The 114086-nt window shown below is 72.3% G+C and carries 106 protein-coding genes (2 of these 106 running past the window's edge); 27 read left to right on the top strand and 79 right to left on the bottom strand.

The features are described from left to right. From MTO99_RS02545 to MTO99_RS02535, 3 genes are all read right to left on the bottom strand, one after another. Positions 1-625: the 5' end (the start) of a GAF domain-containing protein gene (locus MTO99_RS02545; RefSeq protein ID WP_243556692.1), read on the bottom strand. It extends 674 nt beyond the left edge of the window; only the first 625 of its 1299 coding nucleotides appear in the window; it begins with the start codon at positions 623-625; its stop codon lies off the left edge, out of view. Between the two features lie 190 nt (positions 626-815). Further along, positions 816-1976: a PrsW family intramembrane metalloprotease gene (locus tag MTO99_RS02540; protein WP_243556691.1), complete on the bottom strand. Its 1161-nt coding sequence runs from the start codon at positions 1974-1976 to the stop codon at positions 816-818. Between the two features lie 9 nt (positions 1977-1985). Then, positions 1986-3398: an FAD-binding oxidoreductase gene (locus tag MTO99_RS02535; RefSeq protein WP_243556690.1), complete on the bottom strand. Its 1413-nt coding sequence runs from the start codon at positions 3396-3398 to the stop codon at positions 1986-1988. A gap of 101 nt (positions 3399-3499) precedes the next feature. Here MTO99_RS02535 and MTO99_RS02530 point away from each other — a divergent pair, with 101 nt between their 5' ends. Then, the gene (locus MTO99_RS02530) at positions 3500-5005 is read left to right on the top strand and encodes an AlkA N-terminal domain-containing protein (RefSeq protein ID WP_243556688.1); all 1506 of its coding nucleotides are present in this window, start codon (positions 3500-3502) and stop codon (positions 5003-5005) included. A gap of 33 nt (positions 5006-5038) precedes the next feature. Continuing rightward, complete coding sequence (locus tag MTO99_RS02525; protein WP_243556686.1) at positions 5039-5710, top strand: FadR/GntR family transcriptional regulator; 672 nt, start codon at positions 5039-5041, stop codon at positions 5708-5710. Between the two features lie 134 nt (positions 5711-5844). On the opposite strand, the gene MTO99_RS02520 is transcribed toward MTO99_RS02525, so the two are convergent. The 7 genes from MTO99_RS02520 to MTO99_RS02490 all read right to left on the bottom strand — a co-directional run bounded on the left by MTO99_RS02520 (position 5845) and on the right by MTO99_RS02490 (position 13216). Further along, positions 5845-6834: an ABC transporter substrate-binding protein gene (locus tag MTO99_RS02520; protein ID WP_243556684.1), complete on the bottom strand. Its 990-nt coding sequence runs from the start codon at positions 6832-6834 to the stop codon at positions 5845-5847. A 107-nt stretch (positions 6835-6941) separates the two neighbouring features. Then, a complete protein-coding gene (locus tag MTO99_RS02515) occupies positions 6942-7988 on the bottom strand; it encodes an ABC transporter permease (protein WP_243556683.1) in 1047 nt (348 codons plus the stop codon). Then, the gene (locus tag MTO99_RS02510; RefSeq protein WP_243556682.1) at positions 7985-9496 is read right to left on the bottom strand and encodes a sugar ABC transporter ATP-binding protein; all 1512 of its coding nucleotides are present in this window, start codon (positions 9494-9496) and stop codon (positions 7985-7987) included. The genes MTO99_RS02515 and MTO99_RS02510 overlap by 4 nt, the downstream gene beginning before the upstream one ends. Continuing rightward, positions 9493-9933, bottom strand: coding sequence for an RbsD/FucU family protein (locus MTO99_RS02505; protein WP_243556681.1), 441 nt, complete (start codon positions 9931-9933; stop codon positions 9493-9495). Before MTO99_RS02505 ends, MTO99_RS02510 begins: the two co-directional genes overlap by 4 nt. Before the next feature lie 108 nt (positions 9934-10041). Further along, a complete protein-coding gene (locus MTO99_RS02500; protein ID WP_243556680.1) occupies positions 10042-10953 on the bottom strand; it encodes an amidohydrolase family protein in 912 nt (303 codons plus the stop codon). Continuing rightward, complete coding sequence (locus MTO99_RS02495) at positions 10950-11918, bottom strand: aldo/keto reductase (RefSeq protein ID WP_243556679.1); 969 nt, start codon at positions 11916-11918, stop codon at positions 10950-10952. Before MTO99_RS02495 ends, MTO99_RS02500 begins: the two co-directional genes overlap by 4 nt. Continuing rightward, positions 11915-13216 (bottom strand): enolase C-terminal domain-like protein, encoded by a 1302-nt coding sequence (locus MTO99_RS02490; protein ID WP_243556678.1) that lies wholly within the window; start codon positions 13214-13216, stop codon positions 11915-11917. Before MTO99_RS02490 ends, MTO99_RS02495 begins: the two co-directional genes overlap by 4 nt. A gap of 137 nt (positions 13217-13353) precedes the next feature. On the opposite strand from MTO99_RS02490, the gene MTO99_RS02485 reads away from it, so the two are divergent. The 3 genes from MTO99_RS02485 to MTO99_RS02475 are packed head-to-tail and all read left to right on the top strand — an operon-like array spanning position 13354 to position 15888. Continuing rightward, positions 13354-14220: a fumarylacetoacetate hydrolase family protein gene (locus tag MTO99_RS02485; RefSeq protein ID WP_243556677.1), complete on the top strand. Its 867-nt coding sequence runs from the start codon at positions 13354-13356 to the stop codon at positions 14218-14220. Further along, entirely contained in the window at positions 14217-14981 is a 765-nt protein-coding gene (locus tag MTO99_RS02480; protein ID WP_243556675.1) for an SDR family NAD(P)-dependent oxidoreductase, read from the top strand. Before MTO99_RS02485 ends, MTO99_RS02480 begins: the two co-directional genes overlap by 4 nt. Positions 14982-15009: 28 nt before the next feature. After that, on the top strand, positions 15010-15888 hold the full coding sequence (locus MTO99_RS02475; protein WP_243556673.1) for a fumarylacetoacetate hydrolase family protein: 879 nt from the start codon (positions 15010-15012) through the stop codon (positions 15886-15888). Positions 15889-15920: 32 nt separating this feature from the next. Here the strand turns inward: MTO99_RS02475 and MTO99_RS02470 are convergent, their stop codons facing one another. After that, positions 15921-16835, bottom strand: a complete 915-nt coding sequence (locus MTO99_RS02470; RefSeq protein WP_243556671.1) for an alpha/beta hydrolase — start codon at positions 16833-16835, stop codon at positions 15921-15923. Between the two features lie 104 nt (positions 16836-16939). Between MTO99_RS02470 and MTO99_RS02465 the strand changes: the two genes are divergently transcribed. Continuing rightward, on the top strand, positions 16940-17383 hold the full coding sequence (locus tag MTO99_RS02465) for a MarR family winged helix-turn-helix transcriptional regulator (protein ID WP_243556669.1): 444 nt from the start codon (positions 16940-16942) through the stop codon (positions 17381-17383). Positions 17384-17416: 33 nt separating this feature from the next. Here the strand turns inward: MTO99_RS02465 and MTO99_RS02460 are convergent, their stop codons facing one another. After that, positions 17417-18937 (bottom strand): aspartate ammonia-lyase, encoded by a 1521-nt coding sequence (locus MTO99_RS02460; protein WP_243556668.1) that lies wholly within the window; start codon positions 18935-18937, stop codon positions 17417-17419. A gap of 166 nt (positions 18938-19103) precedes the next feature. Further along, the gene (locus MTO99_RS02455; RefSeq protein WP_243556666.1) at positions 19104-19388 is read right to left on the bottom strand and encodes a DUF4190 domain-containing protein; all 285 of its coding nucleotides are present in this window, start codon (positions 19386-19388) and stop codon (positions 19104-19106) included. Between the two features lie 93 nt (positions 19389-19481). Between MTO99_RS02455 and MTO99_RS02450 the strand changes: the two genes are divergently transcribed. Then, the gene (locus MTO99_RS02450; RefSeq protein ID WP_243556664.1) at positions 19482-20768 is read left to right on the top strand and encodes a uracil-xanthine permease family protein; all 1287 of its coding nucleotides are present in this window, start codon (positions 19482-19484) and stop codon (positions 20766-20768) included. Between the two features lie 56 nt (positions 20769-20824). Here MTO99_RS02450 and MTO99_RS02445 read toward each other — a convergent pair whose 3' ends face one another. From MTO99_RS02445 to MTO99_RS02425, 5 genes are all read right to left on the bottom strand, one after another. After that, positions 20825-22273 carry an NCS2 family permease gene (locus MTO99_RS02445; protein WP_243556662.1) on the bottom strand — a complete coding sequence of 483 codons (1449 nt, stop codon included), beginning with the start codon at positions 22271-22273 and terminating at the stop codon, positions 20825-20827. Between the two features lie 68 nt (positions 22274-22341). Beyond that, positions 22342-22692, bottom strand: a complete 351-nt coding sequence (locus tag MTO99_RS02440) for a peptidase (RefSeq protein ID WP_243556660.1) — start codon at positions 22690-22692, stop codon at positions 22342-22344. Further along, positions 22689-23894 carry an inorganic phosphate transporter gene (locus MTO99_RS02435; protein WP_243556658.1) on the bottom strand — a complete coding sequence of 402 codons (1206 nt, stop codon included), beginning with the start codon at positions 23892-23894 and terminating at the stop codon, positions 22689-22691. The genes MTO99_RS02440 and MTO99_RS02435 overlap by 4 nt, the downstream gene beginning before the upstream one ends. Before the next feature lie 110 nt (positions 23895-24004). Next, the gene (locus MTO99_RS02430; protein WP_243556656.1) at positions 24005-25036 is read right to left on the bottom strand and encodes a 6-phosphofructokinase; all 1032 of its coding nucleotides are present in this window, start codon (positions 25034-25036) and stop codon (positions 24005-24007) included. Between the two features lie 113 nt (positions 25037-25149). Then, positions 25150-27300: a DEAD/DEAH box helicase gene (locus tag MTO99_RS02425; protein WP_435520788.1), complete on the bottom strand. Its 2151-nt coding sequence runs from the start codon at positions 27298-27300 to the stop codon at positions 25150-25152. A gap of 262 nt (positions 27301-27562) precedes the next feature. On the opposite strand from MTO99_RS02425, the gene MTO99_RS02420 reads away from it, so the two are divergent. The 3 genes from MTO99_RS02420 to MTO99_RS02410 are packed head-to-tail and all read left to right on the top strand — an operon-like array spanning position 27563 to position 28678. Further along, the gene (locus MTO99_RS02420; protein ID WP_243556653.1) at positions 27563-27775 is read left to right on the top strand and encodes a hypothetical protein; all 213 of its coding nucleotides are present in this window, start codon (positions 27563-27565) and stop codon (positions 27773-27775) included. A gap of 53 nt (positions 27776-27828) precedes the next feature. Then, positions 27829-28107, top strand: a complete 279-nt coding sequence (locus tag MTO99_RS02415; protein WP_243556651.1) for a metal-sensitive transcriptional regulator — start codon at positions 27829-27831, stop codon at positions 28105-28107. Positions 28108-28117: 10 nt separating this feature from the next. Then, positions 28118-28678 carry an O-acetyl-ADP-ribose deacetylase gene (locus MTO99_RS02410; RefSeq protein ID WP_243556649.1) on the top strand — a complete coding sequence of 187 codons (561 nt, stop codon included), beginning with the start codon at positions 28118-28120 and terminating at the stop codon, positions 28676-28678. On the opposite strand, the gene MTO99_RS02405 is transcribed toward MTO99_RS02410, so the two are convergent. The 6 genes from MTO99_RS02405 to MTO99_RS02380 form a co-directional block, all read right to left on the bottom strand. After that, complete coding sequence (locus MTO99_RS02405; RefSeq protein ID WP_243556647.1) at positions 28659-29516, bottom strand: glycerophosphodiester phosphodiesterase; 858 nt, start codon at positions 29514-29516, stop codon at positions 28659-28661. The genes MTO99_RS02410 and MTO99_RS02405 overlap by 20 nt on opposite strands. 242 nt (positions 29517-29758) lie before the next feature. Then, a complete protein-coding gene (locus MTO99_RS02400) occupies positions 29759-29998 on the bottom strand; it encodes a hypothetical protein (protein ID WP_243556645.1) in 240 nt (79 codons plus the stop codon). Positions 29999-30003: 5 nt separating this feature from the next. After that, a complete protein-coding gene (locus MTO99_RS02395) occupies positions 30004-30864 on the bottom strand; it encodes an aldehyde dehydrogenase family protein (protein WP_243556643.1) in 861 nt (286 codons plus the stop codon). Beyond that, positions 30861-32354 carry an aldehyde dehydrogenase family protein gene (locus MTO99_RS02390; RefSeq protein WP_243556641.1) on the bottom strand — a complete coding sequence of 498 codons (1494 nt, stop codon included), beginning with the start codon at positions 32352-32354 and terminating at the stop codon, positions 30861-30863. The genes MTO99_RS02395 and MTO99_RS02390 overlap by 4 nt, the downstream gene beginning before the upstream one ends. 20 nt (positions 32355-32374) lie before the next feature. After that, positions 32375-33382, bottom strand: coding sequence for a deoxyribose-phosphate aldolase (gene deoC, locus MTO99_RS02385; RefSeq protein ID WP_243556640.1), 1008 nt, complete (start codon positions 33380-33382; stop codon positions 32375-32377). A gap of 19 nt (positions 33383-33401) precedes the next feature. Further along, positions 33402-34349 carry a sugar-binding transcriptional regulator gene (locus MTO99_RS02380; protein WP_243556638.1) on the bottom strand — a complete coding sequence of 316 codons (948 nt, stop codon included), beginning with the start codon at positions 34347-34349 and terminating at the stop codon, positions 33402-33404. A gap of 146 nt (positions 34350-34495) precedes the next feature. Between MTO99_RS02380 and MTO99_RS02375 the strand changes: the two genes are divergently transcribed. After that, positions 34496-35425, top strand: a complete 930-nt coding sequence (locus MTO99_RS02375; protein ID WP_243556636.1) for an ROK family protein — start codon at positions 34496-34498, stop codon at positions 35423-35425. A gap of 24 nt (positions 35426-35449) precedes the next feature. Here MTO99_RS02375 and MTO99_RS02370 read toward each other — a convergent pair whose 3' ends face one another. The 5 genes from MTO99_RS02370 to truB are packed head-to-tail and all read right to left on the bottom strand — an operon-like array spanning position 35450 to position 39377. Beyond that, the gene (locus MTO99_RS02370; RefSeq protein ID WP_243556634.1) at positions 35450-36658 is read right to left on the bottom strand and encodes an MFS transporter; all 1209 of its coding nucleotides are present in this window, start codon (positions 36656-36658) and stop codon (positions 35450-35452) included. Beyond that, entirely contained in the window at positions 36655-37584 is a 930-nt protein-coding gene (locus tag MTO99_RS02365) for a bifunctional riboflavin kinase/FAD synthetase (protein ID WP_243556632.1), read from the bottom strand. Before MTO99_RS02365 ends, MTO99_RS02370 begins: the two co-directional genes overlap by 4 nt. After that, a complete protein-coding gene (locus MTO99_RS02360; RefSeq protein WP_243556630.1) occupies positions 37581-38093 on the bottom strand; it encodes a hypothetical protein in 513 nt (170 codons plus the stop codon). Before MTO99_RS02360 ends, MTO99_RS02365 begins: the two co-directional genes overlap by 4 nt. A 26-nt stretch (positions 38094-38119) precedes the next feature. Next, positions 38120-38488, bottom strand: a complete 369-nt coding sequence (locus MTO99_RS02355; RefSeq protein ID WP_243556628.1) for a hypothetical protein — start codon at positions 38486-38488, stop codon at positions 38120-38122. Between the two features lie 34 nt (positions 38489-38522). Beyond that, a complete protein-coding gene (truB, locus tag MTO99_RS02350; RefSeq protein ID WP_243558901.1) occupies positions 38523-39377 on the bottom strand; it encodes a tRNA pseudouridine(55) synthase TruB in 855 nt (284 codons plus the stop codon). 96 nt (positions 39378-39473) lie between these two features. Between truB and MTO99_RS02345 the strand changes: the two genes are divergently transcribed. After that, on the top strand, positions 39474-40466 hold the full coding sequence (locus MTO99_RS02345; protein ID WP_243556625.1) for a ketopantoate reductase family protein: 993 nt from the start codon (positions 39474-39476) through the stop codon (positions 40464-40466). A 75-nt stretch (positions 40467-40541) separates the two neighbouring features. Here MTO99_RS02345 and MTO99_RS02340 read toward each other — a convergent pair whose 3' ends face one another. After that, positions 40542-42305, bottom strand: a complete 1764-nt coding sequence (locus tag MTO99_RS02340; protein WP_243556624.1) for a hypothetical protein — start codon at positions 42303-42305, stop codon at positions 40542-40544. A gap of 234 nt (positions 42306-42539) precedes the next feature. Beyond that, positions 42540-43133 (bottom strand): nucleoside/nucleotide kinase family protein, encoded by a 594-nt coding sequence (locus tag MTO99_RS02335; protein WP_243556622.1) that lies wholly within the window; start codon positions 43131-43133, stop codon positions 42540-42542. A 53-nt stretch (positions 43134-43186) separates the two neighbouring features. Between MTO99_RS02335 and MTO99_RS02330 the strand changes: the two genes are divergently transcribed. Further along, on the top strand, positions 43187-44068 hold the full coding sequence (locus MTO99_RS02330; RefSeq protein ID WP_243556620.1) for an HhH-GPD family protein: 882 nt from the start codon (positions 43187-43189) through the stop codon (positions 44066-44068). 35 nt (positions 44069-44103) lie between these two features. Here MTO99_RS02330 and rbfA read toward each other — a convergent pair whose 3' ends face one another. The 8 genes from rbfA to MTO99_RS02290 all read right to left on the bottom strand — a co-directional run bounded on the left by rbfA (position 44104) and on the right by MTO99_RS02290 (position 53550). Continuing rightward, on the bottom strand, positions 44104-44619 hold the full coding sequence (rbfA, locus tag MTO99_RS02325) for a 30S ribosome-binding factor RbfA (protein ID WP_243556618.1): 516 nt from the start codon (positions 44617-44619) through the stop codon (positions 44104-44106). Between the two features lie 60 nt (positions 44620-44679). Further along, on the bottom strand, positions 44680-47478 hold the full coding sequence (infB, locus tag MTO99_RS02320; protein ID WP_243556617.1) for a translation initiation factor IF-2: 2799 nt from the start codon (positions 47476-47478) through the stop codon (positions 44680-44682). An 87-nt stretch (positions 47479-47565) separates the two neighbouring features. Continuing rightward, positions 47566-47811: a YlxR family protein gene (locus MTO99_RS02315; protein WP_243556615.1), complete on the bottom strand. Its 246-nt coding sequence runs from the start codon at positions 47809-47811 to the stop codon at positions 47566-47568. A gap of 65 nt (positions 47812-47876) precedes the next feature. Then, complete coding sequence (nusA, locus tag MTO99_RS02310; RefSeq protein ID WP_243556614.1) at positions 47877-48866, bottom strand: transcription termination factor NusA; 990 nt, start codon at positions 48864-48866, stop codon at positions 47877-47879. Positions 48867-48974: 108 nt separating this feature from the next. Further along, complete coding sequence (locus MTO99_RS02305; protein ID WP_243556613.1) at positions 48975-50747, bottom strand: proline--tRNA ligase; 1773 nt, start codon at positions 50745-50747, stop codon at positions 48975-48977. A gap of 85 nt (positions 50748-50832) precedes the next feature. Continuing rightward, positions 50833-51984 (bottom strand): flavodoxin-dependent (E)-4-hydroxy-3-methylbut-2-enyl-diphosphate synthase, encoded by a 1152-nt coding sequence (ispG, locus tag MTO99_RS02300; protein WP_243556612.1) that lies wholly within the window; start codon positions 51982-51984, stop codon positions 50833-50835. 132 nt (positions 51985-52116) lie between these two features. Further along, a complete protein-coding gene (locus MTO99_RS02295) occupies positions 52117-52764 on the bottom strand; it encodes a CoA transferase subunit B (protein ID WP_243556611.1) in 648 nt (215 codons plus the stop codon). A gap of 3 nt (positions 52765-52767) precedes the next feature. Beyond that, entirely contained in the window at positions 52768-53550 is a 783-nt protein-coding gene (locus tag MTO99_RS02290; protein WP_243556610.1) for a CoA transferase subunit A, read from the bottom strand. A gap of 123 nt (positions 53551-53673) precedes the next feature. Between MTO99_RS02290 and MTO99_RS02285 the strand changes: the two genes are divergently transcribed. Together MTO99_RS02285 and MTO99_RS02280 are read left to right on the top strand one after the other, a co-directional pair. Then, positions 53674-54858 carry an acetyl-CoA C-acetyltransferase gene (locus tag MTO99_RS02285; protein ID WP_243556609.1) on the top strand — a complete coding sequence of 395 codons (1185 nt, stop codon included), beginning with the start codon at positions 53674-53676 and terminating at the stop codon, positions 54856-54858. A gap of 45 nt (positions 54859-54903) precedes the next feature. After that, a complete protein-coding gene (locus MTO99_RS02280) occupies positions 54904-56163 on the top strand; it encodes a low temperature requirement protein A (protein ID WP_243556608.1) in 1260 nt (419 codons plus the stop codon). Positions 56164-56179: 16 nt separating this feature from the next. On the opposite strand, the gene MTO99_RS02275 is transcribed toward MTO99_RS02280, so the two are convergent. The 6 genes from MTO99_RS02275 to MTO99_RS02250 form a co-directional block, all read right to left on the bottom strand. Further along, entirely contained in the window at positions 56180-56479 is a 300-nt protein-coding gene (locus MTO99_RS02275) for an SHOCT domain-containing protein (protein WP_243556606.1), read from the bottom strand. Positions 56480-56609: 130 nt separating this feature from the next. After that, complete coding sequence (locus MTO99_RS02270) at positions 56610-57272, bottom strand: response regulator (protein WP_243556604.1); 663 nt, start codon at positions 57270-57272, stop codon at positions 56610-56612. Further along, the gene (locus tag MTO99_RS02265) at positions 57269-58441 is read right to left on the bottom strand and encodes a sensor histidine kinase (protein ID WP_243556602.1); all 1173 of its coding nucleotides are present in this window, start codon (positions 58439-58441) and stop codon (positions 57269-57271) included. Before MTO99_RS02265 ends, MTO99_RS02270 begins: the two co-directional genes overlap by 4 nt. Before the next feature lie 92 nt (positions 58442-58533). Next, positions 58534-59850: a M50 family metallopeptidase gene (locus tag MTO99_RS02260; RefSeq protein ID WP_243558899.1), complete on the bottom strand. Its 1317-nt coding sequence runs from the start codon at positions 59848-59850 to the stop codon at positions 58534-58536. Between the two features lie 61 nt (positions 59851-59911). Beyond that, complete coding sequence (gene dxr, locus MTO99_RS02255; RefSeq protein WP_243556600.1) at positions 59912-60994, bottom strand: 1-deoxy-D-xylulose-5-phosphate reductoisomerase; 1083 nt, start codon at positions 60992-60994, stop codon at positions 59912-59914. 33 nt (positions 60995-61027) lie between these two features. Next, entirely contained in the window at positions 61028-61672 is a 645-nt protein-coding gene (locus tag MTO99_RS02250; protein ID WP_243556598.1) for a 4'-phosphopantetheinyl transferase family protein, read from the bottom strand. A 10-nt stretch (positions 61673-61682) separates the two neighbouring features. Here MTO99_RS02250 and MTO99_RS02245 point away from each other — a divergent pair, with 10 nt between their 5' ends. Together MTO99_RS02245 and MTO99_RS02240 are read left to right on the top strand one after the other, a co-directional pair. Beyond that, positions 61683-62483, top strand: a complete 801-nt coding sequence (locus tag MTO99_RS02245) for a lysophospholipid acyltransferase family protein (RefSeq protein ID WP_435520787.1) — start codon at positions 61683-61685, stop codon at positions 62481-62483. Positions 62484-62536: 53 nt separating this feature from the next. Then, entirely contained in the window at positions 62537-63466 is a 930-nt protein-coding gene (locus MTO99_RS02240) for a hypothetical protein (protein ID WP_243556597.1), read from the top strand. Between the two features lie 14 nt (positions 63467-63480). Here MTO99_RS02240 and MTO99_RS02235 read toward each other — a convergent pair whose 3' ends face one another. Continuing rightward, positions 63481-63975 (bottom strand): OsmC family protein, encoded by a 495-nt coding sequence (locus tag MTO99_RS02235; RefSeq protein WP_243556595.1) that lies wholly within the window; start codon positions 63973-63975, stop codon positions 63481-63483. A gap of 54 nt (positions 63976-64029) precedes the next feature. Here MTO99_RS02235 and gabT point away from each other — a divergent pair, with 54 nt between their 5' ends. Both gabT and MTO99_RS02225 read left to right on the top strand, forming a co-directional pair. Next, entirely contained in the window at positions 64030-65403 is a 1374-nt protein-coding gene (gene gabT / locus MTO99_RS02230) for a 4-aminobutyrate--2-oxoglutarate transaminase (RefSeq protein ID WP_243556593.1), read from the top strand. A gap of 2 nt (positions 65404-65405) precedes the next feature. Next, complete coding sequence (locus MTO99_RS02225; RefSeq protein WP_243556591.1) at positions 65406-66395, top strand: asparaginase; 990 nt, start codon at positions 65406-65408, stop codon at positions 66393-66395. 27 nt (positions 66396-66422) lie between these two features. Here the strand turns inward: MTO99_RS02225 and MTO99_RS02220 are convergent, their stop codons facing one another. The 13 genes from MTO99_RS02220 to MTO99_RS02160 form a co-directional block, all read right to left on the bottom strand. After that, positions 66423-67205 (bottom strand): ABC transporter permease, encoded by a 783-nt coding sequence (locus MTO99_RS02220; protein WP_243558895.1) that lies wholly within the window; start codon positions 67203-67205, stop codon positions 66423-66425. 146 nt (positions 67206-67351) lie between these two features. Next, complete coding sequence (locus MTO99_RS02215) at positions 67352-68263, bottom strand: ABC transporter permease (protein WP_243556588.1); 912 nt, start codon at positions 68261-68263, stop codon at positions 67352-67354. Next, on the bottom strand, positions 68263-69462 hold the full coding sequence (locus MTO99_RS02210; RefSeq protein ID WP_243556586.1) for an ABC transporter ATP-binding protein: 1200 nt from the start codon (positions 69460-69462) through the stop codon (positions 68263-68265). Before MTO99_RS02210 ends, MTO99_RS02215 begins: the two co-directional genes overlap by 1 nt. Before the next feature lie 12 nt (positions 69463-69474). Beyond that, positions 69475-70659 carry an ABC transporter substrate-binding protein gene (locus MTO99_RS02205; protein WP_243556584.1) on the bottom strand — a complete coding sequence of 395 codons (1185 nt, stop codon included), beginning with the start codon at positions 70657-70659 and terminating at the stop codon, positions 69475-69477. 98 nt (positions 70660-70757) lie between these two features. Next, positions 70758-73883, bottom strand: coding sequence for an FtsK/SpoIIIE domain-containing protein (locus MTO99_RS02200; protein ID WP_243556582.1), 3126 nt, complete (start codon positions 73881-73883; stop codon positions 70758-70760). 95 nt (positions 73884-73978) lie between these two features. Next, complete coding sequence (locus MTO99_RS02195; RefSeq protein ID WP_243556580.1) at positions 73979-74521, bottom strand: FHA domain-containing protein; 543 nt, start codon at positions 74519-74521, stop codon at positions 73979-73981. Then, on the bottom strand, positions 74518-76872 hold the full coding sequence (locus tag MTO99_RS02190; protein ID WP_243556578.1) for a transglutaminase TgpA family protein: 2355 nt from the start codon (positions 76870-76872) through the stop codon (positions 74518-74520). Before MTO99_RS02190 ends, MTO99_RS02195 begins: the two co-directional genes overlap by 4 nt. Beyond that, complete coding sequence (locus MTO99_RS02185; protein ID WP_243556576.1) at positions 76869-78173, bottom strand: DUF58 domain-containing protein; 1305 nt, start codon at positions 78171-78173, stop codon at positions 76869-76871. The genes MTO99_RS02190 and MTO99_RS02185 overlap by 4 nt, the downstream gene beginning before the upstream one ends. Next, entirely contained in the window at positions 78170-79141 is a 972-nt protein-coding gene (locus MTO99_RS02180; RefSeq protein WP_243556574.1) for an AAA family ATPase, read from the bottom strand. The genes MTO99_RS02185 and MTO99_RS02180 overlap by 4 nt, the downstream gene beginning before the upstream one ends. Positions 79142-79152: 11 nt before the next feature. Then, a complete protein-coding gene (locus MTO99_RS02175; protein WP_243556572.1) occupies positions 79153-85032 on the bottom strand; it encodes an Ig-like domain-containing protein in 5880 nt (1959 codons plus the stop codon). Continuing rightward, entirely contained in the window at positions 85029-86429 is a 1401-nt protein-coding gene (locus MTO99_RS02170) for a serine/threonine-protein kinase (RefSeq protein WP_243556570.1), read from the bottom strand. Before MTO99_RS02170 ends, MTO99_RS02175 begins: the two co-directional genes overlap by 4 nt. Before the next feature lie 141 nt (positions 86430-86570). Further along, the gene (locus MTO99_RS02165) at positions 86571-87356 is read right to left on the bottom strand and encodes a PP2C family protein-serine/threonine phosphatase (protein WP_243556568.1); all 786 of its coding nucleotides are present in this window, start codon (positions 87354-87356) and stop codon (positions 86571-86573) included. Next, a complete protein-coding gene (locus MTO99_RS02160; protein WP_243556566.1) occupies positions 87353-88342 on the bottom strand; it encodes an FHA domain-containing protein in 990 nt (329 codons plus the stop codon). Before MTO99_RS02160 ends, MTO99_RS02165 begins: the two co-directional genes overlap by 4 nt. Positions 88343-88549: 207 nt before the next feature. Here MTO99_RS02160 and MTO99_RS02155 point away from each other — a divergent pair, with 207 nt between their 5' ends. Genes MTO99_RS02155 through MTO99_RS02145 form a run of 3 tightly spaced genes read left to right on the top strand, consistent with a single transcriptional unit; the run spans position 88550 to position 91883 of the window. Beyond that, positions 88550-89044 carry an Lrp/AsnC family transcriptional regulator gene (locus MTO99_RS02155; RefSeq protein ID WP_243556564.1) on the top strand — a complete coding sequence of 165 codons (495 nt, stop codon included), beginning with the start codon at positions 88550-88552 and terminating at the stop codon, positions 89042-89044. Then, positions 89041-90438, top strand: a complete 1398-nt coding sequence (locus tag MTO99_RS02150) for an aspartate aminotransferase family protein (RefSeq protein ID WP_243556562.1) — start codon at positions 89041-89043, stop codon at positions 90436-90438. Before MTO99_RS02155 ends, MTO99_RS02150 begins: the two co-directional genes overlap by 4 nt. Next, positions 90423-91883, top strand: a complete 1461-nt coding sequence (locus MTO99_RS02145; RefSeq protein WP_243556560.1) for an NAD(P)/FAD-dependent oxidoreductase — start codon at positions 90423-90425, stop codon at positions 91881-91883. The genes MTO99_RS02150 and MTO99_RS02145 overlap by 16 nt, the downstream gene beginning before the upstream one ends. On the opposite strand, the gene MTO99_RS02140 is transcribed toward MTO99_RS02145, so the two are convergent. After that, positions 91870-93207, bottom strand: coding sequence for a DUF4192 family protein (locus MTO99_RS02140; RefSeq protein WP_243556558.1), 1338 nt, complete (start codon positions 93205-93207; stop codon positions 91870-91872). The two genes, MTO99_RS02145 and MTO99_RS02140, sit on opposite strands and share 14 nt — an antisense overlap. A 189-nt stretch (positions 93208-93396) precedes the next feature. On the opposite strand from MTO99_RS02140, the gene MTO99_RS02135 reads away from it, so the two are divergent. After that, positions 93397-93888 (top strand): methylated-DNA--[protein]-cysteine S-methyltransferase, encoded by a 492-nt coding sequence (locus MTO99_RS02135; protein WP_243556556.1) that lies wholly within the window; start codon positions 93397-93399, stop codon positions 93886-93888. Next, entirely contained in the window at positions 93885-94490 is a 606-nt protein-coding gene (locus MTO99_RS02130) for a DNA-3-methyladenine glycosylase I (protein ID WP_256461029.1), read from the top strand. The genes MTO99_RS02135 and MTO99_RS02130 overlap by 4 nt, the downstream gene beginning before the upstream one ends. Before the next feature lie 6 nt (positions 94491-94496). Here MTO99_RS02130 and MTO99_RS02125 read toward each other — a convergent pair whose 3' ends face one another. From MTO99_RS02125 to MTO99_RS02055, 15 genes are all read right to left on the bottom strand, one after another. After that, on the bottom strand, positions 94497-95252 hold the full coding sequence (locus MTO99_RS02125; protein WP_243556554.1) for a YaaA family protein: 756 nt from the start codon (positions 95250-95252) through the stop codon (positions 94497-94499). Further along, on the bottom strand, positions 95252-95827 hold the full coding sequence (locus tag MTO99_RS02120) for a P-loop nucleotide/nucleoside kinase family protein (RefSeq protein WP_243556552.1): 576 nt from the start codon (positions 95825-95827) through the stop codon (positions 95252-95254). Before MTO99_RS02120 ends, MTO99_RS02125 begins: the two co-directional genes overlap by 1 nt. Before the next feature lie 13 nt (positions 95828-95840). Next, positions 95841-96101: a F0F1 ATP synthase subunit epsilon gene (locus MTO99_RS02115; RefSeq protein WP_243556550.1), complete on the bottom strand. Its 261-nt coding sequence runs from the start codon at positions 96099-96101 to the stop codon at positions 95841-95843. Positions 96102-96103: 2 nt separating this feature from the next. Beyond that, positions 96104-97564: a F0F1 ATP synthase subunit beta gene (gene atpD, locus MTO99_RS02110; protein WP_243556548.1), complete on the bottom strand. Its 1461-nt coding sequence runs from the start codon at positions 97562-97564 to the stop codon at positions 96104-96106. Positions 97565-97586: 22 nt separating this feature from the next. After that, positions 97587-98483, bottom strand: coding sequence for a F0F1 ATP synthase subunit gamma (locus MTO99_RS02105; RefSeq protein ID WP_243556546.1), 897 nt, complete (start codon positions 98481-98483; stop codon positions 97587-97589). 43 nt (positions 98484-98526) lie between these two features. Continuing rightward, the gene (gene atpA / locus MTO99_RS02100; RefSeq protein ID WP_243556544.1) at positions 98527-100167 is read right to left on the bottom strand and encodes a F0F1 ATP synthase subunit alpha; all 1641 of its coding nucleotides are present in this window, start codon (positions 100165-100167) and stop codon (positions 98527-98529) included. A 77-nt stretch (positions 100168-100244) separates the two neighbouring features. Continuing rightward, positions 100245-101036: a F0F1 ATP synthase subunit delta gene (locus MTO99_RS02095; protein WP_243556543.1), complete on the bottom strand. Its 792-nt coding sequence runs from the start codon at positions 101034-101036 to the stop codon at positions 100245-100247. 3 nt (positions 101037-101039) lie between these two features. Then, a complete protein-coding gene (locus tag MTO99_RS02090; RefSeq protein WP_243556541.1) occupies positions 101040-101606 on the bottom strand; it encodes a F0F1 ATP synthase subunit B in 567 nt (188 codons plus the stop codon). Between the two features lie 28 nt (positions 101607-101634). Further along, complete coding sequence (gene atpE, locus MTO99_RS02085; protein WP_067947113.1) at positions 101635-101871, bottom strand: ATP synthase F0 subunit C; 237 nt, start codon at positions 101869-101871, stop codon at positions 101635-101637. A gap of 46 nt (positions 101872-101917) precedes the next feature. Next, complete coding sequence (atpB, locus tag MTO99_RS02080; protein ID WP_243556539.1) at positions 101918-102715, bottom strand: F0F1 ATP synthase subunit A; 798 nt, start codon at positions 102713-102715, stop codon at positions 101918-101920. A gap of 189 nt (positions 102716-102904) precedes the next feature. Further along, positions 102905-103384, bottom strand: a complete 480-nt coding sequence (locus MTO99_RS02075) for a Cg1360 family ATP-synthase-associated protein (RefSeq protein WP_243556537.1) — start codon at positions 103382-103384, stop codon at positions 102905-102907. Continuing rightward, positions 103381-104673, bottom strand: coding sequence for an MraY family glycosyltransferase (locus MTO99_RS02070; protein WP_243556535.1), 1293 nt, complete (start codon positions 104671-104673; stop codon positions 103381-103383). The genes MTO99_RS02075 and MTO99_RS02070 overlap by 4 nt, the downstream gene beginning before the upstream one ends. After that, positions 104670-105500, bottom strand: coding sequence for an L-threonylcarbamoyladenylate synthase (locus MTO99_RS02065; RefSeq protein WP_243556532.1), 831 nt, complete (start codon positions 105498-105500; stop codon positions 104670-104672). Before MTO99_RS02065 ends, MTO99_RS02070 begins: the two co-directional genes overlap by 4 nt. Before the next feature lie 109 nt (positions 105501-105609). After that, a complete protein-coding gene (locus MTO99_RS02060) occupies positions 105610-106437 on the bottom strand; it encodes an ABC transporter permease (protein WP_243556531.1) in 828 nt (275 codons plus the stop codon). A gap of 3 nt (positions 106438-106440) precedes the next feature. Beyond that, on the bottom strand, positions 106441-107397 hold the full coding sequence (locus tag MTO99_RS02055; protein WP_243556529.1) for an ATP-binding cassette domain-containing protein: 957 nt from the start codon (positions 107395-107397) through the stop codon (positions 106441-106443). 118 nt (positions 107398-107515) lie between these two features. On the opposite strand from MTO99_RS02055, the gene MTO99_RS02050 reads away from it, so the two are divergent. Beyond that, complete coding sequence (locus tag MTO99_RS02050; protein ID WP_243556527.1) at positions 107516-108478, top strand: TetR/AcrR family transcriptional regulator; 963 nt, start codon at positions 107516-107518, stop codon at positions 108476-108478. Positions 108479-108592: 114 nt separating this feature from the next. Here the strand turns inward: MTO99_RS02050 and prmC are convergent, their stop codons facing one another. Then, positions 108593-109489, bottom strand: a complete 897-nt coding sequence (gene prmC, locus MTO99_RS02045) for a peptide chain release factor N(5)-glutamine methyltransferase (RefSeq protein ID WP_243556525.1) — start codon at positions 109487-109489, stop codon at positions 108593-108595. Positions 109490-109580: 91 nt separating this feature from the next. On the opposite strand from prmC, the gene cysK reads away from it, so the two are divergent. Both cysK and epsC read left to right on the top strand, forming a co-directional pair. Next, a complete protein-coding gene (gene cysK / locus MTO99_RS02040) occupies positions 109581-110516 on the top strand; it encodes a cysteine synthase A (RefSeq protein WP_243556523.1) in 936 nt (311 codons plus the stop codon). A 44-nt stretch (positions 110517-110560) separates the two neighbouring features. Beyond that, on the top strand, positions 110561-111145 hold the full coding sequence (gene epsC / locus MTO99_RS02035) for a serine O-acetyltransferase EpsC (RefSeq protein ID WP_243556521.1): 585 nt from the start codon (positions 110561-110563) through the stop codon (positions 111143-111145). A 199-nt stretch (positions 111146-111344) separates the two neighbouring features. Here the strand turns inward: epsC and MTO99_RS02030 are convergent, their stop codons facing one another. The 3 genes from MTO99_RS02030 to rho form a co-directional block, all read right to left on the bottom strand. Further along, positions 111345-112319 (bottom strand): hypothetical protein, encoded by a 975-nt coding sequence (locus MTO99_RS02030; RefSeq protein WP_243556519.1) that lies wholly within the window; start codon positions 112317-112319, stop codon positions 111345-111347. Positions 112320-112589: 270 nt separating this feature from the next. After that, positions 112590-113669 carry a peptide chain release factor 1 gene (gene prfA / locus MTO99_RS02025; RefSeq protein ID WP_149159468.1) on the bottom strand — a complete coding sequence of 360 codons (1080 nt, stop codon included), beginning with the start codon at positions 113667-113669 and terminating at the stop codon, positions 112590-112592. A 3-nt stretch (positions 113670-113672) separates the two neighbouring features. Beyond that, positions 113673-114086 carry the end of a transcription termination factor Rho gene (gene rho / locus MTO99_RS02020; RefSeq protein ID WP_243556517.1) on the bottom strand. 1830 nt of this gene lie beyond the right edge of the window, so the window shows 414 of its 2244 coding nt (coding positions 1831-2244); the start codon falls outside the window, past its right edge; it ends in the stop codon at positions 113673-113675.

Here is a 114086-nt window from a genome sequence, read left to right as displayed (position 1 = left end):
TCGCCGAGACGAGCGAGAGGGTGTGCGGGGCGACCGCGTGGTCGGTGCCCGTGATGTCGATGACGCCGATCAGTGCGCCGGTGTCGGGATCGTGCACGGGCGCGGCGGTGCAGCTCCACGGGTGCACGATGCGGTTGAAGTGCTCGGCGCCGCGGATCTGCACGGCACGGTCGAGCTCGAGCGCCGTGCCGGGCGCACTCGTGCCGACGACCCGCTCCGACCAGTCGGCACCCGGCACGAAGAGCATGCCCTCGGCGAGCGCCCGCAACCGCCGGTCGCCCTCGACCCACAGCAGCCGGCCGCGCGCATCGCCGACCGCGACGATCAGTCCGCCGTCGTCGGCGTCGTCGGCGAGCAGCCGCCGGATGACCGGCAGCACGGGCGCGAGCGCATGCTGCGATCGGTACTCGCGGAACTCCTCGTCGGCGAGGTCGACCCGCGGCATCGCGCGGTCGGGATCGAGGGCGCCGCGGATGGCACGCTCCCACGAGTCCCGCACCACCGGGCGCAGCGCGATCCGCGGGTCGCCGGCGCCGCCACCCGAGCGAAGCGCCTCCTGGGCTGCCTCGAGCCGGTCGCGCAGGGCAGCGGCATCGTCCGAAGGGGTGAGCCAGTGCTGGGACACGCCGACTCCGTTCGCCGTCGAAGGGGGTGCGGTCGCGACCAGCCTAGACGTCGGCGGCGCTCAGCGCAGCAGCAGCATGCGCGCGCTCCGCGCAGCAGCAGCATGCGCACGCTCAGCGCAGCAGCAGCATGCGCACGCTCAGCGCAGCAGCAGCATGCGCACGCTCAGCGCAGCAGCAGCATGCGCGCGCTCAGCGCATCAGTGCGGCGCGCCGTTCGCTGAGCCGTTCGAGCAGCACCCGCTCGTCGATCGCGTGCCGCACGTCGGTGCGCCCGGACACGAGCATCTGCCGGTTGAACGCCAGCGCCGTGGCATCCGCGATGAGGGCGCGCACCTCGCGGGTGCGCGGCGGTCGCTGCATCCGCGCCCACGCCATCGCCTGGCGACGGCCCGCCGGGGTGGCGAGCACATCGACCTCGCCGGGGCTCAGCCAGCCGGCGGCCGCGTACTCGGCGAGCCGGGCGCGGGTGAGCCGCGCCTCCTGCCCGCGCAGCAGCACCGTCAGCACGATCGCACCGACGAAGATCGGCACCTGCACGGTGAAGTACAGGCCGATCGCCCCCTCGCCGGCGAACGCCAGCGACCCGTTCCAGAGCGCGTGCAGGCCGATCGCGCCGACCAGGCCGAGCGCGAACCATCCGATGATGCCGACCGTGGCGCCGCGCCGGGCGCCGATGCCGATCATGAGGCCGGTGCACGCCGTGAACAGCACGTGCGCGAACGGCGAGAACAGCCCCCGCACGACGAACAGCACGCCCAGCTCGCCGGCGCCGCCCTCGGCCATCGCCGCGCCGAAGTAGAGCACGTTCTCGGTGAACGCGAACCCGGCGGCGACGGTCGCCGCATACACCAGCCCGTCGACCGGGCCGTCGAAGTGCGACCGCGAGAACGCGAACACGAGCAGCACCCCGAGCCCCTTGGCGAGCTCCTCGACGAGCGGGGCCTGCACGACGGCCTGCACCGCCTCGTCGGTCGCTCCGCCCGGCGTCGCGAACGCGACCGCCACCTGCACCCCGAGGTCGACGAGCAGTGCGAGCGCCACCGACACGCCCGCGCCCCACAGGAAGGCGAACCAGAGCGCCCATCGCGGCTCGGGCTCCCACCGGTCGACCCAGCGCACCGCGAGCAGCACGATGACCAGCGGCACGAGGGCCAGCAGGCTGCCGATCGCGAGGGTCGGCACGCCGAGGGCGGCGATGAGGTACGCGGCGACGAGCAGCAGGGCCAGCGCGCCGATCGCGATGCCGACGACGGCGAGCACGAAGCCCGCGCGGCGGGCGCGGGCCACCGGCTGTCGGGCGGGCGGGATCGGTTGCGGCGTCGGTTGCGGCGACGCGGTCGGGAAGCTCACGGAGCGAGCCTAGCGACGCACTGCGGATGCCTCGTCGAACATCACGCCCGGGTTCAGGATGCCGGCCGGGTCGAACACCGCCTTGATGCGCCGCTGCAGGTCGTAGCCGTCGTCGCCGAGCTCGTCGCGCAGCCAGCGGCGCTTCAGGATGCCCACGCCGTGCTCGCCGGTCAGCGTGCCGCCGAGCGCGACCGCGGCGCGGAACAGCTCGTCGGCGGCGGCCCACACCTCGGCGGGCGGCTCGGTCCCGGTGAAGACGAAGTTGGGGTGCAGGTTGCCGTCGCCGGCGTGCGCGAGCGTCGGGATCTCGATGCCGTACCGCCGACCGATGTCGGCGATCGCGCGGAACATGTCGGGCAGCTTCGAGCGCGGCACCGCGATGTCCTCGATGAGGACCTCGCCGGTCGCGGCGAGGGCCGGATGCCACGCCCGCCGCAGCGCGATCAGCCGCTCCGATGCGACGGCATCGGACGAGACCACGACCCGGCCGCCCGCCGCGCGCAGCACGTCGGCGATGCGGGCGGCGCGCGACGCGGCATCCGTGTCGTCGGCCTGCGCGATGACGAGCGCCTCGCCCGGCGCCAGCTGCTCGACCGGGGTGCCCGCGATCGCGGCCGGGCCGAGGTGGCCGACCACCCGCCGGAGCCCGAGGTCGTCGACGAGCTCGAGCATCGCGGGCCGCAAACGTGCGCCGGTCACTGCGGCGCAGCCGGCCGCGGCGACCTCGACGTCGGCGAACGCGGCCGCCACGGTGACCGGGTCGCCCTCGGGGCGGGGCCGCAACCGGACGGTGGCCTCGACGATGACGCCCAGCGTGCCCTCGGATCCGGTCATGAGCGCGGTCAGGTCGTAGCCCGTGACGCCTTTCACGGTGCGCCGCCCCGTGCGCACGAGGCGCCCGTCGGCGAGCACGACCGCGAGCCCGAGCACGGCCTCCCGGGTCACGCCGTACTTCGCGCAGAGCAGGCCGCCGGCGTTCGTGGCGATGTTGCCGCCCACGGACGAGATCGCGCGGCTCGCCGGGTCGGGCGCGTACCAGAGGCCGTGCTCGGATGCGGCCGCGTTCAGGTCGCCGTTCAGCACCCCCGGCTCGACGACGGCGAGCTCGTCCAGCGGGTCGAGCTCGAGGATGCGGTCCATGCGCGACAGGTCGAGCACGATCGCGCCCGCCCCGCCGATCGCGCCGCCCGCCAGGCCGGTGCCTGCGCCGCGGGGCACGACCGGGGTCCGGGTCTCGTTCGCGAGGCGCAGCAGCCGCTGCACCTCGTCGATCGAGGCGGGATGCACGACCGCGATCGGCCGGTCGGGCGCGCGATGGCCCGAACGGTCTTCGCGCGCACGGTCGAGGTCGGATGATTCGGTGCCCGCGGATGCCGGGAACTCGGCGTGCAGGCGGGCGATCAGGTCGTCGTGGGCTGGCATCGTCTCTCCCGGGGTGGGTGGTGTGCTGTTCGCAGCCTAGTGCGACGCTCCGTGTCCGATTCCCGCCAGTCGATGTCGGCGGGTGGTGCGAGGCTGGGGGCATGCCCGTCACCGATCGCATCGACGACCACGTCTCCGATGCCGTGTTCGAAGAGCGCTACCGCGCCGTGAGTTCGCGCGATGCCCGCTTCGACGGGCAGTTCATCACCGGCGTGCACTCGACCGGCATCTACTGCCGGCCGAGCTGCCCCGCCGTCACCCCCAAGCGCGGCAACGTGAGCTTCTACCTCACCGCGGCCGCGGCGCACGAGGCCGGCCTCCGGGCGTGCAAGCGCTGCCTGCCCGACGCGGTGCCCGGGTCCCCCCAGTGGGATCTGCGCGACGACCTCGCGGCTCGCGCGATGCGGCTCATCGCCGACGGGGTGATCGAGCGCGAGGGTGTGCCCGGGCTCGCCGCGCGCCTCGGCTACTCCCCCAGGCATCTCACGCGGGTGCTCACCGCAGAGCTCGGCGCCGGGCCGCTCGCCCTCGCCCGCGCGCACCGCGCGCAGACCGCGCGGGCACTGCTCGTGTCCACCGACCTCCCCGCCGCCGACGTGGCGTTCGCGTCGGGGTTCGGCAGCATCCGGCAGTTCAACGACACCATCCGCGAGGTGTACGAGCGCAGCCCGCTCGAGCTCCGGCTCGCGGCGGCGGTGCGGGCGCGCGCCCAGGTGCCCGCCTCGGGCGCCGTGCGGCTGCGGTTGCCGGCGCGCGAGCCGTTCGAGGCGTCCGGGGTGTTCGACTGGCTCGCCGCGCGCGCCGTCGACGGCGTCGAACGTGCCGAACCGGGGCGGTTCACCCGCACGCTCCGGCTGCCGTCGGGTCCGGCGCTCGTCAGCCTGACCGAGGCCGCGCAGCCCGGCGTCGAGATCGAGGCGCACCTCGCGTCGCTCGCCGACCTGCCGCCGCTCGTGGCCCGGGTGCGGCGGCTGTTCGACCTCGACGCCGACGCGGTCGCGATCGACGATGTGCTCGCGCGCGACCCCGCGCTGCGCGACGCCGTGCGCGCCGCTCCGGGCATCCGCCTGCCGGGCGCGCTGGACGCGCACGAACTGGTGTTCCGAGCCCTCATCGGGCAGCAGGTCTCGGTCGCCGCCGCACGCACCGCGCTCGGCCGGCTCGCGGCCGAGCTCGGCGAGCCGTTCACGATGCCCGGCGATCACGGGCTCGGCAGGCTCTTCCCCACCGCCGAGCAGATCGCCGCCGAAGGGCATCGGGTGCTGCGCGGCCCCGCATCGCGCATCCGCACCGTCCTCGACGTCGCGGCGAGGCTCGCGGGCGGCGACCTGATCGTCTCGCCCGAGCGCGAGCGGCACGAGCTGCACTCCGACCTCCTCGCGATCCCCGGCATCGGGCCGTGGACGGCCGGGTACCTGGCGATGCGCGTCACCCGCGCCCCCGACATCCTGCTCGTGAGCGACCTCGCGCTGCGCGCCGGGGCCCGGCGGCTCGGGCTGCCCGATGCCCCGCGCGAGCTCGCCGCGCGCGGCGCCGAGTGGGCGCCGTGGCGCAGCTACGCGTCGATGCACCTCTGGCGTGCGGCGACACCGCCGGCAAAGATCTGATGTCTGCCTCCGTCGGGCGGTACCATGCCGAGCATGGCCGTGACCGACGAGGCGATTCTGCGCATCAAAGAGATGATCATCGCGGGCGAGCTCGCCCCCGGGGATCGCCTGCCGCCCGAGAAGGAGTTGAGCGATCGGCTCGGTCTCAGTCGATCCTCGCTGCGCGAGGCGGTGAAGGCGCTCGAGGTGATCCGGGTGCTCGACGTGCGTCGCGGCGACGGCACCTACGTCACCAGCCTCGAGCCGCGGCTGCTGCTGGAGGCGATGTCGTTCGTCGTCGACCTGCACGACGACCAGTCGATCCTCGAGATCTTCGCGGTGCGGCGCATCCTCGAGTCATCCGCGTCGTCCCTCGCCGCACGCCGCGCCGACGCCGACGCGATCGCCCGCCTGCGCGAGATCGTCGCCGGAGTCGACCACGCCGCCGACGTCGAGAGCCTCGTGGCGCACGACCTCGAGTTCCACGGCGGCATCGCCGAGGCCACGGGCAACGCGTACCTCGCGAGCCTCATCGACTCGCTCTCCAGCCACACCGTGCGCGCCCGCATCTGGCGGGGCATCACGCAGGAGAACGTCGTCGACCGCACCCTGCAGGAGCACCACGCCATCCTCGACGCGATCGCCTCGGGCGACGCCGATCTCGCGAGCGCGCTGACGGTCGTGCACGTCAGCGGCGTCGAGCAGTGGCTGCGCGAGGCGCTGTAGGGCGCACCCGTTCCAGGCACCGAGTTCAGACGGAGGCACCGCCGGCGGTGCCTCCGTCTGAACTCGGTGCCTGGAACGCGCACGCGAAGCGGGGGCGGCTCGCGCCGCCCCCGCCTCATGCCGACCGGCCGTGCTTACTCGTACAGCACCGCCTGGATCTCCTCGTCGTCGATGTTCGACGCGTCGTACCAGAAGAACCCGGTGTCGATCGTCTTCGGCAGCGTCTCACCGTTGATCGCGGCCACCGCGGCCTTCACCGTCTCGTAGCCGATGCCGACGGGGTTCTGCGTGATGGCGCCGAGCATGAGGCCGTCGCGGATCGCGTCCATCTGCGCCTGGCCCGAGTCGAACCCGACCACCGCGAGGGTCGCCGGGTCGACGCCGAGCTCCTTCACGGCCTGCACGACGCCGATCGCCGAACCCTCGTTCGAGCCGTAGATGCCCTTCAGGTCGGGGTGCGCGGCGATGATCGCCTTGGCGAGGTCGGCCGACTTCGCCTGGTCGCCGCCGCCGTACTGGATGTCGACGATCTCGATGTTCGGCTCGTTCTCCTCCAGGTACTCGACGAAGCCGTCGCGGCGCTGCTGACCGGTGACCGAGGTCTGGTCGTGCACGACGAGCGCGACCTTGCCCTCGTGGCCGACGGCGTCGGCCATGTGCTTGGCCGCCTCCGCCGCAGCGGCCAGGTTGTCGGTCGCCGCGGTCGTCAGCGGGATGTCGCTCTCGACACCCGAGTCGAACGCGATGACCGGGATGTTCGAATCCTTCGCCTGCTGCAGCAGCGGGCCGGCGGCCTGGCTGTCCAGCGCGGCGAATCCGATCGCGGCGGGGCTCTTGTCGAGCGCGGTCTGCAGCATCTGGATCTGCTGGTCGACATCGGCCTCGGTGTCGGGGCCCTCGAACGAGATCTCGACGTCGAACTCCTCGGCCGCCTGCTCGGCACCCGCTTTCACGGCCTGCCAGAACTGGTGCTGGAACCCCTTCGAGATCAGGGCGATGTACGGCTTGTCGCCGTCGCCCGAGGCGTCGCCCGAGCCCGAGCCGCCGTCGTTCGCGCACCCCGCGAGGACGAGTGCGGTGATCGCGGCGCCGACGACGGCGCCGGCCATGCGCTTGCTGAACATGTGGTCACTCCTTTGTGTGTGGTGCTGTGAGGTGGTGCTGACTGGTGGTGCGAGTCGAGTGTTCGGTGGTGCGGTGGTGCGGTGGTGCGGTGGTGCGTCCGGATGCCTCAGGCCCGGCGTCGGCGCAGCATGTCGAGGTACACCGCGACCAGGATCACGATGCCGACCGCGACGGACTGCCACTCCTGCGGGACGGAGATGATGCGCAGGCCGTTCGTCAGCACGGCCATGATGAGCGCGCCGATCACGGTGCCGATGATCGAGCCCTTGCCGCCCTGCAGCGAGGTGCCGCCGATCACCACGGCGGCGATCGCCTCGAGCTCGAGGCCCATGCCGCCGGTCGGCTGCGCGGACGAGAGCCGCGAGGCGCTGAGCACACCGGCCAGGCCGACGAAGAGCCCCGCCATGGTGTAGATCACGATCTTCCAGCGCCGCACGTTCACGCCCGACAGCGACGTGGCCTGCTCGTTCGAACCGATCGAGAAGGCGTAGCGGCCGATCAGCGTCTTCGAGAGCACGACCGCCGCGATCACGATCATCACGACGAAGATCACCACGCCGAGCGGGAAGCGCACCCCCGGGATGATCGACAGGTTCATGATCTGCTGGAACTCGGGGGTGTCGTTGAAGTAGATCGGCTTGGTGCCCGAGATGACCAGCGACAGGCCCGCCGCGATGAGCATCATGCCGAGGGTGGCGATGAACGGCGGGATGCCGAGGATCGACACGTTCATGCCGTTGATCAGGCCGAGCAGCCCGCCGAACACGATCGTCGCCGCGACGCCGGCCCAGAGCGGCCACCCCCAGTAGGTGAGGAAGACGCCGGCCATCACGCCGCACAGCACCATGCCGGTGCCGATCGACAGGTCGATGCCGCCCGTGATGATGACGAACGTGGTGCCGAGCGCGAGGATGCCGGTGACGGTCGCCGCGGTGAGGATCGAGATCAGGTTGTTCGCGGTGAAGAAGTGCGGGCTCGCGATCGAGAAGAACACCACGATCACGATCAGGCTGGCGGCGGCGAGCAACTGCTGCAGCGAGCCGCGCAGCCAGGCCAGCCGGGGTTTGCCCGCCTCGATCGCGGCGAACGCCTCGGTCGAGGGGGTGCCGGCGGGCTGCGGTGCGGACGTGCGGTCTGCGGTGGTGGGGGTCATCGGGTGATCGTTCCTTCGGCGCTGAAGCGGGTGGCGTACTCCATGAGGTTCTCCTGCGTGGCGTCGGCGTTGTCGAGCACCGCGGTGAGCCGGCCCTCGGCCATGACCGCGATGCGATCGGACAGGCGCAGCACCTCGGGCAGCTCGGACGAGATCACGATGATGGCCTTGCCCTGCGCGGCGAGTTCGCGCAGCAGGCCGTGGATCTCGTCTTTCGCGCCCACGTCGATGCCGCGGGTCGGTTCGTCGAAGATCAGCACGTCGCAGTCCTTCGCGAGCCACTTGGCGATGACGACCTTCTGCTGGTTGCCGCCCGAGAGGTTCTGCACGAGCTGAGCGGTCGACGGGGTCTTGATGCGCAGCTTCTGCACGTACTCGCGGCCGGTCGACTCGATGCGCCGGTCGCTGACGAACACGCCGCGCACGTAGTCGCGCAGCGACGCGAGCACGATGTTCTCGCGCACGCTGCGCTCGAGCAGCACGCCGAGCTGCTTGCGGTCTTCGGAGAGGTACCCGATGCCGAGCCGTGCGGCGTCGGCGGGGTTCTGGATCTGCACCTGGCGGCCGTGCAGCGTGACGGTGCCGGCCGTGCGCCGGTCGGCGCCGACGACGGCGCGGGCGACCTCGGTGCGCCCGGCGCCCATGAGCCCCGCGAACCCGAGGATCTCACCGGCGCGCGCCTCGAAGCTGACGTCCTTCAGCAGGTGCTTGGTGGAGAGCCCGGTCACGGTGAGCACCGGTTCGCCCGGTGCGGTGCGCGGTGCGGGTCTCGATTCGCCCTCGATCGGACGCCCCACCATGAGCGAGATGACCTCGCGCTGGTCGGTGTCGGCGGTGACGAGGGTGTCGATGTACCGCCCGTCGCGCAGCACGGTGATGCGGTCGGAGATGCGCGAGAGCTCCTCCATGCGGTGCGAGATGTAGATGACCCCGGTGTCGGGGGTGCGGAACCGCTCGATCAGCCCGAAGAGCACGTCGACCTCGGCGTCGTTCAGCGCCGCGGTCGGCTCGTCCATGATGAGCACGCGGGCGTCGAAGGACAGCGCCTTGGCGATCTCGACCATCTGCTGGCGGGCGACGGTGAGCCGTTCGACGCGTTCGGTGGGGTCGAGCGCGAGGCCGAGCCGGTCGAACAGCTCGCGGGCGCGGCGGTTCAGCGCCCGCTCGTCGAGGAACGTGCCGGCCACGCGCCGCTCGCGCCCGATGAAGATGTTCTGCGCGATGGTGAGGTCGGGCATCAGGTTGAACTCCTGATGGATGATCGCGATGCCCAGTTCCTGCGCGTGGCGCGGGCCGTCGATCCGCAGCTCCCGCCCGTTCAGCCGGATGGTGCCGGCGTCGGGTTCGTAGATGCCGGCGAGCAGCTTCATCAGCGTCGACTTGCCGGCGCCGTTCTCGCCGACGAGCGCGAGCACCTCGCCGTGGCGCAGGTCGAGCCGCACGTCGTCGAGCGCCTGCACGCCGGGGAACCCCTTGCTCATGCCCTCGAGCTCGAGCAGCGCGGTCATGAGGCCGCCCCCTGGGATCGGTACTCGTTCACGACGCCCTTCCTGATGATGAGGTTGCCGTACGGTCGCAGCTCGCCGGTGCGCACCACGAGCCGGGCGGAGGCGGCGCGCTCGTAGAAGGCGAACCGGTCGAGCGCGGTGCGCCGGTCGTCGGCGACCTCGGCTGCGGCGACCAGCTCGATCGGCACCGGCAGCGGCCCGGGCTCCTCGCCCTGCATGAGCAGCACCGACTCGGCCTCGTACGCGTCGAGCGGGAGCACGGTGCGAATCGCCTGGACCACGGCGGGCGCCGTCAGGCCCGGTGCCTCGACGACCGTCTCGCCGATGCGGTGCGCGGGGAAGTTCGCATCGGCGACGACGAGCTCGTCGCCGTGGCCGAGCCGGTCCAGCGCGGCGAGCAGGTCGCCGCTCAGGATCGGGTGGATGCCGCTCAGCATGTTCGCCTCTCTTCGTCGAGTAGGGTGGCCCTGGGGCCGCCGGGTGGGGTTGAGTCTAGTGCGACTGATCGGATGTTTCAGCCCGAGTTCGCCGGACATCGCGAGGTTTCAGCCATTGGAGCCGCCGATCGCTCCGACCTCTGATGCGAGGTAGACGCGCTCGGCGTTGGCGCCGAGGATCGCCGTGCGCTCGGCCGCCGAGAGCCGGTCGAGCGCGGCCCGCATGACCGCCCAGGTCGGCGCGTACCCGCCGTGCGGCACCGACATCGGCCAGTCGCCGCCGTACAGCAGGCGGTCGGCGCCGAACGCGTCGAGCGCGAGGTCGAGCAGCCGGCCGACCGAATCGGCGGTGAAGGACGCCCCGGGCAGGTGCAGCCCCGAGAACTTGGCGACCGTGTTCGGCAGCTCGGCGACGCGGCGGAACTCCGCCTCCCAGGCGGCGAACGCCTCGGAATCGAAGCCCTCGCCTGCGGGCGGCTTGGCGAGGTGGTCGATCACGACCGTGAGCTCGGGCACGGCCGCGGCCGCGCGCCCGGCCGCGGCGAGGTGGCGCGGCCACGCGTCGGGCACGTCGAACACCAGGCCGTGCGCGGCCACGCGGCGCAGCGACGCCCGCACGGCGGGCAGGTCGAGGAAGTCGTCGCGGGGGTCGTCGTGCACGAGATGACGGATGCCTCGCAGCAGCCCTGCGGCGTCGGAGGCACCGCCCTCGGCGAACCCGTCGAGCTGGGCTGCGGCCTCGGCCTCGTCGTCGAGGCGCACCCAGCCGACCACGCCGACGATCCAGTCGTTCGCGCGCGCCTGGTCGAGCATGAACCGGGTGTCGGCGAGGGTGTCGTCGGCCTGCACGAGGATCGCCGCGTCGACGCCGGCCTCGCGCAGCGCGACGCCGGCCTCGTCGGCCCCGAAGTCGCGATGCAGGGGGCCGAGCTCGGGCGTCACCCAGCCGTATCCCCCGTCGGCGCGATCCCACAGATGCAGGTGCGCGTCGATCACCCGGGTGCTCGCGGTTCCGCTCATGGAATCAGCCCCGCTTCCTGCAGGGCGTCCCAGAACGACGCGGGCACGGGCACCGCGAGGCGGGCGAGGTTCTCGTGCACCGCCTCGGCTCGCGCGGTGCCGACGGCGACGGCGCGCACAGCCGGGTGCCGCAGCGGGTACTGGATCGCCGCGACCGGCAACGGCACCCCGTGCTCGCGACACGCGGCGGCGAGCGCGCGAGCGCGCGTCAGCACGTCGGCCGGCACGGCGCCGTAGTTGTAGTGCGCCCCGGCGCCGGGGTCGTCGGTCGCGAGCAGGCCCGAGTTGTAGGGGGCCGCCGCCACCACGCCGACGCCGCGCTCGAGGCAGAGCGGCAGCAGGTCGGCGAGCGCCGGCTGTTCGAGCAACGTGTACCGGCCCGCGATCATGACGAGGTCGAGGTCGGCCGCACGCACGGCGCGGGCCGCGACATCCGCATCGTTGACGCCGATGCCGATCGCAGCGACCAGCCCCTCGTCGCGCAGCCGCACGAGGGCGGGCAGACCTTCGGCGATGCCGCGGTCGGTGTCGTACGCGTCGGGGTCGTGCAGGTAGGCGATGTCGACGCGGTCGAGCCCGAGGCGGGTCAGCGAGTCCTCGAGGCTGCGCCGGATGCCGCGCTCGGTCGGGTCGAACCGGCGCACGAGGGCGTTCGGCACCGCGTAGCCGTCGGCGAGGTCGGAGCCGCCCGCGAAGTCGGGGTTCGGCTCGAGCACCCGCCCGACCTTCGTCGAGACGAGGACCTCGTCGCGCGGCTTGTCGCGCAGGAACTCGCCGAGTCGACGCTCGCTCAGCCCGAGCCCGTAGTGCGGGGCGGTGTCGTAATAGCGGATGCCCCCCGCCCACGCCGCGTCGAGTGCGTCGCGAGCGGCCTCGTCGGAGACCTCGCGGTAGAGGTTGCCGATGGGGGCCGCGCCGAAGCCGAGCGGCCCGAGCCGCGACGAGCTCGTCACGTCGGAGCTCATGCGCCCGCCCCCACGTGCTCGCCGCGCCAGGTGAACGTGTCGATCGACGACGCGTGCATCTCGGTGCCGGCCCCGGGCGCGACGGGCGCGAGGTAGCGCCCGTGCTCGACCACGGTGGGGGTGACGAAGTGCTCGTGCAGGTGGTCGACGTACTCGATCATGCGACCCTCCATGCTGCCCGACACCGCGACGAAGTCGAACATCGACAGGTGCTGCACCGCCTCGCAGAGGCCCACGCCCCCGGCGTGCGGGCACACCGGCACGCCGAACTTCGCGGCCAGCAGGAGGTTGGCGATGTTCTCGTTGACGCCGCCGACGCGGGTCGCGTCGATCTGCATGACCTGCATGCCGCCGGCCTGCAGCAGCTGCTTGAAGACGACGCGGTTCTGCACGTGCTCACCGGTGGCGACGCGCACCGGGGCGACGCCGCGGGCGATGGCCGCGTGGCCGAGCACGTCGTCGGGGCTGGTCGGCTCCTCGATCCAGGCGGGGCCGAACTCGGCGAGCGCGTTCACCCACGCGATCGCATCGGCCACGTCCCACCGCTGGTTCGCGTCGATCGCGATCGGGTAGTCGGGGCCGACCGCGCGCCGAGCGATGGCGAGCCGGCGGCGGTCGTCGTCGAGGTTCGCGCCGACCTTGAGCTTGATCTGGGGGAACCCGTCGGCGACCGCCTCGCGGCAGAGCCGTTCGAGCTTCTCGTCGGAGTAGCCGAGCCAGCCGGGCGTGGTGGTGTAGGCGGGGTAGCCGCGCTCGAGCAGTTCGGCCCTGCGGTCGGCGCGCCCGGGTTCGGCGGCGCGCAGGATGGCGAGCGCCTCGTCGGGCGTGAGCGCATCGCTCAGGTACCGGAAGTCGACGACCGAGACGAGTTCTTCGGGCGCGAGCTGCGAGAGGTGCGCCCAGAGCGGTTCGCCGGCGCGCTTGGCCCGCAGATCCCACAGCGCGTTCACGGCCGCGCCGATCGCCATGTGCATGACGCCCTTCTCGGGGCCGAGCCAGCGCAGCTGCGAGTCGTGGGTGAGCAGTCGCGAGGCCGCCCCCATGTCGGCGAGCAGGTCTTCGACGTCGCGGCCCAGCAGGTGGTCGCGGAGCGCGTCGAGCGCGGCGACCTGGACGTCGTTGCCGCGGCCGATCGTGAATACGAACGCATCGCCCTCGAGCCCGTCGCCCGCGTCGGTGCCGATGGCGATGGAGGCGGCGGAGTAGTCGGGGTCGGGATTCATCGCATCCGACCCGTCGAGTGACCGGGAGGTCGGGAAGCGGATGTCCCGGGTGTCAACGCTGACGATCGTGCTCATGGCGTCCTTTCGTGGCAGGGCGAGCATAAACATCGGATGTCTCGCCTGTCAACTGTCCCGCGATATGCAAGAATCACGGATGTCGCGGGATATGCCGCGCGTCAGACTTCCGACCTTCAACGGTGAAAGGACCCCGCATGCGATTCGCACGACTCGGACCGATCGGCGCCGAGATCCCCGTGTTGCTCGACGGCGACCGCACGCTCGACCTGCGCGAGGCGACCGCCGACATCGACGGCGCGTTCCTCGCGGGCGACGGCATCGCCCGCGCCGCCGCCGCGTTCGCGGCCGGCGAACTGCCCGAGCTCGCGGGCGCCGAGGCCCTGCGCGTCGGCGCACCCGTCGCCCGGCCGAGCGCGGTCTACTGCATCGGCATGAACTACGCGGCGCACGCCGCCGAGTCGGGCTCCGAGCCGCCGAAGACGCTCGTCATGTTCATGAAGTCGCCGAACACCGTCGTCGGGCCGTACGACGACGTCGAGATCCCGCGCGGCAGCACGAAGACCGACTGGGAGGTCGAACTCGGCATCGTCATCGGCCGCCGCGCCTCGTACCTCGACTCCCCCGCCGAGGCCCGCGCGCACATCGCGGGGTTCGTGCTGGCGAACGACCTCTCCGAGCGCACCTGGCAGCTCGAGGCATCCGGTGGCCAGTGGTCGAAGGGCAAGAGCGCACCCGGGTTCTGCCCGACCGGGCCGTGGCTCGCGACGCCCGACGAACTCGACGCCGACGACACGGGCCTGCGCAGCTTCGTGAACGGCGAGCCGCGGCAGGACTCGCGCACCGCCGACCTGATCTTCCCGATCGACGTGATCGTGCACGAGCTCAGCCAGGTGCTCGCACTGGAGCCCGGCGACCTCGTGCTCACCGGCACCCCGCAGGGCGTCGCGCTGTCGGGCCGGTTCCCGTACCTGCGGGCGGGCGACGTCGTCGAGCTCGAGATCGACGGCCTCGGCCGGCAGCGGCAGACCTACGTGGCGGCGGGCGCCGCCGGAACGGAGTGAGCACCGTGGAGGGCGAGTTCAACGGACTGGTGGCGATCGTCACCGGCGGCGCGTCGGGCATCGGCGCGGCCATCGCGCAGCGGCTGCGAGCCGGCGGCGCGACCGTCGCGGTGTTCGACCTGGCACCCGAGAGCGCCGACGCCGACCTCGCGGTCGCCGTCGACGTGTCCGACGACGAGAGCGTGCGCGCCGGCGTCGCCCGGGTGATCGACGCGCTCGGCCGCATCGACATCGTCGTGAACAACGCCGGCATCGGCGCCCAGGGCGACATCGCCGCGAACGGGGACGACGAGTGGCACCGGGTCTGGGATGTCAACGTCGTCGGGCTCGCCCGGGTCAGCCGGGCCGCCCTGCCCCACCTGCGCGTCTCCCCCGCCGCGGCGATCGTGAACACCTCCTCGATCGCCGCCACCGCCGGGCTGCCGCAGCGCGCGCTCTACAGTGCGACGAAGGGCGCGGTGCTGGCGCTCACCCGGGCGATGGCCGCCGACCACCTGCGCGAGGGCATCCGCGTGAACGCCGTCAACCCGGGCACCGCCGACACCCCGTGGGTGGGGCGGCTGCTCGACGCGGCCGACGATCCCGCGGCCGAGCGCGCCGCGCTCGAGGCTCGGCAGCCGCACGGCCGGCTGGTGTCGCCCGACGAGGTCGCCGCAGCCGTCGCCTACCTCGCGTCGCCGGCCTCGGGTTCGACCACCGGCACCTCGATCGCCGTCGACGGCGGCATGCAGGAGTTGCGGCTGCGCCCGGCCGGCTCGTGAGCCCGTCGCGGCTGACTACGCTGGAACGGTGAGATTCGCGCACCTCAGAGTCGAAGGCCGATCCATCCCCCGCCTCGCCGTCGTCTCGGGCGACGGTGCGCTGTTCCTCGACGAGGTGATGGGCGACGAGGCGCCCCGCGACCTGCAGGAGCTCATCGAGCGCGGCGACCCCGGCCTCGAGCACGTGCGCGCGATCGCCGATCCGGCGATCGCCGACGGCGGCCGTCTCGTGCCGCTGGCCGATCTGCGCTACTCCTCGGCGGTGCTGCGCCCGCCGCAGGTGCTCGCGATCGGCGCGAACTACGCGGCGCACGCCAGCGAGTTGAAGCTGCGCAGCGAGACCGCGATGACGATCTTCTCGCTCTGGCCGAACTCGCTGACGGGCCACGGCCAGACCACCACCTGGCCCGAGGACCTGTCGACCCAGGTCGACTACGAGGCCGAGCTCGGCGTCATCATCGGCCGGCCGGCGCGCGGCGTCCACGTGCGCGACGCGCTCGACTCCGTGTGGGGGTACACCGTCGTCAACGACATCACGGCCCGCGACATCCAGTTCTCGGAGGCGCAGTGGTCGCGCTGCAAGTCGTTCGACGGTTTCACCCCCACCGGTCCGGTCGTCGTCACCGCCGACGAGATCGCCGACCCGCAGGACCTCTGGCTCACCACCAACGTCGACGGTCGCGTCCTGCAGGACGCCTCCACGACCGAGATGGTGCGCGGCGTCGCCGAGATCGTCTCGTACCTGTCGCGCTCGGCCACGATTCCGCCGGGCACCCTCATCTCCACCGGCAGCCCGGGCGGCGCCGGCTACTCGCGCACCCCGCAGGTCTTCCTGCACGACGGCGCGACCGTCACCGTCACGATCGAGGGCATCGGCTCGCTGACCACCCACTGCCGGGTGATCTGAACGCACCGATCGTCATCGCAGCGCGCGGATCGTCATCGCAGCGCATCGGCCGTCGCCGGCAGCCGCGCCGCGAGGAAGTCGCCGGCTCGCTCGAGGGCGCGGTCGGCCTCCTCGAGGGAGCCGACGAGCAGCTGGATGTTGTGCGGGGCGCGCGCGGCGACCTCGAGCACGACGTCGACGTCCGCGCGCGCGGCGTTCGCCGCCAGGCGCAGGGCGTCGTCGAGCAGCAGTTCCCGGCTGCCCACCTGCACGAGCAGGGGCGGCAGGCCTCGGAGATCGGCGAAGACCGGACTCGCCAGGGGCGAAGCGGCCGCGCCCGCCGGATCCGTCTCGGGCAGGACGTGGTCGGCGTAGCGACGGAGGTCGTCGAACGTGAACAACGGGTCGTCGCCCTCGCGCTCGACGATCGACGCGCCCGAGAGCGTCAGGTCGGCCCACGGCGAGAACACCGCGACGGCCGCGGGCATCGGCAGGCCGTGCGCTCGCCCGGCGACCAGTGTCGCGATGGCGAGCCCGCCGCCCGCCGAGTCGCCCGCGATGAGGAGCCGTTCGGGCCCGACGGCGTCGAGGAGCTCCCGGTACGCGGCCAGCGCGTCGTCCACCGGCTGCGGGAACCGGTGCTCGGGCGCGAGCCCGTAGTCGAGCGACCACGCCGTCGTCCCGGTGCGCCGGGCGAGTGCGGCGGCGATCGGAGCGCCGGTTCGAGCCGAGCCGACGACGTAGCCGCCGCCGTGCAGGTAGAGGAGCGCCCCGGCGTCGGCGCCCTCCGTCGGGCTGAGGCGGATCGCGGGGCGCCCGCCGAGCCCGCCCGCCGTCGCGGTGACATCCGACGGGGCGGGGCCGACGAGCCGCGCGAATGCCTCGCGCTGCTCGGCGACGGTCGCGTCGGGTGCGGATCGGCCGGCGCGGTATGCATCGGACACGCGGTCGTACGTGGTGCGGGACATCGGAGGCTCCTGTCGTCGTGCCGTTCATGGCGTAGATTGATTCCCGGGAATCGATATTGCCATCGTAGAAAGATTCCTGTCAATCTAATTCCGGAGAATGCATCATGGCCGACCCCGCGACCGACGCCGACCTCTTCTTCGCGCTCGTCCGCGCCGAGACCCGCTGGTTCGAACGGCTCGACGCCGAGCTGCACGCCGCGCACGGGGTGCACCTCGGCTCCTACGACGTCCTCAGAGTCATCGCCGGGATCGACGGATGCCGGGTGCAGGACATCGTCCGCGAGATCGGCATCACCGTCGGAGCGGTGAGCAAGTCCGTGGACCGACTCGCGGGAGCAGGGCTCGTCGAGCGACGCGCGAATCCCGACGACCGTCGCTCATCGCACATCTTCCCGACCGCGGCCGGACGCCGGGTGCTCGACGACGCCACGCCGACGGTGGAGCGGAGCATCCGCAACCGGCTGGCGCGCCTCGACCCGACCGACCGCCGGGCGCTGGGCGCGGCGATCGCCGCGCTGCGCGCCTCGTTCGACGAGGACGACGCATAGCGCGGTGCTCGGCGGCGGCGCTCCCGCGCGCCGCTACTCGTGCGGTTCGCTGCGCAGGTTCACGATCGGAATCGCCTGCGTCGTCGGCCGCAGTCCCGATAGCTTCGACGGCGACAGCTCGGCCTCGACGGCCTCGCGCGTCATGAGGCCGGCTTCGACGACGAGGTCGGCGACCGGTCGCCCGGTCTTCAGCGCCAGCTTGGCGAGCGTCGCCGCCTCCTGGTAGCCGATGAACGGGATGAGCGCCGTGATCACCCCGACGCTCGACGCCACCTGCGCGGCGAGCCGGTCGGTGTTCGCGGTGATGCCGTCGACGCAGTTGACGCGCAGCGTCCAGCACGCCTGGCGCATCCACGTGATCGACTGCAGCAGCGAGTGCGCGATCACCGGCTCGAAGGCGTTGAGCTGCAACTGGCCGCCCTCGGCCGCCATCATCACCGTGACATCCGTGCCCGCCACCGCGTACGCGACCTGGCTGACCGCCTCGGGGATGACCGGATTCACCTTGCCGGGCATGATGCTCGAGCCCGCCTGCCGGGGCGGCAGGTTGATCTCGCCGAGGCCCGCCTGCGGCCCGCTGGAGAGCAGCCGCAGGTCGTTGCAGATCTTCGAGAGCTTGATCGCGCTGCGCTTCAGCGCGCTCGAGAACGTCATGAACACGCCCGTGTCGCTGGTCGCCTCGATCAGGTCGGGCGCGGTCTCGAGGGCGAGTCCGGTGATCTCGCTCAGGTGCCGCACCACGGATGCCGCGTAGCCGGGCTCGGCCGTGATGCCGGTGCCGATCGCGGTCGCGCCGAGGTTCACCTCGCCGAGCAGCTTGATCGTCTCGCGCAGGCGCGAGATGTCCTCGCCGAGGGTCGTGGCGTACCCGTGGAACTCCTGGCCGAGCGTCATCGGCACCGCGTCCTGCAACTGGGTGCGCCCGACCTTCAGCACGTTGTGGAACTCGGTGCCCTTGCGATCGAACGCCAGGCGCAGGCGGTCGAGCTCGTCGATCATCGTGGTGATCGAGAACGCCATCGCGAGCTTCACCGCGGTCGGGTACGTGTCGTTCGTCGACTGGCTGCGGTTCACGTGGTCGATCGGGTGCACGATGTCGTAGCGGCCCTTGGGGTAGCCGCCGATCTCGAGCGCGAGGTTGGCGATCACCTCGTTCGCGTTCATATTCGTCGAGGTGCCCGCACCGCCCTGGATGACGCCCACCACGAACTCGTCGTGATGCTCGCCGGCGATGATGCGGGCGCACGCCTCCTCGATCCATGCGGCCTGCTCGTCGGGCAGCACGCCGAGGTCGTGGTTGGCGCGGGCCGCAGCCTGCTTCACGCTCGCGAGCGCGCGCACCAGGTCGGGGTAGACCGAGATCGGGCGCTTGGAGATCGGGAAGTTCTCGAGCGCACGCATGGTGTGCACGCCCCAGTACGCGTCGGCCGGAACCTCGACGCTGCCGAGCGAATCGGTCTCGGTGCGGGTCGGACCCTCGGGAAACGGCGGGTACACGGCGTCCTCCTCGGGCGTCGGTGCGAGCGGGACGGGACGGGTGTCGGTGGACGACATGGGTGCGGCTCCATTGCCTCGAGCGCCGCACGGGTGGTGCGGAGCGATCCTGGGCGCCGGGGTTCGCCCGGCTACCGTTCCGAGCCTACCCGCGTGCTCGCGCCCGACGATGGCCGCCGCGGCGAATCGCGGCGGCCGCACCCTCCCGAGTGTCCAGCGCGGCGGCTCAGAAGACGAACGCGAACGGCAGCATCGCCAGACCGAACGCGAGCGCGCCGAGCGTGACGAGCACCGATCCGGCGAGCATCACGCCGTTCAGCACGATGCCCCAGATCGCCATCGTGCGCGACTGCGGTTCGCGCCGCAGCGCCAGGATACCGAGCACGAGGCCGACGATCGGCACGATGAAGGTGAAGCCCGCGAAGATCGACACGAGGCCGAGCACGAGCGCGGCGATGCTGAAGCCGTTCGCGGTGTCGGGGGTGACGGTGGTGGTCGTGGTGGTGGTCATGCCCTCCACGCTAGGGACGGCCCGTCCGCCGGGACATCCGGTCAACCCCCCGATACGATCTGAGGCGGCCCACCCCACCCGATCGGAGTCACGATGCCCCTGCCCTGGACCCTGCACGGCGACGGGAAGACCGTCGCGCCCGGCGAAGTCGTCGCCCCGGGCGAACGCCTGTCCTGGCCGCGCACGATCGGGCTCGGCGCCCAGCACGTCGTCGCCATGTTCGGCGCGACCTTCCTCGTGCCGCTGCTCACCGGGTTCCCGCCGGCGACGACCGTGCTGTTCTCGGGCATCGGCACGATCCTGTTCCTGCTCATCACGAAGAACCGCCTGCCCAGCTACCTGGGCTCGTCGTTCGCGTTCATCGCGCCGGTGCTCGGCGCCCTCGGCGCGACCACGGTCGACGACCCCATGGGCGCGGCCCTGTTCGGCATCGTCGCGGTCGGTCTGCTGCTCGCCCTGGTCGGCGCGATCGTGGTCTGGACGGGCACCGGCTGGATCGACGCGCTCATGCCGCCCGTCGTCGCCGGTGCGATCGTCGCGCTCATCGGACTCAACCTGGCGCCCGTGGCGAGGAGCAACTTCGAACTCGCCCCGCTCACCGCGCTCGTCACGCTCGCCGCGATCCTGCTCGTCACGGTCGTGTTCCGCGGCATCCTCGGCCGCATCTCCATCCTCATCGGCGTGGTCGTCGGCTACGTCGCGGCCATCCTGCAGGGCGAGATCGACTTCGCCGCGGTCGAGCAGGCCGCGTGGGTCGGTCTGCCCGAGTTCCACCTGGCGGCCAACCCGTTCGCGGACGCCGCGGTGTGGGGGCTGCTGCCCGCGTTCCTGCCGATCGTGCTCGTGCTCATCGCCGAGAACGTCGGCCACGTGCGCGGCGTCGCGCAGATGACGGATGCCTCGGTGAACGCGCAGACCGGCCGGGCGCTGCTGGCCGACGGCGTCGCCACGACCGTCGCCGGCTTCTTCGGCGGCTCGGGCACGACCACCTACGGCGAGAACATCGGCGTGATGGCCGCGACCCGCGTGTACTCGACCGCCGCATACTGGATCGCGGGCATCGTGGCGATCCTGCTGGGACTCTCGCCGAAGTTCGGCGCGCTCATCAACACGATCCCGGCGGGCGTGCTGGGCGGCGCGACCGTCGCCCTGTACGGCCTCATCGCGATCATCGGCGTGAAGATCTGGGTCGACAACAAGGTCGACTTCACCCGCCCCGTGAACCAGTTCACGGCCGCGACCGCGCTCGTCATCGGCGTCGCCGACTTCACGATGACCTTCGGCACCGTGGTGTTCAACGGCATCGCGCTCGGCACCATCGCCGCGATCGTCATCTACCACCTCATGAACTGGATCGGGAAGGCGCGCGGCACGGCGTGAGCGGGCCGACCGGCCGACGGCTTCGCCGTCGGCCGGATACGACGTCGATCGACCTGCTAGCCGAACAGCTGCTCGATCGGCCCGCGGGCGAAGTAGAGCAGGAACCCGGCGGCGACCACCCACAGCAGCGGGCTGATGGTCTTCGCCTTGCCGGACAGCGCGCGGATGACCACCCACGCGATGAAGCCCGCGCCGATGCCGTTCGCGATCGAGTACGTCAGCGGCATGATCACGATCGTGAGGAACACGGGCAGCAGCACCGAGAAGTCCTTCAGGTCGAGATCGCGCACCTGGGCCATCATCATCGCGCCGACGATGACCAGTGCCGAGGCGGCGACCTCGCTCGGCACGATCTGGGTCACCGGCGTGAGGAACATCGCCAGCAGGAACAGGGCGCCGGTGATGAGGTTCGCGAAGCCGGTGCGCGCGCCCTCGCCGATGCCCGAGCCCGACTCGATGAATACGGTGTTCGACGACCCCGAGGTGAGCCCGCCCGCGACCGCGCCGACGCCCTCGACGATCAGCGCCGACTTCAGGCGGGGGAAGTTGCCCTTCTCGTCGGACAGGCCCGCCTCCTTCGAGAGGCCGGTCATGGTGCCCATCGCATCGAAGAAGTTCGTGAACACGAGGGTGAAGACGAGCATCAGCGCCGACAGCGCGCCGACCTTGCCGAAGTCGAAGCTGACCTGGCCGATGAGGCTGAGGTCGGGCACCGCGAACGGGTTGCCGCTGAACGCCGGCACCGACAGCCCCCACCCGCCGGGGTTGTCCACGCCCGACCCGAGGTGCCAGATCGCCTCGATGATCACCGCGACCACGGTGCCCGACGCGAGGCCGATGAGCAGCGCCCCCTTGACCTTGCGGGCGACGAGCACACCGGTCAGCAGCAGGGTGAAGACGAACACCAGCGTCGGGACGGTCGCGACCGAGCCGTTCACGCCGAGGCCGACCGGCGGCGAGTTCTGACCGGTCGCGGTCACGAAGCCCGCGTCGACGAAGCCGATGAACGCGATGAACAGGCCGATACCGACGGTGATCGCGATCTTCAGCTCGTACGGCACGGCGTCGAAGATCAGCCGGCGCAAGCCGGTCGCGGCCAGGAGCACGATGATGAGGCCGTTGATGACGACGAGGCCCATCGCCTCGGGCCAGGTGACCTGGCCGACCACGCTGAACGCGAGGAACGAGTTGATGCCCAGGCCCGCGGCGAACGCGAACGGCAGGCGGGCCACCACGCCGAACAGGATCGTCATGACCCCCGCGGTGAGCGCCGTAACCGCGGCGACGGCCGGGAACGCCAGCTGGTCGCCGTTCACGTCGACGCCCGCCGACAGGATGATCGGGTTCAGGATCACGATGTACGCCATCGTGATGAACGTGACGATGCCGCCGCGGATCTCGGTGCCCACGGTCGAACCGCGGGCGCTGATCTCGAAGAAGCGGTCGAACGCGGAGCGCGCCTGGGGCAGCTCGGCCGTGGTCTCGGTGGGGGTCGGTGACGTCATGCGAGAAACTGTAGCGCTGCGGATGCGCCGGGCGCGCGCCTGCGCGGGCGGCCGGGCCGCCCGGCCGATCAGGCGCCGCCGAACAGCTTGATCAGGTGGTCGCCGACGATCAGGTAGATGCCCACGAGCACGGCCGCACCGCTCACGGCGAAGCACCCCCAGGCGCCGAGCAGGGCGAGCCGCTTCTGGCCTTCGGTCAGCGGGCTCTTGCGGGCCGCCTTCGCGGCGCGCTTCTCGGCCTGCTTGATCTCGGCGGGCGTCACGATGGTGATCGCATCGGTGAACTCGGCCGGGGTGACGATCGGGGTGCGGCCCGACATCGTGAGCAGCCGGATGCCGAGCGCGTAGGCGCTCACCACGATCGCGGCGCCGATCAGCGCCGAGACGAGCACCAGGAGGAACGCGTTCCAGTCGATCATGCCGGCGCCTTTCCGCCCGTGTCCGCCTTCTTGGCCTTCTTCTTCGGCTTCGGGTTGCGCTTGATCTTCACCGCACGACCCGAGTCGGCGACCTCGCTGATCACGTTGTGGTGCGACACCTCGCTGCGACGCGACCAGACGAAGATCCCGGCGATCACGATCGTGCCGACCACCGCGTCGATGATGATCCCGATGACGCCGAGGTGGGCGACGAGCGCCGCGAGCGCGCCGACGGCGCCCGCCGCAGGCAGCGTCATGAGCCATCCGATGCCGATGCGCCCCGCCGTCTTCCAGCGCACCTTCGACCCGCGGCGCCCGAGGCCCGAGCCGATCACCGAACCCGACGCGACCTGCGTGGTCGACAGCGCGAAGCCCACGTGGCTGGACGCGAGGATCGTGGCCGCGGTCGCCGTCTCGGCGGCGAAGCCCTGCGCCGGCTTCACGTCGGTGAGGCCCGTGCCGAGCGTCTTGATGATGCGCCAGCCGCCCATGTAGGTGCCGAGCGCGATCGCGATCGCACACGTCACGATGACCCACCACTGCACGTCGGTGCCGGCCGTCTGCAGGCCCGCGGCGACGAGGGTGAGCGTGATGACGCCCATCGTCTTCTGCGCGTCGTTGGTGCCGTGCGCGAGCGCGACGAGCGAGGACGAGAAGATCTGCGCGTACCGGAATCCGTCGCGGCCGTCGGGCTTGCCGTCGTACCGGCGGGTGATCGCGTAGGCGAGCTTCGTCGCCACGTACGCGATGAGTCCGGCGGTGATCGGCGCGAGCAGCGCCGGCAGGATCACCTTCGAGACGACGACGCCGAAGTCGATCGCGCCGAGGCCGGCGCCGACGATCGCCGCACCGATCAGGCCGCCGAACAGCGCGTGGCTCGACGACGACGGCAGCCCGAGCAGCCAGGTGATCATGTTCCACACGATCGCGCCGATGAGGCCGGCGAAGATCAGTTCGGGGGTGATCAGCACCCCGCCGTCGCCCTCGTTGATGATGCCGCCCGAGATCGTCTTGGCGACCTCGGTCGACAGGAACGCACCGACCAGGTTGAGCGCGGCGGCGAGCCCCACGGCGACCTTCGGCCGCAGCGCGCCGGTGGCGATCGGCGTCGCCATCGCGTTGGCGGTGTCGTGGAATCCGTTGGTGAAGTCGAAGAAGAGCGCCAGTGCGATGACCAGCACGACGATGAGGGTGAGATCCACCGGCGTCTTTCTCTGGTTCGGTGAACGGAATTCACCGGATGTTCAGTCGTGGGGACGTGCGAATGCGGCGAGCGCCGCGCTCACGATCCTACCTGCAGCCAGTCTCCGAATCAGCCGAACAGGATGCGCGCCTCGTCGTAGCGCGACTGGGGCACCGTGTTGAGCGACCCGGTGGCCTCGGCGATCGACACGGTCTTGATCTCGGTGCCGCGCAGGGTGACCATGCTGCCCCACGCCGCGTCGTAGACGGCTTCGACCGCGGCCATGCCGAGCCGCGTCGCGAGCACGCGGTCGTAGGCGGTGGGCTCGCCGCCGCGCTGGATGTGACCGAGCACGGTCGCGCGCGACTCGATGCCGGTGCGCTCTTCGATCATCGGGGCGATCATCTCGGCGATACCGCCGAGCCGCGGCCGGTTGAACGCGTCGAGGCCCTTGTGCGAGTGCGCCTCGGTCATCTCGGGCAGCGTGAAGCCCTCGGCGACGACCACGAGCGGGGCACGGCCGCGTTCGCGCACCGACTCGACCCATTCGCAGATCTGCTCGATCGACTGCGGCTGCTCGGGGATGAGGATCGCGTGCGCGCCGCCGGCCATGCCCGAGTGCAGGGCGATCCACCCGACGTGGCGGCCCATCACCTCGAGCACCATGCAGCGGCCGTGCGAGTCGGCGGTGGTGCGCAGCCGGTCGATCGCCTCGGTCGCGATCTCGACGGCGGTGTCGAAGCCGAACGAGTAGTCGGTGGCCTTGAGGTCGTTGTCGATGGTCTTCGGCACGCCGATGACCTTGATGCCGCCCTCGTCGTAGAGTCGGCGGGCCGCGGTCAGCGTGCCCTCGCCGCCGATCGCGATGATCGCGTCGATGCCCTCCTCGTCGAGCATGCGCTGGATGTTCTCGGGGCCGCCGCCCTCGCCCTCGAACGGGTTGGTGCGGGAGGAGCCGAGGATGGTGCCGCCCTGGCGGGCGAGCCCTCGCACGTCGTGCCGGACGATCGGCACGAGGTCGCGCTCGACGACGCCGCGCCAACCGTTGCGGAACCCGACGAACTCGGTGTCGTGCGAGATGACGCCCTTGAGGACCGCGCCGCGGATCACCGCGTTCAGGCCCGGACAGTCGCCGCCGCTGGTGAGCAAGCCGATCTTCATGCCGCGTGGACTCCTCGTCGTGAGTGGAAGGGTTCGCCTGAGCCGCTTCCTCGGGGCACGGACGAGCCAGAGTCTAGCGCGATCACCCCGTTCGGTTCACGCGCGCCGACCCGCTACAGCGCGCCGTCGAGCGCCTGCCGCAGCAGGTGCTGCAGTGCGTCGAGTTGCACCGAGTCGGCCGAGCCGGGCTCGATGTCGCTGCCGTCGAGGGCGCGGGCGGCCAGCCCCTGCTTGGCGTCGATGAGCTCGGCGATGCGGGCGTCCACCGTGTGCGCGGCGATGATGCGCCACGCGGTGACGGGTTCGTCCTGGCCGATGCGGTGCACGCGGTCGATCGCCTGGGTCTGCTCGGCGCTGGTCCAGCTGAGCTCGGCGAGCACCACGTTCGACGCCGCCTGCAGGTTCACGCCGACCCCCGCCGCGGTGAGCGAGCAGACCGCGACGTGCACACCGGGGTCGGTGTTGAATGCGTCGATCGCGGCCTGGCGCGCGAGCGCCGTCTGGTCGCCGCGCAGCGACACGGTGCGGATCTCGCGTGCCGCGAAGGCGGCCTCGGCCTGGTCCATGACGTCGATGTGCTTGGCGAAGAACACCACCTTGCCGACCGAGCGCGCGAGCTGCGCGGCGTAGTCGGCTGCGAGGCCGGCCTTGGCCTGGCCGATGCGGCGCACCATCGTGAACACGTTTTCGCCCGACTTCGCCTGCTTCGACTCCTCGAGCTCGGCGAGCGCGACGGCGCGGATGAACTGGTCGCGTTCGTCGACGTCGAGGGTGCCGACGCGCAGCCCCCGGGCCTCCACGAGTGCACGGAACCGGCTCGCGAGGCGGTGGCCGAGCTCGCGCTCGGCGGCGCGGATGGACCGCCCGAGCTCGTCGTCGAGTTCGACCGGCAGGTCGGCGATGCGCTTGGACGGCAGGTCGGCGGCCACGTCGACCTTGCGCCGGCGCACGATGCCGAGGTCGATGACCGTCTGCCGCGCCGCGGCGTAGAAGCCGTGGTCGGCGGGCGTGAGCCCGGTCTCCTCCAGCTTGCCGAGCAGTTCGGGCGCCGGCTTGTCGCCGTCGATCCAGCCGAGGAACCGCCAGATCGCCCGGAAGTCGTCGACGTCGTTGATGAGCGGCGTGCCGGTGAGCGCGAGCAGCAGCGGGTCGCCGCCGGGCGCGTTGCGCCGGATGCGGTCGGCCAGCGCGAGCACGTTCTTCGAGCGCTGGGACTGCAGGTTCTTGATGAAGTGCGCCTCGTCGACGACCATGCCGCGGAAACCCATGGTGCCGAGCCACGACATGTGCCGGTCGAGCACGTCGTAGTTGACGACGACCACATCGGCGAACGCGTCGAGGGTGTCGCCGTCGCCGTGGATGACGGTCGCCCGGCGGTGCGGGGTCCAGCGTTCGACCTCGCGCGCCCAGTTCATCTTCACCACGTTGGGCACGACGGCCAGCAGCGGGTAGGCGTTCGCCACGGATGCCGCGAGCACCGACTGGGCGGTCTTGCCGAGTCCGGGCTCGTCGGCGAGGAGGAAGGTGCGGTGCCCGAGCCGCGCGGCCTCGATGAATCTGGCCTGGTGGCGCATGAGCTCGAGGCCGCGCGGCGCGAGCCGATCGACCCTGGGCGCCTCGGGCAGCTCCATCGTGGCCGCCTGCCCGCCCGAGCCGAGCTCGAACGACTTGAACAGGGGCCCGAGCAGCTCCCAGTTCGCGAGCCGTCGCACCGGCACGACCGGCGCGACGGTGCGGGTGAGGTCGGGGGCGAGGAACGGGTTCGCCAGCTGTCTGGCCTTCACCGACCGCGGCACGACCTGGTTGACGCTCGGCTCGGGGTCGGGTTCGGGCTCGCGGGTGATGATGAGCTCGTCGGGGCTGAGTTCGGCGCCCGATTCCAGCAGCCAGTCGCGGCGGAAGCGCTGCGCAACGGTCGACACCGAGGCATCCGGTTCGAGCAGGGAGATGAGGCTGGTGTCGCGCGCGGCCGTCTTGGCGAGGATCTGCGCGATGCCGTCGAGGCGCTTCAGCAGTTCGACGCGGGCGGCGTCGGGCGTCTCGTGGTCGGCCTTGACCCGGGCACGCTCTTCGCGCATCAGCAGGGCGATGACCTGGAACTTCTGCCGGTTGGTGGGGCCGAGCTTGTTCTTCTGCGCCTTCTGCTCGACCTCGCGCACCTTGCGGGCGAGGATCGGGATGATGGGCGCGTCATCGTCGCGCGAGCGCGTACGTGTGCGCTGCCTCGTCTGGGCCAATGGTCCTCCCGTTTCTTCGGGCCGCATCTGTTGCGCCGACGACCCGAGGGGCGGATCGCGATGCCGCGGCTCGCCTCGCCGGATCAGGGGCGGACCGCAGGCCGAGGGATCCGCACGGCCGAGCAGTGCGCGGGCGGAGCCCGTGCCGTCGGCCTGAGGAAGGGATCCATCGGGCGCAACCGCCATTCTATCGGGTTTCGGGGCGGAATGCCCGACCGCACCGGCGGGCGCGGCGCGGATCCGTCGTGCAGGGGGTGCGGCGGCGCAGGCCGCGGCCTAGTCTGGGGACATGGACGATCGCGCGGGGGCGGGCGGTGGCGTCGCGCCGGATGACGACTTCACGGTGGCGCAGGACACAGAGTTCGACGAGGCCGAACCGGCCGAGAACGACGACGAGCGACCGATCGACGACGCGCTCGTCGACGAGGTGCCCGGCATCGATGCCGAGCGTCGTGTCGACCTGCGCGACGACCGGCAGCCGGCGCCCGACGTCGAGGAGTGACGGGGACCCGGATACCCCGGCCGGGTACCGGTCCGGCGGAGTATCCTGACGGGGTGATCGAGGACATCAAGCGGCGGGCGCTGCACCGCACGAAGATCATCGAGGGCCAGCTCCGCGGCATCGAGAAGATGATCGAGAACGAGGACTACTGCGTCGACATCATCACGCTGTCGCTCGCGGTGCAGAAATCGCTGGCGTCGCTGAACAAGCTGCTCGTCGAGAACCACCTGCGCACCCACGTCACCCACCAGTACGAGCAGGGCGGCGAGGCCCGCGAGGCGGCGGTGGCCGAGCTGCTGCGCATCTTCGAGCTGTCGAACAACCGCGGCTGAGGCCCGGCGGATGCCTCGCATCGAGCTGATCACGGGCGACCTGACGCACGAGCGGGTCGACGCGATCGTGAACGCCGCGAACTCGTCGCTGCTCGGCGGCGGAGGCGTCGACGGCGCGATCCACCGCGCCGGCGGGCCCGAGATCCTCGCCGAGTGCCGGGCGCTGCGCGCCGGATCGCTGCCCGACGGGCTGCCGACGGGCGAGGCGGTCGCCACCGGGGCCGGCCGTCTGGCGGCACGGTGGGTCATCCACACGGTCGGCCCGGTGTGGCCGGGCCGCGCGGAGCCCGAGGCATCCGAACGCCGGAAAAGGCTGGTTGCCGCCCATCGCAACTCGCTGGCGCTGGCCGCGGAGCTGGGAGCGGGCTCGATCGCGTTCCCGGCCATCTCGGCCGGCGTGTACGGCTGGCCGGTCGACGAGGTCGCGGACGTCGCACTGTCGGTCGCCTCGATGGCGACGGATGCCGCTCCCCCGCGCGTGCGCTTCGTGCTGTTCTCCGAGCGGGTCGCCGAGGCGTACCGGGCCGCCGCCGACCGGCTCGGCGTCGAGATCACGTTCCCGGAGCAGTAGCGGCGAGCCAGGCGTCGAGGTCGCTCGGCCGGTCGGTGATGATGCCGTCGACGCCGAGGGCGGCCACCTCGCTCCACTTCTTCTCGGAGTTCAGGGTGTAGCAGAGCACCGCGATGCCGGCGGCGTGGGCGCGGTCGAGCGCCTCGGGCGCGGCCGTCACGCTGGCCACGGTGGTGCCGAAGCCGATCAGGCCGAATCGTTCCGCGATCGGCCGCGGGTCCGCGGGCAGTTCGCGGATCAGCATGATGCGCGGCAGGTGCGGGGCGACCTCGGCGATCGAGTCGAGGGTCTCGATGCTGAAGCTCTGCAGCACCACCCGCCCCTCGACCCCGCGTCGCTCCAGCAGGTCGGCGACGATGCGCACCTCGTCGGGGGTCCACGCCGCCTTCAGCTCGATGAGCGCGCGGGCGTCGTCGCGCTCGGCGAGCGCGGCCAGGAACGCATCGAGCGTCGGGATGCGCGTGCCTTCGAACGCCGCGTCGTACCGCCGGCCCGCGTCGAGCCGGGAGAGCTGGGCGAAGGTGAGCTCGTCGACCCGGTGCGGATCCCCCGTGACGCGGCTGAGCTCGACGTCGTGGAACAGCACCGGGACGTCGTCCCGGGTCAGCTGCACATCGGTCTCGACGAACTCGAGGCCGTCGAGGGCGAGTTCGAGCGAGGGCAGCGTGTTCTCGGGCGCCTGCGCGCGATCACCCCGATGGCCGACGCTGAACGCCGGTTCGCCGGGCGCGCGCAACGCGCCGAACACGTCGGTGGCCGACGCGGTGGGCGACGACTGCACGACGAGCATCGCGGTGACGGTGATCGCGAGCGCCACTGCACCGACGCCGGTGCGCACGGCACGTCGGGGCCGGCGGGTGAGCAGGTCGACGGGGCGGGTTCGAGCTGGGCGGGTTCGAGCGGGGCGGGTTCGAGCGGGGCGGGTGGGCGAGGTGTCTCGCGCGCCGGGGGCGGGGTGCACGGATCGGGCCTTTCCCCGAACGGGCGCCGTTGCCCGATCGGTTCGGCCACGCTAGCACACGCCGTTACCGATTCGTTACCTGCTTTCGGGGGGCAAGCGGTTCCGGTCGGGAAGGGCGGTCAGGAGGTGCGCTCGTTGCCCCGTTTGTAGTTGCCGCTCGCGCGCGCGAGGAGGTGCTGCGTCTGCGCGTCGTCGGCACGGCTCAGTGCCGCGACGAGCCGGCCCGCAGACGCACCGCCGACCGTCATCACGGCGCGACCGCCGCGCAGCACGATGACCGCGCCCGCCTTCGTGATGCGGAAGTCGAACGGATCCTCGACCAACCGTGCGCGCCGATCGCCGGCGTCTGCGTCGACCACCGGGGCTACCGCAGGCTCTTCGTGTGCCAGACCGTCTTCGTCTCGGTGAACGCGACGATTCGGTCCAGCGCCGGCGCCGCGGCATCCGGGCCGTTCTCGGGGCGCAGGACGCGCTTCAGGGTGTCGGCCGCCGCGATCTCGAGGTCGACCCAGTCGAGCGCACCCGCGCCGACCAGGTCGAGCGCGTTCACGTCGGCGTGCGCGGCCAGCCACGGCGCGATCTCGGCGGGCGACCCGGTCAGCACGTTCACGACGCCCTTCGGCACGTCGCTCGTCGCGAGCACCTCGGCCAGCGAGATCGCCGACAGCGGGTGCCGCTCGCTCGCGACCACGACCACCGCGTTGCCCGCGACGAGCGCCGGCGCGATCGCCGACACCAGCCCGACGAGCGACGAGTCCTGGGGCGCGACGATCGCGACGACCCCCGTCGGCTCGGGCACCGAGATGTTGAAGTACGGCCCGGCGACGGGATTCGCGTTGCCGGTCACCTGCGCGAACTTGTCGGCCCAGCCGGCGTACCAGACCCAGCGGTCGATCGCCTCGTCGACCTGCGCGGCGGCCTCGGCGCGCGTCGCGCCCTCGGCCTGCTCGATCTCGGCGGCGAACTGGGCCCGACGCCCCTCGAGCAGTTCGGCGATGCGGTACAGCACCTGACCCCGGTTGTACGCCGTGGCGCCCGACCAGCCGGCGACCGCGGCGCGTGCGGCGACGACCGCGTCGCGGGCGTCCTTGCGGGACGCCTTCGCCGCGTTCGCGAGGAACCCGCCGTCGGCGGCGAGCACTTCGTAGGTGCGGCCCGACTCGCTGCGCGGGAACGCGCCGCCGATGAACAGCTTGTACGTCTTGGGCACGGCGAGGCGGCTCACTTGCGGGCTCCCTTCTTCGCGGGCACGGCGCTTCGGGCGGTGACGGCCGCCCGGGTCGCGGGCGTGAGGTACGCGCCGAGCCCGTGCCGGCCGCCCTCGCGGCCGTAGCCCGACTCCTTGTAGCCGCCGAACGGGCTGGACGGGTCGAACCGGTTGAACGTGTTCGCCCACACGACGCCCGCGCGCAACTGGTCGGCGACCGCGAGGATGCGGCTGCCCTTGTCGGTCCAGATGCCGGCCGACAGGCCGTACGGCGTGTTGTTCGCCTTGGCGATCGCCTCCTGGGGGGTGCGGAAGCTCAGCACCGACAGCACCGGGCCGAAGACCTCTTCGCGCGCGATGCGGTGGCTCGTCTCGACGCCGGTGAAGATCGTCGGCGCGAACCAGAAGCCGTTGTCGGGGATCTCGCACGGCGCACTCCACCGTTCGGCCCCCTCCGCCTCGCCGACGTCGCTGAGCTCGCGGATGCGGTCGAGCTGCTCGCGCGAGTTGATCGCCCCGATGTCGGTGTTCTTGTCGAGCGGGTCGCCGAGGCGCAGCGTCGAGAGGCGCCGCTTCAGCCGGTCCACGACCTCGTCGTGGATCGACTCCTGCACCAGCAGGCGGCTGCCCGCGCAGCACACGTGCCCCTGGTTGAAGAAGATGCCGTTGACGATGCCCTCGATCGCCTGGTCGATCGGCGCATCGTCGAACACGATGTTCGCGGCCTTGCCGCCGAGCTCGAGGGTGAGCTTCTTGTCGGTGCCGGCGACGGCCTTCGCGATCTGGCGGCCCACCGACGTCGAACCGGTGAACGCGACCTTGTCGACGTCGGGGTGCGACACGAGCGCCGCACCGGTGTCGCCCGCGCCCGTGACGATGTTCACGACGCCGGGCGGCAGATCGGCCTGCTGCACGATCTCGGCGAACAGCAGCGCGGTGAGCGGGGTCGTCTCGGCGGGCTTGAGCACCACCGTGTTGCCGGCGGCGAGCGCCGGCGCGATCTTCCACGCGAGCATGAGCAGCGGGAAGTTCCACGGGATCACCTGGCCGGCGACGCCGAGCGCGCGCGGGTCGGCGCCGAGGCCGGCGTGGTCGAGTTTGTCGGCCCACCCCGCGTAGTAGAAGAACCAGGCGGCCACGAGCGGCACGTCCACGTCGCGCGACTCCTTGATCGGCTTGCCGTTGTCGAGCGACTCGGCGATCGCGAGCTCACGCGCCCGCTCCTGCAGGAGCCGGGCGATGCGGAACAGGTACTTGCCGCGGTCGCGGCCGCTCATCCGGCTCCAGACCCGGTCGTAGGCGCGGCGCGCGGCCGCGACGGCCAGGTCGACGTCGGCGGCGTCGGCGTTCGCGATCTCGGCGATGCGCGTCTCGTCGGCCGGCGAGATCGTCTGGAACGGCGTGCCGTGCCCGCCGACGAACTCGCCGTCGATGAACAGGCCGTAGGAGTCGCGCAGCGACAGGATCGCCCTCGACTCGGGGGCGGGTGCGTACTCGAGGAAGCTCATGGGATGTCTCGTCTCGGTGTTCAATCGATGGTGACGTAGTCGGCGCCGGAGTACCGGCCGGTGCTGAGCTTCTGGCGCTGCAGCAGCACGTCGTTGAGGAGGCTCGACGCACCGAAGCGGAACAGGTGGGGCACGAGCCACTCCTCGCCCACGGTCTCGGCGACCGTGACGAGGTACTTCACGGCGTCCTTCGAGGCGCGGATGCCGCCGGCCGGCTTCACGCCGATGCGCTGGCCGGTGAGCAGGTGCCAGTCGCGCACGACCTCGAGCATGAGCAGGGTCACCGGCAGCGTGGCGGCCGGCTGCACCTTGCCCGTCGAGGTCTTGATGAAGTCGCCGCCCGCGAGGATCGACAGCCACGACGCACGTCGCACGTTGTCGTAGGTGACGAGCTCGCCGGTCTCGAGGATCACCTTGAGGCTTGCGCTCGTGCCGTCGGGGCGACGGCACGCCTGCTTCACCGCGGCGATCTGGTCGAACACCTGGCCGTACCGGCCGGCGAGGAACGCCCCGCGGTCGATGACCATGTCGATCTCGTCGGCGCCGGCCGCGACCGCTTCGGCGGTGTCGGCGAGCTTGATCTCGAGCGAGGCACGCCCCGACGGGAACGCCGTGGCCACCGCGGCGACCGAGACGCCGCCGTCGTCGGGGTCGCCGTGCGCGGCGCCGAGCGCGTCGACCGCGAAGGGCACCATGTCGCCGTACACGCACACCGCGGCGACCCGGGGCGTGGTCGCATCGGCCGGATCGGGGGTGATCGCCTTCGCGACCAGCGAGCGCACCTTGCCGGGGGTGTCGGCGCCCTCGAGCGTGGTGAGGTCGATGAGCGAGATGATGCGGTCGAGCGCCCACGCCTTCGACGACGTCTTGATCGAGCGGGTGCCGAGCCCGGCGGCGCGCTGTTCGAGGCCGACCGCGTCGACGCCGGGGATGCCGTGCAGGTAGCGGCGCAGCGTGGCGTCGTCGGGTTCGCCGCCGAGCACGGCGACGGCACGCTCGCGTGCGGTGACGAGGGAGGTTTCGGGCATGTCGAGCCTTCTTCCGGAGTTACGAGCCGTCGAGCAGATGGAGGGCGGTGGCCTCGTCGGTGACGAGCACCGTGCACAGGCCGCTGCGCACGACGGCGTCGGCGACCGCGTGCTTGGACGGGCCGGCGACCACCGCGATCGACCGCGGCGCGGCGCGCAGTTCGTCGAGCGTGAGGCCGACGGTGCGCGCATCGAGCGCGGGGTCGACGATGTTGCCGTCGGAGTCGATGTAGCGCCCGACCACGTCGCCGACCGCGCCCTTCTGCACGAGCAGATCGACGTCGGCGGCCGACAGGTAGCCGCTCTCGACGTGGACCGAGTGGTGGTCGGCGGCGCCGGCGCTGAACAGGTAGGCGTCGGCCGAGCGGGCGAGGTCGATGACCCCGGCGACGACCCGGTCGCTCTCGATCGCCTGCTTCGTCTCGAGTCGCTCGAGGATCGCGGGGCTGGGCAGCAGGGTCGCGTTGCCGCTCGCCTTCTGCGCGATCGCGACCGCCGTTGCGGCGGCGGTGCCCGGGCGGCGGTTGAGGCTCACGCCGCCGTTGATCTGCACGACGTTGACCGCGGTCGCCCAGCCGGGGCGCAGGTGCTGCGAGAGGTCGAAGAGGGTGCGGCCCCAGCTCACGCCGAGCGTGCGCGGCACGGGGCGCAGCGCGGTGAGGTAGTCGGCGGCGGCCTGCGCGGTGCGCGCCTGCAGTTCGTCGGGCCCGGACACGCCGGCCGAGGAGACGACGATCGCGTCCTCGAGCCCGCGCTCGTCGCGCAGGCGACGCTCGATCGGCAGCCTGCGGGCGCGCGGGTGCAGGATCTCGATGCGGATGAATCCGCGCTGCTTGGCCTGGGCGAGCAGCCGCCCCACCTTCCACCGGGTGAGGCTGAGCGCCTGCCCGATCTCGTCCTGCGTCTTGTTCTCTTCGTAGTAGAGCTCGGCCGCCCGGATCGAGAGCAGTTCGTCGACTTCGTCCATCACGCTCCCTCTGATCGCGCGAACGCCTCGGGGCGCTCATCGCTCGTTCCAGCGTAGGCAGCCGCCCGCTCGCCGGCAACACTCGTTGGCGCTTCTGCTCAGATGAGCACACAGCGAGGGCCGCGCGCTCTCCTATGCTGAAGCGCATGCCCTCTCTCGCACTGGCCGTCGACTTCGGCGGCACCAAGGTCGAGGCCGCGCTCGTCGACGCCGACGCGGCCGTCGTTCCCGGCAGCCGCCACCGCCACCCGACCGGCCCCGGCCGCACCGCCGACGAGCTCGACGCGGCCGTCGCCGAAGTCGTCCGCGGCGCCCTGGCCGCACTGCCCGACGGCGCCGAACTCGCGGGCGTCGGCCTCGGCTCGGCCGGCCCCGTCGACCTCGCCGCCGGCACCGTGTCGCCGCTGAACGTGCCCGCCTGGCGGGGGCATCCGCTCGTCGACCGGCTGCGCGCGCTCGTCCCCGGCGTCCCGGTCCACCTGCGCATCGACGGACTCTGCATCGCCCTCGCCGAGCACTGGGTCGGCGCGGGCCGAGACGCGCACAACCTGCTCGGCATGATCGTGTCGACCGGCGTCGGCGGCGGGCTCGTGCTCGGCGACCGCGGCGCGCCCAGCCCGTCGGGCAACGGGGGCCACATCGGCCACGTCGAGGTCGGCGGCTTCGACGACCCCTGCCCCTGCGGCGGACGCGGATGCCTCGAAGCGATCGCGAGCGGCCCGCGCACCGTGGCGTGGGCACGCACCCGGGGCTTCGAGGGCACGACCGGCGAAGACCTCGCCGCCGCGCACGCCGCGGGCGATCCGGTCGCGATCGCCGCGGTGGAACGGGCCGGGCGGGCGATCGGGCAGGCGATCGCGTCGGCCACGAACCTCGTCGACCTCGACGTCGTCGCGATCGGCGGCGGCTTCTCGCGGGTGGCCCCCGCCCTGTTCGACCACGCGCGTGCCGCGGTCGCCGAGCGCACGGCGTTCGAGTTCGCGCGCCGGGTGCGGATCGTGCCGTCCGGCCTCGGCGACGAAGGGCCGCTCATCGGCGCGGCCGCGCTCGTGCACCGGCCCGAGCTGATCGGCTGACGAGCGCGCCGCGGGCGCCGCTCGTCAGCCGGCGCGCTCGTCCTCGAACAGGCGCGGACGGGCGACGACGAGGCCGGCGACGCCCACCGGGAGCGCGGTGGCGAGCAGCAGCAGGAGCGGCAGCGTCCACGACCCGGATGCATCGCGCAGCACGCCGAGCGCCAGCGGCCCCGCGGCGGCGATGAGGTAACCGGTGGACTGCACGAAACCGCTGAGCGCGACCGCGCCGGCATGGGTGCGCGTGCGCAGGTTGATGAGCACCAGCGACAGCGGGAAGATCAGCGGGCCGGTGCCGATGAGCGCCACCCACAGCCAGGTCGCGGTCGCGGGCGCGACGAGCAGGCCCAGATAGCCGAGCACGAAGGACGCCACGCTCACGCCGATGAGCAGGCGCACCCGGTTCCAGCGGGCGGCGATGACCGGCACGACCAGGCCGGCGACCAGCCCCATCGCCGCGTACAGCGACAGCAGCGCGCCGGCGGCCGCCGGAGACGAGCCCGCGGTCTCCTGCAGGATCCTCGGCAGCCAGGCGAACGCCGTGTACGCGTTCACCGACGACCCGGCGAACACGATCGTGAGCGCCCACGCGAGCGGCGAGCGCAGCGCGTGCCGCAACTGCGCGGCGCCGGGCTCGGTCACCCCCGGGGCGGACGTCGTGCGCGAGCGCAGCGCCAGCACCGCCCAGGGCACCAGCGCGGCGACCGCGAACACCGCCCAGAGACCGAGCTCCACCCGCCAGCCGGCCGCCTCCGCCACGGGCACCGCGACGAGCGGCGGCAGCAGCGTCGAGATCGACATCGCCGTGACGTACAGCGTCGTCATCAGGCCGATGCGGTCGGGGAAGTACCGTTTCACCGCGAGCGGCAGCAGCACGTTGCCCACGCCCATCGCGGCGAACGCGACGGCGCTGGCGGCGATCAGCCCCGTCGCCTCGGTGACGACGCCTCGCCCCGCGAGGCCCAGCGCGAGCAGGACGAGCACCCCGACCAGCGGCCGCTCGAGTCCCCACCGACGCGCGATGGCCGGCGTCACCAGGCCGAACACCGCATAGCAGACCGGCGGGAGCATGCCGAGCACCCCCACCACCGCGGCGCTCAGCGCGACATCCGCCTCGACCAGCGCGAGCACCGGCGAGAGCGACGCGACCGCCGAACGCAGGTTGAACGCCAGCAGGAAGATGCCGACCAGCGCCAGCGAACGTCCGGCCCAGAGCGCGCGTCGCGCGGCGGTCACGAAAGCAGCTCGCGGGCCCGGTCGACGTCGTCGCGGATGGTGTCGATGAGCCCCTCGATGCTCTCGAACGCGACCATGCCGCGCAGCCGCTCCACGAACTCCACGTCGACCAGGTGATCGTAGAGATCGAGATCGCGGTCGAGCACGTACGCCTCGACCTGCTTCTTGGGGACGCCCTCGAACGTCGGGTTGTCGCCCACCGAGATCGCCGCGGGGTACCGGGTTCCGGCGTCGGTCAGCCAGCCGGCGTAGACGCCGTCGGCGGGGATCAGCCCCTCGGACTCGGGCGACAGGTTCGCCGTCGGGTACCCGAGCTCGCGCCCGCGCGCCGCCCCGTGCACCACGATGCCCGACACGGTCGGGGTGTGGCCCAGCAGTTCGGTGGCCCGACGCACGTCGCCGGCGGCCAGCAGCTCGCGCACCCAGGTCGACGAGACGCGGTGCTCGTCGTCGGGCATGACGTCGTCGACCACGACCACGTCGAACCCGAGCCCTTCGCCGAGCCGTTGCAGCAGCGCCACGTCGCCGGCGCCCCTGGCGCCGTAGCGGAAATCGCTCCCGACGAGCACCGCACGCGCGCCGAGCGCGTCGACCAGCACCCGCCGCACGAACTCCTCGGCGGGCACCGCCGCGAGCTGCCGGTCGAAGGGCAGCAGCACGGTGGCGTCGACGCCCGTGGTGGCGAGCAGGTTGAGTTTCTGGCGCACGCTCACGAGCGGGGCGGGGCAGCGCTCGGGGGCGAGCAGCGCGAGCGGGTTGCGGTCGAACGTGACGACCGCGGTCGTCAGGCTGCGCTCGTCGGCGATGCCGCGCAGCCGGTCGATGACCGCGCGGTGCCCGAGGTGCACGCCGTCGAACTTGCCGATGGTCACGGCCGACGGGCCGAACCCCGCCGGCACCGCGTCGAGGCCCTTGAACGACCTCACCGCGCGTCGACCTCGGCCGAGGCGGCGGACGCCTGCGCCTCGTCGGCATCGACGGCATCGACGGGCGGATGCTTCGCCAGCCACCACATCCCGAGCGCGGGCAGCACGAGCGGGATGAACAGATACCCGGCGCCGAAGAGGCTCCACACCGTGGAGGTGCGCCCGAACGGGTCGCCGGTGCCCGCACCGAGCAGGTCGGGCCACAGCCACGTGATCGTGCCGACGACGAGCACCCCGGCGGCCTCGAACCCGATCGTGATCCACGCCACCCGGTACCAGACCCGCCCGGGTGCGATGAGCGCGACCGTGGCGACGATGTAGACGACGGCCGACAGGCCCGAGAGGGTGAACGCGACGGGGGCCTCGTCGAAGCGCTCGATGATCTGCACCGCCGTGCGCCCGGTCGCGGCCAGCGCGAGGATGCCGTACACGACGACGAGCACGCGGCCGATGCCGCTCATCCGGCGGGTGCGTGCGGGGGTCGGGACGTTCTCAGGCGATGCAGACATGACGTTCGATTCTCTCACCCGCGCGGTCACGCCTGCTGCACCGTCCAGATCTGCAGCATCCGGTACACCATGACCGCGACCGCGAGGGCTGCGACGCCGAGGATCACGGTCGACCACCGGTTGCGCTCGAGCAGCGCCCAGAAGGCCGCAACCGGCGGCAGCAGCGCCGCCGAGATCAGGTAGATCCAGAACTCGAGCACGCTTCCGGATGCCTCGTTGCCGGTCATCGGGGCGATGATCGCGACGACCACCTGACCGATCAGCAGCACCTCGACGAGGGCGAGCGCCCCGATGCTGAGATCGCTGGGGATGCGCCCCACGAGCCCGAGGGCGAGGCAGAGCACGCCCGCGAGCGTCGCGACCGCGACCTGCACCCACGCGTACCACTCGATCATCGTGCCCGCCTGCCGCTCACACCGTCACCCCTCGTCATGGTTGCTCCTGCGGAAACCCGGTCACGACCTTCAGCGTGTCGCCGCGCCGTTCGACGATCGCGACGAGACGGTCGCCCTCGACCGCAGCCAGCGTGCCCGTCGCCTGGGCCGGTGCCACGAGGCGTTTGCCGTGCCCGAGGTCGCGCGCCTCGTCGGGCGACACCGCGACCGCGGGCAGCGCCCGCGCCGCGGCGTCCGCCGGGCTCATGAGGGCGGCCGCGACGCCGTCGGCCTCGAGCGACGCGAGCGTCGTGGCGTCCGCGATCTCGAAGCCGCCCACGCGGGTCCGGCGCAGCGCCGTCAGGTGCCCGCCGACGCCGAGCGCTCCGCCGAGGTCGCGCGCGAGCGCGCGCACGTAGGTGCCCGAGGAGCACACCACGCGCACGTCGAGGTCGATGAACCCGTCGACGCGGCACTGCTCGAGCAGGTCGAAGGCCGCCACGGTGACCCGCCGGGCGGCGAGCTCCACCTGCTCGCCGTCGCGCACGCGGTCGTAGGCGCGACGACCGTCGACCTTCACCGCGCTCACCGAGCTCGGCACCTGGTCGAGTACGCCGGTGAGCCGGAGCATCCCCTCGCGGATCGCGTCGTCGCCGATCGCGGCCACCGCGTCCGCCGGGGCCCGCCCCACGACCTCGCCCTCGGCGTCGTCGGTCGTGGTCGCCGCCCCCAGCCGCACCGTCGCGAGGTACTCCTTGTCGAGTCCGACCAGATGGTGCAGCAGGCGGGTCGCGGAGTTCACGCCGATGAGCAGCAGGCCGGTGGCCATCGGGTCGAGGGTGCCCGCGTGGCCCACCTTGCGGGTCGCGGCGAACCGGCGCACCCGGGCGACGACGTCGTGACTGGTCATCCCTCGGGGCTTGTCCACGAGGAGGATGCCGCTGTTCACGCGCACCAGGCTAACAGCCGGGTCGGATGCCGCGTGGCCGCCTCCTACGCTGGAGGGATGCGGATCGGGATCATCGGGGCCGGAGCCCTCGGCGGCACGTTCGCAGCGCTGCTGCACCGGGCCGGACACGAGGTCGAGGTCACGGCGCGCGGCGCCGGCCTCGCGGCGATCCGCGAGGGCGGCATCCGCATCAGCGGCGGGTTCGGCGATGTGCAGGCGCGGGTCGAGGCATCCGAACGGCTCACCCGCCGCCCCGACCTGGTGCTCGTCTGCACGAAGGCGCAGGACGCCGAGGCCGCGATCCGGGCGAACGCCGAGGCGATCGACGGCGCGACCGTCGTGGTGGTGCAGAACGGACTCGACGGGGTCGACACGGCCGCCCGGCTGCTGCCCCGGTCGACGTGCTACGGGATGCTGTCGATCATCGCCGCGAACTACACCGAACCCGGTACGGTACGCGTCACCGCGACCGCCGAGAGCTTCCTCGGCCGCGGCGACGGACCGCCCGACGACGAGGCACGACGCATCGCCGAGGTGCTCTCGCAGGCCGTGCCGGTCACGGCGATCGGCGGGTTCCTCGGCGCCCAGTGGACGAAGCTCGTCGTCAACATGGTGAACGCCGTCCCCGCGATCGTGGGCCGCAGCGTGCAGGAGACGCTCGCCGACCGGCGCCTGCGGCTGGTGGTCACCGCGTCGATGCGCGAGACCGTGCGCATCGGCATCGCGCGCGGCATCCGGTTCGGTGCGCTCCAGGGCCTCGACGACCGGATGCTGCGCCGATTCGCGCGGATGCCGCTCACGATCGGGCAGCGGCTCCCCCGTAGGCTGTTCGGCTACCTCGGCCCGGTGCCGAACCTGGGTTCGACGCAGCAGAGCCTGCGACGAGGTCAGCCGACCGAGATCGACTTCCTGAACGGTGCGGTCGTGCGCCAGGCCGAGGCGATCGGGGCGGATGCCCCGGTGAACCGTGCGCTCGTCGGGCTCGTGCACGAGGTCGAGCGCGACGGATTCCTGCCGGCCGAGCGCGTCGTCGCGGTGCTGCGGCGCTGAGCCGCGGAGGACGCACGGCCGCGGGGAACGCGAACGGGGGCCCGGCGAACCGGGCCCCCGTGCTGCGCGGTCGGGCTACTCGGCCGAACCCGCGTCGCCCGTCGTCGTTCCGGCGGTGCGCTTGCGGCGGATCGCGACGATCACGACGACCGCTGCGCCGAGCACCAGGATGACGCCCGCGACGATCGCGATCGTGCCGCCGGCGAAGCCGGTGGAGGCCAGGCCGCTGCCGTCACCGTCGCCGAGGAACGGACCCGTGGCGCAGTTCGGCGTGGCCGGCGGGTACGCCAGGTCGACGGTCAGGTCGGGGTTGACCTCGAACGTCGCCGTCGTGATGTCGCGCGTCCAGGCGAAGTTGCCCTCGGTCTCGACCCACGAGCCGTCGGCGAGCTGCTCCCAGCCGGGCCAGCCGGTGGGGTTGCCCTCCGCGTCGACCGAGGCGCCCGGCCAGAGCGTCGCGCCCTCGAGGATCCCGGCCTCGTCCAGGTCGCCGAGCTCGATGCGCTCGGTGTGCTCGCCGTCGGTGAGGATCAGGAACACCGTGCGCGAGGTGGCCTGCGCGTCGGGGTCGGTGAGCACCACGCGGTAGCTGATCCACGGCACGTCGGCCCGGCACTCGCCGGTCGCGACCGAACCGTCGAGCACCGGCTCCACGCAGTCGGCGTCGCGCACCGCGAACGGGTCGAACGTGTGCGAGGTCGCACCACCGGGGAACACGAACCCGTTCTTCGCGAACGCCGTCACCGTGATCGAACCCGGAGCATCGACCCGCTCCCAGCGCACCTGATCCGTCTCGACGAGCTCCGCGAGCACCTCGTTGTCAGGACCGCACTCGTCCGAGTACGCCGGCGCCGCCGGGATCTGGATCTCGGTCGGCGTCTTCACGCAGTCGGGGTACTGGAGGAGCGACTGGTCGCCCCTGGCGGGCATGTTCAGGTCGATCCAGTCGTCGGAGATCCGCAGCTTGTAGGTGAAGGCCGGCCAGATGTCCGTCGCATGCTCGTCGTGGTGGTCGGTGAAGAATCTGTCCGTCGAGATGGTCTCGCGCTCGTAGCTCTTCGACGTATCGTCGTGATGGCAGATCGTCACGCCGTCGCCGCACTGCACCGAACCCGTCCAGTGGTAGTTCGTGCCGGCGACCTGCACCCAGTTCACCGTCCAGATGTCGGGGTCGGGCCAGTCAGCGTGCTTCGCATACTCGAACACCACGGTGCCCGAGTACGGCGTGCCGTGCTTCTGACGGAAGTTGAGGGTGATGTCCTCGCCGTCGGCGACGATGCGGACGTTCACGTCGATCGCCTGACCGGCCGGGATGTTCGCCGGATAGGTGACCGTCAGCGCCGTACACGTCGGGGCCGGGTACTCCCAGTTCGGGTCGAACGGCGTGTCGCCGCACTTCCCGGTGACGTTCACCGTGTGCGAGTCGGAGTCGGGGTTCGCACCCGGCCAGCCGAGTTCGACCTCGAGGGTGTACTTGCCCGCCGAGACGCCGCGCTGCTCGAAGGTGTCGGTACGGCCCTTGCCGATCTCGTGCCCGATCGGCACGACGTCGCGGTTGGACGACTTCGTGACCTCGGCGACCTTGTTGCTCTCGGAGTTCTCGACCGTCCAGGTGATGTCGAACAGGCCGGTGGTCGGGTTGCACTCGAACGATCCGTCGACCGTCGCGTGGTGCGCCGACGCGGGCGCGGCCATGCCGACGAGGGCGAGGCCCAGGCCGAGGCCGAGCGAGGTGAGTGCCGCCGCAGCGCGGCGCAGGGCTCGGGTCGATCGGCCGCGTCGCCGCGGACGGTCGGCACCGTGTGCGGGGTGCGCCGCTCGGGCGCGCATGATGCTCATTCGGTGGGATCTCCAGTGGTCCGACGGCGTCGACGAACCCGGGACGGCAGGCGTGGTCGCGCGCGCGGGCGCACGACGATGTGGGCGGGAACGCACACGGAGAGCCGGGCCGTCGGGTGGGGCTGCGGGTCGGGGATGCCGATTGGGGGTGTTGGTCTCAGTATGGCGAAAAGTGCGGGGTCCGATCAGCCGTTGCACAGGAATTGTGGAATCTGTACCCCGAACAGGGGGTGATCAGTGGATGATCGACAACGGATGCGCCGGATCGGCGAGCGAGACGACCACGTCGGCGACCGTGCGCGGGTCGCGGTGCGCGTACGCGAGCACGTCGGCCGGGTCCACCGGGTCCCCGTCCACGGCGATCGCCGCATCCCACAGGTCGGCGAGCCGATCGCGCAGCACGAACCGGCCGTCGACGATGAGGATCGCGTCCTCGGGGCCGGTCAGCCACTTCGGTTCGACCCACGCGTCGCGCGCCGGATCGAACACCCGGGTGACGAACGCCGCCGACCCGCCGAGGCGGAACGGCTCGATCAGCGACCGGCGCAACGCCGACTCGTCGAAGCCGTACCGCCAGTAGCGCTCGGGGGTGTCGGGACCGAACTCGGCCTGCGCCGCGCGCGACCGGTGGAAGTCCTCGGTGCGTGCCCGGAACACCGCGTGATCGCGCTCCTCGAGCACCGCCGCGAGATCGTCGGCGAACGCGCTCTTCCCGCTTCGCACCGGGCCGTCGACGGCGACGATCATGCGCCCCCGACCGTACCGGGCGAGGATGTCGCCGGCCAGGCTGCGCAGGTAGCTCACCCGCGGCGTCGTCACGAGTCGCATGCTCAGACTGTAGGCCAGCCCGCGGGCGAGCGCGAGCCGCTTACGCTGATGGGATGCCCCGCTCCCCCGCCGCGCTCGCCGATCGCGTCGTCGCGTGGTTCGCGACGGCCGCGCGGCCGCTGCCCTGGCGAGCGGCCGACGTCTCGCCGTGGGCCGTGCTGGTCAGCGAGTTCATGCTGCAGCAGACCCAGGTCTCGCGCGTGCAGCCGAAGTGGGAGGCCTGGATCGCCCGCTGGCCGACGCCCGCGGCCCTCGCCGCCGAGCCGCCCGCCGAGGCGGTGCGGGCGTGGGACCGCCTCGGCTACCCGCGTCGCGCGCTCTGGCTGCACCGGGCGGCGACCGAGCTCGTCCAACGGCACGACGGCGAGGTGCCGAACGACCTCGACGCGCTGCTCGCGCTGCAGGGCGTCGGCCCGTACACCGCTCGCGCGGTGGCCGCGTTCGCGTTCGGGGCGAGGCATCCGGTCGTGGACACCAACACCCGGCGCGTCCTCGCCCGCGCCGTCGACGGCCGCGCCGAAGCCGGCGCGCCCGGCGCCGCCCGGGACCTCGCCGCGATGTCGGCCGTGCTGCCCGAGGACCCGGTCGCGGCGCGCGCGTTCAACGCGGGCGCGATGGAACTCGGCGCCACGGTCTGCACCGCCCGGATGCCGCGCTGCGACGCCTGCCCCGTCGCCGACCTGTGCGCCTGGCGGGCCGCCGGGTACCCCGCCCACGACGGCCCGAAGCGCCGGACGCAAGCCCGGTTCGAGGGCAGCGACCGCCAGTTGCGCGGCCGCATCATGCGGGAGCTCCGCGGCTCGCACCGACCCGTCGCGCGCGACGAGCTCGCGCCGCTCGACCCCGATGCAGCACGTCTCGACCGGGTGCTCGGCACGCTCGTCGCCGACGGGCTCGCCGTGGCATCCGACGACGGCTACGCGCTGCCCGGCTGAGCGGACTCAGCCCGCGGCGAACGCCGCGCGACCGGTCAGCGGGACCCGCCGGCCTCCGCATCGTCGGCGAGGTCGGATGCCTCGTCGTCGAGCTCGTCCCAGTCGTCGGCGTCGTCCTCGAGCTCGTCGAGCTCGCGCGGCTTCACGTACGGATCGGCCTCGCCGGCGTACTCGGCGTGCTCGGCGAGCGCCGTGGTCTCGGCATCGCGCTCGCGCGCCTCGCGCAGCAGCGCCTCGATGTGCTCGGCGTTCTCGGGGATCGCGTCGGCGATGAACTCGAGGGTCGGCGTGATGCGCGCCGTGATGTTGCGGCCGACCTCGCTGCGGAGCATCCCGGTCGCCGCCTTCAGCGCAGCCGCCGAGTCCGTGCGCTCCTGATCGGTGCCGTACACCGTGTAGAAGATGCTCGCGTGCTGCAGGTCGCCCGTGACGCGCACGTCGGTGATCGTCACGAAGCCGAGTCGCGGATCGCGCAGGCCCTTGTCGAGCCGCCGCGCCACGATCTCCTTGATGCGGTCGGCCAGCTTCCTGGCGCGCTGTGGGTCGGCCATCAGGGTGTCCTCTCTGTCGAGCGAGCACGCGGGGGCGGCTCTCGCCGCCCCCGCGTCGCACTACGCGCGGGGCTTCTCGCGCATCTCGATGGTCTCGATCTCGTCGCCGACCTGGATGTCGTTGTACTTGCCGAGGCCGATGCCCGCCTCGAAGTCCGTGCGGACCTCGGTGACGTCGTCCTTGAACCGGCGCAGCGACTCGATCGCCAGGTTGTCGCCGACCACGACGCCGTCGCGGATGACGCGGGCCTTCGCGTTTCGGGTGATCGTGCCGGAGCGCACGATGACACCCGCGATGTTGCCGAACTTCGAGGAGCGGAACACCTCGCGGATCTCGGCGACACCCGACTGCACCTCTTCGAACTCGGGCTTCAGCATGCCCTTCAGCGAGTTCTCGATGTCGTCGATCGCGTTGTAGATGACCGAGTAGAAGCGCACGTCGACGCCCTCGCGAGCGGCGCGCTCGCGCGCCTTCACGTCGGGGCGCACGTTGAACCCGATGACGATCGCGTTGTCGATCGTCGCGAGGTCGATGTCGCTCTCGGTGATCGCACCCACACCGCGGTGCAGGATGCGCAGCTGCACGCTGTCGTCGACCTCGATCTTCATCAGCGACTCCTCGAGCGCCTCGACGGCACCCGACACGTCGCCCTTGATGATGAGGTTGAGCGCCTCGACCTTGCCCTCTTCGAGCGCACGCGTGAAGTCCTCGAGCGAGATGCGCTTGCGCGCCTTCGCCAGCTGGGCGTTGCGCTGCGCTGCCTCGCGCTTCTCGGCGATCTGGCGGGCGGTGCGGTCGTCCTCGGTGACGAGGAACGTGTCACCGGCGCGCGGCACCGTCGAGAGGCCCTGCACCTGCACCGGACGCGACGGCGTGGCCGCGACGACGGGCTCGCCGTTCTCGTCGGCCATCGCACGCACGCGGCCGTAGGCCGTGCCCGCGACGATCGCGTCGCCGACCTTCAGCGTGCCCGACTGGATGAGCACGGTCGCCACCGCGCCGCGCCCCTTGTCGAGCTTGGCTTCGATCGCGACGCCGCGCGCGTCCTTGTTGGGGTTCGCCCGCAGGTCGAGACCGGCGTCGGCGGTGAGCAGGACCGCGTCGAGCAGATCCTGGATGCCGATGCCCTCGCGCGCCGACACGTCGACGAACATGACGTCGCCGCCGTACTCCTCGGCCACGAGGCCGAACTCGGTGAGCTGCTGGCGCACCTTCGCCGGGTTCGCGTCGGGCTTGTCGATCTTGTTCACCGCGACCACGATCGGCACGTTCGCCGACTGCGCGTGGTTCAGCGCCTCGATCGTCTGCGGCATGATGCCGTCGTCGGCCGCGACCACGAGGATCGCGATGTCGGTCACCTGCGCACCTCGGGCGCGCATGGCGGTGAACGCCTCATGGCCCGGGGTGTCGATGAAGGTGATCGCGCGCTCGAGGCCCTCGTGCTCGGTCCACACCTGGTACGCACCGATGTGCTGGGTGATGCCGCCGGCCTCGCCCGCCACGACGTTCGCGTTGCGGATCGCGTCGAGCAGGCGCGTCTTACCGTGGTCGACGTGGCCCATGACGGTGACCACCGGCGGGCGCTGCTCGAGCTCCTCGTCGGTCTCGTCCTCGAGCTCCTGGTCGAGGTCGATGTCGAAGCCCTCGAGGAGCTCCTTGTCCTCGTCCTCGGGCGAGACGATCTGGATCTTGTAGCCGAGTTCCTCGCCGAGCACCTGGAAGGTCGCCTCGTCGAGCGACTCGGTCGCCGTCGCCATCTCGCCGAGGTGGAAGAGCACCGTGACCAGCGAACCGGGGTTCGCGTCGATCTTGTCGGCGAAGTCGGAGATCGAAGCGCCGCGACGCAGTCGGATGACGGTGGTGCCGTCGCCGCGGGGAACGCTCACGCCGCCGAGCGACGGGGCCTCCCGCATCTCGAATTCGGCCCGCTTCGTCCGCTTCGACTTGCGCGACTTGCTCTTGCCGCCGCCGCGACCGAACGCACCGGCCGTACCGCCCCCGGGGCCGCGGCCACGACCGCCGCCGCCCGCGGGACGCGGGCCGCCGAAGCCGCCGCCGGGACGCGGGGCGCCGCCGACGCCGCCGGCACCGCCGGGACGCGGGCCGAAGCCCGGACGACCGGTGCCTGCACCGGCGCCGCCGGGACGCTGGAAGCCGCCGGGACGGCCGGCGCCGCCGGGACGCGGAGCACCGGGACGCGGGGCGCCGGGGCGCGGCGAACCGGGACGCGGGGCCTGCGGCCGCGGGATGTTGCCGGGGGTCGGGCGCTGGCCCATGCCCTGCGAGCTGGAGAACGGGTTGTTGCCCGGGCGCGGGGCGGCCGGGCGCTGGCCCATGCCCTGCGAGCTCGAGAACGGGTTGTTGCCCGGGCGCGGGGCGCCGGGCTTGGGGCCGACCGCGGGGCGCGGGGCGCCCGGCTTCGGCGATGAGGCGGCCGGTGCGGCCGGGGCATCCGTCGGAACGGCCGGGCCGGCAGCCTGCTCGGCCGCCTTCTCAGCGGCCTTCTCGGCCAGCGCCTTCTCGGCCTGCGCCTGGCGCTCGGCGACCGACATCGGCGCGTCGGCGACCGGAGCGGCCGGCTCCGCCGGAGCGGCCGGCGCGGCCGGCGGCTTGGGGCCGGGCTTCGGGCCCGGCTTGGCGGAGGTCTTGGGTGCGGCGGCGGGCGCTGCATCCGATGCCGCCTTCTTGGCGGCGCCGTCGGACTCGAGCGCGGCCTTCAGCCGGCGAGCGACGGGGGGTTCGATCGACGAGGACGGGCCCTTGACGTATTCGCCCATCTCCTTGAGCTTCTCGAGTGCGACCTTGCTGTCGACTCCGAGCTCGGACGCGATCTCGTGTACGCGTGGTTTGGCAGCCACTTCTCTCCTGTTCCGGGCCTGCACCCGGACAGGGGCAGACCGATATCAGTGGACGGGTCTCATTTCGAGCCGCTCATTACTGGTCCATTAGCCGTTCAGCCTGTTCTCTACATCGCTGGTGTCCAGCACCCCGCTCACGCGGAGTGCACGCCCGAAGGCGCGTTTGCGTTCGGCGAGCCGGAAGCATTCCAGCGTCGGATGCAACCACGCGCCTCGCCCCGGACACACCGCTGCCGCATCTGCGACGAGGTGGGAGTCCCGGGCGACGACCCTCAGAAGTGAGGACCGCGGGGCACGTGCTCGGCAACCGATGCACGTTCTGACGGGTTCCATCGTACACCTCCGGGATGCGCGGACCTGCCGGGAACGATCGCCGGCAGGTCGCGCCTCCCCGCCGATCACTCGGCGGAATCGGGCTGGATGTCGATCTTCGCGCCCGTGAGCTTCGCAGCGAGGCGGGCGTTCTGCCCCTCCTTGCCGATCGCCAGCGAGAGCTGGTAATCGGGCACGAGGGCGCGCACCGCCTTCACCGACTCGTCGACCACGAACGCGTTCGTCACCTTCGCCGGGGACAGCGCCGAGGCGACGAACGTCGCGAGGTCGTCGGACCAGTCGACGATGTCGATCTTCTCGTTGCCGAGCTCGGCGGTCACTGCGCGCACGCGCTGCCCGAGCTCGCCGATGCACGCGCCCTTCGCGTTCACACCGGGCTGGTTCGCGCGCACCGCGATCTTGGTGCGATGACCGGCCTCGCGGGCGAGCGACACGATCTCGACGACGCCCGACGCGATCTCGGGCACCTCGAGCGCGAACAGCTTGCGCACGAGCGCGGGATGGGTGCGGGAGACCGTGATCGACGGCCCCTTCAGGCCCTTCGCCACACTCGTCACGTACACCCGGATGCGCTGGCCGTGCGGGTACTCCTCGCCCGGCACCTGCTCCTCGGGCGGCAGGATCGCCTCGACCGTGCCGAGGTCGATGTGCACCATCCGCGGGTTCGGACCCTGCTGGATGATGCCCGCGACGATGTCGCCCTCGCGGCCGCGGAACTCGCCGAGCACCGCGTCGTCCGCGATGTCGCGCAGCCGCTGGTTGATCACCTGCTTCGCCGCGAACGCCGCGATCCGGCCGAAGTCGCTCGGCGAATCCTCGGCCTCCCCGATGACGTTGCCCTCGTCGTCGAGCTCGGGCACGTAGATCGAGACGTGACCGGTCTTGCGATCGAGATGCGCGCGCGCGTTGTTCGGGTTCTGATGCCCGTGTTGCGCAGGGTTGGTGTGCTTCAGGTAGGCCATCAAGATCGCCTGCTCGATGATCTGCACCAGTTCGTCGAACGGGATCTCCTTCTCGCGCTCCATCATGCGGAGCACGCTGAGGTCGATATCCATCGCCGGCCTCCTCTATTCAGCTCTCATGCCGCATCCCCTCGCTGCGGACCTCACTACGTTACCGGATGACTCGACCCGAGTCATCCGCGCCGGCCCGCCGTTCCACGCTCAGGCCGTCAGCGCGTCGGCGACCTCGCTGATCGCGACCGGCGTGCGCTCCCCCGTCGCGCGATCCCACAGCTCGACGAGGCCCTCGGCGACGCCGCGGCCCGCGATCACGATCTTCGGGATGCCGAGGAGCTCGGCGTCGGCGAACTTCACGCCGGGCGACAGCTTGGGGCGGTCGTCGTAGAGCACGTCGAGGCCCGCGGCCTCGAGCGAGGCGACGACCTGCTCGGCGGCGTCGAACGCGGCCTGGTCCTTGCCGGTGGCCAGCACATGCACGTCGAACGGCGCGACGGACGCCGGCCAGATGAGGCCCTTGTCGTCGTTGTGCAGCTCGGCGATGATCGCGAGGATGCGGGTGACGCCGATGCCGTACGAGCCCATCGTGACGGTGGCGAGCTTGCCGTTCTCGTCGAGCACCTTCAGCCCGAGCGCCTCGGCGTACTTGCGGCCGAGCTGGAACACGTGCCCGATCTCCATGCCGCGTGCGAGCTCCACCGGACCCGAGCCGTCGGGTGCGGGATCGCCCGCGCGCACGTTCGCGACCTCGACCGTGCCGTCGGCGGTGAAGTCGCGGCCCGCGACCAGGCCGAAGACGTGCTTCTCGTCGAGGTTCGCGCCGGTGATCCACTCGGTGCCGTCGACCACGCGCGGGTCGAGGAAGTAGCGGATGCCGGTCTGCGACTCGGCGCCGAGCACCGCAGCGCCGCCGGCGGGCGACCACGGGCCGATGTAGCCCTTCACGAGCCCGGGGTGCCGCTGGAAGTCGGCGTCGGTGGCCGCCTCGACCTCGGCGGGCGCGAACGCCACCTCGACCCGCTTCTGATCGATCTCGCGGTCGCCCGGGATGCCGACGACCACGACCTCGCGGGTGCCGTCGAGGTGGGTGAGCGCGAGCACCACGTTCTTCAGCGTGTCCGCGGCCGTCCACGCGCGACCGTCGGGGCGCGGGTACTCGGCGTTCGCGAGGTCGACGAGGGTCGCGATGGTCGGCGTGTTCGGCGAGTCGAGCACGACCGGTTCGGGCAGGTCCTCGAACGGGATGGGGTCGGGCACGACGGTCGTGAACGCCTCGACGTTGGCCGCGTAGCCGCCGGCCGAACGCACGAACGTGTCCTCGCCGACCGGGGTCGGGTGCAGGAACTCCTCGGACTTCGACCCGCCCATGGCGCCCGCGTCGGCCTGCACGATGACGTAGTCGAGGCCGAGACGGGTGAAGATGCGCTCGTACGCGTCGCGCTGCGCCTGGTAGCTCGCGTCGAGGCCGGCGTCGGACACGTCGAACGAGTACGCGTCCTTCATCGTGAACTCGCGTCCGCGCAGGAGCCCCGCGCGCGGACGCGCCTCGTCGCGGTACTTGTCCTGGATCTGGTAGATCGTCAGCGGCAGATCCTTGTACGACGAGTACAGGTCTTTCACGAGCAGGGTGAAGACCTCTTCGTGCGTCGGCGCGAGCAGGTAGTCGGCGTCTTTCCGGTCGTGCAGGCGGAACAGGGCGTCGCCGTACTCGGTCCAGCGGTTGGTCACCTCGTAGGGCTCGCGCGGCAGCAGCGCGGGGAAGTGCACCTCGTGCGCGCCCGCACGCTCCATCTCTTCGCGGATGATCCGCTCGATCTTGCCCTTCACGCGCAACCCCAGCGGCAGCCAGGCGAAGATGCCGGGCGCCTGCCGGCGGATGTAGCCGGCGCGCACGAGCAGCTTGTGGCTCTGGACCTCGGCGTCGGCCGGGTCTTCGCGGAGGGTGCGGAGGAAGAAGTTCGTCAGGCGAGTGGGCACCCGACGATTCTATTCGGGCCCCGGATGCCCCATCGCATCCGCCTGCACCGACCGCGCGCCTCGAACGGCGCGCCTGCGCCCCGGCTCAGACGGTGACGACCGTCGGCGACCCGACGGGCGCGTCGCCGCCCATCTCGTCGGCGATGCGGTTCGCCTCGGCGATGAGCGTCTCGACGATCTCGGCCTCGGGCACGGTCTTGATGACCTCGCCCTTCACGAAGATCTGGCCCTTGCCGTTGCCGCTCGCGACCCCCAGGTCGGCTTCGCGCGCCTCGCCGGGGCCGTTCACGACGCAGCCCATGACGGCCACGCGCAGCGGCACGCTCATGCCCTCGAGCCCGGCGGTCACGTCGTTCGCGAGCTTGTACACGTCGACCTGCGCGCGCCCGCAGGAGGGGCACGACACGATCTCGAGCTTGCGCTCGCGCAGGTTCAGCGACTGCAGGATCTGCAGGCCCACCTTGACCTCTTCGACGGGCGGAGCCGACAGCGAGACGCGGATGGTGTCGCCGATCCCCTCCGAGAGGAGGATGCCGAACGCCGTCGCCGACTTGATCGTGCCCTGGAACGCGGGGCCCGCCTCGGTGACGCCGAGGTGCAGCGGCCAGTCGCCGCGCTCGGCGAGCAGCCGGTACGCCTTCACCATGACGATGGGGTCGTTGTGCTTCACCGAGATCTTGAAGTCGTGGAAGTCGTGCTCTTCGAACAGCGACGCCTCCCACACGGCCGACTCGACGAGCGCCTCGGGCGTCGCCTTGCCGTACTTCTCGAGCAGGCGCGGGTCGAGCGATCCGGCGTTCACGCCGATGCGCAGCGACACGCCCGCCTCCTTCGCGCGCCGGGCGATCTCGCCGACCTGGTCGTCGAACTTGCGGATGTTGCCCGGGTTGACGCGCACGGCGGCGCAGCCTGCGTCGATCGCGGCGAACACGTAGTTCGGCTGGAAGTGGATGTCGGCGATGACCGGGATCTGGCTCTTCTTCGCGATGATCGGCAGGGCCTCGGCGTCGTCGCGACTCGGCACGGCGACGCGCACGATGTCGCAGCCCGAGGCGGTGAGCTCGGCGATCTGCTGCAGGGTCGCGTTGATGTTGGTCGTCGGCGTGGTCGTCATCGACTGCACGCTGACCTGGGCGTCACCGCCGACCAGCACCTTGCCCACCTTGATCTGGCGGGACTTGCGTCGCGGGGCCAGGGTTTCGGGGACCTTCGGAAGACCGAGATTCACTGCAGGCACGGATCGAGTCTACTTCCGGTGGGCTGGGCGAGGGCTGCGCCCCGGTCGGATGCCGCGAGCCGGCGCCCGGCGGTCGGCGAGGACGGCGCAGCGGCATCGCCCCCTCGGATCAGACGCATCCGTCGGCTCCGTTCAGCCGACGGCCCCGGCGTGCAGCAGCAGCGGCGGTTCGGTCGCGGCGACGACCTCGTCGACGGTGACGCCGGGGGCGAGCTCGACGAGCGACAGCCCATCGGGCGTGACGTCGATGACCGCGAGGTCGGTGATGATGCGGTCGACGACGCGCTTGCCGGTGAGCGGCAGCGAGCACTCGTCGACGATCTTCGGCGAGCCGTCGCGGGCGACGTGCTCCATGAGCACGATGCGCCGGCGGGCGCCGTGCACGAGGTCCATCGCGCCGCCGGGACCCTTGACCATCTTCCCCGGGATCATCCAGTTGGCGAGGTCGCCCGCGGCCGACACCTGCATCGCGCCGAGGATGGCCGCGTCGACCTTGCCGCCGCGGATCATGCCGAAGCTCGTCGCCGAGTCGAAGAAGGCGGCGCCGGGCAGCACCGTCACCGTCTCCTTGCCGGCGTTGATGAGGTCGGGGTCGACCTCGTCCTCGGTCGGGTACGGCCCGACGCCGAGGATGCCGTTCTCGCTCTGCAGCACGACGGTCACGCCGTCGGGCACGTAGTTCGGCACCAGCGTGGGCAGCCCGATGCCGAGGTTCACGTACGCGCCGTCGGGCAGTTCCTTCGCGGCGCGCGCCGCCATCTCGAGTCTCGTAAGCGCCATCGCTCAGCTCTCCGTTCCCGCGGAGCGGACAGTGCGCCGCTCGATGCGCTTCTCGATGCCGGTGCCGACCTCGACGACGCGATCGACGAAGATGCCGGGCAGGTGCACCGCGTCGGGGTCGAGGTCGCCGGGTTCGACGAGCTCCTCCACCTGGGCGATGCAGACCCGCCCGGCCATGGCGCAGAGCGGCGAGAAGTTGCGCGCCGACCGGTCGAACACGAGGTTGCCGTGCCGGTCGCCCCGCAGCGCGTGCACGAGCGCGTAGTCGGTCGTGATCGCCGCTTCGAGCACGAACTCGTGCGGTTCGCCGCGCAGCGTGAACGTCTCGACGCGCTTGGGCTCGCTCGCGACCGCGATCGACCCGTCGCGCGCGTACCTGCGCGGCAGCCCGCCCTCGGCGACCTGGGTGCCGACGCCGGTCTGGGTGAAGAACGCGGCGATGCCGCTGCCGCCGGCGCGCAGCTTCTCGGCGAGCGTGCCCTGCGGGGTGAGCTCGAGCTCGAGCTCGCCCGAGAGGTACTGCCGTTCGAACTCCTTGTTCTCGCCGACGTACGACGAGGTCATCTTGCGGATGCGTCCCGCGGCCAAGAGCACTCCGAGCCCCCAGTCGTCGACGCCGCAGTTGTTCGACACCACCGACAGGTCGCCCACGCCGCGCTCGAGGAGCGCGTCGATGAGCACCATCGGGATGCCGCAGAGCCCGAACCCGCCGACGGCGAGCGAGGCTCCGTCGGGGATGTCCGCCACCGCCGCCGCGGCGGACTCGACGGTCTTGTCCATCGTCATGTCGTCGACCTCCTCGTCTCGACCGACCCCGGGACTTCGTCGGCCCGGTGAATCGCTCCTAACCGAATCGTAGGATGGATCCGACGCGCAAGACAGCCGCAGACCGACGAAGGAGTCATCCCCATGTCCCAGCCCGAAGCCGTGATCCTCGCCGGCGCCCGCACCCCCTTCGGTCGCATCAGCGGCAACCTCGCGAGCCGGTCGGCCGTCGAGCTCGGCACGATCGCGATCCGCGGCGCACTCGGCAGGGCGGGCATCTCCCCCGACGATGTCGACCAGGTGATCATGGGCCAGGTGCTGCAGGCCGGCGCCGGGCAGAACCCGGCCAAGCAGTCCGCGGTCGCGGCGGGCATCCCGTGGCGGGTTCCCGCGATCACGCTGAACAAAGTGTGCCTGTCGGGCCTGGTCGCGATCACGGATGCGGCGCGGCTGATCCGGCTCGGCGAGGCCGACGTGGTGGTCGCGGGCGGCCAGGAGTCGATGACGAACGCGCCGCACCTGCTGCCCGGGTCGCGCTCCGGCAAGGCCTACGGCCCGTGGGAGCTGCGCGACCACGCGGCGTACGACGGGCTGACGGACGCGTTCGACCACGACTCGATGGGCGCGTCGACCGAACGCTTCAACGCCCGCTACGGGCTCGAGCGCACCGAGCAGGACGAGATCGCCGCGGCCTCGCACGTGCGCGCCGGCCGGGCGCAGGCCGAGGGCCGGTTCGCCGACGAGATCGTGCCGGTCGAAATCCCTCAGCGCAAGGGCGACCCGGTGGTGGTCGACGCCGATCAGGGCGTGCGCCCCGACTCCTCCGTCGAGACCCTCGCGGGCCTGCGCCCCGCGTTCGACGCCGCCGGCACCATCACCGCGGGCAACTCGTCGCCGCTCTCCGACGGCGCCGCGGCGGTCGTCGTCGCGCGCCGCGACTGGGCCGAGGAACGCGGGCTGGCGTGGCTCGCGGTGGTCGGGGCATCCGGTCAGGTCGCCGGGCCCGACAACTCGCTGCACTCCCAGCCGTCCAACGCGATCGCCGCCGCGCTCGACCGCGCCGGCTGGCAGGCCGGCGACCTCGACCTGGTCGAGATCAACGAGGCGTTCGCCGCGGTCTCGCTGCAGTCGATGCGCGACCTCGACCTCGACCCCGAGCGGGTCAACATCGACGGCGGCGCGATCGCACTGGGGCACCCGATCGGCGCGTCGGGCGCGCGCCTCGCGCTGCACGCCGCGCTCGAGCTCGCCCGTCGCGGCGAGGGCCGCGCCGCGGTCGCACTCTGCGGCGGCGGCGGGCAGGGCGAGGCGCTGCTGCTGTCGCGCTGACCGGGGGCCGGGGCATCCGTCTCGGGGCGGTGGCAGGATGTGCGCATGACCGAGGCGCACCCGCCGCTGCACCACCGCCCGCGCCGCATGTCGGGCCGCGACCCGGGTGAGCCGCACCGCGCGTCGACGCCGCTCGAACTGCTCTTCGACCTGACCTTCGTGGTCGCGTTCAGCCAGGCCGGCAGCCAGGCGGCGCACCTGCTCGAGCTCGGGCACTGGGCGCCCGCGATCGGCGCGTTCTCGTTCGCGGTGTTCGCGATCGCGTGGGCCTGGATCAACTACTCCTGGCTCGCGTCCGCGTACGACAACGACGACGTCTGGTTCCGGCTGGCCACCATGCTGGCGATGGTCGGCGTGCTCGTGCTGGCCCTCGGCATCCCGCCGTTGTTCGCCTCGATCGACGCGGGCGTGCACGTCGACAACGGGCTCGTCGTCGCCGGCTACGTGATCATGCGCACGGCGACCATCGCCCTCTGGCTGCGGGTCGCGCACGACGATCCGGCGCACCGTGCGACGGCGCTCACCTACGCCGTCGTGTACGGCGCGGCGCAGGTCGGCTGGGTCGCGCTCGCGATCGTGAACCTGCCCTTCGCGCCCACCCTCGCGTTCGCCGTCGCGCTCATGCTCGTCGAGCTGATCGGCACCGTCGCGGCCGAACGCCGCGGCGCCACGCCGTGGCATCCGCACCACATCGCCGAACGCTACGGACTGCTCGTGATCATCACCCTCGGCGAGATCGTGCTCGGCACGATCCTCGCGATCTCGGCCGTCGTCGAGGAGCAGGGCTGGAGCCTCGACGCGATCCTCGTCGCGTTCGGCGGCACGCTGCTGGTGTTCGGCCTGTGGTGGGTGTACTTCATGATGCCCTCGGGCGAGGTGCTCGCCCGGCGGCACCGCGACGGGTTCACCTGGTCGGCGTTCGCGTGGGGGTACGGGCACCTCGTGATCTTCGGATCGATCGCCGCGACGGGCGCCGGGCTGCACGTCGCGGCGAACTCGATCGAAGGGCTCGCGCACATCGGCGCGACCGCAGCGCTGCTCACGGTGGCGGTTCCGGTCGCCGTGTTCATCGGGGCGCTGCTCGCGCTCCAGTCGTTGCTGCTGCGGCGGTTCGACCCGTTCCAGGTGCTGCTGTCCGCCCTCGCGATCCTCGTGCTCGGCGCCGCGGCGGTCGCCGTGGCCGCCGGACTCAGCCTCGCGGAGGGCATCGCGATCACGGCCTGCGCGCCGGTCGTCGTGGTGATCGGGTTCGAGTCGGTCGGGCACCGGCGTCAGGCGAGGGCGCTCGCGCGCGCCCTCGCCTGACCCGCGACGGTTCGCCTCAGCCGTTCGGGCGGTTCGCGCGCAGCACCTCGAGCCGCGCCCGGTACTCCTGCTCGTCGATGTCGCCCTGCGCGAAACGCTCGGCGAGAGTCTGCTCGGCGTTGCGGCCGCGCGCCCACGGTGGCCCGTATGTGCCGTCCGCCGCCCACGCCGCGCGCCGCCAGCGGCGCCCGAGGAGGCTGAACAGCAGCACGAACACGAGGATCCAGAACAGTGGAATGAGAAAGAACACCCACCCGAATCCTGCGGCCCACGGCCCGGCATGGGCCGCGGCGAGGGCGGTGATGGTGGTCAGCATGGGGTTCGCCTTTCGTCGTGCGACCCGCACGATCGGGCCGTCGCGAACGAGTCAAGCGATCGGATGCCCCGAGCGGATCCGCCCGGGGAAGACACTTTGGATGCTCCGGGGGGAGCAGGCGCCTCGGTCGCTACTGCCACCCCGGCGCGACGAGGCCCGTCTCGTATGCCGTCACGACGAGGTGCACGCGGTCGCGAGCGCCGAGCTTCTGCATGATGCGCGACACGTGGGTCTTCGCGGTCAGCGGACTCAGCACGAGCCGGGTCGCGATCTCGTCGTTCGTGAGTCCGAACCCCACCAGCTGCAGCACCTCGCGTTCGCGCTCGGTGAGCGGGTCGAGCACGCTCGGATCGGCGTGGTCGCGCAGCCCGACGGCCATCCGGTCGAGCAGCAGCTTCGTCGCACCCGGCGACAGCAGGGCCTCGCCCGCGGCGGCCACGCGCACCGCCCGGACGAGATCCTCGGGCTCGGTGTCTTTCACGAGGAACCCGCTCGCGCCGGCGCGAACCGCGCGGGCCACGTACTCGTCGAGCTCGAACGTGGTCACCACGACGACCCGCACGTCGGCGAACGCCGGGTCGGCGGCGATGCGCTCGGTCGCCCACAGCCCGTCGCCGTCGGGCATCCGGATGTCCATCAGCACGACATCCACGGATGCCCCGCGCAACCGCTCGAGCAGCTCGGCGCCGGTCGCCGCTTCGACGACCACCTCGACGTCGGGCTCGGCGTCCAGCAGCGCCCGGAACCCCGCCCGGACGAGGTGCTGGTCGTCGGCCAGCGCGACGCGGATCACGTCGCGCTCCACGGCAGCCGGGCGACGAGCCTCGTGCCGCCACCGTCGCGGGCGGCCACCTCGACGGCGCCGCCGATGAGCGCGGCGCGCTCGCGCATGCCGAGGATGCCCGCACCCGGGGCATCCGTCGCATCCGCGATGCCGCGCCCATCGTCTTCGACGGTCAGCACCAGTTCGCCGCCGTCGCGCTCGACCCGCACCGTGGCGCGGGTCGCGCCCGCGTGCCGGACGACGTTGGTGAGCGCCTCCTGCGCGATGCGGTACGCGGCGAACTGCACGGCCCTGGCCGGCCGCTGCCCGGGCGCAGGGCCGAGTCGATCGTCGAGCTCGATCGCGAGGCCCGGCGAGCGCATGCCCGCGGCGAGCCGCGGAAGCTGGTCGAGCTCCGCCTGCGGGGCCAGCGGTGCGTCGCCGTCGCGGATGACGCCGAGGACGCTGCGCACCTCGTCGAGCGCGGACTTCGAGGTCTCCTTCACCGTGGCGAGCGCGGCGCGGGCCTGCTCGGGGTCGCGGTCGAACAGGTGCAGCCCGACGCTGGCCTGCACGTGGATCTGCGACAGCGCATGCCCGATCACGTCGTGCAGTTCGCGTGCGATGCGGATCCGCTCGCGCTCCTCGGCGGTCTGCCGGCGCTGCAGCTGCTCGGCCCGGAACGCGGCCATCCGGGCGCGCCGCACCCGCACGAACCATCCGATCGCGAAGCACACGGCGAGCGCCGCGCTCGCCGCGGCGATGCGGAACGGATGCCACGACAGCCCGCTCATCGTGCCGAGCACGACGGCCGCGATCCAGCCGGTGCCCGCCGACACCGCGGTCCAGACGACCGCGCCGCGGGCGACGCCGAGGATGATCGCGAAGCCGAGCGCGACGTACGGCGGGCCGAGATCGGGGGTGAGCAGCAGGTCGGCCACCGCGAGCGCGGTGACGACGGCGACCGTCGGCCCGGGCAGGCGACGCGAGGCGAGCAGCGCGAGCGGGCCGGCGACCGCGAGCGCGATCTGCAGGGCCGCGGCGCCGAGCGGCTCGCCGCGCCACACGGCGATGCCGACGGCCGCCGGCACCTGCGCGACGAGCGCCACGACGACGGGCACCCACACGACGACGGCGGTCGGCGGCCGGAACCCGCGCGGCCCGCGCGGCGTCCACTCGGTCCACTCGGGGGCGGGCATGCCCCGATGGTAGCCGCGGCCGCGTCCGCCCGCGTCGGCCCGTCGGAGGCCGCCCGGGTACTCCCCCGGGAGCACGCGCGTGCGGGTCGGCATCAGAGCAGCGTGACCGGCTTCACCAGGTCGGCGTAGATGAGCAGTGCGCTCATCGCGCCGAGCACGATCACCACCGCGAGCGTCACCGGCATGAGCTTGGCCAGGTCGACGGGGCCGGGGTCGGGCCGGCGGGCGAGCTTCGCGAATCCGCGGCGGATCGCCTCCCACAGCGCGCCCGCGATGTGCCCGCCGTCGAGCGGCAGCAGCGGGATGAGGTTGAACACGAACAGCGCGATGTTCAGCGACGCGAGGATGCCGACCAGGCCGGCCGCCTTGTCGGCCAGTCCGAGCTGGTCGGCCGCGGCGACCTCGCCGGCCACGCGGCCCGCACCCACGATGCTCATCGGGCCGTTCGGGTCGCGCTCGCCCGGGCCGAACGCCGCGTTCGCGATGTCGATCATGCGTTGCGGCAGGTTGATGATCACCCCGGCGACGCCGGCGGTCTGCTCGCCGACGGCCGGCAGCACCGCCGTGATCGGCTGCTGCACGCGCTGCACCGACGAGGTGATGCCCACGAACCCGGCCTGCACGGTCTGCGGGTCGCCCGAGGCATCCGTGATCACCTGGCCGCGATCGTCGAGCGCGTACCGCTCGCTCAGCATCGGCGTGACCTCGAGGGCGACCTCGGCGCCGTCGCGCTCGACGACGACCGCGAGCGACTCGTCGGGGTGGTCGCGGATGATCGCCGTCGACTGCTCCCACGTCGAGACGGGCTCGCCGTCGATCGAGACGATCCGGTCGCCGGGGCGGATGCCGGCGGCGGCGCCGGGCGCCGCCGGGTCGCCGGGCTCGCAGGTCTGGCGTTCGCTGGTCGCGGGCAGGGCGCACTCGGAGACCGCGTCGACCGTGGTGGTGGTGCCGGGGATGCCGATGCCCATGAGCAGCACCCCGAACAGCAGAACGCCGAGCACCAGGTTCATGAGCGGGCCGCCGAGCATCACGATGATGCGCTTCCACACCGGCAGCCGGTAGAAGGCGCGATGCTCGTCGCCGGGCGTGATCGTCTCGGCGCTCGACGTGCGCGCGTCCTGCACGAGGCCGCGGAAGAACCCGGTGGAGTCCTCGGCCGCGTGCTCGCCCTCGGCCGGCGGGAACATGCCGATCATCGAGATGTAGCCGCCGAGCGGGATGGCCTTCACGCCGTACTCGGTCTCGCCCTTGCGCTTCGACCAGACCGTCGGGCCGAACCCGATCATGTACTGCGTCACCTTCACGCCGAACGCCTTGGCCGGAACCAGGTGCCCGATCTCGTGCAGCGCGATGGACACGGCGATGCCGAGGGCGACGATCACGACGCCGAGCACGAACCAGAGCACGGATTCCACGTCGGGAAGCGTAGCGCTGCCGGCTTTGAATCCGCTGGCCGATGCCCGAGGATCAGCCCGCGATGAGCCGATCGGCGGCCGAGCGCGCCCATCGCTCGGCCTCGGCGAGCGACTCCAGGCCGAGCGCACCCTCGCCGGGGTCGTGCGCGTCCACGACGCCGCGCACCACGTCGAGGATGCCGAGGAAGCCGATCGCCCCCGCGTGGAACGCCTGCACCGCCTGCTCGTTCGCCGCGTTGAACACCGCGGGATACGTGCCGCCGGCCCGTCCGACCTGCTTCGCGAGCGCGACCGACGGGAACGCCTCGTCGTCGAGCGGTTCGAACGTCCACGACTGCGCCGTCGTCCAGTCGAGCGGGCGGCCGACACCGGCGACCCGGTGCGGCCAGTCGAGCCCGAGCGAGATCGGCAGCCGCATGTCTGGCGGGGATGCCTGGGCGATCGTCGAGCCGTCGATGAACTCGACCATCGAGTGCACGATCGACTGGGGGTGCACCACCACGTCGATGCGGTCGTAGGGCACGCCGAACAGCAGATGCGCCTCGATGACCTCGAGGCCCTTGTTCACGAGCGTCGCCGAGTTGGTGGTGACCACGAGGCCCATGTCCCAGGTGGGGTGCGCCAGCGCCTCGGCGGGGGTCACCTGGTGCAGCTCGTCGCGCGTGCGACCGCGGAACGGCCCGCCGGACGCGGTGAGCACGAGCCGGCGCACCTCGGCGTCGGTGCCGGACCGCAGCGCCTGCGCGAGCGCCGAGTGCTCGGAGTCGACCGGCACGATCTGGCCGGGCGCGGCCAGCCGGGTGACGAGGTCGCCGCCCACGATCAGCGATTCCTTGTTCGCGAGCGCGAGCGTGGTGCCGCGCTCGAGCGTCGCGAGCGTCGGGCCGAGGCCCACCGAACCGGTGATGCCGTTCAGCACCACGTCGGCATCGACGTCGCGCACGAGCTGCACGGCCTCGTCGATGCCGAGCGCGACATCGTCGACCCCGAACTCGGCCGCCTGCGCCGCGAGCGTCTCACGGTCGCTGCCGACCGCGAGCCCCACCACCTCGAACCGGCGGGGATTGGCCCGGATGACGTCGAGCGCCTGCGTGCCGATGGAACCGGATGAGCCGAGGACGATGACGCGTTGCACGCCTCCACTGTAGAGCGCGCCGCCCCGCCGTCGTCAGGGCAGCACGGCGAGCGCGGCGACGGCCCCGCCGGGCACCACGAGATCGTGGACGCGGACGTCGGCCCAGTTCCCGCCGACCTCCGCGACGGGCCGCACGATGCGCCCGGGCGCGCCATCCGCCGTGGGCGCCGACAGGGCGAGCGCCGCCGGCTCGAGCGGCAGCGAGTGACCGAGGGCGCGCAGCAGCGCGGACTTGCGCGCCCACAGCACGTGCCGCACCGAATCCCTGGCCCGGTGCGGCGCCTCGTCGATCGCGTCGAGCTCCGAGCGGTGGAACGCCGCATCCTCGACCGCGGACCCCACCCCCGCGGCGAATCCGATGCCGATGCGCAGCCCGGGCGCGCTCGCCGCGACGAGCAGCGATCCGTGCGCGGCCGCGTCGCCCCGCCAGGGCAGGCCCGGCGGTCCGGGCGGGTACTCGATCGCCGGTGCGCCGTGCCGCGAGCCGCACTCCGCACACGCCCACCCGAGCTCGACGTCGTCGGCCGGCACGCCGGTGCGGGCGGCGAGCACGGCCGCGAGCGCCGCCTCGGCGGACGGCCGACGACGACCGCCGAACACCGCCGCCGTCACGAGTCCGTCCTCGAAGGCGACCAGATCGGCATCGTCGAGCAGGCCCATACCGTCATCTTCCCCCATGCCGTCGCATATGCCGCCGAGCGCATGCCCGCCGACGTACCGTCGACCCGTGAGCGAGATCGAGGCCGATGCCCTCCCGGCCGCCCCCAAGGCGCCCGGTGCGCTCTACCGCACGGTGCGGCTGCTGCTGCGTCCGATCGTGCTGGTGCTCTACCGCCCCCGCATCGAGGGCACCAAGCTGGTGCCGAAGGACGGGCCGGTGATCTTCGCGTCGAATCACCTGTCGTTCATCGACAGCGTCGTGATCCCGTTGACCGCGCCACGGCCGGTGCAGTTCCTGGCGAAGTCGCACTACTTCACCGGATCCGGGGTGAAGGGCTGGATCTCGCGCACGTTCTTCCGCTCGATCGGCGCGGTCAGCGTCGAGCGCGGCGCGGGCAGCCAGGCGCAGGAGGCGCTCGACCAGGGCCGCCGCATCCTCGAGTCCGGCAGCGCGTTCGCGCTCTACCCCGAGGGCACCCGGTCGCTCGACGGCCGCCTGTATCGCGGTCGCACGGGCGTCGCGTGGCTGGCGCTGACGACCGGCGCCCGCGTCGTGCCGGTGGGGCTCATCGGCACCCAGGAGATCCAGCCGGTCGGGCAGAAGCTGCCGCGCATCCGTCCGGTCACCGTGCGCTTCGGCGAGCCGCTCGATCTCTCGGCCCACGGCCCAGCGGAGTCGGGTCGCGCGCGCCGCGCCGCGACCGACGAGGTCATGGCCGCCATCCATGCCCTGAGCGGGCAGGAGCTCGCGGGCAAGTACAACGAGACCCCGCCCGAGGGGGCGATCGCCAAGCTCGTCGACCGCGTCGTCCCCCGCGAACGCATCTGAATCCCGCGGGAATTCCCAGCGCGGCTCCCGGCCGAACCGATAGGGTCGCGGCGATGAGGTCCTCCCGTCTCGCCCGCGTCGTCGCGGCAATGGTCGCGGCATCCGCCCTGCTCGCGGGCCTCGCCGCGTGCACGGCCGCGCCGGCCGCCCCGCGGGTCTCACCCGGCGCGACCGCGACCGAGGGCGCGGAGCCGTCGACCGAGGCCTTCGACCCGGCGCTCATCGTCAGCGACGACGCGTTCTTCGACAGCACCGCGATGAGCGAGGCCGACATCCAGCGCTTCCTCGAGCAGACGGCGTGCCGGCCCGACGCCGACGTGGTCTGCCTCGCGCGCTTCCGCGAGACGACGACCGACCAGCCCGACGAGGGCCCGGGGCACTGCGACGCGTACGAGGGAGCCCCGCGCGAGCGCGCCAGCCGCATCCTGCAGCGCGTCGCGGCCGCATGCGGCATCAGCCCGCGCACGCTGCTCGTGCTGCTGCAGAAGGAGCAGTCGCTGCTCACCCGGCCGACCGCTTACGGCTACCAGCGGGCGACCGGCTACGGATGCCCCGACACGGCCGACTGCGAGCAGAAGTACTTCGGGTTCTTCAACCAGGTGTACAACGCCGCGTGGCAGTTCCGGCAGTACACGGAGCATCCCGACCGCGCCTACCGCATCGGCGTCGTCGACGTGGCGTTCCATCCCGACGCGGCCTGCGGGGCGCAGCCCGTCGACATCCGCAACCAGGCGACGGCGAACCTCTACAACTACACCCCGTACCAGCCGAACGCCGCCGCCGTGCTCGACCCCGAGACGGGCGACGCGTGCTCGTCGTGGGGCAACCTGAACTTCTGGCGCCTGTGGTGGCGCTGGTTCGGCGACCCGACCGCGGAGCGGTTCGCCGGGTTCCTGCCGGCCTGCTCCCGGCTCGTCGGCGGGCACCCGTGCCCGCCCGCCGTCACCATCCCGGCCGCACCGCCGATCGCGCCCGAGTCCTGAGCTGCGGGCCGCCCTCAGTCGCCGAGCACGTCCACGGTCGGCTCGTGGCGCACCGGGAACGCGACCGATGCGGCGATGAAGCAGAGCTCGGATGCCTCGCGGTGCAGCTCCATCGCGAGCCCGGTCATGGATGCCTCGGCCACCGTGACGCGCGGCCGCAGCACCGCCTCGACGATGGAACCGCCGCCGCGGCCGTCCTCGTGCAGGACCGCGGTCGGCTCGTCGGTGTACGCGCGCACGACCACGCCGTGCTTCGCGGCCACGTACAGGTACGAGAGCAGGTGGCAGTCGGCGAGCGCGGCGAGCAGCAGCTCCTCGGGGTTCCAGCGTTCAGGATCGCCGTGGAACGCGCGCGCCGCCGAGCCTTCGACGGGGTGGAGCTTGCCGGGGGCGTTCACCAGGTGCGCCCGCCGCGCGGAGCGGGCACCGGGCCGGGCACCGGTCGGGTCCGCCCCCGCCTCGGGCGTCCACTCGAGGTGCAGGTCGAAGCGGTGTTCGCCGAGTCGCATGCGGTCTCCTCGTTCCGTCCGTCCGATTCTGCCCCGGACTAAGCTTGCAACACCATGACTGACTCCATCGACACCGAGGTTTCCGCCGCCCCCGACCGCGTCGTGACGCAGGAGCGCAGGATCGTCACCGCCGTGCCCGGTCCCGCATCGCAGGAGCTCCACCGCCGCCGCCGGGCGGTCGTCTCCGACGGCGTGTCGAGCGCCCTGCCCGTCTACATCGCGCACGCCAACGGCGCCGTGCTCGTCGACGTGGACGGCAACCAGTTCGTCGACTTCGGCGCCGGCATCGGGGTCACCACCGTCGGGCACACCGAGGCATCCGTGGTCGCCGCAGCCGCCTCGCAGCTGCAGGACGTCATCCACACGCTCTTCACGATCACGCCGTACGAGCCGTACGTGCGGGTCGCCGAACTCCTCGCCGAGCGCACCCCCGGCGACTGGGCGAAGAAGTCGGTGCTCGTGAACTCGGGCGCCGAGGCGGTCGAGAACGGCGTGAAGATCGCGCGCAGGTTCACCGGCCGGCGGGCGGTCGCCGTGCTCGACCACGCGTACCACGGCCGCACCAACCTCACGATGGCGATGAACTACAAGGCGATGCCGTACGCCACCGGCTTCGGGCCGTTCGCCGGCGACGTCTTCCACGCACCGAACTCCTACCCCTACCGCGACGGGCTGAGCGGCGAGGACGCCGCCGCACGCACCATCGCCTACCTCGAGAAGGTCGTCGGTGCGAGCGACCTCGCCTGCCTCGTCGTCGAACCGATCCAGGGCGAGGGCGGGTTCATCGTGCCCGCCGACGGGTACCTGCCGATCCTGCAGCACTGGTGCACCGAGCACAGCGTCGTGATGATCGCCGACGAGATCCAGTCCGGCATGGCCCGCACCGGCCGCTGGTACGCGAGCGAGCACTTCGGCTGGGAGCCCGACCTGGTGCTCTCGGCCAAGGGCATCGCGGGCGGGCTTCCGCTGGCTGCGGTCACCGGTCGCGCCGAGATCATGGATGCCTCGCAGCCCGGCGGGCTCGGCGGCACGTTCGGCGGCAACCCGGTGGCGTGCGCCGCGGCGGTCGCCGTGTTCGAGACCATCGAGCAGAACGGGCTGCTCGCCGAGGCCGAGCGCATCGGGCGCACCCTCACGGCCGGCCTCGAGCGCCTCAAGGCCCGCTACGACGTGATCGGCGAGGTCCGCGGCACCGGCGCGATGATCGCGATCGAGCTCGTGCAGCCCGGCACCGGCGCCACCGCGAAGCGCCCGAACGCCGACGCCGTCTCGCAGATCGTCGCGTACGCGGCGCAACGCGGCATCCTGTTCCTGAACGCCGGAACCTGGGGCAACGTGCTGCGGTTCCTGCCCAGTCTGGCGATGAGCGACGCGCTCATCGAAGACGCCCTGACCGTGCTCGACGACGCGTTCGCCGACCTCGGCTGATCGTGGCCGGCATCTTCTCGTCCTCCGACGCCGTCGAGCTCGCCGTGGTCGTTCGCAGTGGTTTCACCGAGTCCCGTCACGCCGGGTCCGCCGTCGTGCTCTCCCCCGAGGGCGAGGTGGTGCGCGAGCTCGGCGACATCCGCTCGCCGATCCTGCCCCGTTCCTGCCTGAAGCCGTTCCAGGCGATCGCGGCGATGACCTCCGGCGTCACCCTGCGCGGCGAGGACGCCGCCATCGCGACGGCCAGCCACTCGGGCACCGCCGCGCACGTCGCCCTCGTGAAGGGCCTGCTCGCGCGCGCCGAACTGCTGCCTGCGGTGCTCGGCTGCCCGCCCGCGCTGCCCCTCGACCGCGCCGCGCGCGAGCAGGTGGTGCGTTCAGGCGGCGGACCCGAGCGCGCCACGATGGAGTGCTCGGGCAAGCACGCCGCCATGCTGCTCGCGTGCGCGGCGAACGACTGGCCGCTGGAGAGCTACCTCGATGCGGGGCATCCGATGCAGCGCAAGGTGCTCGACGTGCTCGAGCGGCTGAGCGGCGAACGCCCCTCGGCGATCGCGGTCGACGGCTGCGGCACCCCCGTGTTCGCGATCAGCCTCGCGGGCCTGGCCCGTGGCATCCAGAAGATCACGACCGCGCAGTCGACGTCGCCGTTCGCGCTGTTCCGCGAGGCCGCGGCGCTCACCTCGGCCGTGCGCGAGCACGCGTGGGCGGCCGGCGGGCCCGGCCAGCCCGACACGGTCGCCGTCGAGCGGCTCGGCGTGTTCGCCAAGCGCGGCGCCGAGGGCGTCATGGTGATGACCGCGCCGAACGGCACGACGACGGCGGTGAAGGTGCTCGACGGCAGCCAGCGGGCCTCGACGATCGTCGCGCTGCGGCTGCTCGCCGACGCCGGCGCGATCGAGCACGACGCCGTCGACGCCGTGCAGGCCGAGCTCGACCTGTGGGTCATGGGCGGCGACCGCCCGGTCGGCGAGATCCGCGCGACGGTCTAGGTCGGCACATCTGGCGCGCGGGCGTGCTCAGCCCTGCTTGGCGAGTCGCTTCGCCCGCGCCGCGCGCGACACCTGCGCCGTGACGACGAGGATGATCGCGAACAGGAACACCGCCGACGCGATCACGTTCGCCTCGGCCGGGATGCCGCGCGACGCCGAGATGTACACGTACTTCGGGAAGGTGGTGACCGAGCCCGAGTTGAAGTTCGTGATGATGAAGTCGTCGAAGCTGAGCGCGAACGACAGCAGCGCGGCGGCGAGGATGCCCGGCAGCAGCAGCGGGAAGGTCACCCGCCAGAACACCTGGATCGGCGACCCGTACAGGTCGCGCCCGGCCTCCTCGAGCGCCGGATCGAGGCTCGCGACGCGGGCCTTCACCGTGACCACCACGAAGCTGATGCAGAACATGATGTGCGCCAGGATGATCGTCAGCATGTCCTTCGGCACGCCCACCGCGAGGAACTGCGCGGCGAGTCCCGCACCGAGCACCACCTCGGGCGTGGCCATCGGCAGGAACAGCAGCAGGCTCGTCGCGCTGCGCGCGCGGAACCGGTAGCGCACCAGGGCGATCGCGATCATCGTGCCGAGCGCGGTCGCGACGACGGTCGAGACGACGCCGATCACGATGCTGTTGCCGAACGCCTCGCAGACCGCGCCGCCCTCGACGGTGCAGACGTTCAGCCACTTGTCGAACGTGAAGCCGCGCCAGGAGATGTTCGACTTCAGCGAGTCGTTGAACGAGAACACGAACGTGTAGGCGATCGGGATGAGCAGGAACACGAACGCGATGATCGTGTACGCGGGCAGCAGCCAGTCGCCGAGGCCGGGCCGGCTCCCCCGCGCGCGACCGGTGCGTCGGGGCCGGCCGGCACGCGCGCCCGGCCCGCCCGGCCCGCCTTCGAGCTGCTCCTGCTCGGCGAGGCCGCCGAGGACGGCGCCGGCCTGGGCTTCACCGCTCACAGCAGGTCCTCCGTTCCGCTCCGCTTCACGTAGACGCCGACGAGCACGAGGATCACGGCCATCAGGATGATCGACAGCGCGGCCGCCGCCGGGTAGTTCAGCAGCACGAGGAAGTTCGCCTCGATGACGTTGCCCATCATCTGCGTGTCGGGGCCGCCGAGGAAGTCGCGGCTCGCGTTGATGTAGTCGCCCGCCGCGGGGATGAAGGTGAGGAGGGTCCCGGCGACGATGCCCGGCATCGACAGCGGGATGGTGACCTTGCGGAACACCGTGAACGGGTTGGCGTACAGGTCGCTGCCCGCTTCGAGGTACCGGGTGTCGAGCCGTTCGAGCGCGGTGTACAGCGGCAGCGTCATGAACGGGATGAAGTTGTAGGTGAGGCCGAAGATCACCGCGAACGGCGTGCCCGCGAAGTGCGCGTCGGGCGCGAGCAGCGAGAGCGCCTTCAGCGAGGTGATGATGAACGACTCGTCGGAGAGGATCTGCTTCCACGCGAGGGTGCGCAGCAGGAAGCTGATGAAGAACGGGGCGATCACGAGCACGAGCATCAGGCTCTGCAGCAGCGGCCAACGGCGTGCCTTCACGCCGATGAAGTACGCCAGCGGGTAGCTGAACAGCAGCGCGAACACGGTCGCCGCGAGCGCGTACCCGAACGACCGCAGGATGTGCGGCCAGTAGGCCTCGATCACCGCGACGTAGTTCTGCCAGTTGAAGGCGAACTCGTACACGCCGATGTCGCCGAACTCGCTCGGCTGCTGCAGCGACGTGAGCAGCAGCGACACCAGCGGCGTGAGGAAGAACAGCACGAGGTAGGCGATGCCGGGCAGCAGCAGGAACAGCGCGATGGGGCTGCGCCGGCGCGGAGCCTGCGGCTGCGCTTCGGCGGTCGCGAACGCGGCGAAGGCCATCAGGCCTCCTCGAGCTCCGACGCGAGCGCGTCGCGCTGCTGGGCCGCGATCGCCGAGGTCGTCGCGTCGGGCTGGAACCTCGGCTGCGCGGATGCATCGTCGGCGAGTCCGAAGCCGTGCTCGACGTGCCAGCTCACCCACGCCTCGGCGCCGACGGCGGCGGCCGGCCCGTGCCCGATGTTCTGCGCGAACACGAGCAGCGTGCCGGCTCCGGGCACGTCGACGAGGTACTGCGTGCTCACGCCCGAGAACGAGACGTCGATGACGCGCCCGGGCCCGAGCACGTTGCGATCGGATGCCGCGGCCGGCTCGGTCTCGTGCAGCGCGACCTTCTCGGGGCGCACGCCGACGGTCACGGTGCCCTGGTGCCGCCGCGCGCGGGCGGTGGGAATGCGGACGGGGGTGCCGGCGACGTCGATGGAGATCGCCTCCGCGGTGGTGCCCGCCACCGGGCCGGTGAACAGGTTCGACTGCCCGAGGAAGTTCGCGACGAACACGGTGCGCGGCAGGTCGTAGAGCTCCTCGGGGGCGCCCATCTGCTCGATCGCGCCCTGGTTCATGACCGCGACGGTGTCGGCCATGGTCATCGCCTCTTCCTGGTCGTGCGTGACGTGCAGGAAGGTGAGGCCGACCTCCTCCTGGATCGACTTCAGCTCGAGCTGCATCTGCCGGCGGAGCTTCAGGTCGAGCGCGCCGAGCGGCTCGTCGAGCAGCAGCAGCGCGGGCCGGTTCACGATCGCGCGGGCCAGCGCGACGCGCTGCTGCTGCCCGCCCGAGAGCTGTTGCGGGCGGCGCTGCGCGAGATGGTCGAGCTCGACGAGCTTCAGCGCCTCGTGCGCCCGGCCGACGGCATCCGAGATGCGGCGGCGCTTCAACCCGAACGCGACGTTCTCGATGATGGTCATGTGCGGGAACAGGGCGTAGCTCTGGAAGACCGTGTTGACCGGCCGTTCGTGCGCCTTGGTGGCGGTCACGTCGGTGCCGCCGATGAGGATGCGCCCCCGTGTCGGCTCCTCGAGTCCGGCGACGAGCCGCAACGTGGTGGTCTTGCCGCAGCCCGACGGGCCGAGCAGCGCGAAGAACGAGCCCGCCGGGATCGTGAGATCGAGTTCCTCGATCGCGGTGAACCCCGGGAAGCGCTTCTGGATCCCGACCAGCTGCAGGTCGGCCCCGCGTTCGGCGAATTCGCGTACCGCCATCTGGATCGCCGCCTACGCGCCGAGCAGGATCGACTGGAACTCGGCCTGGTAGCGCTGCTCTTCGGCTCCGGAGAGACTGCGGAAGATGTGCGCCTGCGACAGCGTCTCGTCGTCGGGGAAGATGAGCTGGTTCTCGGCGAGCTCGGGGTCGATCGCGACCGCGGCCTCTTTCGCGCCGACGACCGGGGTGATGTAGTTCACCCAGGCGGCGACCTCGGCGGCGACCTCGGGCTCGTAGTAGTAGTTGATGAGCGTCTCGGCGTTGGTCTTGCGGGGCGAGCCGATCGGCACCAGGAAGTTGTCGTTCCACAGCGTGCCGCCGGCGGTCGGCAGGGCGAACTGCCACTTGTCGCCGGCCTCGGCGTTGATCACCGTGATGTCGCCCGACCAGCAGATCGCCGCGAGCGTGTCGCCGCTCTTCAGGTCCTCGAGGTACGAGTTGCCCTTGATGTTGCGCACCTGGCCGTTCTCGACCTGCTCGCGCAGCACGTCGATGCCGGCCGTGAACTCGTCGTCGCCCCAGTCGCCGGCGATGTCGACGCCGTTCTGCAGCATGATCAGGCCCATCGTGTCGCGCATCTCGCTGAGCACGCCGACCCGGCCCTTCAGCTCGGGGTTCCAGAGGTCTTCGACGGACTCGAGGCCGCCCGGGATCACCTCGGTGTTCCAGCAGATGCCCGCGAACCCGCCCTGCCACGGCACCGAGTAGGTGCGGCCCGGGTCGAAGTCGGGGTCGCGCAGCGCGGGTTCGAGGTTGGTCAGGTTCGGGATGTTCGCGTGGTCGAGCTCCTGCGTGTACCCGAGCCGGATCCACCGGCTCACCATCCAGTCGGTGAGGCAGACGGTGTCGGCGCCGATGTCCTGACCGAGCTGCAGCTGGTCTTTCACCTTGCCGTAGTAGGTGTTGTTGTCGTCGACGGCGACGTCGTAGGTGACGGTGATGCCGGTCTGCGCTTCGAACGCCTGCAACGTGGGGTAGTTGCCGTCGTCGTCCTCGTCGATGTAGGCCGCCCAGTTCGCCCAGGCGAGGGTCTTGTCGGTGGCGGACGTATCGGCCGCCGCGGTCGGCTTGGCCTGGCCGCCCCCGGTCGAGCAGGCGGCGAGCGCGAGGGCGGATGCCCCGGCGCCCGCGCCGGCGAGAAGGCTTCGCCGGGTGAGCTGGGCGCGCCGGGCCTGCAGCACGAGCGATCTGATCATCGGATCCTGGGGAAGGGGTCGAGACGTCACGATGTCTCCTCTCGGGCACAGGGCACGTGCAGTGGGTGGGAAGATATTGCCACACCGCGGGCCGCGAATCACGCGTTCATGGCCGATTCGTTACCTTCTGAGGAATCCTTCGACGGAATCCGCATCTCGAAGCGACGATTCTCCACCGTTTCCGTCGTGCGGGCGCGCACCTGCACGGCGCTCGTCGATACCGTCGTCGGCCAGCTTCGGCGAGCCGGCGCCTCGCCCGGGCGCAGCACCCAGCACTGCGGTGGTCGCTCGTCGAGCAGCGGCGGCAGACCGCGGTCGCGAGCCAGGGCACGGTACTCGGCGGGGCCGCCGCGTACGACGACCACGCCGGCCTCCCGCACTGCGGCCGCCACCGCCCACGCTCCGGCCCAGGACTCGGCGTCCGCGGCGAGCACGACGCGCTCCCCCGGCTCACCGGCGGCGGGGGCCGCCGCGAGCGCGGCCTCGGCGGCCCGGGCGGCGTCGGGCCGGGCGTCGAACACGAGCGGGTCGGCGCCGAGGAGCGCGGCCACCGCGGGCCCGTCCGCGCGCGGAACCGTGCTCACCACCGCGACCCCCCGAGCGCCGGGGGCCAGCAGGTCGGCGGCGGTGAGCGCGGGCGCCCCCTCGCCGGGGATTGGGTCGTGCCGCCGGCTCGGCGACGCCTCGACCACCTGCACCCGCAGCCCCCGCCACTGCCCAGCCCCGGCCGGGTCGGCGTCGTTCCACAGGTCGCCCACGCCGCCGGCTTGCACCAGCTCCATGCGGCTCGCGTGCCGCAGCCGCAGCACCTGGCCGAACCCGTCGAGGCCGGCGCGCCCGGCCGCGTTCGCGCTGCGGGCCGACGCGGCGACGGCGAGCCCGCCCCCGCGCCCCTCCCGGGTGAGGGATTCGACGAGGTCGGCCGCCTCGAGCCGGTACGGTTCGGGCCAGGCGCGGAAGCGCAGGTCGAGGTCGTCGATGACGAGCAGTCGATCGGCGCCGCCGCCCGAGCGTGCCGCGTCGAGTTCGCTCCGCAGGGTGTCCCACTGCCGGCTCCGCGGGCCGCCGAGCACGACGACCTCGCCGCCGGGACGATCGCGCCGCCACGCGTCCGCGACCGCGTCGAGGGCGCCGGTGCGGCCCGACCCCGGCGCTCCGACGACGAGCAGGTTGCCGTCGCGATCGGGGTGCCATCCGGCGGCGACCCGGCGCTGGCGGCCGGGGTCGTCGGCGAGACCGAACACGACGGAGCCGTCGGCGCTGCGGCGCACTGCGACGAGCTCTGGGTGATCGGCCGGGAGCCGGTGCGGCAGCGGCGCCAGCCACGGCCGGCGCGCGGGCGCGGCCCCGGCGCGACGCAGGTGCAGACGTTCGAGTGCTGCCGCGTCGGCGAGCGCCGACTGGAACGGCGTCGGCCGGCCGTCGCCGCGCACCAGCACCGCGCGGCCCGGCACCTCGGCGGGCAGGCGGGCGGCGAGATCGGATCCGATGACGGCGGTGCTGTCGGCGGCCGCGAGCACCCGCAGCGAGATGCGCAGCGGGCAGTTCGCGGTGATCGCCTCGCGCACCACGCCGTTCGGGCGCTGGGCGGCGAGCACCAGGTGCACGCCGAGCGATCTGCCCCGTGCCGCGAGGTCGGCGATCACCTCGCCGAGTGCGGGGAAGCGTTCGATCATCGCCTGGTACTCGTCGACCACGACGACGAGCCGGGGCAGGGTCGTGGTCGCCCCGAGCGACGTGAGGTCGCGCGCCCCGGCCGTCGTGAGCACCTGCTCGCGATGGCGGAGCTCGGCGCGCAGGCTCGCGACCGCGCGCCGCGCCTCGCTCTCGTCGAGGTCGGTGACCACGCCCGTGACATGCGGCAGGCCGATGAGCGGGGCGAACGCCGCACCGCCCTTGAAGTCGACGAGGAGGAACGCGACCGCCTCGGGCGGATAGGCGGCGGCGAGCGCGGCGACCCAGGCGAGCAGGAACTCGCTCTTGCCGCTGCCGGTCGTGCCCGCGACGAGCGCGTGGGGGCCGTCGGCGACCAGGTCGAGTTCGACCGTGTCGTCGGCGCTGCGTCCGACCACGGCTCGCAGCCGCGCGCGGCCGTCGAGCTCCCCCGCCGGCTGCGGCAGGGAGCCCCAGTGCACCGACTGGGGCGGCTCGGCGGGCGATGCGGCGGTCGCGGCCGCCCGACCGACCGCACGGGCCCACTCGGCCGCCTCGCGTTCGCTCACCAGGTGGGGCACCACCGGGCGATGATCGGCGAATCCGGCGTGCCGGACGAGCACCGCCGCGGTGGGCGACTCCAGCCGGAGGACGGTGGCGAGACCCGGCGGCAGGCCCGCTTCGGTCGGCGCGACGGCGATGCAGCCGGCATCGCCGCCGCCGGCGCCGAGGGTCGCGCCGAGGGTCGCGCCGACGCCGGCGGCACCGGCCCCGTGCGATGCCGCGTCGACGACGAGGATCCGCCGGTCTCCGCGGCGATGCGGCAATGCACGCGCCCACGACCATCCGTCGCGGGGCAGGTCGACCGTCACCGCGCCCGGCGCCGCCCGGTGCGCCGCCTGCACGAGTGCGGCACGGGCGGCCGAGCGGGCGAGCGCGATCGGCCCGACGAATCCGATGCCGTCGCCGACGGGCGCCGCCAACGGCAGGTCGTCGCAGATCGCGGCGCGCGCGAGCGCGGCACGATCGAGGTCGTCCGAGGGGGTGCCGTCGAGCCGCAGCGCACTGCGCCCGGCCGCTCGCCCGAGCACCGCGCTGCCCGCGTCGCGGTGGCGCCAGTCGGACCCGGGCGGCGCCGCCAGCACGGTGCGCGCCGAACCGGCGCGCCGCCACGCCTCGGCGCGCTCGGCGTCGTGCCCCGCCCGGACGCGTTCGTCGAGTTCGGCGAACGCGGTCGCCCGTTCGAGTGCGGCGCGGCGCAGCGTGCGTCGCCGCTGCCGGCGCCCGTCGAGCAGCGACGCGACCGCCGCGAGCGGCCCGAGCGCAGCGAACACCAGCGCGAACGTCGACCCCGTCAGCGCCCAGAGCACTCCGGCGCCGCCGATCGGCGCGAGCGTGGCGAGCACCGGGAACCCGGCGCGAGGCGCCTCGGGCACCGGCGCGGGCAGCGACAGCACGGGCTCGGCCGCGAGCGACGGCACGGTCGCGAGCGTGCCTGCGGCGCGCGGCACGGCCGAGAGCGCGGCGGGCGTCGCCGCATCCGCGTTGGAGTGGGCTCGTCGACGTGGCATCCCGCCAGTCAACCGGCGCCGCCCGCCCGACCCGACGCCGCCCGGCCCCGCTGTGGACACTCGGCCCGATCGCGACGCTGTGCAGGAGGAGTCGGCTACGACACCTCGAACGACTGCTCGGCCAGTTGCACGAGCCCGCCGCGCGGCACGAGGTACCGGCGCCCGGGCTCGCAGCGCACCGCGCCGTCGGGCCCGCGCCGCAGGATCGTGCCGTTGCCCGAGAACCGGTCGGCCACCCACAGGTCGCCGTCGTGCTGGCCGAACTCGAGGTGCGTCTTCGACACCGACAGCGTGCGGTCGGCGATCTGCACGAGATGATCGAACGCCTCGCCCGGCTGCGGCAGCGGATTGCGGCCCACCAGCCCCGTGCCGAACACGGTGCGCACTTCGCCGGTCGAGAACCGCAGGGTGAACGTCGTGCCGGGCCGAGCCGGCGGCGCGACCGCAACCGGGTCGGGGGCGGTGGACGGCAGCGACACGCTCACCACGCCGGACGGCGAACGGTGCAGGATCGTGGTGTCGCCCGGTCGCGGATCGACGAGGCGGCGCGACTCGGGGGTCGCGCTCGTCGAACTGCCGCACTCACCGCAGAACATCGCCCCGGCGGGCAGATCGGCCGTGCAGATCCGACACCTCACGCGCGGCCTCCTCTCCGCGGGACAGCGTACCCGCCGAGCGAGCGCAGGGAGACGCGCGCTCGCAGCCGAGCACCGCGACCGCGGTCGCGTTCGAGGCCCGTGCGCAGCCGGTCGACCGCCGACCAGACCTCGGTCGCCTGCGTGTCGGCCACCTCGGCGGCCGGCGCGAACACCGCCCGGTCGACCGCCGACGCGAGCGCGAGCGGCAGCAGCCCGCCGACGGTGGCCGCCTGCTCGGCTCGAGTGCCGCCCTGCGGCAGCAGGTAGCCGTGGTCGACCGCGGTGTCGGCGAACTCCTCCCACGCGCCCTCGATGCGGCTCACGGGATCGGCGGCGGAACGGCGGATGCGTCGCCGGCGCGCCTTGGCGATGAGGATCGCCGCGAACGGACTGGCGACGAACATCCCCGCGAGCAGCACGATGCCCGTGCCGGCGGCGATCCGCCCGGCGATGGCCGGCCAGGGGTCGACGCCCTCGTCGCCCTCGTCGCGGGCGCCCTCGGGATCGATGTCGAGGTCCTCGACGGGCGTGCGGCGCTCGGGCGGCGGGAGCACCGACTGCGGACGCGAGACGACGGTCGGCTCGTCGGGGCTGCGCTCGGGGATGTCGCGCGCGTCGGGGTTCGGGTCGACCTGGCGCCAGCCGCCGTCGGAGGTCTGCACCTCGATCCACGCCCGCAGGTCGGAGGCGACGAGCGTGGTCGTGGCATCCGAAGCATCCGTGGGAGCCGAAGCATCCGTGGCGTCCGCGGCCAGGTACCCGACCGCCACCCGCGTCGGGAACCCGATCTCGCGAGCGAGCAGCGCCGCGAGCACCGCGTACTGCTCGCCGTCGCCGACCATCGGCCGTTCGGACACCAGCTCCTCGAGGCGGTCGAGCGAATGGCCCGGCCGGCTCGCCGGTTCGTCGGGCAGGCCGTGGCTCACGTACCCGTCGCGCCGGATGCCGGCGATGAGCGCCGCGAGCCGTTCCCCCTCGGTCAGCGTGGACGGGGCCCACTCCTCGAGCGCACGGCGCAGCGAGTCGGGCAGATCGGGGCCCGACGCCACCACCGCGGTGCCCGGCTTGTATCCCGACACCGCGGTGAGCGGCGCCGCCGCGATCGACTCGGCGGTGTACCGGTCCCCCGCACGCAGCCCGCCCACGAGCGCGGATGTCCCGGTGGTGTCGTTGTAGGCGAACCGCTGGGTGAGCTCGACCGCGCGCGGGCCGTCGAAGTCGATGCGTTCGAGCCGCCCGACCCCCGGCACCCAGACGTCGTCGTACTCGCGCACGAGCACGTCGAGTCGCACCGGGTCGCCGGGCGTGTCCGACTGGTCGAGCCGGTACGGCAGGCGGGCGAACCGACCGGATGCCCCGCTCGAACCCGCGCCGACCGAGTACACGACCCCGTCGTAGCTGTCGAGCGAGGCGAGCCGCAGACCCCATCCCTCGGGCAGCCCCTGCACGTCGAGCATCGGGCGGTCGGCGACCGCGGGCTCGAACGCGGTGCGGAACGCGGCCAGCGGGCTCAGCAGATCGCGCGGATCGAACACCGGCTGCAGGTCGGCGCGCACCACCTGGCGGGGACCCGCCGGCACCGCTGCCGCCGCGAGCCCCGCACCCGTCACCGCCACGGCCCCGATCGCCACCGCACCGAGCACCCGGCGCGCGTCGGCGATCACCGCCACCGAGCGCCGGTCGACCCCGAGCGCGCGCCGTCGGGCGATCGACAGCCGCACCAGCCAGGCCCCGGCGAGCAGCAGGAAGGCGATCCCGGTCTCGAACGCCGCCTCGCCGTGCACCGTGCCGAACGCGATGCCGACCACGAGCAGGCCCGCCGGAGGCAGCACCGCCGCACCCGGGAAGCGGGACCGCAGGGCGATCGTGGCCGCGGCCGCGGCCGCGATCAGCGCCAGCAGGAACGGCGGTACGAGCAGCGACTGGTACGAGCCGACCGGGACGGCCACGGTGACCAGCTGCTTCCACGACGCCCACGTCGCGACCACGAGCTCGACGAGCCCCTGCGGGCTCGGCAGCACCGTCGCGAACGCGAGACCGGGGATGGCGGCCGGCACGCCCAGCACGAGGAAGGCCCCGGCGACCGACGTTACGACGAGCCAGGCCGGCCACCGTGCCAGCGCACCGGCGACGCCGATCGCGAGACCCGCGCCCGCCGCCACCGCGACCGCCACCGCGAACGCGGGGCTCTCGTAGACCGGCCACCACGGGATCGCGGCCGCCGCGATCATGCCGGCGATGAGCAGCACCTCGACGGTGATCGCGCCGGCGCCCTGCCGCGGAGCGGCGCGCACCCGCGACCGCGCCGCCGCTGCCGCCGCTGCCGCCTGCCGCGGATGCCGGGAGCTCATGCCGCCGCCGATCTGGCGAGCATCGAGCGCAGGTCGTCGAGCCGGCCGACTCGGAACACGGTGAGCGCGCCCACCTGGCGCGCCGAGGGCGTGCCGTCGGCGGTGCACAGCACGCCGATCGACTCGATGCCGGAGGGCAGCCGCACCGCGGCCTGGCGCACCGCCGCCACGCCGCGCGCGGACCCGGTGGCGATGATCGCCAGCGACAGCCCGTGCAGCCCCTCGCCGACGGCGCGGGCGACGTCGGGCAACGGCGCCGCCCGATCGTCGGCCTCGACGAGGCAGAGGGCGTCCAGCAGCCGATCGCGCGACACGGTGGGCAGCTCGTCGAAGGCGCCCCCGCCCGTGCGGGCCGCCGACACCACGAAGGCGACGGTGCGCGCGTCGCGGATCGCACGCACCCCGACCGACCCCGCGACGCTCACCGCGAGCTCGAACTCGGCGTCGTCGCGGTACGCCGACCGATCCAGGTCGAGCAGCACCAGCAGGCGGCTGCGCCGCGTCTGCTCGAACTGGCGCACCATGAACGTGCCGGTCTTCGCCGAGCTGCGCCAGTGGATGTGCCGTCGATCGTCTCCCGGCTGGTACTCGCGCAGCGCGTGGAACGCGATGTCGCTCGACGTCAGGTCGCGGGTCGGCGCGCCCTCGAGGTCGCGGATGAGTCCGCTGGAGAGCGCCTCGACCGGCGCGATCCGCGGATGCACGTGCAGCACCTCGGGGTCGCTCCACACGATCTCCCGTCGGACGAGGGCCAGCGGGTCGGCGCGCACGGTGCGAACCGGACCCACCGCCACGACCCCGCGGCGCTCGGTCGGGATGGGGAATGTCTCGTCGAACCGACCGCCGCGACTGAGCGCCGGCAGCACGCGCTCGACGATCCGCCCGCCGACCGGCACCTCGACGATCAACCCGATCAGCCGCCGCCCGGCGGGGTTCTCGGCGACCAGGCGCGCCGAGGCGGCCTCGCCGACCGCGACCCTCGGGGTCGACAGCTCGAGCCGGATCGACGCCGCACCGCGGCCGATGAGCCACAGCGACGCCACCGCGGCCGCCACCGCGAGCCCCCAGCCGATCAGCACCGGCTCGAGCCATCCGAACAGGTAGCCGACCACGAGCGCCACGACGGCTGCGCCCGCGACCGCCCAGCCGACCGGCGTGACCACGCCGCGCACCCACCGCCCACCGCGCACCGCGCCGGCCGTCAGGCGCCGTCCGCCCCCGACCGCGGCCGCGATGCCCGCCGCGAGCGCGCCCTCGCGCGCCCGATCGCGCGGGCCGGCCGGGGTCGGGGCGTGGCTCACATCGCCTGCCTCGTGGATGGCGGCGCCGTCTCGATGAGCACCTGGGCCACCACGTTCGAGGTCGTCACCCCGTCGAACTCGGCCTCGGGATCGAGGATGAGCCGGTGCGCGAGCACGGGCTCGGCGAGCGCCTTGACGTCGTCGGGCACCACGTAGTGACGCCCCCGGGAGGCCGCATGCGTCTTCGCCGCGCGGATCAGCGCCAGCGCGCCGCGCACGCTGACGCCGAGCCGCACCTCGCGCGCGGAGCGCGTGCCCTCGACCAGCCGGGACACGTAGTCGTGGATCGTCGGGTCGACGAACACCGTGCGTGCGGCGGCGGCCATGTCCACGACGTGCTCGGCGTCGAGCTGCGGCTCGACGATGTGGGCGTGGGCGCGCTGGTCGGCTCCCTCGAGGATGCGGATGGTCGACGCGTGGTCGGGGTAGCCGATCGACGAGCGCATCAGGAACCGGTCGAGCTGGGCCTCGGGCAGCCGGTAGGTGCCGGCCTGCTCGATCGGGTTCTGGGTCGCGATGACCATGAACGGATGCCCCACCGCATGCGTCTGGCCGTCGACGGTGACCTGTCCCTCCTCCATCACCTCGAGCAGGGCCGACTGCGTCTTCGGGCTGGCCCGGTTGATCTCGTCGGCGAGCACGATGTTCGCGAAGACCGGGCCGGGGTGGAAGTCGAATCGACCGGTGCGCTGGTCGTACACGGTGACGCCCGTGATGTCGCCCGGCAGCAGGTCGGGCGTGAACTGCACGCGGTTGCTCGTGCCCGCCACGGACTGGGCCATGGCCCGCGCGAGCGACGTCTTGCCGGTGCCCGGCACATCCTCCAGCAGCAGGTGCCCCTCGCTCAGCAGCGCGATGAACGCGAGCCGCACGATGCGGTTCTTGCCGAGCAGCACGTCCTCGACCGCGCCCACGAGCCGGTCGAGATCGGCGGCGAACGCTGCAGCCTCATCGGGGGTCATCGTCATCGAGCGGCTCCTCACCGGTTCCACTTGCGCGCCGTCACGCCGGCCACTTCGACATCCAACCAGACCCGGTCGTTCGCACGCGCGCCGTCGATCCGGCACGATACCGGGCCCTGCGCCGGCCGACCGACGTCGTCGCCCTCGGCGCCGCACCGGTACGCGGCCGGCAGTCCCGAGTTGCCGGGGTCGCCCGACCAGCGCCACACGACCCCGCCCCTCGGGCCGTCGCCCGACACGGTGAGGCCGGGGAGGGCGAACGTGAGCGAGGGCGACGACCCCGTCGGCAGCGGATCCGACCAGGGTCCGCAGCTGCCCCACACCGTGCAGGCGCGCACCTGGAAGCGGGCGGTCTCGCCGAACGGCCGCTGCAGGAGTTCGCGCAGCCAGCCCGAGCCGGCGAACGACCGGGGCGCGCCGATCTGCACGCCGCGATCGTCGACCGCGACGATCTCGAGCAGCGAGCCGCCGGCCTGCACCGAGTCGATGCGGCGGTCCCAGGTGTCGTTCACGGCGAGCCAGTCCATCCGGCTCGACACCTCGCCGACCGGGCCGGGCGCCGGGCGGACGGTCGCCTGCACCACGTCGCCGCGCACGCACCCCGCCCGGTTCCAGCCCCACACCACGAAGCCGTACCGACCCGGTGCGCCGACCGCACCGCTGAACGCGACGCTGCGCGTGGCGCCGTCGGTCTCGATCGTCTCGGCGACCGCGCCTCCGTTCGTCGGCCGCACCACCGTGCCCGGAGCCGGCGCCGTGACCGAGCAGGTCTGGGCGCCCGTCGGCACCGCGTCGGGCGAGACGAGGCGCTGCACGAAGTAGCCGAGCACCGGATCGCCGTTGCCCTCGAAGCCCGGCCACGACACCGTCACCGTGCCGCTCGCATCGTCGGCGACCGCGCTCGCGGCGGCGGCCACCGGCCGCCCGAACGGGGTGCCGACGCCGCTCGCCTCGCTCCACTGCGCGAGCGCCGGGTACGCGTCGTTGCGTGCGCTCACCGCGAACGGCACCACGCTCCCGTTCGCGAGCGCCTGCGACTCGATCGAGCATGCCGACGCCGTGCACGCGGCCGTCGCGGCGACCTCGACGGGAACCCCGGCGACGGTGACCACGTACGACCTGACCGCGCTGCCGCCGCGCACCGCGACGGGCGACCACGCGATGAGCAGCCGCCCGTCGCGCGGCTGGGCGACGAGCCCGGTCGGCGCCGCCGGCACGACGTCCGACCAGACCGCTCCGCCGAGCTCGACCGGTGCGGAGTCGCCGATCGCGTTTCGGGCCGTCACCCGCACGATCACCGCGTTCGCGGCGCCGTTGCCCGCGGTCGCGGCCGAACAGGTGGTCGCCTCGCAGAGCGATCCGCCGATGCGCTCGCGGGTGTCGACGTCGATCAGGTCGACCCGGTAGCCGGTGATCGGCGAGTTGTTCGCCACGCCGGCCGCGAACGCGAGGTCGATGCGGCGGTCGCCGAATCCGGTCATCCGCAGGTCGGCGACGGGCGCGGGGCGATCCTGGACCGAGATGCGCACGTTCGCCCAGGCGCGACGGGCGGGGTCGCCCGTGGCATCCTCGACGACGTATCCGATCGTGGTGTCCCCGGGGGCGGCGTCGCCGTCCACCCGTACGGTGAGCGTGGCCCGGTCGTCGCTCGGCTGCACGTGCACGCCGCGCGGCAGGTTGGTCGCGTCGAGGCCGCTCAGCCCGACCACGCGCAGCGGTTCGCGCGGGAACGGGTTGCCCGGCTGGTCGTTGGCCAGGACGTCCACCTGGGTGGTCGCGCCGCGCACCACGACGGCCACGTCGTCGGCGGGACGCGCGAGCGGGCGCGTGGACGGCACCACGTGCAGTTCGATCACGCCCGGCGTTCCGGCCACCTGGCCGGCCGAGACGCCGATCGTGACCCGGCCCGACGTGCCGGTGGCGGCCTGCGACGCGGCCTGGATCACCAGTCGGCTCCCCGAGAGCGACACCGAGAAATCCTCGGAGGCGTCGATCACGCGGTACGACAGCCCCTCCCCCGTGCGGGCGTACGGATGCGTGGTGAGCCGCACCAGGTCGATGGTCTTCGGCTGGCCGGGCTCGAGGTCGAGCACCTGCCCGACGAACGACGGCGGCTGCCCCTCGACGGGTTCGACGACGATCGGGATCACGATCGTCCCGGTCCGGGCCGTCGGGTCGTCGGGGCCGTCGCCGTCGGTCACCGTCAGCGAGATCGACGCCGGCCCGAAGTACCCCTCCTCGGATCGGTAGCGCAGGGTGTCCGCGTCGACCACGAGGTCGGTCCCGTCGCCGTGCACCGCGCGGACCCCGGCCCGGTCGGCGACCTGCACCGGCCGGCCGGACGCGGCGATCACGTGGTCGGCGAGCTCGATCCGCACCTCCTCGCCGCTCTGGACGCGCACCTCGGGTGCGTCCGTGCGCAGCTGCGGGATGGCGTCGTCGCAGCCGGGCACCCAGATGAACGCGTATGCGCCGATCGACGGGTCGTCGGGGTGCACGACCTCGTACGGGATGATCTGCCGCTGATCGCCCACCTGCACCCGGACCCGCCCGTCGGGCAGCACCTCGGCGGCGTCGTCGTAGCCGGGCACCAGGCGCACCGGCATCCGCGCGAGGGAGGCGTCCGCGAGGAACACCTGCTCCTTCACGTCGACATCGACCTCGTCGCGGTCGACGATGTCGTTCAGGGTGAGCACGACATCGGATGCCTCGGGCCTGGCGGGCGCCGCGTCCTCCCGGGTCTCCACGGTGAGATGGCCCGACGCGGTCGACCAGTTCGCGTTGCGCAGCGAGTACTCGAACCCGAACACCCCCTCGCGATCGGGAAGCCGCACGACCAGGCTCTCGCCGTCGAGCCGCGCCGTGGTGTCGGGATCCAGTGCGGAGACGCCGGTGAGCACCAGCGGCGAGCCGCCCGGATCGGAATCGTTCGCGAGGACCCGGACGGCGACCGTGCGTCCGGGCCGCACGAGCACGGAGTCCTCGACGGCGACCGGCCGGTCGGGAACGCTGGGTCGTTCGGCGATGCCGACCCGCACCTGCCCTTCGGCGCGTCCGCCGAGCGCGTCGACGACCGCGTACCTGAACACGTCGGTGCCGGAGGAGTATTCGCCGGCGCGGTAGTCGAGCCATCCGGCGCCGCGCTCGACGACCGTGCCGCGCTCGGGGTTCGAGACCTGGCCGAGCAGCTCCACCGAGTCGCCGTCGGGATCCACGCCGGACAGCGGGATGGGGATCCGAACGGTCTCGCCGGCGAACGCGCGGGCGGTGACCTCGCGCGGCACGGGCTTCGTGTTCGTGTCGGGATCGGCGACTCGCACGGTCAGATCGACCCAGGCGGTCGCGAACTGGCCGTCGGGGCCGCTCACCTTGTACGACGCGCGGTACTGCCCGGGCTCGCCGGGGGCGAAGTAGCGCAGCCGGTCGCCCGAGACGAACAGCAGCCCGGCGTCGGGCTCCACGACGAGCTCGGGGTCGAGGGTGAGCGTCTCGCCGTCGGGATGCTCGTCGTTCGCGAGCACGTCGATGTCGACCACGTCGCCCACCCGCGCCGACACCCGGTCGTCGTCGGCGACCGGCGGCTCGGGCACCCGCGGCGGCGGCACCTCGAGCAGCGCCACCCGCCCCTCGGCGTCGGCGAGGCCGTTGCTCACGCGATAGCGCAGCTCGGCCGACCCGGTTTCGAGGGGACGCAGCAGGGTGACGCGCAGGATCCGGTGGTCGACGATCTCGACGCGCACGCCCTGATCCTCGGCGGTCGCGGTCAGCGTGGTGAGCACGAGCACGCCGCCGGTCGGATCGATGTCGGTCGCGAGCACGTCGACCTCGCCGGCCCGCCCGGTCTGCAGGAACGCCGTGTGCGGCACCGTGATCGGCGTGGTGTCGCGTTCGGGCGGCGGCGAGACCTCGACTCGGATGACCCCGGTCGCGGTGCGATCGCCGTCGACGACGGTGTACTCGAGGTAGTGGGTGCCCGCGGTCGCGCTGGAGAACCGCACGGTGCCGCCGTCGAAGTCGGCGAGGACCCGCGCGTCGGGCCTGGCGGGCACCGCGGTCAGCTGCGGATGCCCCGACCCGCCCCGCACGTGCCGCAGCGGCTCGAGCACGATCTCCTCGCCGGCCGTCGCGAGCGCCACGAACGGGTCGGCGACGAGCAGGACGTCGCCCGCGTCCCGCACGTCGACGCGCAGCTCGCCCACCCCCTCGTCGCGTCCGTCGGAGACGACCAGGCCGACGCGCTTCGAGCCCGCCGCACCGCCGTCCGCGTCGAACACGACCGCGCCCTCGGGGGTCGAGGAGACCCGGTCGGGCGCGTCCGTCGTCGCCTCGCGCAGGTAGATCGGATCGCCGTCGGGGTCCATCCATTCGCCGAGGACCGCCTGGCTCAGGCGACCGCCGGCCTGCACGACGGCGTCGGCGCGACGCACCTGCACGGGCGGCCCGTTCTCGTCGGGGCCGCGCACGGTGATGGTCACCTCGGCCGAGGCGGTCGCCCCGCGCCCGTCGCTGATCGTGTACCCGAAGGCGAACTCCCCGCGCACGGCCTCGCCGAGCTGCAGCTGCAGGAGCTGACGCGACTGCACCGGCACCACGGTCGCCCCCTCGGGCAGCACCCCCTGGATCGCGTCGATCACCAGCACATCCGCGTTCGCGTCCTGGTCGTTGAGCAGCACCGGCAGCAGGGTCGCCCGGCCGGGCCGGGCGCCGAATCGGTCGGGCTCGGCCTTCGGCGGCTGCTGCTCCTTCTCGACGGTGGGGTCCACGTCGGGATCGTTCTGCTCGATCGTGGTGTCGTCGCGGATGGCGTCGGCGAGCTCGTCCCAGTTGTCGATCAGCTCGTAGTCGGATGCCGCGGCCCAGCTGCGTCCGGAGTGCGCGTCGTTCAACACGAGGGCCCGGCCGTTCGTGCGGAACGAAAGCTGCGCACCCGATTCGACGCCGCCGGGCAGATCGACCGCGCCGTCGCCGCACGATCGCCAGGCGGATCCGCCGGCCCACGCCGCGTGGAGGCATCCGTCGTGCCGGATCGGGCGCGCCGGCGTCCCGGACCGGTCGGCGACGAGCGTCCGCACGGCCTGCCCGTCGAGGGGCACGGCGACCAGGTGCTCGCGCGTGGCCACCGCGACCGCGTCGCCGACGGTCGACGGCAGTTGCAGCACCGCCCCGTCGCCCGGCCGAACGGTCTCGGCCAGGTCGACGGCCCCGTCGGCGGTGCGCAGGACCGACGCCGACCGGTCGAGGACGACCCACCGGTCGGCGATCGAGCTGATCTGCACGTCGGGCGTGCCGTCCACGGGGTCGAGCTGCCAGGTGTCGGTCACCGTCGCACCCGCGGTGACGTCGACCCGGACCACCTGCCCGGTGGAGGGCGTGTACGCGAACAGCCCGCCCGCCTCGTCCACGCTGATCTGCGCGTCGGCGCCGAACGAGAGCATCGGATCGGTGTCGGCATCGAAGTCGGCGAACCCGGCGATCGAGGTCCACCAGACCGCGCCGCCGCTGACCACCACCACCCGGCCGGCCGCCAGGCTCACCTCCGCCTGCCCGGGCGGCAGCGGCACCGTGGTGACGATGGCCGCGTTGGCCGGGTCCAGTACGCCCACGCCCGACTTCTCCCGATCCACCACGAGCACCGTGGCACCGCGCTGGACGATCTCGGAGTCATCGCCGCCGGCGTCGACGAGCGAGACCAGTTCGCCCACCGCCGTCCCGGCGCGCCCCACCGCGCCGAGTTCGTCATTGACGACCCAGACGCTCGCGTCGCCGAGATCGACCTCCTGCTCGCGATAGCCGGACGACGCCACCGCGGCGCCGCTGACCGCGCCGACCACCACGAGCACGGCCGTCGCGGTGAGCACGGCGGAACGGCGGCCGCGGAGCATCCGGGGCGATCTCATCCGCCCGACTCCTCGACCTCGACGCAGCGCTCGGCGCTCGGCGCCCCGCTGCGCCCGTCGCGCGTGACCCGCACCGTCGCGCAGAGCCGCTCGCCGGCGCGGGCGGGGACGTCGAGGGCGGTCTCGCGCCGGGCGGGGGTGTCCTGTCCTTCGACGCGCACGAGGAACGCCTCGCGTTCGTCGATGCCGGGGTCGTCCCAGGCGAACGTGACGATCGTGCCGTCGACGTCGGCGCGCAGGTCGGCGACCACGGGGATCGGGTCGTCGCTGCCGAGCGCGAGCCAGAACCCGGCCCCGGCGGCGATCACCCCGACGAGCATCGCCAGGGCCGCGGCGACCCCCCAGCCGAGCCGGCGGCGGGACGGCGGGGCGGGCACGCCGATCGACGCGTCCGCCGGTCCGTCGGAGACCCAGCGCCGCGCCCCGCGCGACTCGGCGCGCCGCCCCCCGGCCTCGCCGGGCTCGGCTGCGGGCGCCAGCCGGGTCCGGTCGACGGGATCGACGGGGTCGGCGAGCGGAGCGGACGCCCACTCCTGCACCTCGAGGTCGCCCGGCGTCTGCGAGAGCCCCAGCTCCTCCTCCACCGCCTGCAGGTCGCGGAGCAGCTCGAGCGCGCTGGCCTGGCGCTCCGCGGGTCGGCGGCTCATCGCGCGGGCGAGCACCTGCTCGAGCCGTTCGGGCACGTCGGCGCGACCCGTCGGGTTGAGCCGCGCCTTCTCGATGCGGGCGATGAGCGCCGCCGACCCGTTCGCCCCGCCCGGCACCTCGAACGGGCTCCGGCCCGCGAGCAGCGAGTACACCGTCGCGCCGAGCGACCAGACCTCGCTCGCCACCGAGGCGCGATCGTCGGCGAGCACCTCGGGTGCCGACCACGGGATCGAGACCCCGGCCGCGCCGTGCTCGCCCTCGACCACGCTGGCGGCGATGCCGAAGTCGCCCAGCACCGGGTGCCCGTAGGCGGTGGTGAGGATGTTCGACGGCTTGATGTCGCGGTGCAGCACGCCCTGCCGGTGCGCGGCCTCGACGGCGCTCGAGATGCGGACGCCGATGGCCAGCACCTCGCTGATCGGCAGCGGCGCCGATCGATATCGCTCGGCGAGGGTCGACGAGCAGTACTCCATGACGAGGTAGGGCCGGCCGTCGGCGGCGACGCCGGCCTGGTAGACGGTGAGGATCGACGGATGACTCGACAGCTGCGCCATGAGGTCGGCCTCGGCACGGAACATCCGTCGCACCTCGTCGTTGACCAGCTCGGCGAGCAGCACCTTCACCGCGACCACCCGACGGGGCATGTCCTGCTCGTAGCAGAACACGTCGGCGAACCCGCCCGATCCGAGCGCGCGCACGAAGACGAACCCCGGCAGGGTGGGCGGCGTCGACGGCAGTCGCCTGTTCACGATCCTCCCACGCACTCCAGCGGGCCCGGGGGTCACGGCGTGCGGGGCCGGCCTCGGCCCGGTACGCCCCATTGTAGGTACGCCGCCTGCGAGCCCCGGTCTCGGTTTCATCGCGGTTCCGGGGCGGGCGTGCTCCCCCGCTCAGTCGCGGTCGACCGCGACCACGTCGACGACGACGACCGTCACATTGTCGCGCCCGCCGTTGCCGAGCGCCGCGTCGAGCAGGTCGCGCGCCGAGCGCTCGGGCCGGCGGCTGGCCATCAGGAAGTGCCGGATGCCGTACGACGTCAGCTCCTTCGTGAGCCCGTCGGAGCAGATCAGCAGCCGCATGCCCGCCTCGACGGCGATGGCCCGGTAGTCGGGCAGCGGGGTCTCGTGGAACCCGACCGCGCGCGTGATCACGTTCGAGTGCGGGTGCGTGTCGGCTTCGTCGCGGGTGATCTGGCCGGCGTCGACGAGCTCCTGCACGATCGAGTGGTCGACGGTGAGCTGCTCGAGCACGCCCCCGATGAGCCGGTACACCCGCGAGTCGCCGATGTTGAAGACGATCCACGCGGGTTCGCCGGAGATCTCGGTCAGCCCGACGCCGGTGACCGTCGTGCCGCTGCCCTCGTCGGTCACCCCGGTGCTGCGGCCCATGTCCTGCACCGCGAGGCGCAGCGCGTGATCGACCTCCGGCGTGCCGATGACGGTCTGCCCGCCGTGCTCGGCGAGGCGGGTGACGACCGCGGCGCTCGCGAAGTCGCCGGCCGCATGCCCGCCCATCCCGTCGGCGACCGCGAACACCGGCGCCTGCGCGACGAAGCTGTCCTCGTTCACGACCCGGCGGTGGCCCACGTGCGTCTCGGCCGCCCACGAGAGCGTGACCGTCGCACCACCCGGCAGCGTCATTCGATGACGCGTGTTGGCGTTGCCGATCTGGGTCACGCGGGGGCCTGTCTGTCGAGACCGCTGGGACGGTCGATCCGGGGAGGGAGGATCTCGACGATGGTATCCCCTCCGAGCCGAAGCCGGGTGCCCGGTCGCACCACGATCGACTCTCCGGCCCGCATCCGGTGGCTGCGCGCGGTCGACTCGACGATCGTGCCGTTCGTGGAGCGAAGATCGGTCGCCACGACCCGCCCGCCCTCGGCGCGCAGTTCGAGGTGCGATGCCGAGACCACGCGCCGGTCGTCCTCCACGCGCACCAGTTCGACGGGGTCGCCGGGCAGGCGCGGCGCGGCGGGGCGACGGCCGAGCACGATGCGGGAGCGGATGTCCCGGGGCGGGCCCTGCCCGATCCGGAATCGCGCGACGGGTTCGGTGCGCGCCTCGATCGCCTCGACCGGGTCGGTCGGGTCGGTCGTTCCCGGCGCGGCGTGCGCGAGCAGGCTGGTGTCGGCCGCATCCTCGGGCGAGGCCCACGCGTGCGCCCGCGCGGCCTCGAGGGCGTGCTGCGAGGCCCGCCACTCGACCGTGGTGACCCCGGCGGCGCGACCGTCGTCGCCGAGGAGTTCGCCCGATGCGTCGCCGTCGAGCGGAGCGCCGCGACCGCTGATGCGGATCCGTTCGACGTCGCCGAACTCGGCGAGATGCCACGGGCGGACCTCGCGCGCCTCGAACCGCCGGGATCCGCCCGGGGAGGCGAGGTCGACCACGGCCGCCCCGCGCGCCACGACGGTCACGTCGGGCAGCGGATCCGTCCCGGGCGGCCACCACGCGAGCACGAATCCCTCACCCGCCTCGCCCGCCAGCGGCGTGGCCGCGATGAGCTGTTCGAGGGTGGCGTCGCGATCACCGGCGGCGAGGATGAACGCCCGGACCGCGGCCGGCTGCGCGGGCGCCTCGAGCGCCACGACGAACCTGACCCCCGCGATCACCTCCCATTCGGGGCGCCCGCGCTCGCGCGCGACCCGGATCCGACCGTCGACCATCCCGCCAGTCTGCCACCGCTCGGCGAGCCTCGGTCACCGCCGGCGGGGCCGTGCCGGGGCGCGCACGGAGCGGACGCGTCCGGTAGGTCGGGTCGGGCCGATCGGATGCTCCGCCGTTGACGCCGTTCACGATGGATTCCGTCGCAGGAAACCCGTTCATCTACGGAATCACTTGCCCGAGGCATCCGGAACTGCCACAATCGACGCATGACCAACACCGGCCGATCGCCCGCGCGCCCGGTGCAGCTCGACGAGGTGTCCAAGGCGATCATCGAGCAGCTCCAGGTCGACGGTCGGCGTTCCTACGCCGACATCGGCAAGGCCGTGGGGTTGAGCGAGGCCGCGGTCCGCCAGCGCGTGCAGAAGCTCACCGAGTCGGGCGTGATGCAGATCGTCGCGGTCACCGACCCGATGCAGCTGGGCTTCACCCGGCAGGCGATGATCGGCGTGCGCGCCTCGGGCGACACCCGCGAGGTGGCCGCACGGCTGGCCGAGATCCCCGAGATCGACTACGTGGTGCTGACCGCCGGCAGCTTCGACGTGCTCGCCGAGGTGGTCTGCGAGGACGACGCGCAGCTGATCGCGCTGCTGAACGAGCGCATCCGCTCGATCCCGGGCGTGCAGTCGACCGAGTCGTTCGTCTACCTGATGCTGCAGAAGCAGTTCTACAACTGGGGAACCGTGAGGAACCGAGAATCATGACCGATGTCAGCACCGAGGCCCGCCTCGACGCCGCGCTGCTCCAGCAGCAGGCCAAAGACCATCTCTGGATGCACTTCTCGCGCCAGTCGACGATGGAGCAGGGCGTGCCCGTCATCGTCAAGGGCGAAGGGCACCACATCTGGGACATCGAGGGCCGGCGCTACATCGACGGGCTCGCCGGCCTGTTCGTGGTGAACGCCGGGCACGGTCGTCGCCGGCTCGCCGAAGCGGCCGCGAAGCAGGCCTCCGAGCTCGCGTTCTTCCCGATCTGGTCGTACGCGCACCCCGCGGCGATCATGCTCGCCGATCGGCTCGCCGAGGAGGCGCCCGGCGACCTGAACCACGTGTTCTTCTCGACGGGCGGCGGTGAAGCGGTCGAGACGGCGTTCAAGCTCGCGAAGTACTACTGGAAGCTGCAGGGCCGGCCCACCAAGCACAAGGTCATCTCGCGGTCGGTCGCGTACCACGGCACGCCGCAGGGCGCCCTCGCGATCACGGGCATCCCGGCGATGAAGGAGATGTTCGAGCCGGTGACGCCCGGCGGGTTCCGGGTGCCGAACACGAACTTCTACCGCGCCGCCGAGATGGGCGCGCCCGCCGACGACCTCGAGGCGTTCGGCCGCTGGGCGGCCGACCGCATCGAGGAGATGATCCTGTTCGAAGGCCCCGAGACGGTGGCTGCGGTCTTCCTCGAGCCGGTGCAGAACTCGGGCGGATGCTTCCCGCCCCCGCCCGGGTACTTCCAGCGCGTGCGCGAGATCTGCGACCGGCACGACGTGCTGCTGGTCAGCGACGAGGTGATCTGCGCGTTCGGGCGGCTCGGCCGCACGTTCGCGTGCGACGCGTACGGGTACGTGCCCGACATGATCACCTGCGCGAAGGCGATGACGAGCGGCTACTCGCCGATCGGGGCGACCATCGTCTCGGATCGCCTCTACGAGCCCTTCGCGCACGGCAACACGTCGTTCTCCCACGGGTACACCTTCGGCGGGCACCCGGTCTCGGCGGCGGTCGCGCTGGAGAACCTCGCGATCTTCGACGAGGAGGGGCTGAACGAGCGAGTGCGCGAGCACTCCCCGCTGTTCCGCGCCGAGCTCGAGAAGCTGCTCGACCTGCCGATCGTCGGCGATGTGCGCGGCGACGGGTACTTCTTCGGCATCGAGCTCGTGAAGGACAAGGCGACCCGCGAGACCTTCGACGACGACGAGTCCGAGCGCCTGCTGCGCGGATTCCTGTCGAAGGCGCTGTTCGACGCCGGCTTGTACTGCCGTGCCGACGACCGCGGCGACCCCGTGATCCAGCTGGCACCGCCGCTGACGATCGGCCCGGCCGAGTTCACCGAGATCGAGCAGATCCTGCGCGGCGTCCTCACCGAGGCGTGGAGCCGGCTCTGACGCGGCGCGCGGCCCGCGGCCAGGCCACGTCCGACGCCGCACGGCGGGCGAGCTTCTGGCTCGATTCGCTGGCGGAATCCGGGGCGGACCCGCTGCGGCCCCGTACCGCGCTCACCGCGAACGCCTGGTTCGACGTGTGCCTGATCGGCGGCGGACTGACCGCCCTGTGGACCGCGTACTCGCTGATGCGGGCCGACCCGACCCTGCGGGTGGCCGTGCTCGAGCGAGAGATCGCCGGATTCGGCGCATCGGGACGCAACGGCGGCTGGTGTTCGGCCCTGTTCCCTCGCTCGACCGCATCGCTGGAGCGCACGCACGGCCGCGAGGCGGCGATCGCGATGCGCCGCGCGATGATCGACACCGTCGACGAGGTCGGCCGCATCACCGCCGCCGAGGGGATCGACTGCGACTTCGTGCGCGGCGGCACCGTCGTCTTCGCGCGCAGCGACGCGCAGCGCAGCGCCGCACGGGCCGAGGTCGAGGAGTCGGCCCGCTACGGCGTCGATCGCCTCGAGTACTGGGACGAACGGCGGGTCGCCGAGCGGTTCGACGTGAGCGGGGCGGACGACCGCACCCCTGCCGCGGTCTACGATCCCGCGTGCGCCCGGGTGCATCCGGCGAAACTGGTGCGCGGCCTCGCCCGAGCGGTCGAGCGTCTCGGCGTGGCGATCTTCGAACGCACCGAGGTGCTCGACTGGTCGGCCGGGCGGGTGCGGTTCCGCGCGCTCGACGGCAGCGGCGCGACCGGGACGGTGTCGGCCCGGCACGTGCTCGTCGCCACCGAGGGCTACAGTCCGCGTCTGCCGAGGGCGCGGCGTCGCATCCTGCCGATCTTCTCGCTGATGATCGCCACCGAACCGCTCCCGCCCGAGGTCTGGAACCGGATCGGCCTGACACACGGCGAGACGTTCAGCGACTACCGGCATCTGCTCGTCTACGGGCAGCGCACCGCCGACGACCGCATCGCGTTCGGCGGCCGCGGCGCCCGCTACCACTGGGCGAGCGCCGTCGACCCCCGATTCGAGCAGGACGACCGGGTGTTCGCCCACCTCGCGTCGACGCTCCGCGACCTGTTCCCGGCGGTGGGCGATGCCCGCATCACGCACCGCTGGGGCGGCCCGCTCGGCATCGCCCGCGACTGGCACCCGACCGTGAGCTACAACCCGCGCACCGGCGTCGGCTTCGCAGGCGGCTACGTCGGCGACGGCCTCTCGACCACGAACCTCGCCGGACGCACCCTCGCCGATCTCGTCCTCGGCCGCACCTCGGAGCTGACCGCCCTTCCGTGGGTGCAGCACCGCTCTCCGCTGTGGGAACCCGAGCCCCTGCGCTGGGTCGGCGCGAACCTCGGCATCCTCGGCACGGGGCTCGCCGACCGCGAGGAGCGCCTCACCGGCCGCCCGTCGCTCATCGCGCGCGCCATCGGCCCGCTCACCGGGCACTGAGCCCCCGAGCGCCGACATCGGGCGCACCCGGCCCGTCGGCGGTCGGCCCGTCGGCGGTCGGCCCGTCGGCGGTCGTGTCCGGCACCGCGGCGCCCGCAGCGGACCGGTCATGCCGCGACGCGTCGCGCGGGTCGAGCTCGTCGTGGAAGGCCCACTCCGGAAGGGCGCCCGTGCCGAAGAAGGTGCGCAACAGCCCCGCCATGGTGCATCCCGGATCTCCTCGGTCGGCCAGGTCCAGGAACACCGCTGCCGCCGACCCCCGGCCCAGCGCCCACGACAGCCAGGCCGCCATGCACGCGAGCCCGGCGCGCCTGGCCGGTTCGACATGCGCGAGCGCCAGGCGCAGCACCGCGAGCGCGCGTTCGACGCGATCGACGTCGGGACGCACCGTGCTGAGCCCGAGCAGCAGCCGGGCGGGCATCGGGTCGCCGAGCGGCGACGAGCGGTCGGGGCCGGAGGCGCCCTCGGCCTGCTCGTCGACGTCGTCGTCGTACCGCCCCCGCGGCTCGGCGTCGAGGCCGTCGAGCCCGAACTCGAACGCGGCCTCGCCGGCGAGCGCGCCGAATGCGAACTGCAGCATCATGGCGTCGCGGTACCTCGGCACCTCGGCGAGGTGCACCAGCCAACCGATCAGCAGCGCCTCGGGCGGCTCGCCGTCGGCCTCGAGCCGCACCCGCGCGAGCTGCTCGACCAGCACCACCGGATCGGCGGACTCGCCGAGGGCGTCGAGCGCGGCTTCGAGCCGGCGCCCGGTGCCGTGCCGCCCGAACGCATCGCGGCGGCCGAGCTCGGCGAACGTGTCGATCGCCTCCCCCACCGCACGCCGATACCGAGCGTCGGACCTCGGCAGCACAGCGCCGTCCGCGATCCGCGCAGCGGTCGCGCCCCGCGCCCGCCCGGCGGGCTCGATGAGCGCGAGCGGATGCCCCGACTCGGGCGTCTCGGAGTCGAGGACGGAGCCCCACCCGTCGCGGGCCACGCGCAGCGCATCGCGCACCTCGAAGCCCGCGTCCTCGGCGTCGCGCAGAATGCGATCGAGCAGCCGCTGCTCGCGGCGCGCCCTCGTCGAGGCGTAGCCGCTCGACGTGTAGACGACGGGTACCAGCGCATCGACCCCGGGCATGCGGCACAGCGTGCCGATCACCTGCCCGGCGACGGAGTCGTGGTCGGCGATGCGCGTGGGCAGGTCGAGCCGCAGCAGGCCCGCGGTGCGGTTGCCCCGGAACGCCACGCAGACCAGCGAGCGCTCGGGCCGGTACCCGGCGATCGCAGGAACGAGGGCGAGGAATTCGTGCGCCGATCCGGCGCGGATGATCTCGGTCATGCCGACAGGGTGCCGCGACCGCCGCCGCCTTCGGCGTGCCGGGCGGCACCGGATGTGGACACCCCGCGCGCTGCCGTGATTGGGGAGGAGGAGACCGTCCCCTCCTCCCCAGGCCCCGTCTCGGCGAGCACTCGCCCCGATGTCCGATTCCCGCCGGTGCGTGTCGGCGGCCACGGGTAGCCTCGCAGCATGACCGACGTGTTCCTCACCCGTATCGACAGCCCCATCGGGCGGCTCGAGCTCGTCGCCGACGAGTCCGCGATCACCGCCCTCAGCATCGAGCGCAACGGTGCGCTCCCCCACGACGACCTGCCCGAACGCACGAATGCGGTCCTCGACGCCGCACGCATCCAGTTGGCCGAGTACTTCTCGGGCGAGCGCACCGAGTTCGATCTGCCGGTGCGTCCCGGCGGCACGCCGTTCCAGCAGGCGGTGTGGCAGCAGCTCGCCCGCCTCGGCTGGGGCGAGGCGATCTCGTACGGCGCCCTCGCCGATGCCGTCGGCCGACCGGGCGCCGCGCGCGCCATCGGCGGCGCCGTGGGCGCCAACCCCGTGCCGATCATCATCGGCTGCCACCGGGTGCTCGCGTCCGACGGGCGCATCACCGGGTACTCGGGCGGCGAGGGCGTGCCGACCAAGGTGTGGCTGCTCGGCCACGAGCGCATCGGGTTCGCCGCGTGAGCGTCGTCCCCCGACCCGACCTCGTCGTCGGCGAAGACGGCCGCGCGCGATGCGCGTGGGGCGCGCGCGATCCCGAGTACCTGCGGTACCACGACGAGGAGTGGGGCGTGCCCCAGCACGATCCGGTGCGCCTGTTCGAGAAGCTGTGCCTCGAGGGGTTCCAAGCGGGCCTCAGCTGGATCACCATCCTGCGTCGACGGACCGCGTTCCGCGAGGTCTTCCACGGCTTCGACCCCGACAGGGTCGCCGCGATGGACCACGCCGACGTCGAGCGGCTGCTGGGCGACGCCCGCATCATCCGGCACCGCGGCAAGATCGAGGCCGCGATCGGCAACGCCCGGGTCACCCGCGAACTCGATCCCCCGCTCGACCGACTGCTGTGGTCGTTCGCTCCCGAACCCCGCGACGAGCGTCCGACGTCGTTCGCAGAGGTGCCGGCGACCACCCCCGAGTCCACCGCGCTCAGCCGCGAGCTGCGCCGCCGCGGGTACCGCTTCGTCGGGCCCACCACGATGTACGCGCTCATGCAGGCGTGCGGCATGGTCGACGACCACCTCGAAGGGTGCTGGCGGGCCGGCAGAGGCGACGCGCCGACGGGCTGAGCGGGCTCAGGCGACGAGTTCGAGCTCACCCGGCCGATCGGCGGCCGCAGCAGTGAGCACGAATCCGTGTGAGGCCGCCCAGTCGATGAGATCGGGCAGGGTGGTGAGCCCGTCCGGCCGGGCCAGCAGCAGCGCTCGCACGAAGAGACCCTTCGCCCGTTTGTTGAAATGATTGAGCGCTCTGCGGCGCCCGTTCTCGTCGACCGAGACCACCCGCACGAACACCGCGTCGTCGCGATCGGGCACCGGGCCGAGCTCGGCATAGCCCTCGCTGCGCAGATCGACGATGAGTCCGGTGCGGGCGTCCAGTTCCCGCGCGATGGCCTCACGCCAGAGCGCCTTCAGCCGAACGCCGGGAATCCGGGAATCGTGCGACAGCCGGTAGGCGGGCACCGGGTCCAGCGCGCCGACGAGTCCGAACAGCGCCGAATGGATCGCCACGTGCCGGTGGGCGTAGGCGCGGGCCTGCGCATCGAGCGTGGCGGCATCGAGTGCGTCGTACAGCACGCCGGTGTAGCGGTCCAGCGCCGGCATCGTGGGCGACGTGCGCAGCCTCCGGTCGCGCTCCACCTCGGCGGCCTGGCGTGGCCCGAGGCGCAGCGCATGGAACGCGGCATCCGCATCGCCGGCGAGCTCGATCACGTCGTCGACCAGGCGGTCTCGGATCGCGCCCAACGAACCGAACGACAGGGCGTCGACGCGAAGCGGCTCCCCGGCGCCGCCCTCGCGCTTCGTCTCGGAGGGCGGCAGCAGCACCAGCACTACGAGCCCGTGATGAACCGCACGGCCGCGTCGACGTTCACGCCGAGCGGCTCGATGCTGTCGAGCGTCACGCGAGGCATCGCCGCCGTGGAACCGACCCACCGTTCGTAGCCCTCGACGCTCTGCTCGACCGCCCGCCAGGTGAGCTCGTCGAGGTGCGGCAGGTCGCGCACCCGCTTCGCGAGCCGCTCCTTGTGCAGGTCTTCATCGGTGCAGACCACCTCGACCACCCGCAGCACGGCGCCGGTGCGGTCGGCGAGATCGCGCCACTGCAACCGGGCGCCCTCGACGGCGTTGACCGCGTCGACGATCACCGATTTTCCAGCCTGCAGCACCGCCTCGGCCATCGTCTCGGCGACCAGGTAGGCCGCGAGGCCGGTGGGCTGGTCGGCGTCGATGCCGGCGGTCAGAATCGCCGACTCGATCGGGTCGACCGAGACGACCGCGGCCCCGAGACGCGCACCGACGATCTCTCCGATCGTCGATTTGCCCGCGCCCGGGAGCCCGGCCATCACGATGAGTCTGGTGACGCTCAGATCGCCGAACTGGCGATCGATCGGCTGCTCCCCCGGCATCCGTCCGCTCCGTTCAGGCCAGCGTCGCGCGCGACGCGACGACCTGCACGACGTCGTCCTGGACCGAGAGGAAGCCGTCCTCGGCGTCCGCGGTGATCTTCTCACCGCCCGCGAGGGTGACGCGAACCTCGCCGCCGGCGAGGATCGCGAGCATCGGCTCGTGACCCGGCAGGATTCCGATCTCGCCCTCGACCGTCCGCGCCACCACCATGGTGGCCTCGCCCGACCAGACTTCCTGGTCGGCCGAGACGACACTCACGTTGAGACCGGCCATGTTCAGCCGTTCTCCTTCTGGATCTGCGCCCACTTCTCTTCGACGTCGGTGATCGCACCGACGTTGAAGAACGCCTGCTCGGCGACGTGGTCGAAGTCGCCGCGGGCGATCGCGTCGAACGACTCGATGGTGTCCTTCAGCGGCACCGTCGAACCCTCGACACCCGTGAACTTCTTCGCCATGTAGGTGTTCTGCGAGAGGAACTGCTGGATCCGGCGGGCGCGGGCCACCGTGATCTTGTCTTCCTCGGAGAGCTCGTCGACACCGAGGATCGCGATGATCTCCTGCAGCTCCTTGTTCTTCTGGAGGATCTGCTTGACCGTGGTCGCCACCCGGTAGTGGTCGGCGCCCAGGTAGCGCGGGTCGAGGATGCGCGACGTCGAGGTCAGCGGGTCGACCGCGGGGTACAGACCCTTCGACGCGATCTCACGCGAGAGCTCGGTGGTCGCGTCGAGGTGCGCGAACGTGGTCGCCGGCGCCGGGTCGGTGTAGTCGTCGGCCGGCACGTAGATCGCCTGCAGCGAGGTGATCGAGTGACCGCGCGTCGAGGTGATGCGCTCCTGCAGGATGCCCATCTCATCGGCGAGGTTCGGCTGGTAGCCCACCGCGGAGGGCATGCGGCCGAGCAGCGTCGACACCTCGGAGCCCGCCTGCGTGAAGCGGAAGATGTTGTCGATGAACAGCAGCACGTCCTGCTTCTGCACGTCGCGGAAGTACTCGGCCATGGTGAGCGCCGAGAGGGCGACGCGAAGACGCGTCCCGGGCGGCTCGTCCATCTGGCCGAAGACGAGCGCGGTCTTGTCGAAGACGCCCGCCTCCTCCATCTCGTGGATCAGGTCGTTGCCCTCACGGGTGCGCTCGCCGACACCGGCGAACACCGACACACCGCCGTGGTCCTGCGCGACGCGCTGGATCATCTCCTGGATGAGGACGGTCTTGCCGACACCCGCACCGCCGAAGAGGCCGATCTTGCCGCCCTGCACGTACGGGGTGAGCAGGTCGATGACCTTGATGCCGGTCTCGAAGAGCTGCGTCTTCGACTCGAGCTGGTCGAAGGCCGGCGGCTTGCGGTGGATCGGCCAGCGCTCGGTGATCTCGATCGTCTCACCGGGCTCGGCGTTCAGCACCTCGCCGATCACGTTGAACACCTTGCCCTTGGTGACGTCGCCGACGGGCACCGAGATCGGCGCCCCCGTGTCGGAGACCTCCTGGCCGCGGACGAGGCCGTCGGTCGGCTTCAGCGCGATGGCGCGGACGACGTCGTCGCCCAGGTGCTGCGCGACCTCGAGGGTCAGCGTGGTGCTCTGGTCGCCGATGGTGATCACGGTCTGGAGCGCGTTGTAGATCTCGGGGATCGAGTCGTGCGGGAACTCGATGTCGACCACGGGGCCGGTGACGCGGGCGATGCGGCCGACGGCGCCGGCGGTCGAGGCGGCGACCGGCGCGGTTGCGGTGTCAGTCATTCTGCTTCTCTTTTCTGGATTGCTACTTGGCGGCGACGAGCGCGTCGGCGCCGCCCACGATCTCGGAGATCTGCTGCGTGATCTCGGCCTGGCGCGCGTTGTTCGCGAGGCGCGTGTAGTCGGTGATGAGCTTGTCGGCGTTGTCGCTGGCCGACTTCATCGCCTTCTGCGTCGCAGCGTGCTTGGCCGCCGCCGACTGCAGGAGCGCGTTGAAGATGCGGCTCTCGATGTACACCGGCAGGAGCTGGTCGAGCACGGTCTCGACGTCGGGCTCGAACTCGTAGAGCGGCTGCACCACCGAGTCGGGTTCGGCGACGCCCTCGACGACCTCGAGCGGCAGCAGACGCACGACCTCGGGGACCTGGGTCATCATGCTGACGAACTTGTTGTAGACGAGGTGGATCTCATCCACGCCGCCGTCCGACGCATCGCGCAGGAACGCCTCGAGCACCGCGTCGGAGATGTCCTTCGCGAGGTCGAACTCGGGGTTCTCCGAGCTGCCGGCCCAGTTGCGCTCCCAGGCGCGGTGACGGAACTGGAAGTACCCGACCGCCTTGCGCCCGACGAGGAAGTACACGACCTCCTTGCCCTGCGAGCGGAGCAGCTCCGAGAGCTCCTCCGCTTCGCGCAGCACCTGGGAGTTGAATGCACCGGCCAGGCCGCGGTCGCTCGTGAGGATCACGACGGCCGCGCGCTCGATCTTCTCGGGCTCGGTCGTCAGCACGTGGTCGACGTTGGAGTACGTCGCCACCGCCGAGACGGCACGGGTGATCGCCCGCGAATACGGCGTGGATGCCGCCACGCGCGCCTGCGCTTTCTGGATGCGCGAGGCGGCGATGAGCTCCATCGCCTTGGTGATCTTCTTCGTCGTCTGGGCAGACTTGATCTTCTGCCGGTAGACCCGAAGTTGCGCTCCCATGTCTCTCCTGTATCCCTGGAGTCAGCTGACCGTCGCAGCCGCCTCAGCGGCGGCCCTTGACGATCTTCTCCTGGTTGACGTCCTCTTCGGCGATCGCCGCGAACTCCTCGCGACCGACCGAGGCGAGCGGCTTGCCCTCGCCGGTCTGGAACTCGAGCTTGAACGCGTCGACACCGCTCTCGAGCTTGGCGACGGTGTCGTCGTCGAGCACGTTGGTGTCGCGCAGCACGGTCAGCACGTCGGTGTTGCGGCCGAGGTAGTCGAGGAACTCGCGCTCGAAGCGCAGGATGTCCTCGACGGGCACCTCGTCGAGCTTGCCGTTGGTGCCGGCCCAGATCGAGACGACCTGCTCCTCGACGGGGTACGGCGAGTACTGCGGCTGCTTGAGCAGCTCGGTCAGGCGGGCGCCGCGAGCGAGCTGGCGACGGCTGGCCGCGTCGAGGTCGGACGCGAACATCGCGAACGCCTCGAGCGAGCGGTACTGCGCCAGTTCGAGCTTCAGCGTGCCCGAGACCTTCTTGATCGACTTGACCTGAGCGTCACCGCCGACTCGGGACACCGAGATGCCGACGTCGACCGCGGGGCGCTGGTTGGCGTTGAACAGGTCGGACTGGAGGAAGATCTGGCCGTCGGTGATCGAGATCACGTTGGTCGGGATGTACGCCGAGACGTCGTTCGCCTTGGTCTCGATGATCGGCAGACCCGTCATCGAACCGGCGCCGAGCTCGTCGCTCAGCTTCGCGCAGCGCTCGAGCAGCCGCGAGTGCAGGTAGAACACGTCGCCGGGGTACGCCTCGCGGCCCGGCGGACGGCGCAGCAGCAGCGAGACGGCACGGTAGGCCTCGGCCTGCTTCGACAGGTCGTCGAAGATGATGAGCACGTGCTTCGAGTCGTACATCCAGTGCTGGCCGATGGCCGAGCCGGTGTACGGCGCGAGGTACTTGAAGCCGGCCGGGTCGGAGGCCGGTGCGGCGACGATGGTGGTGTACTCCATCGCGCCGGCGTCCTCGAGGGCGCCCTTCACCGAGGCGATGGTCGAGCCCTTCTGGCCGATCGCGACGTAGATGCAGCGGACCTGCTTGTTCGGGTCGCCCGACTCCCAGTTCGCCTTCTGGTTGATGATCGTGTCGATCGCGATCGCGGTCTTGCCGGTCTGGCGGTCGCCGATGATGAGCTGACGCTGACCGCGGCCGACGGGGATCATGGCGTCGATCGCCTTGATGCCGGTCTGCAGCGGCTCGTGCACGCTCTTGCGCTGCATGACGCCCGGCGCCTGCAGCTCGAGGGCGCGGCGGCCCTCGATGCCGGTGATCTCGCCGAGACCGTCGATCGGGTTGCCGAGCGGGTCGACCACGCGGCCGAGGTACCCCTCGCCGACGGGCACCGAGAGGACCTCGCCCGTGCGGGTCACCTCCATGCCCTCTTCGATGCCGGTGAACTCGCCGAGCACCACGACGCCGATCTCGTCCTCGTCGAGGTTCAGTGCGAGGCCCAGCGTGCCGTCGGCGAACCGCACGAGCTCGTTGGCCATGACCGAGGGCAGACCCTCGACGTGGGCGATGCCGTCGGCCGCGTCGGTGACGTACCCGACCTCGGTCTTCTGCGCCGCGCCCGGCTCGTAGGCCTGGGCGAACTCCGAGAGAGCCGAACGGATCTCATCGGGGCTGATGGAGAGTTCTGCCATGGTTCTTTCCTTTTCTGTACCGCTTGTACAGCTACGGGTGTGTCGCGGCGCAGGACGCCGGTCGTTGTCGTCCGGCGTCAGCCGGCAAGCTTCTGCCTCAGCGAGCTGAGACGGCTGGCGACGCTGCCGTCGATGACGTCGTCGCCGATCTGCACGCGGACCCCGCCCACCAGGGCGGGATCGACGATGGTGTCGAAGCGGATGCGCCGGCCGGCCTGGGCCGCGAGGCCCCGCTCGAGGCGCGCGAGCTGGTCGGCGCTGAGCGGCACGGCGGTGGTCACGGTCGCCACGTCGAAGCCGCGCTGGTCGGCGACGACGGATGCCGCGTCGCGGAGCATCTCGCCGATGCGACGGCCCCGCGGGTTCTGCACGAGGTGCCGCACGATCGCGACCGTCGCCGGCTGCGCCTTCCCGGCGAGGAGCCGATCGACGATGCCGACCTTCGCCTCGGGCGAGCCCAGCTTCGAACCGAGCGCGAGTTCCAGCCCGGAGTCGGAGGCGACGGTGCGCTCGAACGCGAACAGCTCGGCGTCGATGTCGGCGTCACCCGCCGAGTCGGCCGCCACGCGCAGACCCAGCTGCTCGACGCCGTCGAGGAAGTCCTCGGCGCTCGACCAGCGGTTCGACGAAGCCGCCACCAGCAGGCTCGCGGCGGCCGGCGCGATGCGCCCGCCGAACACCGACTCGACGAGTGCGCGCTTGCGCGGAGCATCCGCCTCGTTGTCGGTGAGCGCGCTGCGCAGCTGCGCCGTCGCACCGATCACGCGGACCGCGGCGAGCAGGTCGCTCGCGACCGCCAGGTCGGCGGAACCGGCCTGGCCGATCGCGGATCGCGATGCGGCCAGGGCCTCTCTCGTGGCGCTACCCATGGACTACTTCTTCCCTCCGGCGGCGTCGGCGGCCTCGAGGTCGGCGAGGAAGCGGTCGACCACGGCCTTCGCCTTCGCGTCGTCGGTGAGGGTCTCGCCCACCACGCCCGACGCGAGGTCGATCGCGATCGTGCCGACCTCGCTGCGCAGCGACACCAGCGCCGACTGACGCTCGGCCTCGATCTGCGCCTGCGCGCTGGCGGTGACCCGGGCGGCCTCGGCGACCGCCTGGTCTTTCGCCTCGGTCACGATCTTCTTGCCGTCCTCGCGGGCGACCTCGCGGATGCGACCGGCTTCGGCGCGCGCGTCGGCGAGCTGGGCGGTGTACTCCTCGAGGGCCGCCTCGGCCTTGCGCTGCGCTTCGTCGGCCTTCGCGATGTTGCCCTCGATGGCCTCGGCACGCTCGTCGAGCAGCTTCTGGAGTCGCGGAAGCACGTAGATCCAGAAGAAGACGAGCAGGATGGCGAAGATGACCGTCGACCACACGAGGTCGTAGACCTCGGGAATCAGCGGGTTGGGGTTCGCCTCCGCCTCCCCCTCGGTTGCAGCGCTCAGGACTGCGTGAAGCACGATTGCCTCCTCGGTTGGAGCGGGCGGATCAGAAGCCGAAGATGAAGCCGGTCGCGATACCGACGAACGCGAGCGCCTCGGTGAAGGCGATACCGATCCACATCAGCACCTGGAGGCGGCCGGCGAGCTCGGGCTGGCGGGCGACACCTTCGATCGTCTTGCCGACGACGATGCCCACGCCGATGGCCGGGCCGATCGCAGCGAGGCCGTAGCCGACGGTCGCGATGCTGCCGCTGATCTCAGCGAGCACGGTGGTTGCGTCCACGTTGGGTTTCCTTTCTTAGGGGACGGGTTCGGGCGGATGCCCGGGCTCAGTGCTCCTCGGCGACCGCGAGCTGGATGTAGACCGCGGTGAGGAGCGTGAAGACGTAGGCCTGGAGCAGTGCGACCAGGATCTCGAACAGGGTGAAGGCGAAGCCGAAGGCGAAGCTGCCCGCGGCCAGCGCCGACCACCAGCCGCCGAGGCCGAAGAGGAAGAAGTGCGTCGCCGAGAAGAACAGCACGAGCAGGAGGTGCCCGACGATCATGTTCATCAGGAGTCGGAGGGTCAGCGTGACCGGCCGCAGGATGAAGGTCGAGATGAGCTCGATGATCGCCACGATCGGCAGCACGAAGACCGGCACGCCCGACGGGAACAGCGCGTTCTTGAAAAAGCCGGCGGGGCTCTTCTTGATGCCGGCGTAGATGAAGGTGACGTACGAGACCACCGCCAGCACGAGCGGCACGCCGATGACCGAGGTGCCGGCGATGTTCAGCCCCGGGATGACACCCGTCAGGTTCATGAACAGGATCATGAAGAACATCGTCATGAGGATCGGCAGGAATCGCTTGCCGTCCTTCTTGCCGAGCAGGTCTTCGGCGATCTGCACGCGCACGAAGTCGAGGCCGAACTCCACGACGCTCTGGAAGCGACCCGGCACCACCTTCATGCGGCGGGTGCCCAGCCAGAAGATCAGCAGGAGGGCGATGACCGCGACGAAGCGCACCAGCATGATGCGGTTGATCGCGAACGGCGTGCCCTCGAACAGCACCACGTCGGGGAAGAATTCGAAGATCGACGGAGCGTGGAAGCCACCATCATCGGTTGCAGTCTGAACCAGCAGGTTCACAGCGTTCGCTAGCAGCGCTATCTCCTGAATCGGGGCGTCGAGCAGGGCTCTCGCGTCGACGGATATCGGCACAGGTCTCCGCCCAGCGCGGACGAGCGCGGAAACCGTCGGGGATCACGAGTACTCTAGCAAGACTTCTACGCGCGGACGAATTCGGCTCCGCGCCGTCGGTCTCAGCCGAGCACGGGGTCAGTCGTCGCTGGGCGCGGGGGGCAGTTGCACGTCGCTCGCGTACGGCAGCCGCGACCGTGCGACGACGAGCACGTCGACCACGAGCGACGCGAGCACGCCCGCGACGATGCTGAGGAACAGCACGGTGCCGTTCAGCCAGTCGACGTCGCGCAGCACCAGCACGAGCACGATGAACACGACGAACTTCGCCAGCCAGCCGCCGAGGACGATGCCGAAGAACACGCCGACGAACAGGTCGCTGTTCGAGAACCGGTTGGCCAGCAGGATGCTCGCGGCCGTGATGCCCATGAACACCACCGCGATGAGCGTGCCGATGACGGCGCTCACGAGCCCTTCGACGCCGGCGAACACGAGGCCGAGGATGCCGGCGACGACGAGGATCACCCCGGCCAGCAGCGCACCCCAGAGCAGGGCGCGGCGGAGCACCGGGTTCGACGTCGGCGTCCGGTCGGCAGGGGTGGGGGTCGGCTCGGTCATCGGGCTCCTGAGGTCGGCTCGGTCGAGTCTACCGAGGGGGGCTGGGCACCGGCGGCGAGGGCGGATGCCGCGGACGGGTCGGATGCTTCGGATGCGTCGGAGAGCTCGTCGGCGGTCGACCCTTCGACCCTGGGCCGCTCCTCGGCGGCCACGGTGAGGCGCTTGCGCCGCCCGAGCGGGGCCAGCGTGAGCGCGGCGCACACCACGAACCCGATGCCCATCAGCAGGAACGCCCACCGGGCGCTGGTGCCGAGATAGACCGGGAAGACGTAGGTGAGCAGGCACCCGATCGACACCACCGCCGTCCACCCGTAGAAGATGAGCACCGCGTTCAGGTGCGAGTGCCCCATGTCGAGCAGCCGGTGGTGCAGGTGCTTGCGGTCGGCGGAGAACGGCGACTTGCCGGCGCGCAGCCGCCGGATGACCGCGAGGCCGAAGTCGAGCAGCGGGATGATCAGGATCGCGAACGGCAGGATGATCGGCATGAACGCGGCGAAGAGCTGGTTGAAGCCGACCGCGCCGGGGTTGATCTGGCCCGTCACCGCGATCGCCGACGTCGCCATCAGCAGGCCGACGAGGAGCGCCCCCGCGTCGCCCATGAACAGCTTCGCCGGATGCCAGTTCAGGGGCAGGAACCCGGCGAGCGCGCCGACCAGCACGACCGCGATGAGCGAGGCGAGGTTGAAGTAGTTGAACGGCGAGGTCTGCTGCACGAGCAGGTAGCTGTAGATGAAGAAGGTGCCGTTGGCGATGAGCGCGACGCCGGCGACCAAGCCGTCGAGGCCGTCGATGAAGTTCACGGCGTTCATCACGAGCACGATCGTGAACACGGTGATCGTGGCGCTCATCCACGACGAGCCGACGGTGATGCCCCCGATCGGCAGCGAGACGATCGACACGCCCTGCCACGCGATCAAGCCGGCCGCGATGAACTGGCCGGCGAGCTTGGTCATCCAGTCGAGGTCCCACAGGTCGTCGGCCACGCCGAGCAGCACGATGAGCAGCGCCGCTCCGAGGATGGAGAGCACCTGCGCCGGGTTCTCGAAGATGATCGCGATGATCGAGAACCGGGTGGACCCGAACGAGGAGACCACCCAGGCCGCGCCGAAGGCGACGAGGATGCCGACGAACATCGCGATGCCGCCGAGCCTCGGGGTGGGGCGGGTGTGCACGTCGCGTTCGCGGATCTTCGGGTACAGCCGGTACTTCAGGCTCAGCCGCCAGACGGCGATCGAGCCCACGAAGCTCACGAGTGCAGCGAGCAGCGCGAGCGCGATGAACAGGGTCATGGCGCGGTGCGCTCCGCTCCGGCGTCGGTCGCCTCGGGAGAGGCGGTCGCCACGGTACGGGCGGATGCCTCGGACGGATCGGATGCCTCGGATGCCTCGGGCGAACCGGATGCTCCGTCGACGACGTTCGCCGCGGCATCCGGCTGGAACGCCTCCGCCCCGACCACCCGCTCGAGCTCGGCGCGCGTGATGACGCCGGCGCGCAGGATCCGCAGCCCGCCGCCGGAGCCGACCGCGGTGGCGTCGACGATCGTCGACGAGCGGTCGCCGGGCCGCTCGCCGACTGCCTCGTAGCCGTCGCCGGCGGGGCCGCCGTCGAGGTACACCGCGACCGATTCGCCGAGCATCTCGTGCGCGTCGGCGGCGGTCGTCGCCGCGGGCAGGCCCGACAGGTTCGCCGACGAGACCGCGAGCGGGCCGGTCTCGCTCAGCAGCTCGAGCGCGATGCGGTGATCGGGCATCCGCAGCGCGACGGTGCCGCGCGTCTCGCCGAGATCCCACTGCAGCGACGGCTGCGCGCGCAGCACCACCGTGAGCCCGCCCGGCCAGAACTCGGCCACGAGCGCCCGCACCGCATCGGGCACCTCGGTGGCGAGCGCGTCGAGCGTCGGCAGGCCCGGGATGAGCACCGGCGGCGGTGCGGTGCGGTCGCGGCCCTTGGCGTCGAGCAGCCGCTGCACCGCAGTCGCGCTGAACGCGTCGGCGGCGAGCCCGTAGACGGTGTCGGTCGGGATGACGACGAGCTCGCCGCGGCCGATCGCACCGCGCGCGAGACGCATCCCCCTGAGCAGCGCGGACTCGTCGGCGCAGTCGTAGATCGCAGTCATGACCACGCGATTCTAGCCCCCGGCCCTGCGCTGCCCCGGGACGGCGGGGCGACGGATGCCCCGGGCGACGAGGTCGCTCGGGGCATCCGCGGTCCGTGGCATCCGATCGCTATCGGCGACCCGCCTTGCGGCGGAAGAGCCACGCGCCCCACCACGCCGAGAACGCGATGATCAGCGCGCACCAGCCGAGCGCCCACCACAGCGAATCGCCCAGCGGAGTGCCCATCAGGAACCCGCGGATCGCCTCGATGATCGGCGTGATCGGCTGGTGCTCGGCGACCCACTGCAGCCAGTCGGGCAGGGTGTCCACCGGCACGAACGCGCTCGACAGGTACGGCAGGAACAGCAGGACGAAACCGTAGCCGCTCGCCGCGTCCGGGCTGCCGGCCGCGAGCCCGATCGCCGCGAACAGAGAGGTGATCGCGAAGATGTACAGCGCGATGAGCCCGATCGCCGCGAGCCACTCGCCGAAGCCCGCGGTCGGGCGGAAGCCGACGAGCAGGGCGACGACGATCACGACCGCGGTCGCGAGCAGGTTGCGGGCGAGGCTCGCGACGACATGCCCGGTGAGCACCGATCCCGCCCGCAGCGGCATCGTCCGGAACCGGTCGATGATGCCGGTCGACATGTCGCGGGCGACGTAGACGGCGGTCGAGCTCGCGCCGAAGCCGGCGCAGAGCAGGATGATGCCGGGCACCACGTAGTCGACATAACCGCCCGACGGGTCGAGCGCGCCGCCGAACACGAACGTGAACAGCAGCATCAGCATCGTCGGCAGCAGGATCGCCATCAGCAGCGCCTCGCCGTCGCGCAGCGAGTGCAGCAGGCTGCGGCGGATGAACACCGACTCGGCGGTGAGCGCGCGCGGGCGCCGCCGCGGGGCGGGGTCGGTGCGGGAGGCGGCGGCCGCGACGGCGGCGGTGGTTACCGTGGTCATGGGTCAGCCCTTCGTTCCGACGAGATCGGCATCGCGGGCGGCGCCGCGGGCGGCGCCGCGGGCGGCGCCCGCCTCCGCCGCGCGCCCGCCGGAGCCGGTGATGGCGAGGAAGACGTCGTCGAGGCTCGGGCGCCGGATCGCCACGTACGACCCGGTGCGACCGGATGCCTCGAGCCGGTCGAGCTCGTCGACGGCGGCGCGCAGGCCGTGCACGCTGCCGTCGGTGGGCAGTTCGGCGAGCAGTTCGTCGTCGGCGCCGCGCAGCTCGACGACATCGCCGCCGATCCGCGACTTGAGCTCGGCCGCGGTGCCCTCGGCGACGATGCGGCCGCCGTCCAGCACGGCGATGCGCTCGGCGAGCCGGTCGGCCTCCTCGAGGTACTGCGTGGTGAGGAAGACGGTCGTGCCGGCCGCGGCGATCTCGCCGATCACCGCCCAGAGCTCGAGCCGGCTGTGCGGGTCGAGTCCGGTCGTCGGCTCGTCGAGGAACACCACCGGCGTCGGCACGACGAGGCTGAGCCCGAGGTCGAGCCGGCGTCGCATGCCGCCCGAGTAGGCGGCCACGCGCCTGCCCGCCGCGTCGACGAGCTCGAACCGTTCGAGCAGTTCGTCGGCGCGTCGTCTCGCGGCGCGAGCCGAGAGCCCCGAGAGCCGGGCGAGCATCACGAGGTTCTCGCGGCCGGTGAGGGCCTCGTCGACCGCGGCCGACTGGCCGGTGAGGCTGATGCGCGCCCGCACGCCGTCCGGGTCGCGCACCACATCGCGACCGGCGACGGTTGCGGTGCCGCGATCGGGCCGCACGAGCGTCGTGAGGATGTTGATGGTCGTGGTCTTGCCCGAGCCGTTCGGCCCGAGCAGGGCGAACACGCTGCCTTCGGCGACGGCGAGGTCGAGTCCGTCGAGGACGTCGGCCTTCCCGAATCGCTTGCCGAGGCCGCGCGCGTCGATCGCGAGGGTCATGGGCGCGCCTGTCTCGTGTAGGTCGTAAACTGTATATGGCATCCACACACGGTTTAAGTAATACACAGTTCTAGGATGGGATGCAACGCCCCACCGCCGATCCGTCGAGAGGACCCGGATGAGCGCCGACTCCCCCGCCGAACGCAGCACCGCAGGCGCCGAGCCGTCCGCCGAGCTGGAGCTGCCGCGCGGCGTGGCCCTCGCGTGGGGCATCGCCGCGAACCCCCAGCGCGGCCCGAAGCGCGAGCTCAGCATCGAACGCATCGTCGAAGCCGCGGTCGAGATCGCCGACGCCGAAGGATTGGCCGCCGTGTCGATGAGCCGCGTCGCCCAGGCGCTCGGCTACACGACGATGTCGCTCTACCGGTACGTCACCGCGAAAGACGACCTCATCACGCTCATGCAGGAGCACGGCACCGCCCTGCCGCCCGAGCCCGACGCCGACCTGGCGCCCGACGACTGGCGCGGGCGCATCCGGCACGTCGCCCGGGCGCAGCTCGCCCAGTCGGCGGCGCACCCCTGGCTGCTCGACATCCCGATCGAGGGCACCCCCGTGACCCCCAACAACCTCGCGTGGATGGACGCGATGCTCGAAACCCTCGCCCCGCTCCCCCTCCGCGAAGACGAGCGCGTCGCGATCATGCTGCTCATCACGGGCCAGGTGCGCTGGCAGGGCATCATCGAGCGCTCCTACCGCGACGCCGCGGGTGCCGCGGGCGTCGACCCGCAGCAGATCGACGACGCCCGCGACGCGATCCTCGACGCCCTCGTCACCGCCGACGAGTTCCCGTCGCTGCGCCGCGCCGTCGACGCCGGCGTGTTCCGCGAGGGCGACGACCCGCTCGCATTCGGCTTCGAGCGGGTGCTCGACGGCATCGCCGAGTACGTGTCGACACACCGCGACGGCACCCCCGCCCCGCCGCCGCTGTCCGAACCCGACGCCGACGTCGCCGACGACCGCAACGTGCGCGAGGCGCGCAAGGGGATCCGCGAGGCCGAGAAACGGCTGCGCGACGCCCGAAAGGTCGAGCGGCAGGCGATCCGCGCAGCGCGCGCGAAGCGGCGGGCGACGGGCGAGTAAGAGCCGCCCGGGCAGCGCGCGCACCCCGCGCGCACCTCGGCCGTGCGCCGGGCGCACCCCCGTGCGCACCGCGGCCGCGCGCTGGGCGCCGGCGCCGGCGCCGGCGCGCCCGGCTCAGCGCAGCGCGGTCGTGGCGCGGTCGCGACCCGTCAGGTCGCGATGGTGCGCCACAGCGCGCCATCCGTCGGCGCGCAGCAGCGCGGCGATCGCGGCCGACTGGTGCTCGGCGTGCTCGACGACGAGCGCCCCGCCGGGCCGGGCGAGCACGAACGCGCGACGCGACAGCACCCGGATCACGTCCAGCCCGTCCTCACCGCCGTACAGCGCGACCGCCGGGTCGAACCGGTGCACCTCGGGGTCGGCCGGCACCATCGCGGCCGGCACGTACGGCGGATTCGAGACCACGACCGCGACCCGCCGGTCGAGTTCGGGCAGCGCGTCGGCGAGATCGCCCTCGACGAGCTCGAGATTCGCGGCCCCCACCCGCTCGGCGTTGCGGCGCGCCCACCCCAGCGCCTCGGGCGAGAGCTCGACGCCGAAGACCCGCGCATGCGGCACCTCGGTGGCCAGGGCGAGCGCGATCGCGCCGCTGCCGGTGCCGAGATCGACCGCGACCGGTTCGGGTTCGGGCACCGCGCGCAGCGCGTCGATCGCCAGCTGGGCCACGAGCTCGGTCTCGGGGCGCGGCACCAGCACGCCCGGCCCCACGAGCAGCTCGAGCGAGCGGAACGGCGCACGCCCCGTCACATGCTGCAGGGGCTCGCGCGCCGCGCGACGCGCGACGAGGGCGGCGAGCTCCGCAGCATCCGCCGCATCGATGACCGCGCCCAGCACGACCTTCGCCTGCACTCCCCCGCGGGACAGGTCGAGCACATGCGCGGCGAGCAGCTCGGCATCGACGTCGGGATCGGGCACCCCCGCCTCGCGCAACCGACCGGATGCCTCGGCCAGCGCCGTGCGCAGGGGAATCCCTTCGTCACGGCGCGGGCCCGCGGCATCCGATCCATTCATGAAATGGAATGTAACGCACCGTCGCCGCGTCCGGCCGCCGCTCCTAGGCTGAGGGGACTTGCACGCTCCGACCCGAGGAGGGGTCCCGCTCATGGCGCAGATCTTCGACGACATCACCCGAGCCTTCGGGCGCACGCCGCTGGTGCGGCTCAACCGTCTCACCGAAGGGGCCGGCGCGACCGTGCTGGCCAAGCTCGAGTTCTACAACCCGACCGCGAGCGTGAAGGACCGCCTCGGCGTCGGCATCGTCGACGCCGCAGAAGCATCCGGCGCGCTGCAGCCCGGCGGCACCATCGTCGAGGGCACGAGCGGCAACACCGGCATCGCGCTCGCCGCCATCGGCGCCGCGCGCGGCTACAAGGTCATCCTCGCGATGCCCGAGACCATGTCGGCCGAGCGCAAGTCGCTGCTGAAGGCGTACGGCGCCGAGCTCGTGCTCACCCCCGGCTCCGAGGGCATGAAGGGCGCGGTCGCGCGCGCCGAGCAGATCGCCGCCGAGACCCCCGGCGCGATCCTCGCCCGCCAGTTCGAGAACCAGGCGAACGTCGACATCCACCGCCGCACCACCGCGGAAGAGGTCTGGAACGACACCGACGGCGGCGTCGACATCTTCGTGTCGGGCATCGGCACCGGCGGCACGCTGACCGGCACCGGTCAGGTGCTGAAGGAGCGCAAGCCCGAGGTGCAGGTCGTCGGCGTCGAGCCGGCGGAGTCGCCGATCCTGAACGGCGGCGCACCCGGCCCCCACAAGATCCAGGGCATCGGCGCGAACTTCGTCCCCGAGATCCTCGACCGCGACGTCTACGACGAGATCATCGACGTCAACATCGACCAGGCCGTCGCCACCGCGCGCCGCCTCGGCACCGAAGAGGGCATCCTCGGCGGCATCTCGTCGGGTGCGACGGTGTACGCGGCGCTCGAGCTCGCGAAGCGCCCCGAGAACGCCGGCAAGACGATCGTCGTCATCGTCGCCAGCTACGGCGAGCGGTACCTCTCCACGGTGCTGTACGAAGGCCTGCTCGGCTGATCGTCCGATCCGATGATCGGCCGTTCGTCTGGTTGACTGGTCGGGTGCCGATCCTCTCCCGCCTGAAGGAAGACCTCGCGACCGCACGCGCGCACGATCCTGCCGCGCGCAGCGGACTCGAGGTCTTCCTCGCGTATTCGGGGCTGCACGCGATCTGGACGTACCGGCTGACGCACCGGCTCTGGCGGGCGGGGTTCCGGTTGCCCGCACGGCTGATCTCGCAGGTCGCGCGGTTCCTGACCGGGATCGAGATCCACCCCGGCGCGACCATCGGCCGTCGGTTCTTCATCGACCACGGCATGGGCGTCGTCGTCGGCGAGACGGCCGTCGTCGGCGACGACGTGATGCTCTACCACGGGGTCACCCTCGGCGGGAAGGCGCCGCGCAACACCCCGCCCGGCACCAAGCGGCACCCGACGCTCGACGACGGCGTCACGGTCGGCGCCGGAGCGAAGATCCTCGGCGACATCACGGTCGGCGCATGGAGCGCCGTCGGCGCGAACGCGGTGGTCACGAAGAGCGCGCCGGCGCACTCGCTGCTCGTCGGCGTTCCCGCCATCGTGAAGCCGCTGTCGCACGCGACCGCCGACGCCGCCCGCGGCGTGCACGACTGGCACTGGGTGATCTGAGCCGGGCCTGCCGCGCCCTTGCCCCTGGCGCTGCGCCACCTCGGCGCGCCTGCCGCGCCCCGCTCCCCCTCCCGCTACGCCACCTCGGCGCGCTGTGCGCCAGCGCGACTGGCGCAGACGACGCCGAAGTGGCGCAGGAGGGACGCGCAGACGATGCCCGCCGATGCAGCAGCACGGGCGCCGCGCAGGCGTGCCGGCGTCAGCGCCGACGCCTGCGGACGATCGGCAGGCCCGCCTCCAGGAGGGTCGCGCGAAGCGGTGCCGTGCGCCACGCCTCGAGCCAGTCCCATCGCGCGCAGGCCCATTTCGTCGCGGCGCGCACCTCGTTCTCTCGTTGCTTCTCGTCGTGCACGATCTCGGCGACGGAGCGCCGATCACCGTTGCGTCTCGCGTTGCCGAGGTACTTGCCATCACCGTCCGCCTCGCCCCAGACCCCGTACTCGCGCCACGCGAAATCGAGGTGCGCGATTCGGCCCGTCCGCGGCCGCACCACTTCCACCTGCAGTTCGGGCTGCGGGAAGCCGAGTTCGTCGATGCGGATCCGGCTCAGTGTTTCGAGGGGGGTCTCCGCGAGATGCGTCGCCCGCTCGATCACGACCGAGACCCGCCGACTGCCGGGGAACGGCAGCAGCGCGTCGAACCGCTCTCGGAGCTCGTCGAGCGTGCACATCGCCGTCGCGGTGTCGAACCGTGGAACGTACAGCGCCGCGTCGACCATCGTGAGCGCCGTCAGCACGGGCAGCGTGCGTGCCACCTCGATGAGCGTATCGATCAGCGATGTCGTCGCGATGCCATCGGCCGTGACGTCGGGTTCGGCGGTACGCCGCACGATCTCCTTCACTCCGTTGCGGCGTCGGCCTGAGGTCGCCGGCGCGAGGACGACGATCTCGTCGGGAACCCGGCCGACGACCGGAAGCCCGAGCAGGATCGCGGCGGTGATCCCGGCGAAGACGACACCGGGCCGTTGCTCGGCCACCGCGAACGCCTGGCTGCGGTGCCGCTCGACGTGGGTGAGCCGGGCATGCCGCGAGGATTCGAGGTAGACCCCTCGGCGCACCGCGACGAGGTCGCCCGCGTCCCGCGCGGTAAGCAGCGACGCCGCCATACCGATCTCACGTGAGCGGCCGAAGGTGATGAGGCCACCGGCACTGCGTGGCAACGAATCGAGGTCCATACGAGCAGCTTCGCGTCGCTCTGCGCCGCGCCCGGTCGCCGACCCGGGCCGACGTGGTCGGCGACGACGCATCCGCTCGCTGGGGAGGAGGAGTCATGCTGCGCCGCTGCGCCAGTTCGGCGACGCCCGCGCCAGTCGAGCTGGTGCGGAGGGCGCCGAAGTGGCGCAGCGCGTGGGGAGGAGTGCATGCGCGCGCGGTGCGGACGGGCGCAGCGCGTGGGGAGGAGTGCATGTGCGCGGTGCGCACGCGCGCAGCGCGCTCGCGCGCGCCTACGCGTCGTCGCCGACGGCGGCCAGGCGCGCTTCCTCGTCGGCGCGGATCGCCGACTCGATGATCGGATCGAGCGCGCCGTTCATCACGGCGTCGAGGTTGTACGCCTTGTACCCGGTGCGGTGGTCGGCGATGCGGTTCTCGGGGAAGTTGTACGTGCGGATGCGCTCGGAGCGGTCCATCGAGCGGATCTGCGACTTCCGGGCGTCGGATGCCGCGGCATCCAGCTCTTCCTGCTGACGCGCCAGCAGGCGCGCGCGGAGCACCCGCATCGCCGCCTCGCGGTTCTGCAGCTGCGACTTCTCGTTCTGCATCGACACCACGATGCCCGTCGGCACGTGCGTGATGCGCACCGCCGAGTCGGTGGTGTTCACCGACTGGCCGCCGGGGCCGCTCGAGCGGTACACGTCGATCTTCAGGTCGTTCTGGTTGATCTCGACCTCTTCGGGCTCGTCGACCTCGGGGAAGACGAGCACGCCCGTGGTCGACGTGTGGATGCGCCCCTGCGTCTCGGTGACGGGCACGCGCTGCACGCGGTGCACGCCGCCCTCGTACTTCAGGTGCGCCCACACGCCCTGCGACGGATCGGTGGCGTTCGACTTGATCGCGACCTGCACGTTCTTGTAGCCGCCGAGGTCGCTCTCGTCGCGCTCGAGCAGCTCGGTCTTCCAGCCCTTCGACTGCGCGTACTGGATGTACATGCGCAGCAGGTCGGCCGCGAAGAGCGCCGACTCGGCGCCGCCCTCGCCGCCCTTGATCTCCATGATCACGTCGCGGCCGTCGTCGGGGTCGCGCGGGATGAGCAGCCGCCGCAGCTTCTCCTGGGCGGCGGCGAGCTGCTCCTCCAGCGCGGGGATCTCCTCCGCGAACGCGTCGTCCTCTTTCGCGAGCTCACGCGCCGCCTCGAGGTCGTCGCCCGCCTGCACCCAGACCTCGTGCGCGTGCACGATGCGGCTGAGCTCGGCGTAGCGGCGGTTGACCTTCTTGGCGCGCGCGGCGTCGGCGTGGAGCGCGGGGTCGGCGAGCTCCTCCTGGAGCTCGCCGTGCTCCGCGATCAGGGACCGGACGGATTCGAACACGGCTCAGCGGTGGTCGGACTCGTGCGCGTGCCCGCCGTGGCCGTTGCCGCCCACGGGCGCCGACTTCTGCATGAGCAGCAGGAACTCGGTGTTCGACTGCGTCTCGCGGAGGCGCCCGAGCACGGCTTCGAGCGCCTGCTGCGGCTCGAGGCCGGCGAGCGCACGACGCAGCTTCCAGGTGATCTTGACCTCGTCGGGCGAGAGCAGCATCTCTTCACGGCGCGTGCTCGACGCGTTCACGTCGACCGCCGGGAAGATCCGCTTGTCGGCGAGCTGGCGGCTGAGGCGCAGCTCGCTGTTGCCGGTGCCCTTGAACTCCTCGAAGATCACCTCGTCCATCTTCGAGCCGGTCTCGACGAGCGCGGTGGCGAGGATGGTGAGCGAACCGCCGTTCTCGATGTTGCGCGCGGCGCCGAA

This window comes from Agromyces larvae (genome assembly GCF_022811705.1).
In the GTDB taxonomy this organism is placed as follows: domain Bacteria; phylum Actinomycetota; class Actinomycetes; order Actinomycetales; family Microbacteriaceae; genus Agromyces; species Agromyces larvae.
This window is presented reverse-complemented; position numbering and strand designations above follow the sequence as displayed.

Coding starts and splice junctions, on each gene's coding strand:
- MTO99_RS02535 (WP_243556690.1), bottom strand. CDS start 3,398: ATGCCAGCCCACGACGACCTGATCGCCCGCCTGCACGCCGAGTTCCCG.
- MTO99_RS02530 (WP_243556688.1), top strand. CDS start 3,500: ATGCCCGTCACCGATCGCATCGACGACCACGTCTCCGATGCCGTGTTC.
- MTO99_RS02525 (WP_243556686.1), top strand. CDS start 5,039: ATGGCCGTGACCGACGAGGCGATTCTGCGCATCAAAGAGATGATCATC.
- MTO99_RS02520 (WP_243556684.1), bottom strand. CDS start 6,834: ATGTTCAGCAAGCGCATGGCCGGCGCCGTCGTCGGCGCCGCGATCACC.
- MTO99_RS02515 (WP_243556683.1), bottom strand. CDS start 7,988: ATGACCCCCACCACCGCAGACCGCACGTCCGCACCGCAGCCCGCCGGC.
- MTO99_RS02510 (WP_243556682.1), bottom strand. CDS start 9,496: ATGACCGCGCTGCTCGAGCTCGAGGGCATGAGCAAGGGGTTCCCCGGC.
- MTO99_RS02505 (WP_243556681.1), bottom strand. CDS start 9,933: ATGCTGAGCGGCATCCACCCGATCCTGAGCGGCGACCTGCTCGCCGCG.
- MTO99_RS02500 (WP_243556680.1), bottom strand. CDS start 10,953: ATGAGCGGAACCGCGAGCACCCGGGTGATCGACGCGCACCTGCATCTG.
- MTO99_RS02495 (WP_243556679.1), bottom strand. CDS start 11,918: ATGAGCTCCGACGTGACGAGCTCGTCGCGGCTCGGGCCGCTCGGCTTC.
- MTO99_RS02490 (WP_243556678.1), bottom strand. CDS start 13,216: ATGAGCACGATCGTCAGCGTTGACACCCGGGACATCCGCTTCCCGACC.
- MTO99_RS02485 (WP_243556677.1), top strand. CDS start 13,354: ATGCGATTCGCACGACTCGGACCGATCGGCGCCGAGATCCCCGTGTTG.
- MTO99_RS02470 (WP_243556671.1), bottom strand. CDS start 16,835: ATGTCCCGCACCACGTACGACCGCGTGTCCGATGCATACCGCGCCGGC.
- MTO99_RS02465 (WP_243556669.1), top strand. CDS start 16,940: ATGGCCGACCCCGCGACCGACGCCGACCTCTTCTTCGCGCTCGTCCGC.
- MTO99_RS02460 (WP_243556668.1), bottom strand. CDS start 18,937: ATGTCGTCCACCGACACCCGTCCCGTCCCGCTCGCACCGACGCCCGAG.
- MTO99_RS02455 (WP_243556666.1), bottom strand. CDS start 19,388: ATGACCACCACCACGACCACCACCGTCACCCCCGACACCGCGAACGGC.
- MTO99_RS02450 (WP_243556664.1), top strand. CDS start 19,482: ATGCCCCTGCCCTGGACCCTGCACGGCGACGGGAAGACCGTCGCGCCC.
- MTO99_RS02445 (WP_243556662.1), bottom strand. CDS start 22,273: ATGACGTCACCGACCCCCACCGAGACCACGGCCGAGCTGCCCCAGGCG.
- MTO99_RS02440 (WP_243556660.1), bottom strand. CDS start 22,692: ATGATCGACTGGAACGCGTTCCTCCTGGTGCTCGTCTCGGCGCTGATC.
- MTO99_RS02430 (WP_243556656.1), bottom strand. CDS start 25,036: ATGAAGATCGGCTTGCTCACCAGCGGCGGCGACTGTCCGGGCCTGAAC.
- MTO99_RS02425 (WP_435520788.1), bottom strand. CDS start 27,300: ATGCGGCCCGAAGAAACGGGAGGACCATTGGCCCAGACGAGGCAGCGC.
- MTO99_RS02420 (WP_243556653.1), top strand. CDS start 27,563: ATGGACGATCGCGCGGGGGCGGGCGGTGGCGTCGCGCCGGATGACGAC.
- MTO99_RS02410 (WP_243556649.1), top strand. CDS start 28,118: ATGCCTCGCATCGAGCTGATCACGGGCGACCTGACGCACGAGCGGGTC.
- MTO99_RS02390 (WP_243556641.1), bottom strand. CDS start 32,354: ATGAGCTTCCTCGAGTACGCACCCGCCCCCGAGTCGAGGGCGATCCTG.
- deoC (WP_243556640.1), bottom strand. CDS start 33,382: ATGCCCGAAACCTCCCTCGTCACCGCACGCGAGCGTGCCGTCGCCGTG.
- MTO99_RS02380 (WP_243556638.1), bottom strand. CDS start 34,349: ATGGACGAAGTCGACGAACTGCTCTCGATCCGGGCGGCCGAGCTCTAC.
- MTO99_RS02375 (WP_243556636.1), top strand. CDS start 34,496: ATGCCCTCTCTCGCACTGGCCGTCGACTTCGGCGGCACCAAGGTCGAG.
- MTO99_RS02360 (WP_243556630.1), bottom strand. CDS start 38,093: ATGTCTGCATCGCCTGAGAACGTCCCGACCCCCGCACGCACCCGCCGG.
- MTO99_RS02355 (WP_243556628.1), bottom strand. CDS start 38,488: ATGATCGAGTGGTACGCGTGGGTGCAGGTCGCGGTCGCGACGCTCGCG.
- truB (WP_243558901.1), bottom strand. CDS start 39,377: ATGACCAGTCACGACGTCGTCGCCCGGGTGCGCCGGTTCGCCGCGACC.
- MTO99_RS02345 (WP_243556625.1), top strand. CDS start 39,474: ATGCGGATCGGGATCATCGGGGCCGGAGCCCTCGGCGGCACGTTCGCA.
- MTO99_RS02340 (WP_243556624.1), bottom strand. CDS start 42,305: ATGAGCATCATGCGCGCCCGAGCGGCGCACCCCGCACACGGTGCCGAC.
- MTO99_RS02335 (WP_243556622.1), bottom strand. CDS start 43,133: ATGCGACTCGTGACGACGCCGCGGGTGAGCTACCTGCGCAGCCTGGCC.
- MTO99_RS02330 (WP_243556620.1), top strand. CDS start 43,187: ATGCCCCGCTCCCCCGCCGCGCTCGCCGATCGCGTCGTCGCGTGGTTC.
- rbfA (WP_243556618.1), bottom strand. CDS start 44,619: ATGGCCGACCCACAGCGCGCCAGGAAGCTGGCCGACCGCATCAAGGAG.
- MTO99_RS02315 (WP_243556615.1), bottom strand. CDS start 47,811: ATGGAACCCGTCAGAACGTGCATCGGTTGCCGAGCACGTGCCCCGCGG.
- nusA (WP_243556614.1), bottom strand. CDS start 48,866: ATGGATATCGACCTCAGCGTGCTCCGCATGATGGAGCGCGAGAAGGAG.
- MTO99_RS02295 (WP_243556611.1), bottom strand. CDS start 52,764: ATGGCGCTTACGAGACTCGAGATGGCGGCGCGCGCCGCGAAGGAACTG.
- MTO99_RS02290 (WP_243556610.1), bottom strand. CDS start 53,550: ATGACGATGGACAAGACCGTCGAGTCCGCCGCGGCGGCGGTGGCGGAC.
- MTO99_RS02285 (WP_243556609.1), top strand. CDS start 53,674: ATGTCCCAGCCCGAAGCCGTGATCCTCGCCGGCGCCCGCACCCCCTTC.
- MTO99_RS02280 (WP_243556608.1), top strand. CDS start 54,904: ATGACCGAGGCGCACCCGCCGCTGCACCACCGCCCGCGCCGCATGTCG.
- MTO99_RS02275 (WP_243556606.1), bottom strand. CDS start 56,479: ATGCTGACCACCATCACCGCCCTCGCCGCGGCCCATGCCGGGCCGTGG.
- MTO99_RS02265 (WP_243556602.1), bottom strand. CDS start 58,441: ATGCCCGCCCCCGAGTGGACCGAGTGGACGCCGCGCGGGCCGCGCGGG.
- MTO99_RS02250 (WP_243556598.1), bottom strand. CDS start 61,672: ATGGGGGAAGATGACGGTATGGGCCTGCTCGACGATGCCGATCTGGTC.
- MTO99_RS02245 (WP_435520787.1), top strand. CDS start 61,683: ATGCCGCCGAGCGCATGCCCGCCGACGTACCGTCGACCCGTGAGCGAG.
- MTO99_RS02240 (WP_243556597.1), top strand. CDS start 62,537: ATGAGGTCCTCCCGTCTCGCCCGCGTCGTCGCGGCAATGGTCGCGGCA.
- MTO99_RS02235 (WP_243556595.1), bottom strand. CDS start 63,975: ATGCGACTCGGCGAACACCGCTTCGACCTGCACCTCGAGTGGACGCCC.
- gabT (WP_243556593.1), top strand. CDS start 64,030: ATGACTGACTCCATCGACACCGAGGTTTCCGCCGCCCCCGACCGCGTC.
- MTO99_RS02215 (WP_243556588.1), bottom strand. CDS start 68,263: ATGGCCTTCGCCGCGTTCGCGACCGCCGAAGCGCAGCCGCAGGCTCCG.
- MTO99_RS02210 (WP_243556586.1), bottom strand. CDS start 69,462: ATGGCGGTACGCGAATTCGCCGAACGCGGGGCCGACCTGCAGCTGGTC.
- MTO99_RS02205 (WP_243556584.1), bottom strand. CDS start 70,659: ATGATCAGATCGCTCGTGCTGCAGGCCCGGCGCGCCCAGCTCACCCGG.
- MTO99_RS02200 (WP_243556582.1), bottom strand. CDS start 73,883: ATGCCACGTCGACGAGCCCACTCCAACGCGGATGCGGCGACGCCCGCC.
- MTO99_RS02190 (WP_243556578.1), bottom strand. CDS start 76,872: ATGAGCTCCCGGCATCCGCGGCAGGCGGCAGCGGCGGCAGCGGCGGCG.
- MTO99_RS02180 (WP_243556574.1), bottom strand. CDS start 79,141: ATGACGATGACCCCCGATGAGGCTGCAGCGTTCGCCGCCGATCTCGAC.
- MTO99_RS02175 (WP_243556572.1), bottom strand. CDS start 85,032: ATGAGATCGCCCCGGATGCTCCGCGGCCGCCGTTCCGCCGTGCTCACC.
- MTO99_RS02160 (WP_243556566.1), bottom strand. CDS start 88,342: ATGGTCGACGGTCGGATCCGGGTCGCGCGCGAGCGCGGGCGCCCCGAA.
- MTO99_RS02155 (WP_243556564.1), top strand. CDS start 88,550: ATGACCAACACCGGCCGATCGCCCGCGCGCCCGGTGCAGCTCGACGAG.
- MTO99_RS02150 (WP_243556562.1), top strand. CDS start 89,041: ATGACCGATGTCAGCACCGAGGCCCGCCTCGACGCCGCGCTGCTCCAG.
- MTO99_RS02140 (WP_243556558.1), bottom strand. CDS start 93,207: ATGACCGAGATCATCCGCGCCGGATCGGCGCACGAATTCCTCGCCCTC.
- MTO99_RS02135 (WP_243556556.1), top strand. CDS start 93,397: ATGACCGACGTGTTCCTCACCCGTATCGACAGCCCCATCGGGCGGCTC.
- MTO99_RS02120 (WP_243556552.1), bottom strand. CDS start 95,827: ATGCCGGGGGAGCAGCCGATCGATCGCCAGTTCGGCGATCTGAGCGTC.
- MTO99_RS02115 (WP_243556550.1), bottom strand. CDS start 96,101: ATGGCCGGTCTCAACGTGAGTGTCGTCTCGGCCGACCAGGAAGTCTGG.
- atpD (WP_243556548.1), bottom strand. CDS start 97,564: ATGACTGACACCGCAACCGCGCCGGTCGCCGCCTCGACCGCCGGCGCC.
- MTO99_RS02105 (WP_243556546.1), bottom strand. CDS start 98,483: ATGGGAGCGCAACTTCGGGTCTACCGGCAGAAGATCAAGTCTGCCCAG.
- atpA (WP_243556544.1), bottom strand. CDS start 100,167: ATGGCAGAACTCTCCATCAGCCCCGATGAGATCCGTTCGGCTCTCTCG.
- MTO99_RS02095 (WP_243556543.1), bottom strand. CDS start 101,036: ATGGGTAGCGCCACGAGAGAGGCCCTGGCCGCATCGCGATCCGCGATC.
- MTO99_RS02075 (WP_243556537.1), bottom strand. CDS start 103,384: ATGACCGAGCCGACCCCCACCCCTGCCGACCGGACGCCGACGTCGAAC.
- MTO99_RS02070 (WP_243556535.1), bottom strand. CDS start 104,673: ATGACCCTGTTCATCGCGCTCGCGCTGCTCGCTGCACTCGTGAGCTTC.
- MTO99_RS02065 (WP_243556532.1), bottom strand. CDS start 105,500: ATGACTGCGATCTACGACTGCGCCGACGAGTCCGCGCTGCTCAGGGGG.
- MTO99_RS02060 (WP_243556531.1), bottom strand. CDS start 106,437: ATGACCACGGTAACCACCGCCGCCGTCGCGGCCGCCGCCTCCCGCACC.
- MTO99_RS02055 (WP_243556529.1), bottom strand. CDS start 107,397: ATGACCCTCGCGATCGACGCGCGCGGCCTCGGCAAGCGATTCGGGAAG.
- MTO99_RS02050 (WP_243556527.1), top strand. CDS start 107,516: ATGAGCGCCGACTCCCCCGCCGAACGCAGCACCGCAGGCGCCGAGCCG.
- prmC (WP_243556525.1), bottom strand. CDS start 109,489: ATGAATGGATCGGATGCCGCGGGCCCGCGCCGTGACGAAGGGATTCCC.
- cysK (WP_243556523.1), top strand. CDS start 109,581: ATGGCGCAGATCTTCGACGACATCACCCGAGCCTTCGGGCGCACGCCG.
- MTO99_RS02030 (WP_243556519.1), bottom strand. CDS start 112,319: ATGGACCTCGATTCGTTGCCACGCAGTGCCGGTGGCCTCATCACCTTC.